This window comes from Holdemania sp. 1001302B_160321_E10 (assembly GCF_015552275.1).
Taxonomy (GTDB): Bacteria; Bacillota_I; Bacilli_A; order Erysipelotrichales; family Erysipelotrichaceae; genus Holdemania.
Window position 1 is genome coordinate 1 of record NZ_JADNEM010000008.1, and the last position, 115,343, is coordinate 115,343.

Genomic DNA, 115,343 nt, shown 5'->3' on the forward strand with positions numbered 1-115,343 from the left:
TGAGTCCCATTTCTGGAACTCATCTGCGTCTTTCTTGTTTCGGTTTTTCTCTCACCAACACTATTTTTGAAAGAGCCTAAAACAAGAACTACTTAAAATAAATTTGTCTTCCTGCGGAGCTGTTTTCTGATTTTATGCGTATATCATAGAGAGAAACAAAAATCATGAGTTCGAAATATTTCAAGGATTGAATTTGTTTCTCTGCGTCTGGAAAATCCGGACAGACTGATAAGTTATAGACTTCTGTGTCAGAACGCGCGATTAGGGTGCACGTTAGAAACCCTGTGCAGTTTAAACTGAACAAGTTTGCGTCTTTTCAGGGGAGACTTTTCTCTTTACAATTCAGTTTATTGATTAGTCATTGAATCTTTGAAGCGAGATACTGGACAAAGAGATGCCAGGGAAACAATCTTTAATTAATTCAAAGCTCTCATTTTCAGATAATTATAAATCCGCAGCCTTATCTTTTAGCCAGTTGCGCTTTGGCTGAAAAAGTAGACTTTAACTGACATTTGAAATATAATTGGAAATGAAAGAAAAAAGGCTTATTTTAACTAGAATTTGCGTGGTTCAAAAAGTCTACTTTTTGAACCAGCTAAGAAAGTTGGAGGACAAGGAATGGCGAATGAAAAGAAGCGAATCTTACAGTTATTCTACATTCTGACCCAGCAAGACGACTATATCCGCTCTTATGAACTTGCGGAAAAAGTCAGCGTCACAGAACGAACGATAAAGAACGATATAGCTGAACTCGAAGCCTTCGCTAAAGCCAGCGGCGCTGATTTGATCGCGAAGAAAGGAAAAGGTTACGTTCTCAAAGTTTTTGATGAAGAAAAGTTTTCTCCGGTAAAAATACAGCTGGCAATTCATTTTTCAGCGATCGGCGGAACTCCGCGGGCACAAAATGACAGGACGAATGATATTTTGCGCCGGATTATTGTAGAAAAACGATATCTGACTATTGAAGATATCGCTGACGAACTCTACCTCACGAAAAGCTCAATTCGGGAAGAATTGAAAGAAGTTAATTTTTTATTGAATAAATTTAATTTACGCTTGAAAAAACGAAGCGAAGAAGGACCGATGGTCATCGGAAGCGAATTTGATCGTCGGATGTTAATGCTGTGTATTTTTGAAAATCACTATCATGAAGCTGTTAATTTGTATAAGAATACAGATTATCTCTCTTTTTTCGATCGCGAGGATGAGGAACGATATGAAATCAGACATATCTTCCTCAAAGCATTAAGAGAATCAGATTGTCATATCTTGGATGGGAATACGCAGCGCTTATCCCGTTATTTGCTATTGATGGCTTCCCGTTATCAGGCCGGCTGTCCTATTCATTTATCCCGAAAACAACAGGATTACATACGACGTTTCCGGGAATATCGAGTGGCTGAGGAAGTAATTCTGAAATGCGGACAGTTTTCTGGTTTTGACGTGAATGAAGATGAAATTCTGGCATTTGCGCTGCTCTTGGTGTTTTGGGCGGATATTCCGCTGGATTGCAAGCTCGCCGATAATTATTTTGAATTAGCTGAGGAAGCGCAAAAACTGAATGCTGCCTTCTGCAAGTCAGTAAAAAAGGACTACAATGTAGATCTGACTCAAATTCCCAATGAAGATCAGATTCTATGTTCAGGATTAATTCCTTTGCTGGTTCAAAAAGATTTCAACGCTTCGTTTCATAGCGTAAAAAGTCTGCATTCAGAGGATTCGCGCATTCAAGATTGTCCTTTGGCGTCGAAACTGGCACATAATCTTGCCCGTTTGTTCGAAACTCAGTATCATTGTAAATTGAGCTTGTATAATCTGATCACATTTGCCGGCCACCTCAATACGTTGCTCTTGATGATTCCTTATCCGTTCAAGCCCATCCGGGCGATTGTTTCCAATGGCGGCGGATATATTTCGTCAGGAATTCTAAAGCAGATGATCCAGACTCGGTTTGGTTCCTGTTTTGCTTGTCTGGACGTTTATGAACTCTATGAAATGCGGAAACTGCCAGTCGAAGATTACGACTGGGCAATTTTAAGTTATCCTTATTATTCGTATAAATATGACTGGCCGTGCTTAATGGTCAACAGCATTCCGACACAAAGCCAGATGAACGATATCTATAATCAGGTTATTTTATCAGGTGTTCAGCTGCAGTCCGCTCTTGATCATCTGCGCTTGGGCGTATTTACAATTTATCGTGATTTTGAATATGAAAGTATGGACTCTTTTATACAGTTAATCAGCTATAAAATGGGAAAAGATGCGGAGAGCGTCGAGAAGATCTATGCTGATCTTCATTACACTAAGAAAACATGCGTAGCGAACAAAGTTTGCATTTTGTTTGTAAAACGACAATGGGTAAGCAAAGGATTTTTTGAAATTTATCAGTTAAATCAGGAAAGAATATTTGATGAACAGCCGATTTTGCATATCGTTGTGATCAGCGCTGATTTTGACAGCAGTTTGGAGGCCGTAAGATTTGTTAACGATCTTTTAATTTCTTTCTTCAGAGATAATGAAAATTTGTGGATGTTGATTGAAAATCACCGTGTAACCGGATTAACGGAGATCGTCCGCGCAAGTTTAAAGGCTTTGCCAATTTCACTTGGCTAAGGGAAAAAACGAAAGTTTTCCCTTTTTTTTCGGAAAAAGTGAACGTGGTAACGCTTACAAAAACAGGTTATAGTAGGGACGTTGAAGAAATATCCAACAAGAAAGGGGTATCGCATTGCTGAAAATCTTTTTGTCATCGCACGGTCATTTTGCCAGCGGCATGAAAAGCTCTCTGGATATTTTGATGGGCGCTTCTGACAATGTCACCGTGTTTGACGCTTATGTTGATCAAGCGTCAGTTCAGGAAAAACTCGACGCATTTTATGCCGGAGTTTCCGCGGAGGATCAGGTGCTTCTGATGTCAGACTTGATCGGCGGCAGCGTGAATCAGGTCATGATGACCTATCTGCAGAAACCCAACACTACGCTGATCGGCGGCGTGAATCTGGCCTGTGTTCTGGAGCTTTCAACAAAAACGGAGGTCACGGTGGAGGAGATCGAACAGATCGTCGAACAGAGCCGATCAATGCTGAGCGTCGTGCAGCTGCCGGATTTAACAGAAGAACAAGAGGATTTTTTCTAAGAAAGGAGGAAAAGGAAATGATTAAGTTAGTACGTTTGGACGAAAGATTGATTCATGGACAGGTGGCGATCAAATGGTCGCGGCACACTGGGGTTGACCGGATTGTCGTGGCCAATGATGAGGCGGCAGGCAACAAGATCATCCAGCAGAGTCTGATGATGGCCGCCCCGGCAACCGCGAAGGTCACAATCCGTTCAGTTGCCGATTCGATCACGCTGCTGAAGGATCCGCGCGCAGCAGGACATAAAATTCTGGTCATCATCTCCAACCCGAAAGATCTGATCAAAATCTTGGAAGAAGTGAAGGACATTCCGCTGATCAACGTCGGCAACTATGGCCGCATCGCACCGAAACAGGGGGATCTTGCCCGTCGGACCTACGGATCCAATCTGTATGCTTACGACGAAGAAGTCGAAGACTTCAAGAAAGTGCTGAGCTTCGGCATCGAAACTGTGTACCAGACCACGCCGGAAGACAATCCGGAAAAATTAAGCAAAGTTTTGGGTTTATAAGAAAGTTCATTAGGAAAAGAGGAGGAAAATTATGGTATCCGCAGCTTTACAAATTTGTTTAGCGTATTATATCATCTCAATTTTAGATCCCTACATCATGTCCTGGCAATGTCTTAACCGGCCGATCGTCGTCGCTCCGTTAGCGGGGTTGATCTTGGGTGATTTCAAGACCGGCATCATCATGGGCGCATCCCTGGAATCCATTTTCATGGGAATTTCCGCCATCGGGGGCTCGATCCCGGCAGATGCGACAACCTCCAGCATCATCGCAGTCGCTTACACTATTTTAACTGGCGCCGATATCGAAGCGGGTCTGGCGATTGCCTTGCCAATCGGTACGGTCATGGCGTCCATCGCTGGCATGTTCACGCCGATCTGGGCTTCTCTTGCGGCGTATTGGGAAAAGCTGGCTGCAGAATGCAATCCGCGTAAATTCGCGTTCCAGACGATTGGTTTTTCCTGCCTGACGCCGTTGATTAACGTCGTTATCCTGTTCTTTGCGGTATCCTATGGCGTTGAGGGATTGAATGCGTTTCTGGCAAGCATGCCGGCCTGGGTTATGACAGGCTTGGGCGCTGCAACGTCGATGATGTTGGCGGTCGGCTTCGCAATTCTGACGTCGATGATCTGGAACAATGAAGTCGGCATCTTCTTCTTTGTCGGTTATGTCATGGTGGCTTACTTGGGCATGGCGACTTTGCCGATCGCAATCCTGGGCGCCGCGATCGCGATCACGATGTTCATGGGCGAAAAGCGCAGTATTGATTTAAAGAATTCAATGGCGGCTTCCGCTGCGAAAACAGATGAGGAGGATTTCTTCTAATGGAAAAGAAAGTATTGACGCCGGAAGAAAAGAAAGTTTTAAAATCAATGTTCTTCCGTTCCCATCTGGTTTTTACCAGCTTCAACATGGTAAAAATGGAGGCGAATGGTTTTACGATCACAATGGCTCCGGCGATTGAAAGTATTTATAAAGATGATATGGAAGGCAAGCGGGAGGCGTACCTGCGGCATCAGAACTTCTTTAATACCCACGCCGTTCCGTTCAGCTTCATCGCCGGCTTAGCCTACGCGATGGAAAAAGAGCATAAAGAAAAGAACTCGATCGACGGCCAGACGATTGAAAGCATCAAAGCGGCCCTGATGGGACCGACAGCCGGCATGTTTGACAGTCTGTTCTTCAACTGTCTGCGCATCATTGCCGCGGGGATCGGCATCGGTCTGTGCGCGGAAGGTTCGATTTTGGGTACCTTGATCTTCATCCTGCTCTACGGCGTAACACAGTCCATCGTGAAGTATTTCTTTGTAAACTGGGGTTATGTCTATGGTACTTCGTTTATTGATATGGTGTTCTCTTCAGGCTTGATGGGCGCGTTAACCAAAGCGGCATCCGTGCTGGGTTTAATCATGGTCGGCGCGATGACGGCGCAGATGGTCAGCGTCCCGCTGAACTGGACGTTGAACGTCGGTCAAACATCGGTTGTCATCGGCGATGTATTGAATTCGATCTTCCCGGGCTTGCTCGGCGTCATCCTGTTATTTACACTGGTTCGCCTGATCAAGAAGGGCGCACGCCCGACGCAGCTGATTCTGGGGATCTTCGTGTTCGCCCTGGTCGGCGCCTTCTTCCGAATTTTCTAAAATCAGAGTTTAGGCTATGAAGGACTGAGCTTCATAGCCTGTTTTTCCTTCCGGAGGTGAGATCATGAAAGAGGAAATGATGCTGGCGGGCGTAACGCTGGCGCGTCGGTATACGCGTAAACAAAAAGAGGTATTTCTGGCGGAAGTATGCCGGCAGTGCAGGCAGAGGGGATGGAAGACGGAATTTCAAACCCGGCATTCCCGCATCTTGCATGTATGCAATCTGGTGATCGGCGATCTGGCGCACGCAAAGACCGTGATCGCCTGCGCTTATGACACGCCTTCCCATGCCCATTTGCCGATCCGTTATTATCCGCTGAATCCGCGGAAGAATACGCAGGCGGAAGGCAGGAACCTGGCGCTGGAATGGGGGCTTGGGGCGATCTGTTTTCTGATGGCGGCAGGCGCGGTTTATGCGCTGCGCTCGCTCAGCCCGGCGATGAAAGTCGCTGCCGTTTTGGCGGCGAGTTTGGCGGCTTTGTTTGGCGTCAGTCTGCTGCACAGCCGCGGCAACCGCGTTAATTTCAATCGCAACAGTGCTTCCGTGGCGCTGATCTTGCGCTTAATTCAGGAATGGGATCCGAAATCATCCACAGCGTTGGTGCTGGTCGATCAATGCTGCAATTCCTATGAAGGGCTGAAGCTGCTTAAAGAAGCCTGCCCTTCCCGCGCCGAGGTCATTTTACTGGATTGTCTGGCGCAGGGGGAAAAAGTCGTCTGCGCTCATCGAAAAGGGGTTGACGTCGCGGACTTGCTGGAGGAAGATTGGATTAACAAGGAATATGAGGATCCGGATAACGGCTTGCGATTCTTCGAAAACGGCATGCTGCTGGCTTCCGGCGCGATCGAGAAGCATCAGTTCGTTGTCCGGCATACACGCTCCAATCAGGATTGCCATGTGGATATCCCGCGATTGGAGCAGATTTTGGAAAAATTGAAAGGCAGGATGAAAGCGGAATGAGAAAATTATTGTTTCAGAGTGATGACTATGGCTTAACGGATTCCGTCGCCGATGGAATTCTGAAAGGAATTGATCAGGGAATTATTCGCAATACCGGCTTGTTTGTCAACATGCCCAGCTCAGCCCGGGCTGCGGCGAAAATCCGTGATCGCCAGGGAGTCTGCGTCGGCATCGACATCAACCTGGTTGCGGGACGGCCCGTCAGTGATCCGGCAGAGGTTCCTTCGCTGGTGAATCCAGATGGTCATTTTGTGCCTTCGGTTCAGCGCATGCGCGAGGGTAAAATCACCGGCCGGCAGGGAATGTGCCTGTGCTTTGAAGAGGATCCTTACGACTATGAACAAACGTTGCTGGAAACTGAAAATCAGGTCAAGCGGTTTATTGAATTGATGGGCCGCAAGCCGGAATACTTTCATGGTCATTCGATGGCGACGCCCAACACCCGGAAAGCGGCGCGGGTGATCGCGGAGAAATACGATATTTTGATGACGACAGACGTCATGAGCGGCGGCCAGGTTTCCATGATTCCCTGCACATGGACGCCGAAGCCGTTTCCAATCGAGGATCAGCTGAAAACGGATGTGGAACAGGAATTCTTGAAATCGCTGGAAGCCTCGTTATCCCATGAAATCGGTTATTTTATCTGCCATTGCGGTTTTGTGGAAGAAGATTTGATGAAAGAAACAACCTACACGATGATCCGCATGAAGGATCTGGCAATGGCGACCAGCCCGAGAGTCAGGGCATTTCTGCAGGAACATCAGATTGAATTGATCACTTATCGTGATCTGAAGGAGGGACGTTAATGTTTGTACGATCACAGCGGATTGTCACCGATCAGGGAATTGTGGATGGTATTTTGAATATTGACGAAGGCCGGATTGTGGAGATCCTGCCGCCGACCGCGCGCGTCGCGATCACGGTGGATGCCGGAAATCACCGGATTTTACCGGGAATTATTGATACCCATAATCATGGAACGATGGGCTACGGCCTGATGGGCGATCAGGCTGATCCGGAAGCAACGGTCCGTGGTTACTTGAAGGGACTGGCATCCCAGGGGGTCACAGCGTGTCTGCCAACGGCAGATTTCGGCTTGTTCGAAGCGATAGTCAAAGTGGAGCAGGGACCGATTGACGGCGCAAAGCCGATCGGCATCCACAGCGAAGGTCCGTATTTGAACCGCGTGGGGGAAAAAGGAATTGATACCGGACATCCGGATATTGATTTAGAACATGTCCAGGCGATGATCGACACCGCCCAGGGGATGCTGAAGCTGGTTGCGATCGCACCGGAAATCCCGGGTGCAAAAGAAGCGATTGCGCTGCTGACGTCGCAGGGGGTCCGCTGTGCTTTTGCCCACAGCAACGCGATGTATCAGGAGACATTGGAATCTTTTCAATGGGGGATCACGGTCACGACGCACACTGCCAACGTCATGGCGGGGATTCATCATCGCCGGATGGGCGGTCTGGGCGCCTGTCTGCTTAACGACGAGGTTTACAACGAGCTGATCTGCGATGGTCTGCATGTCGCGAATGAAATGATCGAACTGATGCTGCGGGTTAAAAAGAATCCGTTTGACAAGTTCATGATGGTTTCCGACAATGTGCCGATGGCGGGAGCGCCGATCGGCCGGTATCATCTGTCCGGCATGTTCGATGTGAATATTGATGAAAAGGGTTATTGTTTATCGGATACCGGAAGGTTGTGCGGTTCAACGCTGCCGGTGATCCGCGGTATCCGCAATCTGGCGGAGAATCTGCATCTGCCGCTGACGGAAATCGTGAAAATGAGCTCGCGCAATCCAGCGCAGGTCTACGGCGCACCTCAGAAAGGCCGGCTGGCAGCGGGCATGGATGCGGACTTCATCATCATCGACGAGGATTATCAGGTTCTGAAAACCTTCAGCGAAGGGCGATGTGTGTATGATGCTGAGAAAGACATGGATTTGTTCAATCCGGATTTTCTGAAGGCTTGCGCAGCGGAGTAAACCGTTAAAATAGAAATCGAGGCATAAAAAAGAATGGGGATCATGAAACCGGATCGCCCGTTTGTCCTGGAGGACAGGCGGAAGCCATCGCGGATGTTCAACGAACTCCATTCTTTTTTGTTGAAATCAAGGCCGGCCCTGCGCATGGGAAGGATGCCGGCTTTTAGCCTTCTGAATGACGCCGGTATTGCCAGAATGGTCGATCCGGCAGGCGTCAGCAGAGATGATTTATTGGATAATGTGCGGTTTCACATCGCTGGGAATCAGACATTCATAGGTCTGCCCGGCCAGCCGTTCATCAAATTCAGCTTTTGCCTTTACTATGATTTCCGGCTGCTCAAAGCATTTCTCGACTGCTTTTGCCATGACTTCCGCCGCCAGCATCATCCCCTTGTAGGCCAGTGTGGATTTGCCCTGGGCAACCCATTGCCAGGTATGCCCGCCCGCGCCGTAGCTGTAGCAGGCGGTGTTGATCTGAGCTGTCGGCACAACCCAGCTGACGTCGCCGACGTCGGTTGATCCCATCGAACATTCGTCAACACAGCGGTGGCGCAGCACGATATCGCAGATATCGCTGTTCTGGATGTTGGCGATCAGCGTCTTTGGCTCGGCGATGACGGCTGTGACCTCGCTTTCCGGATCGAGCGGATAGGTATCGCGGAATTGTTTGGCGTAAGCGCGTTCAGCTTCGGTATACTCCGGAGCGCCAACCTCAAAGAAGGCCTCTTCCAGAACCTGTTCCAGCGTGAAGTTCGGAATGACGTTGCTTAAGCCTTCGTCAAAGACGACATCGCAGGTTGTGCCGGTCATCAGCGCGGCGCCTTTGGCGATATTGATCACACGTTCATAAAGCTTCTGACATTTTGGATTGGTCGTGGAGCGGACGAGGTATTTGACCTCTGCTTCCGCCTGAACGACATTCGGGGAAATCCCGCCGGCATTGGTGTAGGCGTAGTGGACGCGTTCTTTAGAGTCCATGTGTTCGCGCAGGTAATTGACGCCGACGCTCATCAGTTCGGCAGCGTCCAGCGCGCTGCGGCCCGCTTCCGGATTGCCTGCGGCATGACTGGAAACGCCGTGAAAACGGAAATAACATTGAATGCAGGACTGATGAGAGCCGGAAGATACGACGTTAAGCGCGGATGGATGCCAGGTGATCGCGGCATCGGCGTCCGCAAAGAACCCGTCGCGCGCCAGATAGGCTTTGCCGCTGCCGCTTTCCTCTGCCGGACAGCCGACCATTTTGATCGTCCCCGGCAGCTTGTTCTTTTCCAGATAGTCTTTGACGATCATCGCGGCGGCGATCGACCCGACACCTAACAGATGATGACCGCAGCCATGGCCGGTCGCCATGCCTTCGATCGGTTTGTATTCGGCGACGTCCGCTTCCTGACTCAGGCCGTAAAGTGCGTCAAATTCCGCTAACAGACAGATTACCGGCCGGCCGCTGCCCCAGACTCCGACAAACGCCGTATCCATGCCGCAAAGACCTTCAGTTACCTGGAAACCTTCCCGGCGCAGGAAACCGCTCATGGCCTTCGCTGATTTGTGTTCCAGAAAACCGGGTTCAGCGTAGCCCCACAGTTCTTTCTGCAATTCATATAATGCTTGATTCTGCGTCTTCGATAACACGGTAGAACCTCCTTCACTCATTAAAAAAATGATACTCTGGGAAAGCAGAAAAGTAAAGAAAACCGTTTCCAAATTGCTTTTTTCAATCTCACTTCCCAACGGCAGGAAAAGCTGCCTGTTCATGATTTGTAAGATTCTGTCTGCGGATCGCCCGTTCTCTTTTAAATTTGATTGTGCTATACTGGGAGTATTCAGGAGGTCTTGTATGCTTAAAATTTACAATAAACAGGCGCTGACCCGCAATGAGCGGTTTATTCGGGCAGTTGGATATGGCGTTGGGGCGACTGTGGGACTGACAATTCTTTATGGTCTGATCGCGCGGTTTCTCATGTTCGAATTCTCAGTGGTTTACCTGGCGTTCGGTTATGCAATCGGCACGGTCATCCGTAAATATGGCCGCGGGGTACAGGTGCGGTTTTCTGTGCTGGCGGCCGTGCTGGCGGTACTTTGTTTCCTGTTTGGCGATATGATCGCTTATTTCGGCTTTGGTGTGTTTACGATGGGATTTCAGTTCTTTATGCTTGCGTTCAGGATGGTGCTGCAGAGCCTGATCGGCACAAGCATGAGCGCGCTGTTGTCACTGATGTTCCGCATCGGCGGAGTTTATCTGGCCTATACGACTTCCCGCTTTGTCTAAGCGGCAGGACTAGTCAGGAAAAGAGGGACAGACATGTTTTATCGGGAGAGCTGGGTTGAGGTCGATCTGGATCAGATCAAAGAAAATATCCGCTGGCTGCGCCGGCAGACGGACCGGCAGTTTATCGCGGTGATCAAGGCCAATGGCTATGGCGTTGGCGATGGTCCGGTTGCACGGGCAGCCTTGGAAGCGGGGGCCGCGATGTTGGCAGTATCGAGCTTGGATGAGGCGTTGTCGCTGCGGTATCAGGGGATCACAGCGCCGGTTTTAATTCTGGGCGTTGTGGATCCGTCCCAAGCGGAGCTGCTTCTGCGGTATGATCTGGCGGTGCCGGCGGTATCGCTAAAGTGGGTCAAGGAGCTGGTTCAGGTCCCGGTCAAGGGTTTGAGAGTACATTTAAAGGTGGATACCGGCATGCACCGCATCGGCACGGAGAATCTTGACGAACTGCGGGCGATGCTAACGCTGCTGCAGGACAGCGGCGCCTTGGTGGAAGGCATTTTCACCCACTATGCCTGCTCGGATAATCCGGACAATGAGATGACGGACGATCAGGCGGCCCGTTTCGAGCGGATTGTTCAGGCCTTGAACACGCCTTTTCGCTGGGTGCACAGCAGTAATTCCGATGCAGCGGTGCATTATCCGAAGGCGCCCGGCAACGCGGTGCGCTGCGGACTGGCAATGTTCGGCGTGACTTCCTACGCGACGCCGCTGAAGCCGTGCGTCAGCTTATACAGCCGATTGATTTATGTCAAGGCGTTGCCGGCGGGGCAGCCGGTGGGCTATGGGGCGACCTATACGACGCAGAAAGAGGAATGGATCGGAACCTTGCCGATCGGGTATGCTGACGGCTGGATTCGCAAGCACCAGGGACGGCAATGCTGGATTGAGGGAGAAACCGGCGAATTTGTCGGACGAATCTGCATGGATCAGGCGATGATCCGGCTTCCGCACGCCTTTCCGGTAGGGACGAAGGTCGAACTGTTCGGTCCGCATGTTCCGCTGGAACAGGTGGCGCGGGAGTTGGGAACGATTCCGTATGAAGTTCTGACTTTGCTGAGCGACCGACTGGCGAAGGTCTATCTTGAAGACGGTCGGATCCGGGAAGTCGCTAATCCGCGGCTGGATCGGTTGATGTTGGAAAAATAATCATTGAACCTTCCGTAATCCACAGGATTGCCGAAGGTTTTTTTGTCGTTTTAAGTTGATTTTCATACTGATGCTGCAAACGAGAATTTGAGTTGGAAGGATGGATGCAAGTTTGTTTGGAATTTTTCTATCCGTGAGAAATATCGCGGGAAAAGAGCTGTTATAAAGGGAATGGAACGATTTGAGACAAAAACAGGACAAAAAAAATCGAAAAATTTGTAGAAATTTCTGAAATCCGGGAGGATTTCAGAAAAAAAGCGCAATAGTAATAGTAGGAGGAAATAATTACCATGATTATGAATGTAAAAATTACCTGTTTTCCAACCTTGACGCAGCGCCGCGAGCTTTGCGCCTTAAGCCACAATGCGGCGCAGTTCCGCGAAGAATTGTTTGACGCGATGATTCATCATCCCCAGCGGATTGAAGACGCGCCGCTGCCGGAGGCCTACCAGTCGCTGCCGACGGCGATGCTTCAGCAGGTCTGGAAACAAGCCCAGCGGATGAAAGCCGGATCCAAAAGGGATCAATATCGGATTCGCCGTACGTTGCCATCCTGCCAATGGAAACGTACGGAAATGGAAGTTCGGGAAAATCAGCTGGTTCTGGATTCGATTACCCAGCCTGTTTACTACATCGCGCCAGTCGCCCAACGACATTTGATGAAGCAGGGAGAAGTGGTGAAAATTACGTTAAAGGAAGCGGAGGATCAATGGGCAGCCGTGCTCTGTCTGTTGATCGACGAAAGTAAAAAAGGGCTCTCTGAAGTAGAGAAGCCCATGAAAGGAAAGGTATAGTCTCAAATAAGACTGTCGGACCTGAAAGGAATTGGGCCTGATTGCCGTAAGTGTTTTGTCGCGCTCAGAAGGTAAGCGATTGATAGACTTCGTGATCCTCGGTCATGATCGTAAATCCGTTTTCGTCCAGCAGTCCGTAGGTATGCGGTGAATTTTGTTTTGGCAGCGTGATCGAGCCGGGATTGAGCAGCGTAATTCCGTTTTCCTGACGAATGACAGGAACGTGGATATGTCCAAACAAATAGATATCGCCGGGGAAGCTGTGCGGGGGCGGATCAAGCGGAAACAGATGACCATGCGTCGCCGTAATCCGGTGTCCGCCCAAAAAGAGGGTCGCGCAGTCGCGCTGAATATCAAAATTCAAAAGCATCTGATCTACTTCGGCGTCGCAGTTGCCGCGGACGGCGATGATTTTATCGGCAAGCGGATTGAGCAGCGCCGCGACTTTCTGGGGATTGTAGCCCTGCGGCAGCGGATTGCGCGGGCCGTGATAGAGGATATCACCCAGCAGCAGGATTTGATCTGGTTTATGCCGGGTATAAGCTTCAAGCGCTTTTTCCATATAGTCGGCAGAACCGTGAATATCAGAAATGACTAAAAATTTCATAGCTTGTCCTCCTTATCGCCTGCATTATATCATGATCAGGAGAGACAGTGAGAATTTCTTTGAAATTGCCGTGGAAAAATGAAACTTGAATCCCTCCCGGACACCTTGTATACTAACTGTATGAGGGGGACTCAGGATGGATAAATTGGAGATCTACAATCAGTTAAAGGAAGAAATTATCGATCTGAAAATCGAACCGGGAGCGTTGATCAGCGAAAATGAAATCTCGCGGCGATTCCAGGTGTCCCGAACCCCGGTTCGCGATGTATTCCTGCGGTTGTGCAACGACGGCTTGCTGGAAGTCCTGCCGCAGCGGGGAACGAAGGTATCGCTGATTGATATGGAATTGGTCATGGCGACGATCAACATGCGCACGATCGTGGAAATTCAGATTCTGAAAGATGGTATCGAACGGAGAACGCCCGCCCAGCTGCAGCAGCTGAAAACAGATTTGGCCCATCAGCGGGAAGCGATTGCGAAGCAGCGGACGCCGGATGAATTCTACGCGTTGGACAGCGAATTTCACGAGCATATCTTTGCGATCGCCGGTCAGCGGGCCATGTGGCAGATTATCAATCAGATGAAAGTACATTATTCGCGTTTCCGAATGTTGGACGTCAAAGCCAATTTCTCAATGAATGAATTGCTTCATGAACATGAGGAAATTGTGGAAATTGTGGAAAAGCGCCAGCGGGAGCGCTGCGGTGAAGTCATGCGGTATCATCTGGAAGGTGGTGTGCGGCGGCTGCATGATCGGATTCAGGGGGAATTTAGTCGATATTTTAAACTCCCGCAGGTGGAAGAAGAAGCGTAACGTAGAAGGAAAAAACGAAGGCTTTCTTCAATGGAAACCAGGAAAAAACGAGGTATAAGCAGCAGTTGATGTCGAAATTCTGCGCTGTGGGACTTGGAGCTTCAGTCTGTTTTCTGTTAGTCTGTTGCGTAATTGAACATGTCAAGCTTGTTTGAATGAGCGGCTGGGAAGCGGATACCCCAGCTTTTTCTTTGCGAAACGGGATATTCTGCCTGTTGAGGCAGCCCGCACGGACGAAGGATTTAAGAATAATATGGAGCAGGATAGAAACGTGGCAAAGCGGCAGAGACTAGGGAAAGAGGCGAAGGGGATGGCGGAAAACAAGGGATTTCGGCCGTTTCGGGAAGCGGCACGGAATGAAGCGGATCAGCTGACGGCAGCAATGGAAGACTATCTGGAAATGATATACCGGCTGCAGCAGGAAAATCAAACGCTCCGGGTGTCCGCCATGGCCAGCGCACTTCAGGTGGGACGCAGTTCGGTCAGTAAAATGCTGCGTAAATTGGCGGCCGAAGGTTTTTTGATTGTGGAAAACTATGGGGACGTGCAGTTGACAGAGAAAGGTTGGAAGCAGGGAAAAGCCTTGCTGGAGCGGCATCAGCGGGTAGCTCGATTTCTGCAGTTGGCAGGCATTAAAGCGGAACAACTGCTGGAAGAAACGGAAAAACTGGAACATATGAGTTCGCCGGAAACTTTGCGGTGTCTGGATCTGCTCGTCGATTATTTCGATCAGGATGCTGCCGCGGAGGCCCGGTTGGAACAATTCCGGTCGGAAGCGATGCGCCTGGGGGAAACGGCTCCCGCGGTCAATGAAAATGACGATCAGTTGAACCATTAACCAGTCGTGTTGGTGAGCAAGACAGGAACATCTCTGTCTGATCTGGCAATGTTGGCTGTACTCGTCGAAGCTGACTGTATTACTGTTGTCCGAACTTTCAATTCATGATGCTGCAGAGCGGAGAAAAAAGTCAATTAAAAAGAAAAAAGACCAATCCTTTAACGGTCCTTACTCAGTTTTGAGGCGGGTCTTAGAATTTTTGCGCAAAGTAGCAGGGAGGATCAAACTATAAGCTTGATCCTCCCTGCCCTTAATTTTTTACGCAAGTTTGAGTAAGTTCCCCTTCAAAAGCCAGCCTCTGTTTTGAAACGGAATTTGTCTTTCACTCTTTCTTTTCAGAAAGAAAACAGATTCTTTTTTTCTAAAGTCTTATTTTAAATCGTAGCGGGCTACTTCATAATTCAGCTTCCGCAAGCCTTCGATCAGATCAGGGAGAATCTGCATGTTGGTATCTGAGACTGCGTGCAGAAGATAAATGGCGCCGGGATGTGCGTTATCCAGATTTTTCTTCAGCGCAGTTGCCGGATCCGGCTGATCGGCGACATTGTAATCGTAGTAAGCATACGACCACAGCACATTTTGATAGCCTAATACGTTACATAAGGCCAGCGACTGCTCGTTAAATTCTCCCTTCGGCGGCCGGACCAGCGTCATCTTGTATTGGAATTGATCCAACAACAGCGCGTCCAGCTGCATAATCTCATCGTAAACTTTCTCAATGCTGATCGTCGGGAAGGAGTGATGATGATAGCTGTGATTGCCGATCACATGACCTTCATCAATCATTCGCTGGATTAAATCCGGATTTTCCAATACATATTGGGATGTGACGAAGAAGACGGCGCTGACGTTTTTCTCTTTCAGCGTATCCAGAATCTTCGGTGTATTTCCGTTTTCGTAGCCATTGTCAAAGGTCAGATAGACCTTCTGATCCGGCCGCCCGACAAAGACGGCGTCATAAGCTTTATACTTTTGATTCGCGAGCACCGCGTCTGCGGGCTGGCCGTTTTCATCTTTGTCTTTGCCCAAGCCCCACGCATGCATCCGGGCGTCCAGCGTACTGAATTGCGAAAAGTCGATATCAGTTTCCGGAATATTGATTTCCGGAACATCATCGGTTATGGACCCGACCCTGGCCGTTGGATCCTCGTTTCCGGGCTGACTCTGGCATCCGCTTAAGAAAAGCAGACTGATTAAAATGACATAGGGTATTCTTTTCATCCGTTCACCTTCATTTCCTGTACCGTTAGTATGGCAACTGTTCAACAAATTCAGAGCTGTCTATTTTTGGTAGAATTTTGTCGCCTTCCGGTCGTGAAACGGTTGAATTGGAGGGGATCTTGAGTATAATAAAAATGAATTCCCACAATCCGGATTGTCACCTCGCAAGGAGATCGTAACGGACTTCTATCCGATGGATGGCATTTTGGCAGGGATTCTCGAATTTCAGTACGTTGCATCCCGGGAAGGGAGTGACAGGAGGAAAACAGAAAATATGAAATCGAAACAGAAGACGAAGAACATGGTGCTGCTGGCGTTGTTCGGCTGCATCGAAATTGTGCTGATGCTGACGCCGTTAGGCTACATTCCGATCGGTCCGGTGCGGGCGACGACGCTGCATATTCCGGTCATTCTGGCAGGAGTTCTGATGGGGCCGAAAGCCGGGAGCGCAATCGGCTTGATCTTCGGGATCAGCAGTGTGATTGTCAACACCCTGACGCCGACGGTGACCTCGTTTGTCTTTTCACCGTTTTACTCGGTTGGCGAATTTCACGGCGGATTGGCGAGTTTGATCATTGCGATCGGACCGCGGGTTTTGTTGGGCTGGCTGGCCGGTGTGTTGTTTACCTTGCTGATGAAAACGACGAAGAAGATCAATGTCAGTCTGATTCTGGCAGCGCTGATCAGTACGTTGACGCATACGGCTCTGGTCATGCTGGGGATTTATGTTTTCTTCGGCTCGGCGTATGCCGCGGTAAAAGGGGTTGCGCTGTCAGGGTTGGCGGCGTTGTTGCTGGGCGTGGTCATGACGAACGGACTTTTGGAAATGGCGATCGGCGCTGTGATTGTCCTCGCGGTCGGCCGGGCTCTGCTGCCGCTAACAAAAGGGAAGATGAAAAAGCCAGCTGGGGAATGATCGTAATCATTAAAGACATAGATCCGTTGAGGCATCAGCCTAAGAGTTTGATGAAAAAGAAAAAACCGTTTCTGACGGCAGGGAGGAACTGATGAAGAAAACTGTGATTTTAGGCGTCACCGGCGGCATTGCCGCGTACAAAGCGGCACAGCTGACAAGTGATTTAAAAAAGAGGGATTTGGACGTTCACGTGATCATGACCCGCAATGCGACGGAGTTTGTCAGCCCGCTGACTTTTGAAACGCTGAGCGGTCATCGAGTCAGTGTGGATACATTTGATCGGAATTTCGAATATCATGTTCAGCACGTCTCCCTGGCGAAACAGGCGGATGTGTTTGTGATCGCTCCAGCGACGGCGAATGTGATCGCCAAACTGGCTCAGGGACTGGCGGACGATATGCTGACGACGACTTTTCTGGCCTGCAGCTGCACGAAAATCATCTGCCCGGCGATGAATACCGGAATGCTGGAAAATCCGGCGACGCAGGAAAATCTGCGGTTGTTGAAGGCGCGGGGAATGCGGATTGTAGAGGCGGACAGCGGTTTACTGGCGTGCGGCGACGTCGGCAAAGGGAGGCTGGCGCCATTGGATGTGATCGAGGATGAGATTGAACAGGCTTTGATCACGGAGAAGCCGCTGGCAGGATTGAAGGTGCTGGTCAGTGCCGGGCCGACCCAGGAGGCTTTGGATCCGGTCCGGTATCTGACGAATCATTCCAGTGGAAAAATGGGATATGCGATTGCCAAAGCTGCGCGGAACTGGGGCGCGGAGGTTACGTTAGTCCATGGTCCGACCGCTTTGCCTGCTTTGCGCGGGGTAGAGGACCAGCCGGTGACTTCCGCACAGGCGATGGCCGAAGCTGTGTTCAGCCGGGCTTCCGAATCAGATCTGATTATCAAAGCGGCGGCGGTGGCGGATTATACGCCGGTGGAAACGGCTTCGGAAAAAATAAAAAAGACAGATGGGGAATTCCAGCTGACATTAAAGCGAACGCAGGATATCCTGAAAGCCGTAGGCGAGAGAAAGCGGAGTGATCAGGTATTGTGCGGCTTCGCGATGGAAACCGAGCAGCTGTTAGCGCGGGCGCGTACAAAGTTGGCATCCAAGCATGCTGATCTGATCGTCGCGAACGACCTGCGGGAAAGTGGAGCTGGCTTTGGAATCGATACAAACCGGGTCACGGTGATCACCGCCCAGGGTGAAGAAACGCTGCCGCTTATGCGCAAGGAAGATCTGGCCTATGAGCTGCTGAAGCGTTGTCTGGTAATCTTGAAAGAGAAAAGGGAGAAATAGCCTATGTTGATGACTTTGGATGTTGGGAATACCAATATCACAGTCGGCGTGTTTGATCATGACGACTTAAAAGCGACATTTCGGATGACGACGAAAACGCCGCGGACTTCGGATGAATTGGGAATGGTATTGTGGACGATGTTGTCAACCCGGTTAATTGACAGTTCCCTGATTCACGACGTCGTAATTTCCAGCGTTGTTCCCAAAATCATGCATTCTTTGGAAAGTGCGGTGATTAAATATTTTCATTGTACACCGCTCATCATTGGCCCGGGTGTCAAAACAGGAATTTCCGTGAATTCAGAAAATCCGAAAGAAGTGGGGGCCGACCGGATTGTGAACGTCGCGGCTGCTTATCACTTGTATCATCAGGCGTGTCTGGTCATTGATTTCGGTACGGCCACGACCTATGACTATATTTCCGGCAAAGGGGTGTTTGAATATACTGTGATTTCACCTGGAATTGAGATTGCAGCCCAGGCTTTGTGGTCGATGACGGCGAAATTACCGGAAATTGAGATTATCAAGCCGGAGCGTGTTTTAGCAAAAAATACTGTTTCAGGAATGCAGTCGGGGTTGGTCTATGGTTATATTGGACAGGTAGAATATCTTGTGCGTCGGATTAAAGAGGAACTAAACCAGCCGCAGCTGAAAGTGATTGCCACGGGAGGGTTGGGCCGTATTTTGGTGAAGGAAACGAACTGCATTGATGAATATGATCCGGATTTGGCGTTTAAGGGAATGAAGATTATTTATGATAAAAATCAGAAGGGGAATCGGGAATGAAGCGTGAATTAATTCTTGCGAGTCAGTCGCCGCGCCGGCGAGAGCTTTTGGAACGTTGCCATATTCCGTTTCGCGTCGAGGTTGCGGATATTGATGAAGCATTGAATTCGGATATTCCGCTGGAAGCGGCGATGGAGGAGTTGGCGTGGCGAAAAGCGTACACTGTGTTTGAACGATATCCGGAAGCGGTAGTGATCGGTGCGGATACGATCGTGGTGCTGGAGCGGCAGATTTTAGGGAAACCTGAAGATGCGGAAGAGGCGAAAGCGATGCTTACACGGTTATCGGGGAAAACGCACCAGGTTATGACCGGCGTATGTTTGCTTTCCGCTGATCAGAGGATTTGTTTCTGCGATGTGAGTGATGTGGAATTTTATCCATTAACGGCAGAGGAGATTGAAGCTTATGTAGCGACGGGCGAGCCGTTGGATAAAGCGGGGGCGTATGGAATTCAGGGAGAGGGATTTTTTCTGGTGAAGAGAATTATTGGTGATTTTTACTCAATTATGGGATTCCCGGTTGCGCGTGTCCTGCGAGCTTTGAAAAAATTTGATTTCTGAAAAAAGACTGTTGCATTTTTTATAAGTAACTGATATTATATTAAATGCCTGCCGATATAGTTCAATGGTAAAACGGAGCAATGGTAATGCTCAGTTCCCAGTTCAATTCTGGGTATCGGCACCAGTTAACGATAAAGCCCTTAGTTAAGGGCTTTTTTGATTCCTTAGTTTTCCATTCGTACCAAAATCGTACCACTTTTTGAATTTTTATGATTTTGGTCGATGTTTTGAGTTTTTATGAATAATGGGGTTGAATATAGACAATCGTGTTGGTTTCATGGTTGTCGGAGTTTTGATTTTTCAAGTTCTGCTAGCTGAACTCTTTTGTTTAAGTTATTGATTTACTTTTTTGTAAAGCAGATTAGCGGAGCAATTTAATAATAACCGATACAATGTTTGACATGAGTTTTCCAATAAAACATTTCTGTGTTGGAGCAAATCTTACTTATTCTTAAGCGAGACTTTTTTGTTCAATCTAATTAATTCACATGATTTGAAAAAGTTTTAATTCATACGCTGCTTGTGCTCAGAAACTGATATTTATAATTTCAATCCACGCACCGCGTGAGCGATGCGAACTCTACAGACCAATCTTCACCATCGTAGTTAACGGATTTCAATCCACGCACCGCGTGAGCGATGCGAACCTCAACGGGCGTCATGAGTGTTTCCGCAGCTATGATTTCAATCCACGCACCGCGTGAGCGATGCGAACTCAAAGTTTATGAGATCGTCATTATCAACAAAAGATTTCAATCCACGCACCGCGTGAGCGATGCGAACTTGCAGATAATCCCACGCCGCTCCGGCGGCCCTATTTCAATCCACGCACCGCGTGAGCGATGCGAACAGAATTGCTTTATAACTGTATTGGCAATGAGTTATTTCAATCCACGCACCGCGTGAGCGATGCGAACCGCAAATAAGAAACTCAATGACTTTTACTTGTTTCCTATTTCAATTCTATGATAAACAATCTTGGATACACTTGCAATATTTCCTTCAATTTTCACATCTTTCCGGTGCGAACCTCCCTGGATTTTCATGTTCACTTCTGGTTCGCACCAGAATATCCTCAATTTTTATTGAAAATATTCATTACTAATTTTAGGAAAAGGCCAGGTTTGTCTCCAATAAGACATTCCTGACCTTTATCAGTTTTTAATAATAAGCATCATTCAATAAGCTAAACCAGAAAGTTCCCAATCCTTCAGCGGATAAAGATAATTTTCCTTCTCGATTGATAAGACATTCCTGACGTATAAAAGAATCAATTTCACTTTGTATACACTCTGTATATCCTTCAGCGGCAGCTTGCTGGTCCAATAATAACTGCCCGCGAAGTTTTCGCATAGCCATTTCTTCCGAAGATAAAGCCTGAGGATTTTCAATTAACTGCTGACAATTATCAGCTTCCTTTATATAAGTTTCCAAGTTTCGTGTGTTCCTGTACTGATAACCATCAAAGCATGAATAAGCATCTAAACCAAAGCCAACAACCTCGCCTTGCAACCATAATTGACTTAAGAACTGATCTTGGCACTCCTTTTTACAATAAAGTCCTGGCGCATAAGCAATCCACCCCTGCTCTTTTAAATACGCATCTGTGGAAAGTAACATTCGACGCTGTAATTTTTGATCAGCTTGTCCTCTTGGTCCTAAATACGGCCGCAGCATCAGATGATCCGGCTCCATTTCCAAACAAGAACGCAATGTGCGCTTTAAAGAAACAAACGTCTGTCCAGGAATTCCCAGATCTAATACCATAGAAACATTATTAACCCGGAATTTATCCAAAAATAAGACCGCATTTTGAACATCCGACAGGATAAACGGAACTTTCAATGTCAGCAATTCTCGTGGTTGCAGCGAATGAACTCTTAGTTGGAAACGAGTAGGCTGTCCATGATTCAATTCACTTAATAAAGGGACACATACGGTATTGGGCAACGTTTCAATGCTCACCTCGCAGAAATCCGCTAGCCGATATTCCTGCCGAATTTGATGCAATAACATTCCTAATTTATCCGCGTTCATGATCGTTGGATATCCAGCAAACTTTACTGCAGTAAAAGTAACATCTTGAAAATCAGCCACAGCACTGTGGATCTCACGGCTCAACGCTTCCACATAATCCAGCTTAGTTTGTGAATCCCCAAGAATCTGAAAAGGATGCGCTAAGTTTTCTTCCTGCAGACAGAATGGAAAATTGATCGCCATGACCATCGTTTTGTTTGTATTCATCTATCAAAAATCCTCTCCTATTTTCTTTTCGTTCATTATATCACGAATTGCCACTGAAAAAAGAAGATCACGATTTTCAATCAGTCGCTAAAAATGTTCAAATAGTCTTTGTACGAGAATCTGCTTTTCTGAATCCGGATTGTTTGGTCTCTGAAATTACGGGATGATAACGTAAAGATTTCACAAGGAAACACAAGGAGGGGAAGGATGATGATCAGAGTGTCGCTGATAGAAGATTCTCTGCCGGAAATCCAACGCATGGAGGAAATTCTGAATCGGATCCAGCATGATGAAAAGCTAAACTTGCAAATTACTGTATTTCAGGACGGTGAAAGTTTTTCCTCCATACCTCCGCATTCTTTTGATCTTGCGTTATTGGATATCCAAATGGATAAAATGGATGAAACGCAGGCAGCCGCTAAAATCAGAAAACAGGATGAGGATCTGATCATTATTTTTATTTCGAATCTTGCCCAATATCCGTTATGCAACACAAAGTAGCTTACAGCGGGGCAAAGGTTTCCTATCTGATCCATTGCGGTGGTTAGAATACATGGTCATGCAATTCGCAATTCTATAACTATCAGGGAAATAATATTAAATTTGTCCACAAATACATTGTTAAATATATGCAGGAACATGGAGCCGAGTGGTTCTTCGAGCATACCGGTGTTGTCTTAATTCAGGCGGATGACAGGACAGTCATGGGGTTAATTGCAAGGAATACCGTCGGCGAATACATTAATTCACAGCGAGCAAAGGTGTTATCTTAGCCGCCGGTGACTTCATTGGCGATCCGAAAATGTGCTGAGCTTTACTGAATGAAGGCATGGAATGGGCAGAGCGTATGGAAAAAGGCTGAAGATTGAGCGAGCACGACGATTCGTGTAGGAATCGGTCATAAAATGGGCTGTTGGGCTGGCGGCATGATTGAAGATTCCCCGCGTGGATAGATGGCGCTGCGAGGCGGTGTAAGCGGTCCTTGGGGAACCTGTCCGGTGTTGATGCTGAATGTTGAAGGTACACGTTTCTGCAACGAAGGCGCAATCAGTCAGCTGGGTTCCGTATCTAAACGTCAGCCGGCAGGCTTAGCTTGCTATGTCACGGATGCGAACTGGAGCGAAACTGTAGCGAAGGCGCCGCTGGATCACGGAGCGCCTAACTTTGGCATGGATGATTTTTACGATGTATTGAAAGCCGATATGGATGCGGTTGAGATCGGCAATCCGGAAGGCTCGACAGTCACCGGGGCAAATCTGGCAGAACGGAAAATGATGAAGGGTACGGTTTTTGCTGCCAATACGCTGGAAGAATTGGCAGACTTGTTAGGTTATGAGGGGGAAGCAAAACAGAATTTTCTTGACAGTATTGCGCATTATAATGAGTTATGCCGAGGGAGATACAGATTATGGCAAAGATAAAGAATTCATGATCCCGATTGAAAAAGCGCCGTTCTATGGCGGAGCTGGAAATTTAGGTCATGGCGGCAACCCGTCAATGGTTACGTTGTCGGGACTGGTTACGGATGCCGAACAAAACGTGCTGAATACACAATGGGAAAAGATCGGCAACCTGTATGCGGCGGGTAATTGTTTAGGTGGCCGTTATGGCTTAGGTTACAGCACGCCGATGGCAGGCAACTCAGTCGGTATGGCAATGACCCATGGTTGTCTGGCAGGGCATACCTGCTGAAAAAATAGATATGATTTTCTCCATTCTGACTTTGTTGGGATGGAGTTTTTCTTTTTGTTTTCCTGCGGACTGTTATAATAAAGAAAAGGGAGGGCCTTAAAATGATGGATGAAAAGCGTATACAGACACTTATTCGGGAAGGCCGGCAGTTTTTGCATTGTCAGAGTATTGCAGATCAGGATGATTTTGTATCTGATCAGCAGTTGAAGAAACCGCAGCCGCCACTCGTGAAGGCTGCGATAAGCGAACAGAGAATAATACTGCCGCATAATTTTGAAGATTTGGATATTGATGGGAATTTTACTGAGATTTTATCAAGACGGCATAGTTCTCGTGTTTTTACTCAGCAGCCGATCAGTTTGCTTCAATTATCGTATTTATTATGGGTAAGTCAAGGGGTGAAAGAAATTCGTGGAAAGCGATATGCGACATTGCGAACGGTGCCATCCGGCGGTGCTCGTCATGGATTTGAAACGTATTTGATTGTGCGGATGTGCGAAGGATTGGATTGTGGAGTTTATCATTATTTGCCGATGAAGCATGCGCTTGAATTTTTACATAGAATAGATAATGAAGAGCAGATGATTTCGGATTCACTGTGCGGACAGCGCTGGGCGAGCAAAGCGAGTGTTGTTTTCTATTGGTCGCTGGTAGCCTATCGTTGCGAGTGGCGATATGGGATTCGAGCGCATCGAGTGGCATTGATCGATGTGGGACATGTTGGACAGAATTTATATCTGGGCTGCGCCGCGCTAAATTTAGGGATTTGCGGGATTGCGGCGTTTGATGATAAAGTTTGCAGTGACATTTTTGGATTGGATAAAGATGAGGAATTTATTATTTATACTGCACCTGTAGGAACGATTAGTTCTGCGGATATTGAGAAAGAAAAAGGTTTCTATCGATTTGTGGAAGAAGAAGGTTTTTAAGTGCGAACGTGAAGTGAACATAGAAATCCTGGGAGGTTCGCACCGGGAAAATGTGAAAATTAAAGAAAATATTGCAAGTGTACCCAAGATTGTTTATCATAGAATCGAAATAGGAAACAAATAGAAGTCATTAAGTTTCTTATTTGCCGTCGCATCGCTCACGCGGTGCGTGGATTGAAATGCGGTCTCGTTTATATAGCTGATCAACAATTAAGTCGCATCGCTCACGCGGTGCGTGGATTGAAATACCATTGATATAAAAAAGCTTAAAAGCCTGCTACACGTCGCATCGCTCACGCGGTGCGTGGATTGAAATCGCCATGGCTGGATGTCATAACAGCCATACGGGGTCGCATCGCTCACGCGGTGCGTGGATTGAAATTTTTTATACTAACATTAAAAGCTATTCTATTATGGGTCGCATCGCTCACGCGGTGCGTGGATTGAAATTGTTTGTGGCGGTATTCTTCCAACAAGTGCATCTGTCGCATCGCTCACGCGGTGCGTGGATTGAAATAAAGCCTTCAACTATCACAAAACCGTCCACGACACGTCGCATCGCTCACGCGGTGCGTGGATTGAAATTGTGTCATTGTAGATTGATTCGATGCGTTCTTGGGTCGCATCGCTCACGCGGTGCGTGGATTGAAATATCTTTCTTGAATTTAAGACGGCCATCTCCGCCGGGTCGCATCGCTCACGCGGTGCGTGGATTGAAATTCAGAGGTTCCTTCTTCTGTTTGGGATCCGGTCAGTCGCATCGCTCACGCGGTGCGTGGATTGAAATCGGGTTTATGATTGAGACCGACATCAAAGATTATGAGTCGCATCGCTCACGCGGTGCGTGGATTGAAATCTTTCCATACGTGCGCTCCAGCCAGGAACCTTCGTCGCATCGCTCACGCGGTGCGTGGATTGAAATCGGCGAGGCAAACTTAGCGGCAAGTAATGCTTTGTCGCATCGCTCACGCGGTGCGTGGATTGAAATTGGTTCGTGGGCTAGTTATTCGTTGGAAAAAAAAGGTCGCATCGCTCACGCGGTGCGTGGATTGAAATCCTGTCTCTTCCTGCCATTTCATTATCCTCTCTTTGTCGCATCGCTCACGCGGTGCGTGGATTGAAATGATTCCCTGATTGATCTGTGCTTCGTCGCCGTATGGTCGCATCGCTCACGCGGTGCGTGGATTGAATAGATGGGAGTCTCAATAACGACGATGACGGCCGCCGGTCGCATCGCTCACGCGGTGCGTGGATTGAAATTTGCTTTTAAGCCGCAGTAACCGCGCTTCTGGGGTCGCATCGCTCACGCGGTGCGTGGATTGAAATACGGCCGAGAAGATAAGCCATAGCGGCAAGTTCGTCGCATCGCTCACGCGGTGCGTGGATTGAAATTCTTATTTTTGCGGCAGATGTATCCTCTTTTTTTACGTCGCATCGCTCACGCGGTGCGTGGATTGAAATCCTCAAAACGACCGGATATAGATCACGGACAGGCTGTCGCATCGCTCACGCGGTGCGTGGATTGAAATCGCCGCCAAGTTTGCCGCTTGGCGCACCAACTCGGTCGCATCGCTCACGCGGTGCGTGGATTGAAATTTAAACTTTTAAGTTTGAGCTCCATTTTTTTTCGTCGCATCGCTCACGCGGTGCGTGGATTGAAATCTCTTTCTTAAATTTATCCATAACCTTAAGACATGTCCCACTGGCAGTGCGTGAATTTTTGCCAATCGTTTTATAACTAGAATTTTATCTCAAGCAATGTATTGATTGTTATGGTATAACGCCGTTTTTTTGTTGTTAATCTAATTGATAGAAGTTGACTTTAGTTAAATCTTATTTTCTGGTAGGAATAATTAGAAAATGGGATATAATATAATTATTAAAGACTGTTGTATTAGGAGGTGTGTTTATGTTATTAGCACACTGGGATGGGAAAGAACAACGAGCACAATCCTTAAAAGATCATAGTGAAAATGTAGCAAGAATGATGGAAGAAAATTGTTTTTCGCTTGGCCTTACATCAACTGGACGATTAATAGGATTACTCCATGATGCAGGGAAAGCCAATCCTGTATTTCAGCAATATATGCTTGAAAATCAAACAGAGAAGAAAGGGAAAATTAATCATTCGGCAGCAGGTGCTCAGATACTAAGGAAACTATTTTTTGGTAAGGAATTTTGGACAATGCCGAAAAAACAGCAACAATTCAGAACACTTCTATTTCAGCTATGTTCCATCGCGATATTAGGACATCATCGTGGATTGATGGATATATATGATCCAAATGGGAACTCTCCTTTTGAGCGGATGCTGAATGCTGAGGAAAACCAATCAGTTCATGATTCGTTTTTCAATGAATCAAATTGTAAAGAAGAGATAAATCAGCTTATTGAAAAAGCACAAAATGAAATAATTCAATTAAATACCCGAATAAATATACTTGTAAAAGGACATTCCTTTGAAATAAATGATGATAAACACAAAGAGGCGAAGTTAGAAGAAGGGATGTTCACCTATGGACTGATCGAACGTTTTCTTTTCAGTAGTTTAATAGATAGTGATCGTCTGGATACAGCTTGTTTTCTAGATAAGAAAAATATTCCGGTAGCAGAAAATAGGATAGAAATCTGGACAGAACTTCAGGAGAGATTGAATAAAGAATTATTGAATTTAGAAAAACTCAATCCATCACAAGCTTCTTCGACTTTAAATCAAATTCGCAAGCGAGTGAGCAAATCATGCTTAAACGCAGGAAATTGGCCCTCAGGAATATATCGATTACAATCAATAACTGGATCCGGAAAAACCCTGGCAAGTCTCCGTCTCGCTTTGCAACACGCTTGTAATTTTCCTGAAACAAAACATATTATTTATGTTATTCCTTTTCTAAGTATTTTACTGCAGAATTCACAAACTATAAAAGAAACCCTCCATTTAGAAGAGCATTCGGACTGGATTCTTGAACATTACTCTGACTTTGAGAATGAGTTAATAAATGCATCAACAAATGATAATTTACAAAAACAGGAAGAACTTCAGGAATATGAATTGCGAACAGAGCGCTGGGATTCTCCAATAATTATTACGTCTTTGGTTCACTTTATGGATACATTTTTTTCCGCAAGGAAAAAAGATGTACGCCGTCTTCATCAGTTAAGCAATTCCGTAATTATTTTTGATGAAATCCAATCTATACCGGACAACTGTATCGGAATGTTTAATAGTGCATTAAATATGTTTGAACACTTAGCCGATGTGAAAGTTGTTTTATGTAGTGCTACGCCGCCACTTTTGGAAAAAATAAAACATCCATTACAATGGTCGCAATACAAAGATATCGACACGAATTATTCAAAAGATATGAAAAAAATTCATCGTGTTTTTGTTACAGATAAGACAGATGTACAAAATTGTTTCTCAGTTGAAAAGATTGCTGAACTTGCTTATGAAAAGCAGCAAGAGCGATCTAATGCATTAACGATTATGAACACTGTATCCGGAGCTACTCGCGTATTTGAATGCTTAAAGAAGAAATTTGAGCAAATTCCAGAGATGAATCGGCCACTCTTAATTCTCTTGACAACAAATTTATGCCCTGATCACAAAAAAAGACGGATACAACAGATGATTAACGCTTTGAAAGAAAATATTCCAGTCTTGTGCGTGAGTACATCCTTGATTGAAGCCGGGGTGGATATCAGTTTTGATGTTGTTTTACGTGCCTGTTCAGGATTGGATTCATTAATTCAGGCCGCTGGAAGATGCAATCGACATGATCATAAAAAGCTAGGCGAACTCATTGTCTTTTATTCGTATGAAATTGATTTTATGCATGAATCAATCACTAAGAATACAACCATTTCACAGTTGACAAGAAAATTGATCTGCTCTCATTATGTATTAGATAAATTCAAGAAAGCTCCAGAAGATTTTGAAAATAATATATTATCAAATAAGGCTTTGGAAATGTATTATTCTCGATATTATAAAATTATTCAGGATCAAGTTGATTATCCTGTAACAAGCCAGGGTTTTACATTATATGATCTGAATTCTTTCTGTTCTTGTTGGCAGACTGAAATTTCAAAGGCAAAGAAATCAGGTACAAACTGGATGATGCATCAAGCTTTTGAAACTGCAGGAAGGTATTTTAAAGTGATTGAAGATTATTCAATTGGGGTTTTAGTCCCTTATGAAAAAGGGAGAGAACTGATTGAAGAATTGAACAGTGGAAATATTAAATTCCAGCCAGATAATTTGCGAAAATTAAAATGTCAAGCTCAAAATTATAGTGTTAATCTGAATGAATCCTATATTCGGAAACATAAACAGAATTTTAGTTATTTTGAAGCGGCTGATCTTTATTGCTTAAAAGAAGGCTGTTATGACGAAGAAAAAGGTGTGACTGATTTCGAAGCACAGTCATGGATTATTTGAAAGAGGTGAGAAAATGCTTTATGACAATAAGATTTGTTTCCGTGTCTGGGGAAATGAAGCGCTGTTTACAGATCCACTTACCAAGGTGGGCGGAGAAAAATTCAGTTATCCTGTCCCGACGTATCAAGCTCTGAAAGGAATCACAGAAAGTATTTATTGGAAACCTACATTAATTTGGGTTATCGATCGTTGCCGGGTGATGAAAATCATTCAGACGCAGTCAAAAGGGATTCGGCCAATTCGATATTATTCCAACCAGAACGATTTATCGCTGTATACTTACCTTCATGATGTTGAATATCAGGTTGAGGCTCATTTCATTTGGAATGAAAAACGAGCGGATTTAGCGCAGGATCGCAATGAACATAAGCATTATGATATCGCTAAAAGAATGGTTGCTCGCGGCGGCCGCCGAGATATTTTCTTAGGCACGAGAGAGTGCCAGGGTTATGTTGAAACTTGTACTTTTGGAGAAGGAACTTCACCTTATGATGAAGCTGAAGAGGTAGCTTTTGGTGTTATGTTTCATTCGTTTATCTATCCTTCTGAATCACAAGATGAAAACTTAAAATCCTGTTTCTGGATGCCGATTATGAAGAAAGGTGTGATCGAGTTTATTTCACCGCAGTCATGTACAATGATCCGGGAATTAGGGAAAATGTCGGAAAAGCAGTTTATTCCCGGCGTGAATATGACGATGGAGGACAAGTGACATGGGATGGATACAAAACTTGTGTTCAGTTTATGATCAAAATCTCGAAGAAATAAAGGCAGAAACAAAAGGCCTTTTACCGATCGGGTACATAGAGCAAGCAGCTCAGTTAGAAGTATGGATTGATCAAGGCTGTTTTGAATATGCGAGGGTTTTGCCTAAATCTGAATCCATGACACGAATCCCCTGTACTATTGAATCTTCCAGCCGGTCTGGTAAAAATCCAGCGCCTCATCCGTTATTTGATAAACTTAAATATATTGCGAAGGATTTTGATCAATATTCAGAAGAAGGCGGAAGTTATTCTCAGTATCGCTTATTTTTGGAAGCTTGGTGTAAATCCTCTTATGCGTATCCATTAGTGCGGGAATTATTTGAATACTTAGAAGCGGGGACTTTGATTCAGGATTTAGTTGAGGAAAAAATACTAGTCCTTGACGAACAAGGAAAACTAATTGAAAAATGGAAAGGTTTAGAAAACAAACCAGCGATTTTTCAAATAGTTACGGGAACTCAAGCCGATGCCTTTGTCAGATTTGTTGTCGATGGTGTTCAATTGTGGAAAGATCCCAATTTAGTGGAATCCTTTACTCATTTTTATCAGGATCAATTGAGGAAGAAGGAAAGAATTGATTTAGACTTAATCACAGGTCAACAGATGCCTGTAACTATGAGAATTCCGTCAAAAGTTAGAAATTCTGCGGATATGAGTAAATTGATTTCATCCAATGATTCTCAAGGTTTTACATATCGCGGTCGGTTTGTAAATCCGGAAGAATCGATGAGTATGGGGTACGAATCTTCCCAGAAGGCAATTAATGCACTAAAATGGTTAATTAATAAACAAGGCCGCACTTTTGGAGAAGCAGTATTTGTCAGCTGGGGGAGTAATATTACAAGTCTGATCGAGTTTAATGAAAGTGCTGATTTATTTGATCTTGATGAAAATCTGCCAGAGTTTCAGTTTGATACTTATGAAAAATTTTCTAAAGCTTTAAATCAAGCGATGAAAGGATATCTGTCAAAACCTTTGATTGCGAATGAAGAAGTTATGACATTGGGCTTGGAAGCTGCAACTCCGGGACGACTTTCAATCATTTATTATCAACAAACCAGCAGTTCTCAGTTATTTAGAAATGTTTTATTTTGGCATAAGACGATAAGTTGGTATAAAACCCTATTTTACAAACAAGCAGAAACAGGAAAGACGATTTCACGTCAAACCATAGGATCGCCGGACATGAATAAAATCATCAAGACATTATATGGTGAGTCAGTCAATCCTAAATTACTTGCATCTTCAGCAAAAAGACTGGTTAAATGTATTCAGGAAGGTCAGCCATTACCACGGGATTTCATGCAGAAAGCGGTCGTAAAAGCTTTAAATCCTTATGGGAAAAGCGCAGATGAATACAATCAGATTTTAGAAGTCTGCTGCGCGGTGATCCGGAAATATTACATTGATGAAGCCAGAATAAATGGAAAAGAGGAGGAAATGCCTGTGAGAACAGATTTAGAATGCAAAGATATCAGTTATCTTTGTGGCCGCGCTTTGGCAGTAATGAATTTTATTGAAGACAAAGCAAAACCAGAGAATGAAAAGAAACGTGAAACGAATGCTATGCGGTATATGGGCCAATTTTCACGTTATCCGCAATCAACATTGATTAGTTTGCAAAGTAAACTTCAGCCCTATTTATTAAGATTAAAAACAGATTATTATGAATATCTTTTGAGTGATATTCTTTCTCAGATTGACCCAAAACAATTTGAAGATGCACCTTTATCAGGTAAATTTGTTTTAGGTTTTCATGCCCAACTTCATGATTTAAAGTACGGCTATAAAAAAGATCAAGCTAAGGCTGAAAAGGAGGATTAAGTGTATGAGTTTAACGAACAAGATTGATTTTGCGGTTGTTTTTTCAGTGAAGAATGCCAATCCGAACGGAGATCCATTAAATGGTAATCGTCCGCGGACGACGATGGATGGTCGTGGAGAAATCAGTGATGTTTGCTTGAAACGAAAAATCAGAAATCGGTTGATGGATCTGGGTGAAAATGTTTTTGTTCAAAGTGATGATAAGAACTTAGATTCCTATCGAAGCTTGAAGGATCGGGCGGATGCTTGCGCGGCGTTTAAAAATGAAAAAGATAAAGAGAAAGCAGCCGCTGCAGCTTGTAAAGAGTGGTTTGATGTGAGAGCTTTTGGCCAGGTTTTCGCTTTTAAAAACGCAGGCGGAGCTAAAGGTGAAGGGGTTTCAATCGGCGTAAGAGGTCCAGTTTCAATTCATCCAGCGATCAGTGTTGATCCGATTTTTGTGAATGAGATGCAGATTACCAAGAGCGTGAATAGTGTTACCGGTGATAAAAAATCTTCGGATACGATGGGAACAAAGAATACGGTAGACTTTGGAATTTATGTGACTTATGGAAGTATTAATTGTCAGCTGGCGGAGAAAACTGGATTTAGTGAGAAGGATGCTGAACAAATTAAACAATGCCTGATTACGTTGTTTGATAATGATTGTTCTTCGGCACGTCCTGACGGCAGCATGGAGGTTCTGGAAGTAATCTGGTGGAAACATAATTGTCCATCGGGTCAGTATTCTTCAGCGAAGGTTCATCGTAGTTTAGAAGTACGAAGAAAAGAGAATGTGGAAATTGGCAGTAAAATTGAAGATTATGAAATTATCGTCCATGACCTTGAAGGACTGACTCCGGAAATTATCAGTGAGTTATAGCGAAGATCAGTATTTAAATTTAGCTGGCATCCAGCATTTCAGCTTTTGCCCTCGTCAATGGGCTTTGATTCATGTCGAACGGCTTTGGGAGGACAATTCACTTACTATTTTAGGTCAAATTGTTCATGAAAAAGCACATGACGAAACACAGCTTGAAAAAAGAGGAAAAGTAATTATCACTCGGAATTTGCCCGTTTATTCAAAGACATTGGGAATAAATGGGTATTGTGATGTAGTGGAATTCCATCAGGATGAAGATGGGGTTCCACTCATTCATTTTGATGGAAAGTATAAATCTATTCCTGTGGAATACAAAAAGGGACACAGTAAAACAATTGACGCTGATCGGCTGCAGCTCTGCGCTCAAGCTATGTGTCTTGAAGAAATGTTGGTTTGCGAGGTTAATATTGGTTATTTATATTATGATGAAACGAGAAGAAGGGAAGAGGTCAGTTTATCTCAGAAATTACGCGATCAGGCAAAAACAGATTACAATATGATGCATCAGTATTTATCCAAAGGATTAACGCCAAAAGTAAGGAAAAGTAAAAAATGCCAATCTTGTTCTTTGAAAGAAATTTGTATGCCAGGATTGACAGTGGAATCTGCGAAAGCTTATATAACAAGAAAACTGCATGAGGAAGAAGTATGAGAAAAATTGGAAATACGTTATATATAACGCTACCGGATGTTTATCTTTCTTTAGATGGTGAAAATGTTGTTATTTTGAATCAGCAAAAAGTGATAAAACGAATTCCATTACATAATTTAAGCAGCATTGTCATGTTTAATTACCAGGGAATTAGTCCGGCATTGATGGGAAAATGTATGTCACAGAATATAACGCTCAGTTTTCTTTCGCCTGCAGGCTATTTTTTAGGTCGTGTAGTTGGAGAATATCAAGGTAATGTTTTACTTAGAAAAAAGCAAATACTTGTTTCCGAGAATAATCAGCAAAGTGTATTGATCGCGAAAAATATGATTTTAGCCAAAGTTTATAACAGTAAATGGATTCTTGAACGTGCTATTCGCGATTATCCGCTGCGAATTGATATTGAGAAAATGCGAGTCATTTCCAAACAATTGAGTGAAATACTCAATTCGATTGAGAAGGTGCAGAGTCATGACGAACTGCGTGGTCTTGAAGGTACGGCAGCGAAATTGTATTTTAGCAGTTTTGATGATTTGATTTTGCGCCAGAAAGAAGACTTTGTTTTTACCACAAGAACCCGGCGGCCTCCTTTAAATAAGGTGAATGCCCTGCTTTCTTTTGTTTATACTTTGTTGTCTCATGACTGTGCCTCGGCGTTGGAAAGTGTGGGGTTAGATTGTTATATTGGTTTCTTTCATGTTGATCGACCCGGTCGAATGTCTTTGGCTTTGGATTTGATGGAAGAATTCCGCCCTTGCCTGGCAGATCGTTTTGTTTTGTCATTAATTAATCGTAAAGAGATAGATAGCTGTGATTTCTTTGATTATGAGAATGGCGCTGTTTATTTAAATGATGATGGAAGAAAAAAAGTAATCCAAGCCTGGCAGCTTAAGAAAAATGAAGAATTAACACATCCTTATTTGTCAGAAAAAATGAATTGGGGATTAGCTCCTTATCTGCAAGCTCAATTGTTATCGCGTTACTTAAGGGGAGATTTAGATGCTTATCCGCCATTTATGTGGAAGTAGAGGCAGTTTATGTTGGTTTTAATTACTTATGATGTGAATACAGAGACGAAAGCAGGGCGGACGCGTCTGCGGAAAGTTGCTAAGCAGTGTGTTAATTATGGTCAGCGAGTCCAGAACTCAGTTTTTGAATGTTCTTTGGATAATGCAAAATTAATTGAAGTACAGCATTTGTTGGAGGGCTTGATTGATAAAAATGTTGATAGTTTGAGATTTTATATTCTTGGCAATAAATATAAAAATAAAGTAATTCACATAGGGGCAAAGCCAAGCTTTGATGTCAATGATCCACTTATCATTTGAATAATAGTTTAGTGCGAACCTGAAGTAAACTTAAAATGCCTGGAGTGTTCGCACTTAAAATCAGGCTAAGTTTAATGAAATATCACAAGTTAGATTAATTGAGTTAATTTAGTTCTTTAATAAGAAACTATATCCTATATTTTTGTTTCTTATTTGCGGTCGCATCGTTTGCGTACGATGCGTGGATTGAAATTGTTGTCACTTTTCCGGCCTACGAAGACACTGGGTCGCATCGTTTGCGTACGATGCGTGGATTGAAATTTCAGAATACAGGGTGCTACTGTTAGATCTATTCAAGTCAAATTGTCAGCACTCACTGTAGGGAACATAACTAAATAGGTGATACCATTTATCAATGTAATGTTGATCAAATCTCGAAGTATACAGGAAGTATGAGACAAATATCTATGAGGTAGAATCTATGGAATATTAAAGATATGATGCGAACCTCTGGCTGGTATCTTAAGACTGAATAAACACAACCGTCTCCGATCCATTTAGGAATTCCTTGGAAATAGACTCTGATAATTAGTAAACTGTGGTATACTAAAGAAGAAGGAGTGATCCCGATGCAAGCCAAGAATGCCCCGCGCTATCAACAAATCGCAGCGGATATCGCTGCTAAAATTGCCGGCGGCGAATATAAAATAGGAGATAAAATTTTTGCCCGTTCCTCCCTGGCTTCACAATACCACGTTTCCAGTGAAACAGCGCGCCGCGCTATTTGCGTTCTTTGCGATATGAAAATTGTGGAATCCATTCAAGGCGTAGGTGTGGTGATTCAATCGCCAGAGAACGCCGTAATGTATGTCCGTCAATTTGATGAAGAATATACAATATCCGCCATGAAGGAAGGTTTAATCGAAGCACTCAACGAACAAAATCAAAGAAATAATGAAATTAAAAACCAATTAGAAAGCTTACTGGATACGGTAACACGTTTCAAAGCGTTGAATCCTTTCATTCCCTATCAAATTGAATTGACCGAAACCATGAATCACATCGGGAAAAATCTCTCTGAAATTAATTTCTGGCATAACACGTTGGCGACAGTCATCGCGATCCGGCATCAGGAAGAACTGGCTCTTTCTCCAGGGCCTTATGCTCGATTGCATGTGGGGGATATCATTTATTTTATTGGCCAGGAAGACTGTATTATCCGGGTCGAACAGTTCTTCAACGGAAATCGTTAGTTCCCAAATCGTTCAATAACGAACGATTTTTTTTTCTTTCTTTTCTTGAAATAAAAGTGAAAATTAAATGAAAGAGATTTCAGGGGGAATTGATAAAGTGACAACCTTGTGATAAAATAAAGTTGTCACATAAATTGAGAAAGAAATGAGGAGGGATAAAGATGATTGAGATAAAGAATATCGTAAAACAATATAATGGCGTACCCGTAATCAATAACTTGAATCTGACGGTTAACGATGGAGAATTCGTCGTTTTAATCGGACCTTCTGGCTGCGGAAAGACAACAACTCTGAAAATGATCAACCGGTTAATCGAAGCAGATTCCGGGGATATTCTGATCAATGGAAAAAGCATACATGAACTGAACGGTGAAAAGCTGCGGCGGAATATCGGATATGTCATTCAACAAATCGGTTTGTTTCCCAACATGACCGTAGAAGAAAATATTTGCGTTGTTCCTAAACTGCTGAAATGGTCAAAAGAGGAGATGAGCCAGCGGACTCACGAATTGCTTGAACTGGTGCACATGCCTTATGAAGAAAATGCCAAGAAATATCCCAATGAGCTCAGCGGTGGTCAGCAGCAGCGAATCGGCGTACTTCGGGCTCTTGCGGCAAAACCGCCGGTAATCCTGATGGATGAACCGTTTGGAGCCTTGGATCCGATCACCCGCGATACGCTGCAGGATGAAGTTAAAGCGCTGCAGAAAAGTTTGGGCATCACAATTATCTTTGTTACTCACGATATGGATGAAGCAATTAAAATGGGTGATCGGATCATTTTCATGGATAAAGGCGTGATCCAGCAGGATGCCGCTCCTGAAGAAATGCTGCGGCACCCGGCCAATGAAATTGTCCGGAATTTCATGGGCAAACACAGCGCGGCTTACCGCAGCCAGGGAGAAGATATGACCTGCGAAAGCTTGATGAAAAAGCGCGTCTACACGACAACTGAAAACCGCAAGACATTAGAATGTATTGAAATGATGAGCCATCGTGAAGTTGATTCTCTTGTCATTACCGACGAATCCCATCACTTCAAAGGCGTCGTCACGATTGATATGCTGAAAAGCGAAGGCGTCGCCGGCGAATCTGTCGGCAAGGTTATGCGTACGGACTATCCGACAGTTCATCTGCAGGATGAAGCCCGCAAGGCCTTTGACTGGCTGACAAAAACCAATTTGCCATATGTTCTGGTCGTCGATAATGAAAATGTAGTGAAAGGTATCATCACCAAGACGAGCATGTCAAAAGCGCTGGCGAGCGTAGTTTGGGGTGATCAGGGATGATGGAATGGGCGAACCGGTATGGCGCGGATCTGATTCAAGCCATAATCACACACCTCTATTACGTTTTGATTCCGGTTGCGCTCGGCTTTGTGATTGCCGTGATTCTCGGCGTCCTGCTGAGCCGGGTTCCTAAGATTTCAGGTTATATTCTGCCAGTCCTGTCCGTATTCCAGACGATCCCGGGAATTGTCTTCGTCGGTATTTTGTTTCTTTATGTAGGGATGGTACCGGCGACGGTCTTGATCGCGCTGACGATCTACGCGGTCTTTCCGATTCTGAAGAACACCTATGTCGGTCTGCTGAACGTCGATGAAAAAGTGAAAGAAGCCGCCCGCGGCTGCGGGATGTCGCCGCTGCAGATTTTGATCAAGATTGAATTGCCGCTGGCAATGCCGAATATTTTTGTCGGACTTCGGCTGTCGACGATTTATACTGTTAGCTGGGCGGTGCTGGCTGCGATGATCGGTTTGGGCGGCCTGGGTGATTTTATCTACCGGGGCGTGGGAACCAATAACAACATGCTGATTCTGACAGGCGCCATTCCGGCGGCGATTCTGGCGCTGAGTCTGGGCGCGCTGGTGGACTGGATTCAAAAACGGCTGACGCCGCGAGGGTTAGGAGGGAAGCGCGGATGAGTATAAATGTCATTGTGGATCATCTCAGCGTCGTTGTGGCGGCCATCTGCCTGACCTTGGTGTTTGGCCTGCCGTGCGGAATTCTGGCCTATTTTAACAAGACCTTCAAAGTCGTGATCTTTAAAATCACGGATGTGCTGCAGACGATTCCGTCGTTGGCGCTATTAGGCATTATTATGATTTTCTTAGGCGGCAATAAGCTGACGGTCGTCGTCGGGTTGTTCCTCTATTCCCTGCTTCCGGTGGTTCGCAACACGTATAACGGATTGTCCGGCATCGATCCGGCGGTGAAGGAAGCGGCCAAAGGGATGGGGATGGGGAAGCTGTATCAGCTGATTCATGTAGAACTGCCGATCGCCTTCCCGGTCATCTTTACCGGGATCCGCATCGCGGTGATCAATCAGATCAGCGCGGCGGTTTTCGGAACCTTTGTCGGCGGCGGCGGTCTGGGGACAGTGATCTACCGCGGCATGGCCAATATGAATATGAAACTGATTTTGTTCGGAACCGTTTCACTGATGATCATGGCGGTCTTCTTCGACACGCTGATGGGCTTCATTGAGAAACGGCTTTATGCAAGAACCCGATAAGAAAGGAAGGGAAGATGATGAAAAAAGGACTAGTCTTATTGTTGACGCTCTGCCTGCTGCTGATCCCGGGCTGCAGTTCCAAAAAAGAAAATGTAATCAAGATTGTCGATGGCCGCGTTACGGAACAGAAGCTGGTGCATCGGATGATCAAGATGCTGGTGGAGGACCGTACGGATCTGACCGTCAGTATCGGCGAGGAGATGACCGCGGTCAACGCTTACAATGAAATGAAAAAACGGGTCTATGACGTGTATATGAGCTATGACGGCACGGTGCTGACGACATTCCTGCACCGGGATCCGTCGGAAGTGCCGGCCGGTTCCACATTGTTTGATTATACAAACGAGTTATTTCAGGAACAGGATAAACTTGTCATGGTGAATAAGCTGGGGCTGGACAATACCTATGCCGTCGCAGTTCCGAAAGAAATTCAATCCAAGTACAATTTAAAAACAATTACCGATCTGGTTGCCGTCGCTCCGGAATTGGTCTTCAGCGCAGAACATGAATTTTTTGACGATGAAGGCACGATGAAATTTGATCCGTTTACTACTTTTTACGGCCTGACGTTTAAAAACACGCGGCCGGTAGATCTGAGCCTCAAATATTCCACAATGGAAAGCGGCAATGCGGATGTTACCGTCGCGTATGCCACCGATGGCCGGAATAAAAAAGTTCAGCTGCAGATTCTGGAAGATGATCAGCATTTCTTCCCGGAATATAACGGCGTCATTGTTGTGCAGGAAGACTTGTTTGAGCGTGTGAAAGCGATTGCGCCGGATCTGGAAGCGACACTGCACTTGCTGGATAATATCTTTACGAACGAATCGATGACTGATTTGAGCTATCAGGTTGACATTGAAGAAAAGAATCTCGACGATGTTGCGCGGCAGTTCTTAGTCGATCAAGGGTTATTAAAATAGCGGAGCTTGAGCGGGTCGCGAAGATGGACAGAAAACGACAGATAACTATTCCGGGATCATTAAAAGTTACAAGTGCGAATGTATAATCCAATTTAACGGGAAAGAGTCAATTTGCTTCTGATTCAATCAGAAACGATGGATAACCAAGAAAAGCACGGATTTCAAGATGGCCTCCGGGTCACCGCGATTTCCGTGCTTTTTTATGGACTTCATGCGTTTTAATCAGATGAATTGCCGCAGCTGAACAATCAAGGCGTCCCGCTGATCCTGCAATGCTGGATTCTCCGGTTGCTGGCGCAGCGCTTCTTCCAGAGAAATCAGCCGCATCTGCAGGATTGTTTTTTCCAAAGGCGGCTTCGAAGTTCGGGTCGTTGACCAATCCTCCACCGCCAGGGAGATCAGCTTCTGATTTTCAAAGCGCAGCAGCTGTGTGCAGGTTTGACGAATGAGAGCCGGATCATGAGAAATAAGAATCACACATTGTCCCGCCGTCTGAAGCAGCTGAGTCAGTGCCTGAATCGAGGGCAGATCGAGGTAATGCGTCGGTTCGTCCAGAATTAACATGTTGCATGCCGAACAAAACAGGCAGACCAGGGCCAGCCGGACCCGCTCGCCGCTGCTGAGAACGGCCGCTTTTTTGTTTAAAGTATCCTGCGGAAATAACATTCGGCTTAAAACGGTGCGGATCACTTCTTCTTTCTGAACACTGAGCCGCAGCGCGTTCTGCAGGATCGTTTCGTCAGGATTTAATAAATCCAGCTGTTGATCAAGCAGTCCGGGGCGCACGCCGGGCGCAAAGCGCAGTCCTTCCGCGCGGTCAGCGATCAACCGGGCAAGCTTAGATTTTCCGCAGCCGTTGGGACCGATGATGGCGGTCCGGGTGAAATTCAAGATTCGGAACGAAGCCTGATGAAGCAGCGGCCGGCCGGGGTAACCGCAGGAAAACATTTCGGCTTCTACGAGCACCTTCGCCTGCGGCGGCGGATTGATCAGAAGGTCAAGCTTCATCACCGGCAGAACCTTGGGTTTTTCCGCAGGCGGCAGCGAAGCGATCCGAGCCTGCAGATGCGCGACGGTTTTTCGCATCGCTTTCTGTTTGCCATCGAAGGATTTCCTCGTCGCAATGAATCGCCGCAGGCGGAATTCCCGGCTGTTCATCCGTTTGGGCTTTCGGTTTAATTTTGCGGCCTGGCGTTCTTTTTGTTCTGCGGCGCGCAGCAGCTGAGCTTTCTTCTTCGTTCTTTTTTCATATTCCCGCTGTTGCCGGCGGCGCTGGTTTTCCTTTTCCAGTAACCAATGGTCGAACGTCATCGCCCAAACGAGAATCTGATGATTGCGGATTTCTACGATCCGCGTACAGAACTGGCGCAGCAGCTGCTGATCATGACTGACCAGAATGAAACTGTCCAGCGTTGCCAGCTGAGCTTCGAACGTCTGCCGGCTGGGCAAATCCAGATGAGTAGTCGGCTCATCCAGAAACGCCAGAGCGGCGGGTTGTGTAAAAAAAGCTTGCAGCCGGGCCGCGGTTTGCTGGTCCTGACTCATTATGGAAAGGGAAGGCGTGATTTCCTCAGGCAGCGGCTGCTGATGAAAGAAACGGATCGGTACAGGATTGATGATCACGCCCTGATCGGGTTCGCATTCCCGGGCCAAGAGTTTGAGCAATGTTGTTTTTCCGCAGCCATTTGCCCCGATCAACCCAATTTTATCGCCGGTATGAATCTCAAACTGATCAAGTTGGAATAGAATTTCGCCGCGAAAACGCTGGACGAGATGAGCGACTGAACAAAGCAACATAAGATTTCCTCCTTATTTTCAAAGGAGCGGACATCGTTGAAAAAACCTTCCCCTGATTCGATTTTTTTTTCTTTCCAAGAATCGCCTGTAACGATGAAATCGGATCCCAATGAATTTTAAAAAGCAGCCTGATGAAAAATGCAGAAATGAAAGGAAGCGCCGTCCGACACACCGCGAATCATGTAAGCTTTGACTTGTATCTTATGATCAGACGGATTAGAAACGCGTCTCAGATTTCTGACCGCACGGGAATTCCCCGGGATCAGAATGAAATGAATAAGAATGAATCGCACCACTCCAAACAACAAAGCGTGGGTTCAGGCAATATGAAAAATAGGAATCAAATTCATCAGAATGATCTGAAATTACAGTGGGAATGACCCGCAAACTGGAACTGGAAGCGCATGAAAAAAGAATTCGATGGTCCGCTCAGGCATGGCAAAACAGCCGGTGCCGAATGATATGGTTTTCAGGGGACTATCGAATTCTCATGATGGTTTTTCCTTTTCTCTTTCGTTAATTTCATTATAGGAAGCAGGGAGATGAAAGTCAACGGACATTCGCTGCGAGATCGGCAGAACGTTATGGTATAATAATTCCAGAAAGAGAAAGAATGGAGGGAGTTTTAATGCAGAGAAAATCAATCGTCCTGACGGGCAAGGCTCAGGCTGAATGCCAATGTGAGGATTTCCAGTTTGACGCTGCCGAGCTTAAAACCAATGAAGCCGTTATTGAAACGTCAATGTCCTTAATCAGCGCGGGAACAGAGCTGTCGCGGGTCTATGCGATCAAACAGGGGTTCAGTTATCCGGTGTATCCGGGATATTCGGCGATCGGAACCGTTTTGGCGAAGGGGAAGGGCCTGACGTCGCTGAATGTCGGCGACCGGGTTTTCTATTCTGGTCCGCATGCTTCGGTCAACCGCTTTTCCCATGTCGGAACGACGCAGGGCGATAAAATTATGAAGATCGACGATCGGCTGAGCGACAAACAGGCTTGTATCATTCCGCTGGGACTGATTGCGATGAATGTGATCACGGCGTGCGAGGGAAAGCTGACCGATACCGCCGCGGTGTACGGATTGGGAACGATCGGCATTTTGACCGCACTGCTTCTGAAGCAGGCGGGACTTCGTGTTTTAGCGCTGGATCCGGTGGCTTCCCGCTGTGAGGAAGCCCGCGCCTTGGGATTAGAGGAAGTGTTCAGCTGTTCCCCGCAGGAACAGGTCGAACAGATCAGGCAGCTGACGCAGGGCCGAGGCAGCGATATCAGCGTGGACGCGAGCGGGATTTCCGGGGCGATCGTCAACGCCGTTCTCGGCTCGGCGAAGCATGGACAGGTGATTCTGTTAGGTTCGCCGCGGGCTTCCTATACCTGCGATATCACGCCGGTGCTCAATGCGATCCACATGAAAATGCTGAATGTCAAGGGAGCGTTCAATGAGCTGAATCCCTTCCCGGTAACCGATGGTTTGCGGCGGAATGTGCTGCGGGATTTTGAGACGGTTCAGCGGTTGATTTTAAACGGTGTTTTTGACGCGGAGAAGCTGATCAGCCATGTGATCAAACCGGATCAGATCATGGAAGCTTACCATGGCTTGATGTTTGAAAAGGAAACGTGGCATTGCGTTGCGATTGATTGGAAAGCGGATTGAATTTTATCGCTGCGTTATAATTCAAACCAGTTAAGAAACGGTATTCAAGGTGAGACTGAGAACAACCAAAGCGGATTGTGATCCTCGCGCAAAGAGGAGAGAAGCGTGAAATTAAGGGGAATGAAGGAATGAAAACAGCGTTTTTAGATCGTGACGGGACGATCAACCGGGACTACCCGGACGTGGAATGGAAAGGCAAAACGGAGCCGGAGCTGATCGACGGGGCAATGGAAGGGCTGCGCTTTTTACAGGATCAGGGATATGCTTTGATCATGATCACCAACCAATATCTGATTGACGAAGGAATCATCACGTTCGCCGATTATCAGAATTTCACCGACCGCTTAGTTTGGCGATTAGCGCAGCAGGGGATTCATCTGCAGGATATTTTCTTCTGCCCGCACCGCCGCGATGCCGGCTGCCGTTGTTGTAAGCCGAAACCGGGGATGATTGAACAGGCGCTGGCAAAATATCCGGAGATTGATTTGAAGCAGTCAATTTTAATCGGGGATTCAGCCGGAGACCGCGAGTTAGCCCGGTCGCTGGCGATTACATTTTATGAAATTGCGGATGAAGGGCGGCATCCAAGGAAGAATTGGAAGGCAGTTTATGCGCTGGGCCGATGAAGCGCTGGATCAGGCGATCCAAGAACGGAGAGCCCGCTGGCTTTCTGCGTTTGCGATTCAGGCGCAGCCGCTGCGGTAGGAGATTTTATTAGCGATCGACGAATGTGATCCGGCAGCCTGGAAGCAGAAACGAATTCTGCGGCTGAGCTGGGCAGAAGGAAAGACCCGAATTATGAAAATCACGCAGGAAGCGCAGGTGACTCCGGATCAGATTGAAGCTCGCTGCGCCTTCTGCGAAGCGCTTCATCAAGGCGGCGTGCGGACAATCCGCTATCTGAAAACAAAATCCGGATATTGTCTTGAGGATGAGGGCTACTTGATTACGCTGGAGGAAGACGCCGGTCCGGCTTTGAAAAAAATCAGTCTTGCTCTCGCTGCGAAAATTGGTGCACTGACAGCGCAGATGCACAAAACAGCGCTGGCGATGGAGCTGCATCTGCCCTATTCGACAATCTTTGAACCGATGGGACGGAATGAAGTCAATGCTCTGCCGCTGTTTTCACAATGGATTCAGCAGGGAAGGCTGGATTGCTGGATTAACCTTGTCCGGCAGAGCGTCCGGGAGAGAATCCGCACGGAAGCGGCGCTGGATTGGGTATGGGATTCGCTGCCTCACGCTGCGTGTCAGGGCGATTTATCCCTTGGCAATCTGGGGTGTACGGCAGAGGGAGATTTAATTATATTTGATTATAATATTGCCGGAGAAGCGGTCATGGTTTCCGATATGATTCTGGAAGGGTTATTGATCTTCCGCGAATATGAAACGGAAGATCAAGCGTCGGCTGAAGCTTGCTTCCAAAACTATGTCCGCGCTTATTGCAAGGTTAGGCCGCTGACGGAAAAGGAGCGCATTGCGGCGGAACTGCTTTATTCGCTGAATTCGGCCTTCTGGTTTACCTGGATCGCCTATCGTGAAACTTTGCTGGAAAAAGCGCTGGCACAGAATGCGGCGGAGGCAGTCGAAAAGCATCTTCATCGAATTCTGGCAGAGCTCACAGCCAGGAACTTTTCAACCTTCTTGGAAGAATCAGAAAGAACTTAAGATAACGGAAGAGAAAAACGGAGATAGGAAAAAAAGATCACAACGGGTCAAGGATCTGGCGGTGCTCTTTTTTATGGCCAAATGGCAAGCACTTGTCATTTGAGATTACTGGTAAAAGCTTTGGGAAAAGAAGTAAATTGGATTTCTGATCAAAACCTGTATATGTTATGAAAGTCTTGGAAAAGTAAGTGAGGAAGAAGGATTTATTTCCTTGATGATGAAGGTCTCTTTGATTTTATCTGACAAGTGATGAAGCCCTGAGGACTGAAACCGGCAGTGGAAAAACTCGACGCCTTGATTGATCATCGCCGCTGAAGGATCAAGAACGGCAGTTCTGCATCTTTCTATCGAGAAATATTGGCTTTATAAAAATCTGTTGAATTTGATCAATCAGGTTAATCAGGTTTTAACTGCGGACAGGGATTAAAAGATTCTCTCTTGCCTTTTTAAGTATGCGCTGAGGTCTGGATGATTTGAGCAGCACAAGATCAAAGTTCAGGAAGAAAAACAAGTGCTTTGGAAGTTGCTTGCCGGATTTTGCTTTCATTGCAGGGACAAGCGCAGTCTGATCATGAACATGAATGCGTAGCGCATCGTTTATCTGTGAAAATTCAGAAATAAAAAATGGAAGATTTTGCGGAGGCTGCCGAAAAAGCAGGATCTTTTTAAGAGTTTGAAAATTATATTTTCTCATACTTCTGCAACGTTTCTATATTCAGGCAAATAAATGGATCTAATCACCGCTTTTTATGCGAATTTAACCAAAAAAATAGGAAGCCGTTTTCGAAACATTCCCATTTTTAACTTTTTGTATTTTTTTATCAGTTTCCAGCAAGGCAGACTGTTTTTATGCGTTTTCGTACTTTTCCTGCAACTGATCCCAGAACGGAAAGGTGAGACCCAGCTCCTGCTCCAACGCATGCAGGCGGGGGATTTCCCGCCGGATCAGCATCTTATAATTGAACACATGATCCAAGACGTCCGCGTCTTTCAGCACTTCGTCGAGCGGTGTCTGGATGTGTTCCTTGTCGCTGTGGCGCTGAACGGCCAATGCGATCTGTTCCTGCTGCTGTGGGGTGCCCAACTGCAGATCGCCCAGAATCCGCAAGGTCAGCGCCGCGCCTTTGCGGGCATGGTCTTCATGCTCACCGGTAAGATAGGTTGAAATATCATGAAGCAACCCCGCCAGTTCCGCCGCTTCGCTGTCTACGCTTCGTTTCATCGCTAACATCGCTGCGAAATGAGCGGTTCCCAATAGATGCGTGTAGACCGCGCGCCGCTGCTGAAATAAAAACGGATCGGGAATTGCCGCTTCGATCCATTGTTGAAGAATTTCTGACTTTTCCATGGTGTTCCTCCTGGTTTGATAAATTGTAAAGATCTGGTTTCACTGCGACTCTCTGCGAAGTTCGCAATGCTTGCCGGCTGTTGCAATGAAAATAATAATAGGCGATGTATGTCACGTCAACCCCCGCGTTTGCCTTTTTTAAATTGCCGCGTGAAGTTATCCCGCGCAGTCAAAGCACCTGCGGATTTTCGTCGATAAAGCAATAACCCCTGCCCCACACGCTTTGCAGCAGCTGCGGATCGGCGGGATCCTGCTCGATCTTCTTGCGCAGATTGTGAATGTGAACGACGACGGTCCGGTGATCGCCATAGCTGGATTTGCCCCAGATATGATTGTAAAGCTCGCTGGCTTTATAACACTGTCCAGCATGCTGCATCAGAAATGCCAGAATCTTAAATTCCATCGGGACTAACGGATAGCACGTTCCGTCCGTTTTCGTCAGCTTATGGGTTTGAGCGTTGAGCGTGAACGAAGCGCAGCGCAGCTCGTTGACGGTCTTCTTTTGTTGGCGGTCATTCCGCCAGCGGCGCAGATTTGCCTGAATCCGGGCGTGGAGAATCTCGTTGTCAAACGGCTTCACGATGTAATCATCCCCGCCCTGCTGCAAAGCTGATATAATAGTGTTATTGTCATCCAGGCAGCTGATAAACAGGATCGGGCAGTCGTGCCATTGCCGCAGCTGCGCGCAGAGGTCGATCCCGCTCTGATCCGGAAGCCCGACGTCCAGCAGAATAATATCGTAGGCGTCACGCGCTAAAAACAGCGCTTCCTCGGCACTGGCGGCGCTGACGACTTCGTACAGATTGTCCTGGCTGAGATAATAACGGATGATGCGGGCGATTTCTTTATCGTCCTCTACGATCAATACACGATCCATGATGATCACCTGAACTCATTATAAAGGAGCGATGCCGGATGTTCAAACGATTTAGGGTACTTGTGTTGTTTTTCACCTTACTGCTGCTGCCGCTGGGGCTTTTTCTGCACATCAACCACAACACCGCGGCTCTGGCGGAACAGGATGAAATTCCGATTTCGATTGAAACCCGGCCAATGCGGCTTGTCAGCGGAATGAGTGCGGATCAGCAGCGCTGTTCGATCACGCTGAAAGCACCGGTTCAGGTGCAGCCGTTGACCTTGATTCTGGATAATGCGGGACCGGTTCAGGTCTGGGTTAACGATCAGTTAATCTATCTTTCCTCGAGTCAGGATCCTTATCAGCGGATTCAATTTGTCAGACTGCCGCAGGCAGACGGTACGCTGACCCTTTCACTGGCTCCCAGCGAGCTGCAGCGCAACGACGCGGTTTCGACATCGCAGCCCTATTCCCCGCCGGGTATGCTGCTGGCAGGACCGCAGGCGGCGCTTTCCGCTTCGCATGTCGCCTTCGGCATCACGATGTTTTATGCCGGCTTTTATTTACTGCTGATGATGTCCTCGCTAACGTTGTTCCAAAAGAAAAAGGAAGAAACATATCTGCTGTTGTTGGCTGCGGCTTCGCTGGTTTCGCTGCTGCGGGTGCTCGTTCTGTCCGCTTTCCCCTTGTTTCCATTGAGCTATGCGCAGTGTTCTTTGATCATGCCGGGAATCTTTTTGATGACGACCTTATGCCAGCTGCTGATCATCATGATGCTGCTGAAGCCGGCGATTCCCGCGCGGCTGCAGGCCATGCTTACGCCGCGTATTCTGGCAACAGGCTTTGTCATAATGCTGCTGCTTCAATATATCACCCCGGAAGGGGTGGAAACGTTGATTCGGATTCTGGCTGTGATTCCCCTTCTGATTCTGTTTGTCCGCGCTGATCAACGCCATCTTTCGGGAACCTTTCCGCTGGTATGCGGATATGCAGTGTGGGAAAGCATACTTTTCTTTTATTATTTAATCTATAACCGCGGGGCGATGCAGGCGGGCGAGCTGATGATCGTCTACATGCTGCCGCAGTTCGGCTTTTTGTTCTTTATGATGATGGCGGCATTGGTGATCAATCGTAAATTTGCCGCAAAATTTGATGAATCAGAATCGCTGAACCGGGAACTGGAACAGATGAACGCGAATCTGGATCGTCTTGTGGATGAACGAACGCAGCAGCTGCAGAAGGAACAGGTGCAGAAGCAGCGGATGATCATGAAGGTGCTGCATGACGTGCGTTCCCCAATCTTTGTTCTTAAAGGCTGTCTTCAGCAGATGGAGGCGAAGGATGAGGGACAGCAGCGGAACTTGTCGACGATGCGCCAGCGCTTAGAGGTGCTGGAAGGTCTGAGCGACGATTTGTTTTTAAGCGTCAAGCTGGAAAATCATGAGCTGGCATTCGTCTTTGATGAGGTATGTTTGAACGACTTGCTGACACATCTGATGGAAGCCCATCAGGTCAGCGCCCGGCAGAAACAGATCCGGATGAATCTGATTTTGCCAAAGCAATCCGTTTGGGTGTGGGCAGATGATCTGCGGCTGCAGCGGGTGTTTGATAATCTGCTGCGCAACGCTCTCGCGCATACGCCGGAAGGCGGGCAGATCGACTGTGTCTGCTCGATCAGGGGGGATCAAATAGAAATCCGGATTCGGGATACCGGAGAAGGGATCGATCCGGAGGAACTGCCGCAGTTATTCGATGCTTTTTATACCGGCAACCGATCGCAGGGGAGCGGTCTGGGCTTGGCGATTGCCCGGGAAATTGTCGAAGCGCACCGCGGAACGATTGAAGTCGAAGCGACAAGCAAGGAAGGCACAGTGTTCCTTGTCCGGTTAAAGATGTTAAATTCCACCTCGGATTCTATGATAAAATAATCTTATAAGGAGGGCTTTGACAATGAAAATTGCGGGATTTACCTCGATCAGCGATGATAATAAGCGGCAGCTTGGACTTTTCATAAAGATAGAACGGGAAAGCCAGGGATTGTCGCAAAAAGAATTGATCAATGATGCAAATCAGAGGCAGATTTGTTCTGTATCAACCCTTCATCGGATCGAAACTGGACAAATTATAAAAGATGATGTCATTTATCACGAGTTGATTCAGCGGCTGGGATATTCGTTCAAAGAAAATGCTAGGTTAGACAAAGTGCTGCCGGACTTAAATCAGCAATGCCTGCATTATTTTGAAACTTTAAATTTATCGGAAGCGGAAATGATTTTAGATCGTGTTCATGCTTTATTTAAAACTTCTTCTTTCTATTATAATCAATTAAAGCAATGTTACTTGGATTTGATTAATGCCAATCTCAATAAAGAAAAGCTCTCAGATAGTAAGTATAAATGGTATCGAATGATGAGAAATGTTGTTCCAAATCCTTTGAATGTTTTATTGCTTCATCTTTGTTTTTGTCATTCAATGAATTATTTGCGTAACTTAAACGAAATTATCAGTTATGAAAAAGACCTGGAGTTTTGTAATCATTATTTATTAGTAAAATTTGATTTACTGTATGTCCTGAAATATAAAAGAAATTATATTAAACTCATTGAATTAATGAATGAAGTTCGTGAAGAATGTGAAATGAAGAATTTGCCGAATCAACAATTGAAATGTTTAGCATTTTTAGTTGGCACAGCCTGTATCATTAATACTTTTGATATTCATTCAGCAATTTGTGAATTAGAAAAATTCATCATGGAGAATAAAAATAAGTTAAACCCAGAGATCCTTAATAATGGCTACTATACTCTGGCAATGACATATTATGAAGATTTACGAAATTATACGAAAGCTTTGGAAATGTTCCAGAGCCTTTTAGTTCTTAACCCGCTAAAAATATACTCGTGCGGCCTGTTTTATTTTACATGCTGTGACTACTTAAAAATAGAACCGGATTCTAAGATTCTCAAAAGTATAGATACGAAACAAGCTGATTTGTTTTTGCAGTATTTCATTTATAAATATAGCTCAAAAAGTACAATGAAAGATCTGGGCAATTATATCAATAAAACACTCCTACCAGAACTAAAAAAAGAGAAAAAACCAATGATCATTAGTGTGTTTAAGAAACAATGGGGTTTTATATTAGAAAAAGACCATAATAAATATTATAAACCATTTTACGACTTTATGCGTGAATTTGAATGACAATTATGAAATTTGTGCTTAAAACATGATTTTTTGTTCCAATCTTTTAAAATAATAATTTTCAGAATATAACTGATATAATGCAATTGTAAAAAGAAAAGAGGATAATCCAATGGTAAAAAAACTATTAATCTTGCTTCTTCTTGCGGCATCTCTATCCTTAATAGGTTTCAGTAATCACGCAGCATGGAAAGTTGAAGCCCGGTGTGGATATCCTGAATGCGATTTCGGATCTTAATCGAAAATAGAATAAAGTAGATTCTATAAATATTGATCCGGACAATATTTTAGATATAAGGCATAAAGCCTAGAAGGAGGAAAATATGAAAAAAAGATTGGCTTTAACGACAGCTATTTGTGCATTATGCACAATGACCACTATTAGTGCAGCCGTTAGATCGTATACGTATGGTCAAATGAGTATCAATGACTATACTGCTACTTGTTCTTTAAGTAGGGGGGAAGGTCATGCAACAGCTATAACATCCGTAAATGTATTAGAAAGTAATAGTAGTGTTTCAGGATTGTTCCAAGAAGGATATCGTAGTAATGCGACAGGTTGGAATTATAATACTACAAAGGCGATAGCATATGGGCGTGGTACCCCAACCGAGGTTAAAGGGAATCATATAATTCGTGGCTATAATGAACAAAAATCTTTAAGCACGTTCATTTAAAGTAAAAGTCACACTGTTACTTATTCTAAAGTAACAGTGTGACTTTCTTATAGCAATTATAATGGCATTAGCGGAAATTAAAGTAAGGGAAAAGGATATGAGAAGAAGATTATTAGGATTGATAATTATTTTATTGATTAATACTAGTTGTACAATGAGAGAAAATTCTAATTTGACTGATACATCTGTAATTACGTTAAATTGGTATTATATGATTGGTGATTTTTCAATAAAGGAGCGAAGGGAAGAAATAAATAATTATTTACTGAAAAGTAAATCAGGTTATCAAATCAATTTTATAAATTTGATTGATGTTATTCCATACGATACAGAATTAGAAAATTTAGTATACACATCTATGTCGAGTAGAATTTTGGATTATATGAAATCAGCTCAAGAAAATAAAGAAAAAATTGATATTATCAGTGTAAACCAACTAGGTTCTATGGATTTTTCAAGAACATATTTGGTTGATGAAGGACTATTAACGGAATTAGATACTTACTTCTTAAACGAAGATTCTGGGAAAATTATCTATAATGCGTATCCTGAAATTGTTTTTGATTCTCAAAAAATTAATGGAAAGTCTTATTTTATTCCAGGTAGCCTTTTTGATTTAGTGGAAACCAAGCGAAGTTGTTTTGATCATGTAGCCTATATGGCTATAAAGCAAGAGTTTATAGATCAATATAAATTTGATCTACCAGTTAGTTGTAATCTTTTGCATTATGAGGAATTTTTGAAAAATATTGGTAACGAAGAAGATAATCAACTTTTGTTTTACAATTCTTATAGAATTATGAATAGTTTTCCATATTTAACGCCTGTATGTGGAAATTCATTGGAAGTGAGCCCCTTTGTTATTGATGAAAAGACGCAAACAATTAAAATTATTTATGAATGTGAAGAATGGATGCAAACTTTAAGTACATATATAAAATTATATCAAAATAATTATTATGTGCTTGATCCAACCTTCAATGACATGGATGCAGTAATTTGGTATGATTATGTTTCAGAAAATCAACAAAAAGAGCGAGAATTAATTGCGGATAACTATGAATTTATAAACGTTATTCCCTATTGGGGATTAGCGATTCCTTCTTGGTGTGATAGAAAAGATGATGTTATGAATTTTTTCAGCCTACTATATAAAGATCCTGAACTTAGTCGTGTTTTTTTTCCTAATGGGGCAAAACAAAATGAAAAGATCTTTTTCGGTACAGGTAATCCATATATAGTAGAAAATACAAATTTGCCAAAAGATTTAACCAAAGAGAATCATCAGAAATTTTATGAGTCCTTAAATAAATCCTGTGCGTATGGATTTACTTTTGATTTCAGTGAATATTTTGATGAAATGCAGGATCTTGTTGTTAAGCATAACGAATATTATACTTTTTATAATGATCCACGTTTTATCGATATGGAAAAGTATAAAGAAGTGATGAAGGATACGCGTATCGAAGAAATCCGTGATGATCTCAATGCACAATTGCAGCGATATTTGAAGGGAGATTGAGTCATGAAAAAGGGAATCCTGGCAGTCTTGATTTTTACGCTGTTAACAGGTTGTGCTTCAAGTCAAAAGGCTGTTCCAACAATGTCAGAAGAAGACTATTATTTAGTCACTTATCGAAATATTAATAATATAGGAATATTTCAATTTGGCAATGAAGAAACAGGAATGGCTTACTTTGATTTTGCGACAGGCAAGGTTATTCGTATTCCAGAAAAGAATATGAAAAATGATCCGCACATGTATCCTGCCTATATCAGTGGTATCGCTTATTATGATAATTTTATTTATTATACATATCATAATGAAAATTACTTAGCTTTTATGCGAATGGATCCCGATGGGAAAAATGTAAAAGAATTGTACCGATATAAAAATAAAAAATATAATGAAATAATGCCGGACAGTTATTCGTTTATTTATCATGATCATAAAATTTATATGGAAATCATCGGCAGTCAGTTCCAGAAAAACGGAAGTTTAGTGGAAGAAAGTCAGTTAGCTTATTTTGATTTGAAGGATGACTCGTTACATTTATTATACGAACCGACCCTGCAACAGACGGCGGAATGCCGGAAGCTCGTAGCGGCAGATCATCAATTCATATTTTTTAAAACATCGGAGGATCAGGAACAAAACGAAAATCCGAAGGAATTTTTAAATTGTTATAATTTGGAAACGAAGGAAACGCTTATTTTGGATGAAGCTGAGAAAATTCGGATCACGTTGATGAAGAATATTGATCATGAAAAAAAAAGTTTATATTATTTAGATCAGGATTATTCGCTTGTTGAATTGAATTATCAGCAACAAACACATCGTATTGTTTTAAATAACCCGGATCCGATCGATTTCCGCTTCTATGATCACGGGAAAGCTTTTTATTCTAATTTAACGGTTGATATGACACAAAGACCGGAGAAAGTGATTTATGGATATATTGATATCGAAAGCGGAGAAAATTATCCGGATTTCAATAAAGAAGGTCAGCAATTTTTTGTTACAGAAAGCAATGATCAATACTTTATAGGCACGAAACGGAAGTATGGCGAAGCAATAGATTCTCTTTGGTATTATCTTGAGAAAGAAGCGTATTTTAAACAAGAATTTGAGAAGGCAAAACCAGTCACAGGATTGGATTGGTGAAATTTATGATTCTGGAAATCAAAGAACTGACAAAGCGCTATCATGAAAAATCAGCGCTGGATCATATCAATCTAACGCTGAAAGAAGGGGTTTATGGACTTCTTGGTCCCAATGGGGCAGGGAAATCGACCTTAATGAATATCTTAGTTGGAAATATAGAAAAAACGTCGGGAGAAATTCTTTGGAATGGGAAACCACTTAAAGAATGTCGAGCTCAATTCAACCATGGTTTAGGTTATATGCCGCAGAATCAGCCTTTGTATGAAGATTTTACAGGTTATGATTTTATGGGATATTTTGCAGCGTTGAAGGAAATACCGCGGGATCAGATTACAAATGAAATTGAACGTGGGCTGAAACAAGTCTTTCTATGGCCGGAGCGAAATCAACGAATTAAAGAATATTCAGGCGGAATGAAACAGCGCCTGTTATTGGCGGCAACTCTTTTAAAAGATCCTGAAGTGATCATTCTTGATGAACCTACGGCAGGATTGGATCCGATGCAGCGTGTACAAGTAAGGAAAATCCTTGCCCAATTATCCAAGGCAAAAATTATTATTTGCGCTACACATGTCATCAGCGACGTGGAATTGATCGCAAATGAGTTTATTTTTCTGAAGCAAGGGAAAATCATCCAACGAGGAACAATGAACGAATTGGCGGAGTTGTTTCCTAATCATGTTTATGAAATTACCTGTGATGAAGAAACCTGTGAAAAACTTAAGCGGGAATGCTGCGTAACTCGGATTCAGAAAAAAAATGAAGGCTATACTGTCAGAGTGATAACAAAAGAAATTTGGAAAGACTATAAATCAATATCGCCATCCCTGGAGGATTTGTATCTTAACGATTTTGAGGATGAACAGTTATGGATTTAGTAAGATATGAAATTAAGAAATGTCTGAGACATTCGCCATTTCGTAAAGTCGTTATTTTCATTATTCTTTTCCAGTGTGCAGCGACGACATTTCTATTGTTTCAAAAAGAAAATGGTGTTTCATGGGTTAGCTTGGCCTGTTCATTTGACGAAGTGAGCCGGCAATTTTATGAAAATCAAATCGAAGAAGCAAAGGCTTATCCACAGTTTGTTGAGCAGGTTTTAAGCGAGGATGACCGCCTTCGCCAATCCACTTTATTCAGTGACCCGGGATCTTATGCTTTTTTAAACAGTGAACGCAAAGCGGAATATTATGGAAAATTAAGCCATCGTCAATTTCAATTACAGCCAGCATTTTCGTTGAGCTTCATTTTACAGGAACCCGTGAGTTTGGCGATGGTGCTTATTTTTATAATTTTCAGTGCTTATTCGTTATTGATAAAAGAAAAAGAAGACCATCTTGAACCTTTGTTAATGCCAATCCCACGATATAAAACGAAAGCTGCAGTACATAAATTTATAAGCCTTTTCCTTATGGGAGGCGGTATGTTTATATTTTTAGAACTGCTGAAATGGGGAATCAGCCTTTCGTTATTAGGGTGGAAGTGCGATTTAAGTTTGCCGATCCAGACTGTCATGGGTTTTCTCTATGTTCCCTACGCTATGAGTGCAGGTTCTTTTTTAGCGGTCTATTTAAGCATGAAAGCTTTTATTACTTTATTTTTTCTGCTTTTTATCAGTGCTATTGCCGTTCGGTTGAATCAAGGACCTACATTTTATCTTTGCGTAATTCTGCTGTTTGGTGCAGAGATTGGACTTTATGCCAAGATTGTAAACGAATCATTTTTAATTTTATTGAAATATGTGAATCTTGCTGCTTTACTGCAGTTCAATCAATATTTATCTGCTTTTATGAGTGTGCCGATAGGAAACTATCCGATAGAAATCTGTTATTTGATAATTTTAACATGTTTATTAGGTGTGGTCAGCAGCGGTATTTTCTTTCGCTATGCAACGAAGCATCCAAAACCAGAGATAAAAAGAAATTGGAAATTAAATTTGAAACATGATTTTCACCCGCGTTCCTTATTGAATTATGAATTCCGTAAATTCTGGATGAATAGAGAAAATCTTTTTGTCTTTATCGCACTGATCATTTTACAATCATTTTATTGCTGGCAATATTCACCGTATATCGGAAAAGATGAGTATTATTATCAACAGTTTTCATTTCAACTGCAGGGAACATTGGACGAAAGACAGACGAAGTGGGTTGCCAATCAAAATCAGTATTATGCCGGTATTCAAAGTCAAATATCGAAATTATATGAGCAGTACGCAGACAAAAAAATGGATCAGAGAACATTGGAAAGAGAAGTGTTTACTTTAACGTTGAATCTGGAAAGTATGGAGGGATTCCAAAGAGCAGAGCAGCAAATGGAGCAGCTTCAATCGTTAGGGAAAACTGAATATGTATACGAAACTCCTGTAATTCAGATCTTTAAAGCTAAAGAAGAAATATTGCTTAAAGCTGGATTTCTGTTCTTAGCGATCAGCTTCTGGATCGCGGCTGCTGTTGGAAGGGATAATGCGCTGCAGATGAATCATTTAATCCGAATTTATGAACAAAGAAAGCATAAAGTTGATGTTCAAAAACGAAAAATCGTATATTTCGTCAGCGGGGGTGTCTATAGTTTTTTGTTTCTCTCTACGGTTATTGTAAAATTAAACTATTATGAAGCCAATATTCTTTCTTACTCTGCTGCGAATGTCCTTGCCTTGGGAGTTTCACTGCCATTTTCAATATTAGGCCTGCTTTTCATTTTGTTTGTTCTGGGCTTGGGATATGTCATCATTTTCGATGAAGTTCTGTTTCGACTGACGTCGGGTCAGCAAAATCAGAATTTAGCTCTATGGACAAATATTGGTTTATCGGTGATTTTTTTAATGATTCTTGGAAGTTTGCTAAGTCTTTGACGACAGATCCGCGGTTTGCCTATTTTTATAGTTACGCCTGAAAGAGTCTGATCTTCAGTTAGAGTAGATCATTGTGTTAAGTCCCGGAAATGACTGCCATTTCACCGGGATTTTCTTTTGTTTCACGAATCGCCAGAAACTGGAAAGACATACATATCACTTGCCTTGAACAATGTCAAGAACGTTACTTGAATTTTATTCTTGTAAAATTCAAGGTAGAGGTGATGAGAATGGAACGGGCGATCGTTCACTGCGATATTAACCATTGTTACGCGCAGATTGAGGAGATGCTGAATCCCGAGCTGAAGCAACGGCCGATGGCGGTCGGCGGCAGTCAGGAAGAACGGCACGGGATCATCCTCGCCAAGAATCTGCATGCCAAGAAATACAAGATTCAGACCGGGGAAACCTTAGACGAGGCGCGGATCAAGTGTCCCCAGCTGCTGATCCTGCCCCCGGATTACCGCCGTTATCAGCGGATTACGGATCAGGTCAAGGCGATTTATCGGGAATATACCGACCGGGTTGAGGAATACGGACTGGATGAAGCCTGGCTGGATCTGACGCAGTCGCAGCGGCTGTTCGGCCCCGCTTCACAGATTGCCCGAACAATCCAGCAGCGGGTCTACGCGGAATTGGGATTAACGATTTCAATCGGACTTTCGTTCAACAAGATCTTCGCTAAAATGGCCTCGGATTTCGTTAAGCCCAGCGGGTTTGTGACAATTACCCGGGCCAATTTCCAGGAGAAAATCTATCCGCTGTCAGTGCGTGAGCTGTTTTATGTCGGAGCGGCGACGCAGAAGAAGCTGGAAGCCTGGGGGATTACGACGATCGGCGATCTGGCCAGCCGCGACCGGCAGTTCATGCGCCGCTATTTCGGCAAGGTCGGGGAGATGCTGCACTGGTTCGCATTGGGCGAGGATATCAGCGAAGTCGCACTGGCCAGCGAGGCGATTCCGGTCAAATCCGTGGGCAACAGCGTCACGGCGGTTCATGATCTGCATACGCATGGAGAAGCGCGGCTGGTGCTGCGGGTGTTGGCGGAGTCCGTCGCTTCCCGGCTGCGCGATCAGGGCTTGAAAGGCAAGGGTATCGCTTTGAGCCTGCGGGATATTCATTTATTCCGCTGGAGCCAGCAGCGTAAACGCGCCCGGCCGACTCAGCTGGCGGAAGAAATTCTGGAGGACGCGGAAATTCTTTTACGCCAGGCCTGGCAGAATGCGCTGCCGCTGCGCAGCATCGGGATCAGTGTATTTGATTTGTGCCTGGATCAGACCGGGGAACAGCTGGATTTGTTCGTCGACGAGCAGCACCGTCAGTCGTTATTGCAGCTGGAAAAGACAGTCGACGGGATCCGCCGCCGGTTTGGCTTTGAAAAGATCCAGCGCTGCAGCCTGCTGCTCGACAAGCCGCTGACCAGCTTTAACCCGAAGCAAGACCAGACAATCCATCCGATCGGTTTCCTCAAGGAACCGATTCAGGCCGGCGGCCGATAGTAAAAATTAAATCGGGCCGTGAATCCGCCAAAGCAAGTTCAGACCGAGGGGAAGAAAGGGATTTCAAGCCGCGGACAACTCGCTGTCCTAAACCTGAAAAACCATGATATAATGAATTTAATAAAAAAGAATGGAAAAGGAGATTAGAAATAAGATGAAAAAACCAGTTTTAGTCATTCTGGCAGCCGGTATGGGCAGCCGCTACGGCGGGCTGAAGCAGATAGACGCTCTCGGCAGCAATGGCGAACCGATCATTGACTTCTCGATTTACGACGCGCATGAAGCCGGATTTGACAAGGTCGTGCTGATCATCCGCAAGGAACATGAGGAAGCCTTCCGTAAGAATCTGACCGATAAAGTATCCAGACATATGGAAGTCGAGTTCGCTTATCAGGATCTCAACGACGTGCCGGAGGGAATCACGGTGCCGGAAGGCCGTGAAAAACCATGGGGAACAACCCATGCGCTGCTGGCCTGCCGCAACCTGGACGCTCCGTTTGCGATCATCAACGCCGATGATTATTATGGCAAGGACGCCTTCCGCGTCATCTACAACTTCTTATCCAACGAAGTCAAAGACGGCGAATACGGCATGGTCGGTTATGTGCTGGAAAACACGCTGACAGACCACGGCACCGTTTCCCGGGCGATCTGCGAACGGGATGAAAACGGCTTCTTGCAGAAGATTGTGGAATGCCCGAAGATCGCGAAGGACGGCGATCGTGCGAAGCTGACCAACGACGATGGCAAGACTTGGGAACCGATTGCGAAGGGTTCTGTCGTTTCGATGAATTTCTGGGGCTTTACGCCGAAAATCTTTGAACAGTGCGAGCCGATTTTTGAGGAATTCATCCGTAAGGGTATCGTTGAAAATCCGATGAAGTGCGAACACGTCATTCCGACGGCAATCGGAACGCTGCTGGAACAAAAGGCCTGCACAGTTAAGGTGCTGACCTCCAACGACCGCTGGTTCGGCGTTACCTATAAAGAGGATAAACCGTATGTCGTCCAGTGCCTGAAAGAATATAAGGATCAGGGACTGTATCCATTCGATTTGTGGAAATAATCCACAGTTACTATAAAATAGCAGTTACTATAAAATAAAGGAAGGACAGTGCTGAAAAGTTATCAGCGTCTGTCCTTTTTTAGTCTGTAAAATCAGAAAGCCAATCAAGCAAGCAGGAATTTCAAGTCTTTATTTCAAATTGGGATGCAGACTGTTGACGCCTGGATAATGCTGCAGGGAAACGTTGGACGGGGAATAAAGACTGCGTCCGTCCAGCGTGAAGCGCGAACCGTGGCATGGGCAGTCCCAGGTTTGATCGGCGGGGTTGTAGTGCAGCGGACAGCCCATGTGCGGACAGGTCAGATCGACCAGAAATTCCAGACCCTCCTCAGGAATGACGACGCCGTAACGGCGTCCATGCAGACGCACGACGGTTCCGGTGCGGCGCGGCTGGTTTTCCGGGGTGACGGTAAAGCGATCCTTGAAGAACGCTTCCGTCAAGGTCGCGGCGTTGCCCAACGTATACAAACTGAATAAATCACCCTTGCGCCGGGCCCGCAGATACGCCGGAATGACGAAGGCCGGATCCTGCACCTGCGCGCTGATCATTTCCGCGGCGATCATCGCCCAGGTATAACCCCATTTGGAATATCCGGATGCGATCCAGTAATGATCCTGAATCTGCCCGATAAACGGCAGGTGGCGGCGGGGAATCAGATCCTGCGCACTCCAGCAGGCCAGCGGCTGATGCACGCCCAGCGTTTTTGCGGTTTGTAACAGCGGTGCGTAAGGATCCTTGGGATAATGATGGATGCCGATGGCCGGACCCGCCAGAATCAAGGTCGGCTGATCCTCTCTGCGCGCAAACCGCAGTGAAAGCGCCTGACCGGGATCGACGGTGTTGAGCATCAGACCGTCGAGGGCCGGATCGCAGCGAAAGGCCGCCGCCGCTTCGCGCTGGTAGTGAAACCGTGCGGCGTACAGCTGCAGCCGGTCAAAGGCCGGGAACTGCGTGGTGAGAATTAAATCCTTGAACCGCAGGCGGTAGCTGCCGTCGCTGATCAGGCAATGGTCCTGAATCTCAACGACCGGGGATTCTTCGTAGAGCGTCACTTTGTCCTTTAACGCTTCCAATAAACCAGCCTGGAACAACCAGGGATCGAGCAGCGCCTGATCCGCCGCGGCCAGCTGATCGGCCCAGGTCAGCGACAGGGGAAAGCTTGGCGGATCGCTCAGCTGGGCTCCGAGAGCTGACAGAGCAGCTTTTTCCTGATTCAGGATCGCCGCGCCTTCTTCGCTCTGCGCCGCTAAAATCGCGCTAGTCCGCTGCCAGCGGCACGCAATGTCCGCCGTGCGGATCAGCTGTTCGTAGTGATCGACGGCCGTGCGGTTGAGCTGGTATACGGATTGCGCGATGTCCGCGGGCAGCGTGTGATACAACGCACCGTGCAGCGCGCTGACCTTACCGGTGTTGCGGGCGGAGTTATTTTCCAGAAAACGCCGTTTTTCAATCACGGTGACGCGCCGGCCGCTGTCTTTGAGCATCCAGGCGCATAACAATCCGGTTAACCCGCCTCCGACAATCGCGATATCGGTTTCCTGATCCTCGTTGAGCTGTGGACATTCCCATAGCGGACGCTGTTTCTGCCAATATGATTTCTGCATCTTCGCTCACCTCGCACTATTCTTCTATTCGTTCCTTAGTATGGACAGGTGAACTGACCTTCAAACAAAAAAACCGGCTCTTCTCAGAACACGGTTTCCAGAAAAGTTTTGATGATGTCGGTGCCGCCGATGAAGGTGCCCAGCGAGCTGAAGACGTTGGCGAGAATGACGACCAGCAGGATCCGGGTCACGCGGTTTTTCCACATGCCTTTAACGGAATTGACGTCTTCGGTCAGATTTTCAAAATCTTTGACCTTCGGCTTGCGTACCGAGGCTTCGACCAGACCGGCGAACCAGCCGGCGGCCAGCAGCGGATTGAGCGAGGTGATCGGCGCCGCCACAAACGCCGTGAGGATCGACAGCGGATGACCGCCGGCCAGCAGCGTGCCGAGGGCGGATAACGTGCCGTTCCATAAGATCCAGCTTTGGATTTGTTCCCAGCCGGCGCTGTGCGAGCTTAGAAAGGTGGCGCAGACCAGCGCGATGATCGCGATCGGAATGCCCCAGCCGATCACTTTGCCCCAGATCGATTTGGGGGGCAAGGAATCCAATTCGTTCAGATCGGCCAGCTTGCCGCTTTCAATCAAAGCGCTGACGCCCGGAACATGCGCCGCCCCCAGCACGGCGACAACTTTTGGTCCTTTGGCCTGGGCAATTTTTGTGGCGAGATATTGATCACGTTCGTGAATCAGGACATCAGCGACGACCGGGAAGCTGTCGCCGACTTCCTTTAACGCGCTTTCCAGCATATCGCTTTGCTTGAGCTGTTCCAGATCCGCTTCCGTGATGTCTTCGTCGTCAAACAGCGAAAAGAGAATGCTGGTGAGCAGCTTGCATTTCTGCCAGAAGCTGTGCTTGCGCCAGATGCGGGAGAACGTCGTCTGGATCCGCCGGTCTGCCAGCACCAGCTCAGCATTCAGTTCTTTGGCGCTCTGGATGCCCTGCATCATTTCCGCGCCGGCGCTGATGTCCATTTTTTTGGCAATTTTCTTCTGGTACGAGCTTAGAATAATATTAGCGAGCAGAAAACCTGTTTTTTTCTGCTTGATGACCTGTACGATATCAGTTTGTTCCCATTGACCCGGATGCATCAGCGACTGATAGCGATCCTCGTCCAATTCCACGCAGATGCTGTCGGGATGAATTTCCTCAAGCGCCTCCTTGACCTGCTGGGCGCTGACCTTGGAAACGTGCGCCGTGCCGATCAAGGTGATTTCTTTTCCTCCGGTTTGTAGAGTAGTCCATTGTTTTTCCATCAAGCCAACCTCATTTCCCGTCTATTGTACCGCAACCTGTTTGGATTTTCCATCTTTTGAAATTCAAACTGCGGTTTCAGGATAAAAAGTGGATCGCCGAGCATACTTCTGGATAGAAAGGAGCCGCTTTTATGAAACCCCAATCACGGATATTCGACATCCTTTTAGCATTTTGCTGGGTGATGATCGTCGTTACCGGTTCGTTGGCGTTAGGATCCTATTGGAGCCGCCGTCCGGTTTCTTCCCTCCAGCCTCAATCCAGCGCCGCGCCTGCCGCTCCGCTGCTGCCGGAACTATCCCAAGCGCTGCCCGACACCGAGCAGCTGATCAGCCAGCTGACGCAGATTGCCAAAGGTCAGTTTACTGCCAAAGGGACGCAGCTGCTGCAGCTGAACCTGTCGGAACAACAGCTGGGGGAATTATTGAAAACTGCGGTCGGCGATATGCTTTCCGATCCGCAGATCACGCTTGAAAACGGCGATGAAGTAACGATTGAAATGACGGTTAACGATCCCGAAGCGCTCGTGAAGCTGTTTCCCAAGCTGAAAGAGTACAGCGCGCTCTTGACGCTGGCGAAGGGCTGCCGCATTGCGGTGGAAGCCAGGCTGAGTGGTCAGGATGACGTAGTCGCCGTAGAGCTGCAGCGGATCAGTCTGGCCGGGGTGGATCTGCCTTCCACACTGGTGAAATCTACGAATACCGCGGTCAATAAGAACTTAAAAACGATTCTCGATAAAATGGACGGATTGCAGATCAGCGTCCTCGAATTGGAAGATCAGGCCCTTCGCTTTGAGGGCACGGTGCCGCAGACTCTTATATTGCAGGGAAAACAGCCATGATGACACAGACCCTCGACGGATCTGTGTTTTCTTTTTGTGAATTTGCAATTCCTGTTTTCCTTTTAATCAGAAAGATTTCTATCTTCAAATTCAACGGCTGCCCGGCAACCGGCGACGGTTGAAAAAACGCCGATCGGCAACGGCCGTCCTTTTTGCCGGATCGCCTGAAAATGGATGAAACATGCCTGAAGGGTTTCAGGCAATTTCAGTTTTCAAGGCTTTTAGAACTGTGCTATAATAATTCAATGAAAGGAGGATTCACCAATGGTTAATTATTACACTACCATTCAGTCGATCCTGAACTACACGCGGATGTTTTTTGACATCCTGATCATGTGGCTGCTACTCTATTACACAATAAAAATCGTTCGGAATAACTCCCGGACGATTCAGATATTTAAGGGAATTGTCCTGATTCTTGTGATCAAAGCGGTCGCCAACGTCTTCGGCCTGAACACGGTCGGCTGGATTGCCGACATGTTTGTGTCGTGGGGCTTCATCGCCGTCATTATTATTTTCCAGCCGGAAATTCGATCGCTGTTGGAAAAGCTGGGAAAATCCAATGTTTTTTCACGTATTTCCACCCTTTCAGGAAACGAGAAGGAGCATCTGGTCGACGAGCTGGTCAAAGCCGTCATGATTTTGTCCAAGGATCAGACCGGAGCGCTGATTTCATTGGAACAGTCCCATTCCTTAAACGATTATGTCAAAACTGGAACGCCGATGAATTCGATGGTCACCGCCGAACTGCTGACCTCGATTTTTGTGACATCCACGCCGCTGCATGACGGCGCGGTCATCATCCAGGGCGACCGCCTGGCATGCGCCAGCGCATACTTCCCGCCGACCAATCAGGAGCTGCCATCGCGTTACGGCGCGCGGCACCGCGCGGCGATCGGGATCAGTGAAATCACCGATTCCGTAACGATCGTCGTCTCTGAAGAAACCGGCAACATTTCGATTGCCGAGGGCGGACAGATCACGACGGTATCCAAGAAGGAACTGCGCGATTATCTGCTGCGCGTTGTCTGCAACGAGGAAACCGTTGTGCGGGAAAAAACACCAAAGACGCAGACCCGGAAATCCTATTTCGTGATCGACGAACCGCAGTTAGTCGTTGAGAAAGAAATCGAAACGAAAAAGTCAGAAAAAGGCTTGCTGAACAAGATCGCCGTCAAGAAGCAGGACGGCGGGGAAAGCGGCGAAGCGGAGAAAAAGAATGCCGAGCATAAGGGCAATCTGTTCTCCGGGATCTTTAATAAGAAGAAAGACGCGGAAGTTCCGGCAGACCGGCTGAGCGAACTTGAAAAAGAAGAAGAAAACATCAAGCTGCCGAAAAAGAAAAAGAAGAAAGCCCCGTCTTCGTCCATGTTTGAGGAACCGAAAATTCTTGAGCAGCAGATCGCGGCTCAGGAAGCCGAGAAGAAAGCACAGGCTGATGCTGAGATCAAAACTGAGGCCGCCTCGGAAGAACCGGTTCAGGCGGCGGTGACCGAAGTGCTTGAGATTAAAACCGCACAGAGCGAGGATGAAGCCAGAGCTAAGAAAAAGCCGCGGGCCAAAAAGCCAAAGGACGCGGAAGAATCTGCGGAGAACAAGGCGAAGCGCACCCGGAAGAAGGCTGAGGAGAAAGCATCCGAAGATAAAGAAGCCGCGGCCAGAGAAATTGCAGAAATGGAAAACACCGGGAAAGAAAATCCGGAGGTTAAGGTGAATACCACAACCACCGCCGACATCACTGCCGAAAATCAAAATCATTCCCCGATTGATGATGTCAAGCTGGAATTCAGCGCTTCCGAGGAAGTGAACGAACACTCTCTGGAAGAAGCGGTGAACTCCGCCGATCAGGAAGGAAGTGACAAGCATGAAGAATAACGATCCAAGACAGAATCCGCAGATGAAGGATTCTGAATCCAAGCTGGAGCTGGCGAATAAGATTGCCCGTCAAAGCAAGAAAGTAGTCAAGACCTACGCGACGATCGAAGACGGACTGTTTAAAGGCGTGCGCTGGTTAAGCTCCTGGATCGACCGGATCCTGTTTAATCCGCGGTATGGGAAAATCGTTTCGCTGGCGCTGGCCGTACTGTTGTATCTGACGGTCAATTTTACGAACACCAGTTTGTCCAACAACATCCAGAGTGTATTTGAATTGCCTTCCGTGCCGGTCACGATCAACTACAATTCCGATATGTTTGAAATTTCAGGTTTGCCGGGCGAGGTCGCCGCTTACGTCATGGGCGAGATGTCCGACGTCCAGCTGGTCCGCACGCAGAAAAGCTACAGCGTGGTCGCCGATCTTTCCGGTCTGACCGAAGGCACTTATCAGGTGAAGCTGCAGCCGAAGGATTTCTCCGAGCGGGTCAACGTCAAGCTGGAACCGTCGACCGCGATGGTGACGATCAAAAAGAAAGTCACGACGCAATTTGATTTGAGCTATGACTTTATCAATACCGATAAGCTTGATAACATCTATATTCTGGGTGAACCTCAGTTTGAAGCGACAAAGGTGAACGTCCGGGCCGCTTCCGATACGCTTGACAGCATCGCGTTTGTCAAGGCGCTGATCGACGTTTCCGGCAAGACCGCCGACTTTGAACAGGACGCGGTGCTGGTTGCTTATGATCAAACCGGAACTCCGGTCAAAGCGGATATCATCCCAAGCACGGTGAAGGTCAACGTCAAAGTGACATCGCCAAGCAAGGATGTGCCGGTCGCCGTGGAATTGCAGGGCGAAATGCCGCAGGGCAAAGCGATTGAAGAAATTATCTTCGATCATTCATCCGTCAAGATCTACGCGCAGCAGTCCGTATTGGACAAGCTGGACAAGGTTTCCGTTCAGCTGGACGCGACCAAGCTGACCTCCGATACCAAGATGTATCAGACGATCACCTTGCCGACCGGCGTCCGCCAGATCAATCCGGCTCGTGTGAACATGGATATCAAGCTGGGCGACGCCGTATCCAAGACGATCGACAACGTCGCGATCAATGCCATCAACAATACAAACCGCTACAACGTGCAGACTAAAGATGATCAGATCGCGGTCAGCGTTACGGTCTATGGAACGCAGGCGAATGTGGATAAAATCACCGCCGGCGACATTTATGTATACTTTGATATGAAGGACCTGCAGCCGGGCGAGCAGGAAGTCACCTTGCAGGTAAATCAGGATGCAGGGACTTATGTGAAGTACACGCTGCAGCAGGCATCCTTAACCGTCAACGTCACGGATCCAGGCAATTCCGCGGCAGCTGATGACAATGACAGCGATGGAGGAACAAATTAATGGGACGTTATTTTGGAACTGACGGCATCCGAGGCAAGGCCAATGAAACGCTGGACGTACAGCGGGCCTTCCAGGTCGGACGGTATTTGGGCTACTACTTTTCCAGGCAGGGAAAAGGCCGGATTCTGGTAGGCAAGGACACGCGCCTGTCTTCCGGTATGTTTGAAAACGCGATCGCAGCCGGTGCCTCGGCCAGCGGCGCCGATGTGTATTTGTTAGGCTACTGCCCGACGCCAAGCGTGGCGTATCTGGTCAAGCGCGAACAGTTCAGCTGCGGCGTGATGATTTCCGCCAGCCACAATCCGTACTATGACAATGGAATCAAGGTGTTCTCCCAGGCCGGAATTAAGCTGTCCGCTGAAATTGAAGCTCTGGTAGAAGACTATATCGACAATCTGACGGAAATCCCGCTTGTCAGCGGCGAGAAGATCGGCCAGGTCATCCGCTATGACGAAGGTGTGGAGCATTATCTGGACTGGCTGGAATCATTGTTTGATTTCCGGCTTGAACAGTTCCATCTGGCGCTGGATCTGGCCAACGGTTCGGCGACGACGACCGCGGAGAAGCTGCTGCGGCGGATGGGCGCGCACTGCACGGTGATTCACAGCGAGCCCAACGGCGTTAACATCAATACCCAATGCGGTTCCACGCATCCGGAGTCGCTGCAGGAACTGATGAAAAGCGGGATCTTCGATCTGGGACTGGCGTTTGACGGCGATGCAGATCGTTTGATCGCCGTGGATCCGCAAGGCAACCTGATCAATGGAGATTACGTTCTGTATATCTGCGGGAAATATCTGAAAGAAAACGGACATCTGCGCGGGAATACGGTTGTCAGCACAGTCATGGCGAACCTGGGTTTCTTCAAGGCGATGGATCAGCTGGGCATTGCGACGGAATCGACGCAGGTCGGCGATAAATACGTTTATGATTGCATGGTGAAAAACGATTACATGCTTGGCGGTGAACAGTCGGGTCATATCATTTTCAAAGAACATGCGACAACCGGCGACGGCCTGCTGACGGCGCTGAAGCTGTTGGAAGTGATGCACAAAACCGGCAAGAATATCCGGGAGCTGGAGGAAGGACTGAAGATTTATCCGCAGCTTCTGGTCAATGTGCCGGTGAAGGACAAAGAGGCGGCGATGCAGGCGGAACCGATCGTAAACGAAGTTGCGGCGATCAATGAGGAACTGCACGGCAATGGCCGGATTCTCGTTCGTCCTTCAGGCACGGAACCGTTAGTGCGGGTCATGGTCGAAGCGGAAAGCGATGAGCTGTGTCATCATTATGTCTACCGCGTCGTCGATTTGATTGAAAAATCGGGACTGTAAGAGAAATTACGGCAAAGCCGGGAAATGAAAGGGAAGGTGGATTCAGCGGCCTTCCCTTTTTACAAGCTTCCAGCGCTCTCTTTGATTTGATGATGCCATGGCTGCGGGCTTCAGAAAAATATAGCTTTCCGAAGCTGGAAACGATACAATAAAGAAAGATAAGACAGCGGGAGAGTCCGGCTTGTTAATAAAAGAAAGAAGGTATTCCAATGAAAGAGAATCGTTATGATGATCCGGATTTTTTTGAAAAATACAGCCGTATGAGCCGTTCGGAAAAAGGATTGGCGGGCGCCGGGGAATGGCCGGTGCTGCAGGCGATGCTGCCGGATTTCACTTTGAAGCAGGTATTGGATCTGGGCTGCGGTTATGGCTGGCATTGCCGGTACGCGATGGAAAACGGCGCGTCTTCCGTGCTGGGTATTGATCTGTCGGAAAAAATGCTGAATCAGGCGCGAAAAGTGAATCAGCTGGAGGGGATCGAATATCAACAATGTGCACTGGAGGATTATGCTTATCCTGCGGAAATGTTTGACGTCGTCATCAGCTCGCTGACGCTGCATTACATTGAGAATCTGACAGCTTTGTTCCAAAAAGTCGCCCAGACGCTGCGGCGGGGTGGGGAATTCATCTTTTCGATGGAGCATCCGGTCTTTACCGCGGAAGGCAGCCAGCAGTGGCTGGATCAGACTTCTGCCGGCAATCCAGTGTGGCCGGTTACCCGCTACTTTCTGGACGGTCGCCGGGATTCGATCTTTTTAGGTGCAGCGGTTGTGAAATACCATCATTCGCTGACGACGATCGTGCAGGCGCTGCTCGTGAATGACTTTGAACTGGAGGATATCCGTGAGCCTCAGCCGACAGCGGCGCTGATCCGTGAAGTGCCGAAGATGGAGGAAGAATTGCATCGTCCGATGATGATTATTTTCAAAGCGAAGAAACGGTAGCCGCCGCCTTCGTTTTCTTTTTTTATCCTGATTCCTGTTCGGGGTTTCGTGGATTTCCCAGCTTAAATTTGATACAATGGAAACGTGGGGTGAGATGCAGTGAAGAAAGTAATAGCGATTGTAGAAGATGAAAAAGATCTCAATGAACTGGTCAAGCGGTATCTGGAAAAGGAAGGCTATGAAGTCCGATCTTATTTGACTTACGAGGAAGCTTCCGCCCATACCTCGGACGACGACGTACATTGCTGGATTCTGGATATTATGCTCGACGATAAAAGCGGTTTTGATCTGATTGAAGAAATCCGGATGCAGTCTCCGGAGGTGCCGGTCGTATTCATGTCGGCGCGCGATAAAGAATTTGACCGGATTATCGGTCTGGAAAAAGGCAGCGACGATTACATCACCAAGCCATTCTCGCCGAAGGAACTTGTGCTGCGCATTAACAACATCATGAAGCGGACATATAAGGAAGATGCCAACCGGATTGTGATTGATGGGTATGAAATTGACGAAGCGCAGCGGCTGGTATTTGAGAAGGGCCGGGAGCTGGATTTGACGACCAAGGAATTCGACCTGTTGATGCTGTTTGTAAAAAACAAAGGCACCGCCTTTCTGCGGGAACAGATTCTTGAACAGGTGTGGGATGTAAACTATTTCGGTTCCGATCGGGTTGTGGACGACACGCTGCGGCGGCTGCGCAAGAAGATGCCGAATCTGAGTATCCATACGATCTACGGCTTCGGCTACCGGCTCGGATAAATGAAGCGCCTGCGCATTTGGCTCAAGGAGCTGTCGCTGTCTCAGCAGCTGCTGACGCTGATCTTTCTGGTCGTTACCGTCTTCACCGTATTCTTCTTCGTCTATCTGTCGGAGAGCGTGAATGAATTTGTTGAAAAACAGATGTACAGCATGCTGCACCGCGCCCAGAACAATATCGCCTTCAACTATTCGATGGATATGGACATCGAAGAAATCGCTGAAAATACCGATCCCAGCATCATCCATTTATTTTATGATAAGGAAACCCGCCAATTTTCCAAAATTGGGACAATGACGTTGGATCCGCAGCTGACCTCTCATCTGCTGGAAGAAGCTGACGGTTTAGCTCAGGAGGTGGCGGACCGCGCCTATGTGCAGGACCGCAAGACGTATTTCTATTCGTTGGTGAGACTGGATTCTCATACAATTTTAATCTCACTGATGAGCGACAGCTACCGCAGCGATTTTAAAAACATGCTGCTCAACAGCGTGATCAATCTCAACGTGCTCGTTGTGTCGCTGTTGTTTGTCTGCCTGATGTTGTGGATCAGTTCCTTGATCCATCCGCTGAATCAGATCCGCAATTATATCGAAAAGGTCAGCCGCGGCGAAGACGCCGAGCTGCATATCGAGCGCCGTGATGAGATCGGCCAGGTGGCCCAGGCGTTAGTTGCGATGAAGGATGAACTGGATAAACAGGAGAAAATCAAGGAAGAAATGATCCAGAATATATCGCATGATCTGAAAACGCCGATCGCGACGATCAAGTCGTACGGCGAAAGCATCAAAGACGGAATTTATCCGTATGAGACGCTGGAAAAGAGCGTCGACGTTATCATCGAGCACGCCGATCGTCTGGAAAAAAAGGTTTACAGCCTGATCATGCTGAACAAGCTGGGTTACCTGACTGACGATGGCATGGCCGGGGATAAGCTGGACATGAGTTCGGTGATCAACAAAGCGATTTTGTCTTTAAAAGTCATCCGGCCGGAGCTGGCGATCACAACCCATCTGGAAAAGATTTATTTCCATGGCGAGGAGGATCCGTGGCGGGTTGTCGTCGAGAATCTGCTGGATAACTCTATCCGTTATGCTACCCATGAGATTGTCATTACCTTAAATGAAAAAGAACTGACAGTCGCTAACGATGGACCGTTAATGAGCGAGGAACGGCTGAACAAGCTGTTTAAACCGTATGAAAAAGGAACGGATGGCAAATTCGGCCTTGGCTTGTCGATCGTCTACCGCGTCTGCACGACCTACGGATATCGGGCAGAGGCAGAGAATCTCAACAATGGCGTTATCTTTAGAATCTCCCGACCGGGCGGACTGAAACGTGAAAAGCCGCGGAAGCTGGAAGGGAAATTCAAGGGAAAAAAGGAGAAAATCCGGGAGGAAAAGAATGAAAATTCAAACAGTTAAACTCAACATCAATCCCCGCGAGCCGATCCGGGCGGCGGGCTTTGCGCAGCAGGTCGCACCTTTGGATACTGTGCGCGATCCATTGTTTGCGCGCGTCCTTGTGCTGGAACAAAATGGCTGCCGCTATGTGCATGCCGCATTGGACTCGCTGCAGGCGCCGATTGCGTTAGTCAATGAGGTCCGCGAACGTCTCGAACAAGCCTGGGGATTACCGACCCATGTGATCATTAGTGGAACGCACACCCATTTTGCACCGGATATGCGCGTGGAAAGCTATCGCAATCAGGTTCGCGATCAGTTGTGCGAAGCCTTGATTCCCTTGACGCTGCGGGAAGCGGAGCTGACGTGCAGCTATGTGAGGGAGCCGTTTACCCAAGTCGGCCAGAGCCGGATCAGTCACTGGTCGACCGATCAGATTTTTGCGCATGCGCTGTGCTTCTATGAAGGGGACAGACGGATTGCTTCCTTGCTGATCTATAACTGCCATCCTACTTCATTAAATGGGGACACGCCGTTTTTCACCTCGGAATATCCCGGTTATGCGATGCGTCAGCTGGACGCGAAGTATCCGGGCGAGTTCTTCTCCTTCTTACAATCTGCGGCCGGCGACGTCAGCACCCGCTTTACCCGGAAGGAACAGACCCCGGCCCAGATGGAACACTTCGGCGCGGTTATGGCGGAAGAGTTTGAGCGGCTGTTAGCCCGGCCCGCTCAGAAATACCCGGTGGAACTGGATTATGCCGAACGTGTCGTTGAGCTGAAGCATGAGCTGAAAGATCCGGCAGATCTGGTGATTCCGGATTATTACAGCGAGCGGGAGCGGATTACGCTGCAGTATGGCATTGAACGGAGTAAGGAGAACCTGGCTCATCCGGAGAAACTGCGGCATCAGACGACATTCACAGCGTTGAAAATCGGCCCGTTCCGGTTGATCTTCAGTGAATTTGAGCTGTTCAGCGAGTACAATACCGCGACCCTTCCTGGCCGCAGCGCCCTGATCTGTTATTCCCAGGGGTACAGTCACTATGTCGCGGGTCCGTCGTTTGACGGCATGACCTATGAATCACTGCAGGATACGCTGAGCGCAGATACCCGCCGCGCGTTTTTGGACGTAATCCGTCAGCTTTCAGAAAATTAATCAATTCAAAACTTGGATCCGGGTTTGACATTGGGAGCGCACCGCAAAAATCAGGATTCAGAAAACAGTCATCCAGGAGTGAAGGGCTTCAGGATGAACGATATGATTTCCGATTCGATCACAGTGCTCAATTAAGCCGAGAACGTCAGTTTTTAAACAAACTGGCGTTTTTGTTTTTAATTCGATCCAATCGAAACTTGATGCCCCACTTCTATATTAACTTTGTCCTGTCGCATCAAGGAAGCTGCCGATTGCAAATTTCAGGCAAACAGGAAAGGGGTGGGAAATTTCGTGGTATAATAAAACGGTTTAAAGGAGAATATGACCATGCGTAAGAAGGGAAAATGGTTGGGAAAACTCGTGCAATTTGAACTTTTGTATCGGGTTTGTTTATATTTGTTCGTCAACCCGCTGCTCAGTCAGCTGCTGCGGTTATATTTAAGCCGGGCGCGGTCGGGAATGACGTTTAATTCAGATATTATCTTGCGTTTTTTATCCTTGCCAGGGATTTTATTAGCTTTATTTTACATGCTTGTGGGTACCGGGCTGATTGTTTTTGAATTCAGCGTGATCCTGCATTTAATCGATAAAGGCCAGCGGAATGAAGAACTGTCGATCCGCGAAGCCTGCCGTCAGTCGCTGTTTTCATTGAAAGGAATCCGCAGCTTTCAATTACCGTTGTGCACACTGTATTATGCTTTATTTTTGCCAGCCGTGCACCTGGTATATATCAATGCGCTGATTCCGCGGCTGCGGGTGCCGGAATTTGTGATTGGTGAATTGCGAATGACAGCTTCCGGCCGCCTGTTGATCGGCGCTTTCTGGCTCTGTCTGTACGGCCTCGGGATTTTCTTCCTGTTTGTCCCAATCTTGATGATCTATCGCCGCTTAAAGCTGAGTCAGGCTGTGCAGGAGAACATCAGATTGTGGAAACATCTGACGATCAGAGAACGGGGACAACTGGCAGTGGGGTGTGGTCTGTGGTTTCTGGCAGAGTACCTTGTCGTTGATTTCCTGCCGAAAGCGTTGCTGATCAACTCTGATTTTAACCGGTACTTTTTAAAAAATCTGATTTTATCGCCGACATTCCGGCATTATCTGCTGCAATCGGTTCTGATTCAGCTGGCGTTCTTTTTGATGAGCTTAAGTTTTTTCTATTCTTTAGTCCGCATGGTGCGCAGGCTTGGCGTGGAGATGATCGAAGAAGAGCCGGAAAGCGAGAATGTGGAAAAACTGAATGAGGCGGTATCCCGGGTGCGCGGGGTCACTGCGGCAGGCATACGGAAAGTGAAGTCCCATGCCGGTCTGCCACGTTGGCTGCGCCGGCATCCGTGGATCTGCGGGCTGCCGCTGATTCTTGTTTTCTGCTTTGGTCTCTTCGAAATCTTCCCTGATTTTATAACGTTCCTGCTGCCGATCAGCCTGGTTGTCAGCGCGCTGTATCTTTTGGGAGCGCTGGCGACGAAGCTGCGCCCGCAGTCGGCGGGGAAACTGAATTGGGTTTATGTCAGAGTCCATAGTTGGCTGAGCCGGCGGCGGGTCTATCAGCGACATCCCTGGATGGTGCGGGTTCTGCTGCTCTTGATGGTCATGTACAGTGCCGATCTCTATCTGCGGCCGCTGTCGCGTGAACATCAGCCGTGGGCGATCGGACATCGTGGATCAGCTTATGCGATTGAGAATACGATTGAAGCTGTGCGGCAGGCAGCGATCGCGCATGCCGATTATGCTGAAATTGACGTTCAGCTCAGTGCCGACGGCATCCCTGTCGTTTATCACGATCCCACTTTGACGCGGTTGAGCGGTGTGAATAAAAAAGTAGAAGAGCTGACGGCGGAGCAGCTGCAGTCGCTGACGCTTCGTACCGAAGGTCAGTATATCAAAGGAAAAATTCCAACACTGCGGCAGATGATTCAGACGATGAAGACCTGGGAAGGGGAAACCGGTCTGCTGATCGAACTGAAACCGGTTAACGGCAATCAGGCGGAACTAGTTGAAAAAGTGATTGAAGTGGTAGAAAGCGAGAATTTTGCGGCACGTTCCATCTTCATGTCGCTGGATTATGAAGCCGTACAAAGCTTACAGCGCCAGCGGCCGCAGTGGTGGATTGGGTATTGCGTTTATGGAACAGCCGGAGAGATGGATTATCGAATCTGGAATTGGAATATCGACTTTCTGGCGGTTGAGGAAAGTCAGATTTCCGTCAGCTTTCTGGAACAGGCCGGCCGCGCCTGGATGCCGATCTATGTCTGGACGGTAGACGATTACAATAAGATGAGCAATTATCTCGATATGGGCGTCAGCGGCCTGATCACAAATTACCCGGATCTGGCACGGGAGGAAGCGGACGCTTACATGGATCGCTATCCGCAATATTACCAATACCAGGGCAGGGGATACCCGATCTACGATTGGGAATCGGAATAAGCGGCAGGACTGCGCAGGGGAAGACATGATTGGAGAACGAGGATCATTTGATTAACGTGCCAGACGGCCATCTGAAGAGCAGTGAAGGCAAGAGACGGCAGGAAAAGAGCGTTTATTTGAATTCTTATTGAAAAATAGAAAACAGGCATAAAAGACAGCGCAATCAGAGCGTGAACCGGACTCAAATCAAATTGAGCATTCCGGGATCTCGGGAGCAGATGTCTTTATTTTCTGGGATTGGACAGGGGGAAAATCAGGTTTTATGCGGCATACTGTCTGCGTCAGCTTACTCAAAAAGCCAACCAGGCGCCGAAGGTGATAAAGCGGATCAGGTCAGCCAGAGTATGCGCACCGACTGCGGAAGTCAGATTGACAATCCATTGCAGCAAGGCAAACGGTAGACCGAAGGCAGCGGTCATGACGAGCAGACTGCCGATTTCAGCCATGCCGGGGAAATGAATCAGAACCTGCGGCGGGATCATGATCAAAAGGCAAAAAAACGTCTGGATGTGACTGAATTTTTTCTTTCCAGCGACTTCGACGTAAAATGCGTAAAGGAAGGTGCGGAATAAAATCTCCTCAAACAAGCCGGCCCGCAGCGCATCAAATAGGAAGATCAGACAAAAGCGGCAGCATCGTTAACTGACCCAGACAAGGCCCAGATTCAAACGTCCCAGAACGATCCCCGCGCCTGAAATCCACCCCATCGTCCGCTGAAATTCTTTTTTTCCATTGGTCAGAAGATAAAATGAGGGGATGCGGCGTCTTTTGCAACTTGGCTGTGGAAGCGATATAACCGGACAGGACAAAGAGCCCCATCAAAGGATGGGAAACCATGGCGATGGCCGCAAAAACCATCACAAAACAAGATCAGACCGGCGAATGTTGTTTTATAACGGATCAGAAAATCCATGCCCAGAGCCGCAAACAAGACAAACCACAAAACCATCACGTTTAGAATTACAGTAAGAATGCCCAATCCAATGAATCCGGCACAGAGAAGTTCCGGACGAAATGTTGGCGACCTGTTTTTTGTCGTTGATAATTCTCTTTTTAACGTTTTTTCACCAAGGGGGGGGAAGGACGAAGAAAGCAGGATGAAGGACGAAGAAAGCTCTGAATTGCGGATCGTAAACGGGAAAGTAAAATCAGGCTGGACAGACTTGAACAGGCTGGAAAGAACGTGGGAAAATCCTGTCAGGATCAAAGCCGGGAATCCGGGAAGCTGATGTTCTTTCGGCAGATTAAAAAAAGGCGCCCAACGGACGCCTTGTGGTTTTATTCTTTATTTTCGACAGGTTTGACGACTTCCGCCAGCGAAGCCAGCGTGCCGGTGATATCCTGCAGGTTGCTTGGGACGATCAGCTTGGTCGCCTTGCCGTCCGCCATCTTCTGCAGCGTTTCATAACCCTTCAAGGTTAAGAATTCCAGGCTTGGATCGGAATTCTTGATCATTTCAATACCTTTAGCCTGTGCAGCGTACAGCCGTTCAGTTGCCTGAGCCTGGCCTTCCGCTTCCGCGATCATGGCTTCCTTCTTCGCCGTAGCGCGCAGAATCATGGATTCCTTTTCGCCTTCCGCGGTCAGGATTGCCGATTTCTTTTCACCTTCGGCACGCAGGATCGCTTCACGACGTTCCCGTTCCGCCCGCATCTGCTTCTCCATTGATTCCTGGATGTCGCGCGGCGGGATGATGTTCTTGACTTCAACACGGCCGACCTTGACGCCCCATGGATCCGTTGCTTCGTCCAAAATTGCGCGCATCTTCGTATTGATGATATCGCGGGAAGTCAGCGTCTCATCCAGCTCCAGCTCACCGATGATGTTTCGCAGCGTTGTCGCCGTCAGATTTTCCAAAGCGCTGATCGGCCGTTCGACGCCGTAAGTATACAGCTTCGGATCGGTAATCTGAAAGTAGACGACCGTATCGATCTGCATCGTAACGTTATCCTTGGTGATGACTGGCTGCGGATCAAAATCCTTGACGATTTCTTTTAACGAAACCTTGTTGGCGACGCGGTCGATAAACGGTACCATGAAATGCGGACCGGTATGCCACGTGCTGTGGTAAGCGCCCAGGCGCTCAACGACATAAGCTTTGGCCTGCGGCACGATTCGGACGCAGTAGCAAATCACTGCAATGGCAATCAGGAAGATGACCAGGAAGACTAATATTTGTAAGAACCCATTCATAATTTATTTCCTTTCTCGACTGAAACCTCAGTCCTCTATTTTTTTCACGAGGAGTTTTGCGCCCTCGATCGCAACGATTTCCACTAACGATCCCTCATTGATCGGATGCCCGTCGACGCTGATCGCGTTCCAGACCACACCGTTCACCTTGAGTTCGCCCCAGGCTTCCCCGGTAATGTCTTTCAGAAGCTGGACATGTCGGCCGATCACCCGGTCGGCGTTCGTCGCGACAATATTGCCTCGTAAATACTGGGAAGCCATCGGCCGGATCGCTGCCAGACAAACTAACGACGCCGCAAAGAAGATGACGACCTGCCAGATAAAGGCCAGATTCAACGCCAGCGCGCCCAGGGCAAACAACGCTCCGACGCAGAACCAGATACTGACAAGACTGGTCGCCGTCGCCAGTTCAACGACCAGCGCCCCCAAGAATACCAGAATCCATAAACCGAAATACATTTTTCCTCACCTCCTTATACGGGATTGTTCAGATCAATAATCAGCATTTTTTCGCGTTCATCAAACTGCGCGGGAACTTTAATCCCGTTGCATTCGATGCCTGTCAGCTGGGCGATTTCCTCAATCAGCGCTTTGTTGCTGATGCGGGCATATCCCTTTCCCATGGATACTTTATGCAGCTGCTCCAGCGGGATGAGTTTTAAATCTACCTCTCGCTTGGTCACGGGGCGGATCGCAACTTTCCGTTCTTCCCGGTCGAGTCCGATACAGCACCATCGAATATCTTCAAAATAGGCAGCCGCTACGTTGTTTAACGTGAAATTGTTCGGATACAAGGTCACTAACATCGTGTAGGCGTTGCCCTTAACCCACTCAAACATGACTTCGATCTCCTTTCTATACCATGCTCTTATTATACGCTGAATCCTCAAAATCTTCAATATCTTATTTTGCTTATTCTGAATATTATTTTTGTACTTTCCAAGCTTGTGAAGATTGCATATAATAAAGTAGAAACAATGGAGGATTTTTATGCCGCAAATTAAAATTAACGGACTGAATATTGAAGTTGCGACGGAAGGTCAGGGCCGCGATGTAGTGCTGTTGCACGGCTGGCGGCAGCGGATGATCATGATGGAACCCATCTACAATCATCTTAAAGCCCATTTTCGGGTTTTTAATTTCGATTTTCCCGGTTTCGGTAAAAGCGACGAACCGCCGGTTGCCTGGGGCGTCCCGGAATATCGGGAGTTTCTCGAAGCGTTTTGCCGGACCTTTGATATCCATGATCCGATTCTGATCGGTCATTCCTTCGGCTGTCGGGTGGCCGTTCACTACGCGGTAAAGAATCCCGTGCATAAGATGGTGCTGACCGGCGCGGCGGGAATCCGGCCGAAGCAAACCTGGCAGGCCAAGCTCAAAATTGTAGGCTACAAAGCGGCGAAAAAAGCGATCACGCTGGTCGGCAGCGAAACGATGCTGGAAGACTTCAAACGCAAATCCGGTTCCGACGATTACCGCAGCGCAACCGGCATTATGCGCGAAACCTTTGTTAAAGTTGTCAACGACGATGTCAGCGGGATGCTGGAAGACGTTACGGTTCCAGTCTTGTTGGTCTGGGGCGAAAACGACGAAGCAGCGCCTTTATGGATGGGAAAACAGATGGAAGCGAAAATGAAGAATGCCGGACTGGCAATTTTTGAAGGGGACGATCATTTCGCGTATTTCAACCAGAGCGCCCGGTTTAACCGGTGTCTGGATGTCTTTTTAAAGGAAGACTGGGAGGAATGACATGGAGTTTTTACGACAGATTCAGGATTTATTAGAGAAAGTGCTGTTTTCAGCACTGCTTTTGTGTATGATGGTGATTCCCTGGAAGCATGCTTTGCACATGTTCCAGCAGAACCGGTATGAGCCGGGGCGGTATATTCAGTGGGGAAAAGATCAGCTGAAAGTGTGGAAGCACTGGCTGTTTCCTGTGCTGATTCTCGTTCTGGCGCTCGGCTGCATCGTGATTCCGGATTACCGGCTGGGGAAGATCGCGACGGTGTGGCTGGCGGTGTTTGTCGGCGGGGTTACTTTATATCGGGAAAAGAAAAAAAGCTATATCAAACCGCTGGCGGTGACCGCGCGGGTTAAACGGCAGATCGCCGTCATGCTTGTGCTGAACTGCCTGTGGCTGATTCCGGCGGTCATGCTGACGGATTATCCGTTATGGGCGTTGTGGGTTGTCGCGGCATGCTGGATCAACTGGCTTTTGATCTTTCCCATGGCCTGGATTACCAGTCCGTTTGAGAAGTTGATCAAAAAACACTATATGAAGCTGGCAAAGGAAATTCTGAAGAACCATGACCGGTTGATTAAGATCGGGATTACCGGCAGTTATGGCAAGACTTCCTCAAAAAATATTCTTCAGCAGATTCTTTCTGAGAAGTTCTATTCACTGCCGACGCCGGCGTCGTTCAATACGCCGATGGGAATCACGATCACCATCCGCGAACAGCTGAAACCAACGCATGAGGTGTTCATCTGCGAGATGGGGGCGGATCATGTCGGCGATATCGAGCAGCTGATGAATTTTGTGCAGCCGCAGATCGGCTTAGTAACCTCGATCGGTCCGCAGCATCTGAATACGTTTGGTTCTCAGGAAAATATCGTCACGGAAAAAATGAAGATGATCGAGAAGCTGCCGGTCACGGGCTTCGGTGTATTAAATAAGGATAACGAGTTGATCCGGAATTACTATATCAAGAATAAGTGTCCGATCGCCTGGTATGGCATCGAGCAGGAGGATGTGGATTACCGGGCCGTGAATATCAGCTTTGGCCCGCAGGGATCCTCGTTTGATATCCATACGCGCGAGGGTGCGGATATTCCGTTTAAAACGCGTTTATTGGGTGAACACAACATCGCGAATATTCTGGCGGCTGTGGCGGTTGGCCGGCATCTGGGTGTCAGTTGGGAACAGCTGCAGAGCGCAGTGGCGCAGGTGCGGTATGTCGAGCATCGGCTGGAAGTGAAGAAGATTAATGGTTATACGTTTATTGACGACGCGTTTAATTCAAATCCGGTGGGCTCTGCGATGTCTTTGCAGGTGCTGAAGACAATGCCGGGCACCCGGTTTATCGTCACGCCGGGGATGATCGATCTGGGTCCGCGTCAGCATGAGATCAATAAGCAGTTCGGCATGAAAATGAAGGATTGCGCGGATGAGGTCATTCTGGTGGGCAAGCGGCAGACGGAGCCGATTGTCGAGGGATTACAGGCTTGCGGATTTGATATGGCGCACGTGCATATCGTCGCAACGGTGAAGGAAGCGTTTGGTCTTGTTTATCAAAAGGCAGCCTACACGGATACCATTTTATTGGAAAATGATTTGCCGGATGCGTTTAATCAATAAGGAGCCAAAATCAATGAAGTGGACTTTAATCGCAACGTGGAAAATGGCGGCGGAAGGCATGCGGCTGGCGGAAGCGAATTTGCGGAAATCAGGCTCGGCCGATCAGGCGCTGGAGACGGTGATCACCGCAGTCGAAAGGGATCCGCGGTTTCATTCCGTCGGTTATTCGGGACTGCCGAATCAGGCGGGCGTCGTGCAGTTGGACGGTGGTTATATGAACGGTGATACGTTATCCATCGGAGCGGTCGGCTGTGTTGAAAATGTAGCGTCGGCGTTTAAGCTGGCGCGGCATTGTGCGGATCAGCAGTTTAATAATTTCCTGGTTGGCGAGGGTGCATCGCAGTTTGCGGTTCAGTCAGGCATGGAAACGATGGAATTATTAACTCCGGAAGCGAAGATGATTTATGAGCAGCGCCGGGCGGAGCCGGAACCGTTATCCAGTTATAAAGGGCATGATACGGTTGGGGTTTGTTGTCTGGACGGGCAGGGCACGTTGGCGGCTGGAACATCGACTTCGGGACTGTTCATGAAAAGGCCGGGTCGCGTGGGCGATTCACCGGTCTGCGGGAGTGGTTTCTATGCGGACAGTGAGATCGGGGCTGCGGCTGCTACGGGCGTGGGCGAAGAAATCATGAAAGGGTGTCTGAGCTATGAGGTGGTACGCCGGCTGCAGCAGGGACAGGATCCTCAGAGAGCGGCTTCATCGCTCGTAGCGGAATTCACGCAAAAGTTAATTCGGAAACGGGGCCGGGCCGACGCGATTTCCTTAATTTGCGTAGATAAGGAAGGGCGCTGGGGTGTTGGCACGAATATCAAGTTTGCTTTCGTGGTCAGTGATCAGGATCATCCGGCCCGGGTTTATGTTGCGGAGCCGGATCAGGATGGTTGTACGATCCGAGCTTGGAATGATACAGATCAGGATGTAGATTAGAGTGAAATAAAAAAAGCCTGTTTTCTCAGCTTAAGGCGGGAGAGAACAGGTTTTTAAGTGTGAGCGGGTGTAGTGGCAGACCTACAAGTCTTAGATTTCAATTAACGTACCGCTTGCGCGATATGACATGCTGTATGGCTACTTCAGCAAAACCACAGCAGATTTCAATTGACATACCGCTCGCGAGGTATGACGTTAAGCGGTCAGAGGGGCGAAATAGTGGTGCAATTTCAATCCATATACCGCTCGCGCGATATGACGAAATGCCGAAAAATGTCAATTTAAGAATAAAGGATTTCAATCCACATACCGCTCGCGCGATATGACTTCGAAGAATAGATGAGTATTTAAAACCGAATAAATTTCAATCCACATACCGCTCGCGCGGTATGACGAAATTTCAGCTTCAACCGGATTTTCTTGTTGAGATTTCAATCCACATACCGCTCGCGCGGTATGACAAAGTAGAGAGAGCGCCAGTTATGGCAAAAAAATTTCAATCCACATACCGCTCGCGCGGTATGACGCAGATAAGAAACTGAATTAAGATCACATGTTTCCTATCTCACTCTTATCATAAACATTCTTGAGTGTACTTGCAACATTTTCCTTAATATTCACATTTTTACGGTGCGAACCTCCCTGGGTTTTTATGTTCACTTCATGTTCGCACCCAAGTGGACAAAAAACGCAAGGCCTTTGAAGACCTTGCGCTTAAGCTTATTGATTCTCGTTCGAAGATGAAGAGTCCTGCTCAGAATTTGAAATTGAATCCAGACTGAGCAATCCGGATTCATCCAAAATCTGTCCCTTTTTCCGCATCCGGCCATTGACGAATTCACCTAACAAGGTGTAGAGAACTGCCGTTGCCGGAACTGCAATCAACATTCCGAACAACCCTAACAGACCGCCGAATACTACGATGGATAACAAGACCCAGATCCCCGGAAGACCTACGGAATTCCCCACAACCCGCGGATAAATCAAATTGTTTTCAAACTGCTGCACGATCTGGAAATAAACCATGAAAAACAAGGACATCCACGGGTTGATCGCGAAGATCAGAACACAGCCGAACGCCATTCCCAACATCGCTCCGAACATCGGAACGATACTGGTAACACCGATGACCGTGCTGATTAACATGGCATACGGCATCTTGAACAAAGTCATGGAAACATAATACAACATCGCCAGAATACACGCTTCTAACAGCTGCCCTGAAATGAAACTGGAGAATGTCTGATTCGTTTTTCGTCCCAATGCCAAGACGCGGTTTGCCGCCGATAAGGGAAGCAGGGCGCCGATCAATTTCTTCAGCTGACGGATGAATTTCTCTTTGCTGGAAAGCAGATACAAACTTAACATGAAGCCCATTACCCAGTTGCTTACACCGACGGTGATCGCGGAAATGTTGTTGATCACCGTCATGCCGGTGCCGCCGACCCAGTTGGTTGCGGTCTGGAAAATTTTATCAGCGCTTAAGCCCAGCTGATCCAGCGCAGCCTGCAGCTTCGCCGTATCCAGATCCCATTCAATGTTTTCCAGATGCAGACTGGCTAACAAATTGTTGATGTTTTCCACAATATTGCCGGCATAGACGACACAGTTATTGAACAGCTGCACGATCGACGCGATCAGCTGCGGGAAAATAATACTCGACAAGACAAACAAGACAGCCAGCGCCAGAAGCAGCGTCAGGAAGATCGAAATCCCGCGCACCTTCGGTTCTTTCTGCGCTGGTTTCTTTTTGCTTCGCGGCAGCGCCTGGATCAGGCTGATCAATCCCTTTTCAATAGCCTTCATCGGCTGATTCAGCACAAAGGCGATGCCGATCGCGTAAAATAACGGGGTTAACAGATGCATTACTTTCCCCAGTACACCCATTAAATCCTGAAAATGAACGAGAGCGAAAAGCAGTAAAACAATATACGTCGACAGCCACATCCAGGGCTTGATCTTTTTTAAGATATCTTTAGGAATCATAATCCTGTCCTTTCCTTCAACAGTTATCGGTTGGTTAGTTATAGATTATAATGATTAAGCTTAAAATACAAGGTCAACCTGACGAAAATCTGCTATAATAGACGAGGATTTCCTGCAAATAAAGGAAATGACAGGCTATCTCCGGCATACAGTAGGGAGAGGCCAGATTAGGAGAGTGAAGTATGAAAATTCGTGTTGGAGTTGTTTTCGGCGGTGAATCTGTCGAGCATGAAGTCAGCGTGATTTCAGCTCTGCAGGGTATTGAAGCCCTGGATAAAGAACGTTATGAAGTGATTCCCTTATATATTTCAAAGCAGCGTGATTTCTATTCGTCGCCTGCGCTGCTGGATGTAGAAAATTATAAAAATCTCGATGAGCTGATTCAGAAAGCGACGCCGGTTGTGCTGGTGAAAAAAGGCAAGGAAGTCGTTGTGGAACCGATTAAAAAAGGTCTGTTTACCAAACCGATCGGCACGGTCGACGTTATCGTTCCGATCATGCATGGTACCAACGGCGAAGATGGAACGATTCAGGGGTATCTGGAAATGCTGAAAATTCCGTATGCCGGCTGCGATGTGATCGGCGCTGCTGTCGGTCAGGATAAAGTTGTGATGAAGCATATTCTGCAGAACAGCGGGTTGCCGGTCTGCCCTTGGTTCTGGCTGTATGGCCATGAATTCGCGCACAAGCAGGAAGCGGTTTTAGCTCAGGTGCATGAATTAGGCTATCCGGTGGTCATGAAGCCAGCTTGTCTGGGTTCCTCAGTCGGCATCACGATTGCGCATAATGATGAAGAATTCATCGCCGGGGTCGAAGACGCTCGACAATATGATAACAAGATCGTTGTCGAACAGATGGTAAAGAACCTGCGGGAGATCAACTGTTCAGTTCTGGGTAGCTGCTTTGATTGTCAGGCCAGCGTGCTGGAGGAAGTCGGCAAGCAGGATGAAATCATGAGTTTTAAAGATAAATATTTAGGTCAGGGCGCAACGAAAAGCGGTTCCAAAGGCGGAGCTAAGTGCGGGACCAAGAGCGGCGATGGCGGAATGGCCAGTGCGGCGCGGATCGTGCCGGCGCCGCTCGATGAAGCGACGACGGAAAAAATCAGGAATCTGGCGATTGAAACCTTCAAGGTGCTGGGCGCCAGCGGCGTATGCCGGATTGATTTTATGATGGACGGTGATACCGGGATGATATACGTCAATGAAATCAATACAATTCCTGGCTCGCTGGCCTATTATCTGTGGCAGCCGGTCGGCGTCAGCTTTACTCAATTAATGGATACGCTGGTATCTCAGGCGATTGACCGCCAGCGCCGGCGGGAGAAAATGATTTTCTCCTATGAAACCAATCTGTTGGCCAGTTACAGCGCAAACAAGAACAACGGCGGAACGAAAGGTACCAAAGGAACGAAATAACCTTTGAACCCCGGTCAGTTAGACGGTCCTTCCTTAGTTTAGAAAAGTCTGGCAGAAACCATCTTCGATCCGTTTCTGAAGAAGGGGTTGAAGTAAGGAACAGCCTGAAATCCCGATGAATGTTATTCAAGGCGAAACAGCCAAATTGAAAAATAAGAAAAACCAGTTTGATCAACCGGCGTCTTCCATGGAAGCGCAGGAGTTCAAGCTGGTTTCTTTTTATCACTTTTCTGCCATCCCTGATTCACAGGGAAATCCGTTGACCTTGCGGTGACGGCAAGAGGGTATTAGTTATGAATCGTATAATTGACGCCGTCGCTTTCGATCAGAATCGTTCCCAGCTGATCGGTGCGGTAAATGGAAAATCCCATCTTTTCATAGCGTTTCAGCACATCTTCCGAAGGCAGACCATAATCGTTGTTCAAACCGACGGAGAGGATCACATCCCGGGGATTCACAGCTTCCAAGAATGCTTGAGTAGAAGATGTCTCCGAACCATGATGGGGAGCTTTCAGGATATCGGCCTGAACGTTGGCATAGCTGGCCAGCACATCCTTCTCAGACTGCGCCTGCATGTCGCCGGTGAACAGAATGGAAGTTTGTCCATGGACATAGCGCAGGACAATCGAGGAATTGTTGACTTCGGAATACTCCTCGCTTAGCGGTCCCAAGATCGTAAACTGATCTTCACCCAAGGTGAAGGTATCGCCCGGCTGCGGATGGATCAACGACGTCTGCGTCGTTTCGATCGCCTGAATGACGTCTTTGTACGTTTTCGAATCCAGCGTGCGCTGAGGAAGCATGACCGTTTCCACGTCGAAGGAATACAGGACGGCGTCCAGCGAGCCTACATGATCTTCATGGGCATGCGTGCCGATCGCATATTTTAAATGAGTGATTCCCTGCTGCTGCAGATAATCGGTGACCAGTTTCGCGTCGGCATTGTTGCCGGCGTCGATGATCATCGCTTCTGCGCCGGACTGAATCAGAATCGCATCCGCCTGACCGACGTCGATAAAATGAACGGTCAGCGCCGAATTCACCTGCGTGTGAACGGGCGTCGCCGCCGTGTTGTTTCTTAAAGCATCAGATTCAGGCAGCCATTGGGGGCTGAAATAACTCAGACCCGCCAAGATCAAAGCGCCCAGTAACGAACCCAGCGTGACTTTAGCCGTTTTTTTCGATCGGCGGACAGAACGTCTGCGCGTTGTTTTTCTCATAATTCTCCTTTCTTCCGTGACGGCTTTGCCGCTTCTTTCGGGAATCTTTTTTCCTTTGAGCGAACCGGCACAGATCTTTGAATTGAATACCGAAAAAGAATTCGTTTTTATTATGCCGAAAAACTTACCGGACGACAAGTCTTGTCTTTTTTGAAAAGCGAAATGTCAGCTTTTATCCTGTTAAAAACAGCTTTCCTGCTCAGACTGTGAAAGCTGTCAGAATCTTGATCGCCGCCCACCATCGCGGCTTAAAAAAGTTTAGCGGATGATCAAGGTAGAAAATCATTCCAACGGTTGTGATGCCGGATTGCAGCCCTTTGGCGTGCAGACCAGACCCGCCATGGTTTTCTCTGCCTGATCCAGAATGATCGCCCGCCATTCCTTGGGGGTGTGATAGCCTTGGATCTTTTCGCCATTCATTTGATAGGCCGGGATGCCTTCGAGGTTCAGCGCCGGCTTCGCTTCCCAATCCCGATCGACCTCCGCAAGGAAGGTTCCGTTCGTTAAAGCCTGCGCAAACGCCGCGCCGTCCAGTCCCAACTCATCCATGACCATTCGCAGCACCGCCGGATCGCCGATATCTTTCTGCTGCCGGTAGAAAACGTCAAACGTCAGCCGCACATAATCCAGCTCCCGGCCTGCCTGTCTGGCAAAATAAAACCCTTGAAACGCATCGGTCGTGTAGGGATGCGGACTGATCCAGGGCAGATTCATCTCGATTCCCAATGCCTGCGCCATCGGCTTCAACACTTCGTCAAACCGCTTCAGCCGCTTTTCATCATGCATCGGATCGACCTTCGGCGTTGGAAAGCGCCGCAGCTCATAAGGGTGAAAATCCAATTCAACATCCAGACCTTCGATCGCCCGGGATAGCGAATGAAGCCCGACATAACAAAATGGACAGACAAAATCAAAGAAAATCGAAATTTTCATAACAGGCCTTCTTTCTGAACCGATCATAGCCGGCCAGTGCCCCGTTGTCAATGCTTGTGCTTTTTCTGCGGAATTTCCTGCACAATCCCGGCCGCTTATCCATCGCTTCCAGCCGTTAAACATGCTATAATACATCTGGAAAATAAGGAGGAACTCAACTATGTCAACACCGCACAACAGTGCCGAAAAAGGGCAGATCGCCAAAACCGTCCTGATGCCGGGGGATCCCCTGCGCGCCAAATTCATCGCTGAAACATTCCTGGAAAATCCTGTCCAGTTCAACGCCGTCCGCAATATGTTCGGCTACACCGGAACCTATAAGGGTAAAACGATTTCCGTCATGGGCAGTGGCATGGGGATGCCGAGCATCGGCATTTATTCCTATGAGCTGTTCAGCCAGTATGGTGTCGAAAACATTATCCGAATCGGCTCAGCCGGCGCGTATTCGCCGGATTTGAAAGTCTTTGATGTCGTGCTGGCCGACAGCGCCTACAGCGAATCCAGCTATGCGAAAGTCCAGAGCGGTTATGATCAGGATAAAACCTATCCGTCGGAAACGCTCAACCAGCGGATTAAAGACGCGGCAGAAAAACTGGGCATGCCGCTGCATGTCGGCTGCATTCACTCCAGCGACGTCTTCTACCGCGAAGGCGGCAACGATTACATCAAGGAGCTGACAGACATTCATCATTGCCTGGCTGTAGAAATGGAAAGCTTCGCGCTGTTCCACAACGCCCATGTCTTAGGCAAAAACGCTGCATGCCTGATCACGGTCTCCGATTCCTTTGTCACTTCGGAAGTGACAACCCCTGAACAGCGCCAGACATCCTTCACCAAAATGATGGAGATCGCGCTGGAAGCGGTGGAATAAGCACATCTCACGTTTTTCCAATTATCACAAAGCAGAAAGAACCGGCAGCCGCCGGTTTTTTTCCTGTCTTCAGTTTGGGCAAGCTCCCGGTTGTCTTCCGCTCTCCCTCATAGTCTAGGTTGAAGACGAAAGGGGCTGGATTATGGAAATCTGTGTTATCAAATTCGGGGGGACATCGTTAAAAGAGGAAGCTGCCCGCAATCGTGCTGTCCGCCTGATCCGCCGCCTGATTCCGGAAATGAAAGTGATTGCCGTGGTCTCCGCCATGGGCCGATATCCTGATCCCTATGCGACGGATACGCTGATGTCCCTTGCCAAATATCTGACCCCTCAGCAGCGCGACCGGCTGGTTTCAGCCGGCGAGATGATCAGTACGCTGGTCATCAATTCCCTGTGCCGTCAGAATGGAGTCCTCAGCGATACCCTCAGCACGCAGGAGCTGGGGATCATCACCAACGATCATTATGGCGAGGCCGAGGTTCTAACGGTGACAACCGGAAAATTGCTTGAAAAACTCGATCATTGCGACTGTTTGATCGTCCCTGGTTATCAGGGAATCACGCTCGATCATGAGATTACGACGCTGGGCCGGGGCGGCAGCGATTATACGGCGATGCTGCTGGCTCAGGCGCTGGGGCTGGAAGACGTCTATATTCTGACGGATGTGAGCGGTATTTACGATCGTGATCCGAAAGTTTATCCTGATGCCCGTCATTGGGATGAGATTGATTATGATCAGATGCTGCGGATGATCGACGCCGGCGCGCGGGTGATGCAGCGGCAGAGTATTTTATTTGCGCGCGAACATCAGCTGCGGGTGTGGGTAGGCTCCTCGCTGCAGATTGGGAAAGGAACGTGGATTCAACCATGCGCAGACTCCGAACGTTAATCGTGACCGACAAACCGGCGCAGGTCCGCCGGCTGATCGGCGAATGTGCAATCCTGGGCTGTCCATGCAGCCTGAATTGGGCAAGCAGTCAGAAAGGACTATCGCCTTTAAGCTTGACAGGCGGACAAATTCGTCCCCAGCCGCTGACCCGAATGCTTCTGGAACGCGCAGAACTCATTGTGATTCTGCCGCCCAGCCGTGATGGCGAGGGAATAGGTCAGCTCAGCCGCCGTTTGAAAGCAGGAGTGATCAGCGGGCAATCCATCGACAGTTTGCCTTGCCAGCTGGGGTTGGAAACCGGCCCTGTCCGTCAGTTCCGATTCCCGGCGCCGGAAGCCTGGATGATCGCCACCGCGCTGCAGCCTTTGATGCAATGTCAGGCTGTCCGCCGCATCGGGGTACAGACCATGCGTCAGGAAGAAAATTTGAAAATCAATTCGGGGCTGACTGCGCAGACGCTGCAAAGTCAGCTGAAAACGCTGCTGCCAGGAATCGGCATCGACGTCCGAAATCCCCGCCTGCTGGAAGGAACTCCCTATGTCGAAGCACGCCTGGATCTCTTGCTCAGCCGTTCGCTGAAAGATGGTCAATTCCGCGCTCTTTTACAACATCCGGACCATTCGCTGCTGCTGCCGGTGGAAAAACCGCTGGATAACAGGCAGACTGCCAGCCAGGAAACACGGATTTTGATTGATCAGATCCAAAAGGGGCAGAATGAGAATCAGTGGCGTCTGCGGTTGATTTCCGATCCGCTGCAGGCGTGCCAGATCGCGGCAATCGCCCGTCAAATTGCTGCTGCGGCCCGGCTGACTTTGAAGAATTCCTGAAACTTGAATCCTTTTTCTTGGCAAGCGTCAGGAAACTCGCTATAATGAACACGCAGAACAGGAGGCCAGGAAATGAAGACGATCATTTTTGTCCGGGAGTTGAAAACCGAGGATCAGGCTGCCCGCATCCGTGCGGCGCTGGACGATACCCGGGTTGAATATAAGGTAGCGCTGCAGAGCGGCGCGGTGGTGATCGAAGGTTCCAACGATTTGGTATACGCCGCCAAGACTGCAATCCGCGAAGCGGGATTCACAGTTCAATAAGAAGTAGAGCGCAGAAAACGCTCTTTTCTTTTGGTTAGATCGCAGCTCTGTTTCTCCGCTTTTTTCACAGAAGTCCGCTCATCTGGCCGTAAAAAAATGAATCCTCACAAAGCGGAAGTTCAAGCTTTAGATTCTATCCGGCAACCGAGAACTCCGGGATTGTGCATGGATGGTTTTTATAATCAAGGATAGACAGACTTAATCGGAATCGGCGGAAAACCATAAGATATTGATCATTCCGCAGGCGGCGAAGATTACTTTCAAAATCACGGCGATGCCGGGGGCGTAAAGCGACAGACTGGCGATCAGATCCAGCTGAAAGATACCTTCAATCCCATAAAGCAAACAAGCGAGGATTGACAGGAAAAGACTGATATTAAGAATTCGCTTCATGAACAGTTCCTCCTATTACAGGATAGCGGACGTGCATGGATTTATGCATGAACCGACACAAAAGCGCATACCTTGTGTTGAAAAGGAAAGGTGGAATTATGAAGAAGAAAGTCGCAGTGATCGTTGGGGTCCTTTTGTTGGCCGTCGCCTTGTTTCTTGTGCTGAAGCCCAGCTCGTTTGAAAAGAAGGCAGACAAAACCATGCAGAAGCTGACCAGCTACAAGCTGGAAGGAAATATGGAAATTTCCAGCGGCGAAGAATTCAAGAACTACGCGATTACATCCTCATGGATGAAGGAGGGCGAAGACGAGTATTTCAAGGTCAGCATGATTGATAAGTCGCTGAATCAGGAACAGATCATTCTGAAGAATAAAGAAGGCGTCTTCGTTGTCACCCCTTCGCTCAACCAGGTGTTTAAGTTCCAAGGCGAATGGCCGATGAACTCGCCGAAGCCGTATTTATTGCAGACGATGATGGAAGTGCTGAAAAACGACCATCAGACAAAAAAAGAAAAGGATGGCATTCTGATCAGCGCGGACGCGAAATATCCAAGCGCTGCGCAGCTTGTCCGACAGGAGATCAAGTTTAACAAGGATACAAAACCGTTGTATCTGATTGCCTACGACGCAAATAACGCTCCGGCATTGACCATGGAATTTACAGCGGTCAGCTATAATGAAGGTTTTGAAGCGGGGTATTTTGAGACGCCGAAAAGTTCGATTGAGACACCGACGAGCGGCTATACTGGTCTGATTGAATTGCCGTTGTATCCGATGACCGTTTTTGATTCCAAATTAATCGCTTCCACAGTCTCTTCTGTCAATGGGCAGCCGCAGCATATTCTGGAATTCAGCGGCGAGCGGGATTTCACAGTTGTGCAGACGGAAAGAGCGCCGAGTCAGGAGCTGACGGTGACGGAAGTCAGCGGTGATCTGATCGAAGGGTTGGGACTTGTCGGTTATTATGATGGAAACCGGCTGACGATCACAAACAGTCAGGTCGAGTATTCCGTATATTCCAATGATCTGACGCCGCAGGAGATGATGCAGGTTGTAGAAAGCATGCAAGTATCGGTCATGAAATAATGATGGTGCGCCGAGGGGATGTGTATTATGCTGACCTGGCGGGGAGCGTCGGAAGTGAACAGGGGGGATTGCGGCCGGTCGTGGTCATCCAGAATGATAAAGGGAATCGGTTTTCGCCTACATTGATCGTGGCGCCGATTTCCAGCCGGCTGACAAAACCACCGATTCCCACGCATGTGATTCTGCCGGCGGATTCTTTGGAGAAGGCGTCGATCGTCCTGCTGGAACAGATCCGGACGATTGATAAACAGCGATTGGGGCAGTGGGTTTGCACCCTGGATCGAAAAACCTTGCAGGCAATCGACGAGGCCTTGTGCGTGAGCCTGGGGTTGGAGTGGGGATAACCGAGGTATTGTCTTGAAAGCTATGACTGATTTTGGGAGGTGTTCTAATTTCTATTTATTAAAAACTGACGGCGTAAAGGTGAATGATACCTTAGGCCGTCAGTTTTTTTCGTTGGAAAGGGAAAGCGGAGGTGATCACGGGTTCAAGTTCTGGATTCGGGAAAAATCGCAGGGGTGATTGAGTTAGGGACAAGCTTGCCTAAACAAAACGGCTGGAGATTCCCGGCGACTTCTGAAATGGAGATTGCGAAACGGAGTGCGGATGACATAAAAAAATGACCTTGATTCATTTAATCAAAGTCATTGTTATCGCAATGGAGCAGGTGAAGGGAATCGAACCCTCGTGTCAACCATGGCAAGGTTGCGTTCTACCATTGAACTACACCTGCGATAATGGCGGTCCGGACGGGACTTGAACCCGCGATCTCCTCCGTGACAGGGAGGCATGTTAACCACTACACCACCAGACCAATATCGTTGTTTCGGCGCGCGCACTGTAATGTGGCGAAGAAGGCGGGATTTGAACCCGCGCGCCGCTTTCGCGACCTATGCCCTTAGCAGGGGCACCTCTTCAGCCTCTTGAGTACTTCTTCACTTGGTAACTCACAGCGCTTTTATATACTACCATGAAGAAGTACATTTGACAAGTCTTTTTTTAAAATTTTTTTGAAAAAAATAAAAAAATTGAGATTGTCCAAATCGGACGCTTTTATTCTAAATAAGGATGACCTTAAATTATGCCGTATTCCACGGCTTAGAAAAAATTTTAAAAGTTTTTTGACTTTTTTAGGGGGCTTTTTCAAAAAACGCGCAATATTATAGGTATAGGGATCATATCCTATATCTTACCAGCCGCATTTTATTAAAAACGGATGAAAACACGTCGCGGATACTCACATTCATGGTGAAAGCCTACCAAAATGAAGTAAACAACTTACTTCAGCTCTACATCCAGAACAAACACCCGGTTTACGTCTCATACGGTGATTTCTGTACCTTCGTCCCGTTTTGGAGCCGGGCTATGGTCGTTCAGGATGCGAAGGACATTTTTAAACATGTTCAGAAGTTTAACAATCCGAAGCTGAAACTAAAAGCTCCGCAATGCTGCTGGCATCAACCAAACTTCCGAATTACGAACAACGAACTCGAAATTCAAGTCGGCGGCCGTTTTGGCATCGGCGACACGCTGAAACTGCCGATCATGGCCGAACCCTATCAGCAGCGTTATCTGAAAATGGAACTCGGAAAGCTGACCATCCATCCCTGCAAACAAGGATGGGCTGCCGAATTTAATGTGAAGGTTCCGGAAAAACCACGGAGTCTATCGACAAAACGGATGGGAATCAATCTGGGAATTAAAGTTCCGGCAGTCGCGTATACCGACGATGGCAAAATTCGTTTCTTCGGTAATGGCCATGAGGCCCGCTTCCGCCGCAATGCGTTTTATGCCAAGCTTACGGAGCTGCAGAAAAAAGAAGACTACCAGCGAATCAAAGAATTAAATCATGGACTTTATCGCTGGGAGATTACGCAATGTCATATTCTCAGCTCGCAGTTGATTCAGTTTGCGCTGGAACAGAATGTCGGCGTCCTTTGCGTGGAACAACTTCATGGAATTGGAAAACGCGAAGTCAAGCATTCCCGGGATAAGCGGGATTTAAATCAATGGTCCTACTATCGGCTGATTGACAACCTTCGTTACAAAGCCCGGCGCGAGGGTCTTCGCGTAGTTTTCGTTAACCCCCGCAATACATCGAAACGATGTCCGCGATATGGCAGACTCAACAACCCGGACAAACGTTTTTATCACTGTGTCTGCGGTTTTCGCTGTCATCGGGATCTTGCCGGCGCGATGAATATTGTTCATGCGCCTGATCCGACCCAGTGGCTGGATAGCCTGGCAAACTATACGTTCTATGCCAGGACGGGGCTTTGCGTGCCCTTATCTCAATCACGCTGTGAGGTTTGAACCCAAAAATAATCTTTGAGATAAGGGGATCTCAAAGTGCATAAGGATCGGTCAGTGCTGCTGTTGACAAAAGCCGATCCTTTTCTTTACAATGAAGGCGATCTTTGAAGCAAAATCGAATCCCAAAGGAAAGGAACAAATTCCATGCAGAAAATCGCGAAATTTCAGAAAGTAAGTGAAACACAATTCATTCAGGACTGGCTTGATACATTTCCTGCCTCAACAGCGGCAGAAGCAGCTCAGATTTATGATCAGATTCAACTGCCGAAGCGGGCGACTACCGGTTCGGCAGGCTATGACTTCTTTGCGCCGCAAAGCTTCAGTCTGAATCCCGGCGAGTCGCTTAAAATTCCAACCGGCATCCGCGTCCAAATCGCAGCCGGCTGGGTGCTGAAATGCTATCCGCGCAGTGGTCTGGGATTTAAGTACCGGCTGCAGTTCAACAATACCGTCGGCATTATCGACTCGGATTATTATGGTTCCGATAACGAAGGCCATATTTTCTGCAAGCTGATCAATGACTCCCGTGAAGGAAAGACGCTTTCCCTGGCTCAGGGAGAGGGCTTCATGCAGGGAATTTTTGTTGAATACGGCATTACGGTCGACGATGACGCGGATCAGCTGCGCAACGGCGGCTTTGGCAGCACGACTCAGAAATAAATTGGACAGCGAGGAATCAAGATCGTAAAGAAAAAACGCAGATTTTCTCTCCCCTTCATAACAGTGGGGCAGGGCAATTCTGCGTTTTTCTGATGTTTAAAAACTTTATTAAAAACGGGCACGCCGGGTTATCCTGCGATCTGATTTTTCTGAACGAATATCAAGCGTTCGTTCCGCGGATTAACATCCATTGTCCTTAGTTAAAATCAACGTTTGCTTCTACAACACTTCACTTTCCGCTCGCGCCTTCAGCCGGATCCATCGCTTGTCGATTTCCTTCTGGATGTGATCGACAACCTCGGCATACTCCGGTTTTCCCAAATGCCGCGTGCGGCCCATCATTTTCAGCCAGTCGATCGCCGGAATCTGTTTTCCCGTTTTCTCCGGATTGTAATTGATCGTCGTGACGCCTTCCTCAATTTCGTACAGCGGGAAATAACCGCAGTCCACCGCGGCCTGGATCACCTTGCGTTCCTGGCTCGGCACATCCGCCCAGTTTAGCGGACAGGCAGACAGTGCTTTTAAATACACAAAGCCTTTATTCTTCGCGTAATACTGTGCTTTAGCCGCCTTTTTCAAGAAATCCACCGGCTGCGATTCGGCAACGGTAGCCACATACTGCGCGCCTGCGGCCGCCATGATCTGCGGCGTATCCTTGTTGACGAATGTTTTTCCATACTGTGTCTTGCCGATATGCGAAGTAGAACTCCGTGCTCCCATCGGTGTCGAGTAGGAGAGCTGGTAGCCGGTGTTCATGTATCCGCCGTTGTCATATTCCATTAAAATAAACGCGTCGTTGCGCAGCGCAGCGCCGATGGCGGAACCCAGACCGATGTCCATGCCGCCGTCGCCGCTGATCATGATGAAGGTGATCTCTCCCTGAGGCAATTCTCCGCGCTTCTGACGTTGATGAAACATTTTAGCCAGTCCAGCGACCGTCGCCGCGCCGTTTTGGAATAAATTATGCAAATAAGGGACTTTAAAGGAAGTTTTCGGATAGGAGGTCGTGACGACCATGCCGCAGCCAGTCTGAAACAACAAAACGACCAGACCTTCGATGCCTCGCAGCAACAGGTTCACATTGACGGGAATGCCGCATCCCGGACACGCTCCATGACCGGGCGCCAGCCGTTTCGGCATCGCGGTCGTCGCCGCGATCTGTCCGCCCTGCACCTGCGGCCGGCCTTGTTCATTGAGCACACAGCGGGTGAATCCCAGCTCGGTGTCGCCGGCGGACAACGGTTTAAAATACTCGGGCTCCTGAACCGCCTGACCTTCGCTGATCTGCAGATAATCGAACTTCGGCAAATCCTGTCCAACGCATTCCTTGACCAACTTTACCGCTTCTTCATAGTAAAAATCCTTGCCGCCCAAACCGTAGATCCGCGTATAAACCTCGCAATCCAGCTTTGCCTCCTGCAGCGCCGCCCGGATTTCCAGCGACATATTGCCGCCCTGCGCCCCATAGCTGTCCTGCCGGTCCAGGGTGATTAACGTCTGAGCGTGCGCGATCTTCTCGATCAGCTTTGCTTTGGGAAATGGCCGGATCATCGTGAGGGTCGCCGCTCCCGCTTCGATGCCCTCTTTGCGCAGTTGATCGACGGCTTCTTTTAAGGTGTGGAACGTTGAGCCGAGCGCGAAAATCACGACGGCGGCGTCCTCGGCCCGATAGGTTTCGACCAGATGCTGCGGCCGTCCGCTCAGTTCCTCAAATTCCTCAAACAACGGTTCGATTTCATTCAGCGCCTGTTCCATCGCTTCGTGCAGCTGATATTTGTTATTGATCAGATCCGGCTCATTCATATAAGATCCGATTGTCACCGGATGTTCTGTGTCCAAGATATCGGTGCGTTTTCTGACTGGGCCGACGTAATCCTGAACGTCCTGATCGTCCGCGAAAATCATGCAGCGGCGTTTCTGATGACTGGTGAAGAAACCGTCGAAAGCGACCGCGACCGGCAGATTGACGGCTTCAGCCAGCTTCAGTCCGATCAGGTTGTAATCGTAGACCATTTGCACGCTGTTGGCGAACAGAATAATCCAGCCGCAGTTCAGCATCATCATGATATCGCTGTGGTCGCCCTTGATCGACAGCGGTCCGGACACCGTGCGGCAGGCGACGTTCATGACCATCGGAAACCGGGTGCCTGACTGAACTGGCAGCTGCTCCAGCGCATAAAGCAGACCGTTGGCGCTGGTGGCGTTGAACACACGCCCGCCGCCGGTGCTGGCGCCGTAACAAATGCCGGCGGCGCTGTGCTCGCCTTCAGCCGCGATCAGGGAAATATCATGCAGTCCCTGGGCTTTCATGAGATCGAGGTTTTCGGCGATCTGCGTCGACGGGGTGATCGGATAATAGCCCATCACATGATAGTTGATCTGTTTGGCGGCCATCGCGGCCAGCTCGTTGCCGCTTTCGTACAGACTGATCTGTTTTTTCATCGCGCGGTTCCTCCTTTTTCCAGTATTTCTTCATTCGGCGATTCACTGGTAACCCAGCTGTTGGCACCGGTCTGCGTCTGCCGCAGGTCTGGCGTTAACAGATCGCGCACCGGGGTAAAATAATCCGGCTGCGTATGTTCTTTTTCCTCACCGCGGGTCAGCGCGTGGGTCGGGCAGATGTCGACGCAGCGCAGGCAGCCTTTGCAGAACCGATAGTCCAGACCGCGGTTAAGCATCGTTTTCCGGCCTTTCAGCTCGCCGGGGAAGAACTGAAACACCATATCCGGGCAGGTAGAATCGCACAGACCGCAGTGAATGCACTTTTCCGGCTCAAACAGAGGCAGATAGCCTTCGCGGCTGGCGGACAGGTCGTTGCGTACGGAACTGCCGGGAATCGGGTTAACGCCGCCGATCGGCGCGGTTTTCCAGCCCCAGCCGCCGCTTTCGTTGTCAAAGGGAATCTCGGGATAGCGGTCGTCGTCGAAATGATAGGCCCGGACTTCATCGTAGCCGCGCTGCACGCCTTCCAAGTTGGCGCCTAAAAGATCCGGCGCTTTTGTGCCCAGCGTGGCGATCACGGCCTGCTTTACAGCGTCTAATGGAATAAAGCCGCTGACCTTCGCAATCGCGCCGAGCATGACCATGTTCACGCGGGATTTGGACTGCAAGGCCAGCGCGAGGGCGTCAACGCAGTAGATATCCCGGGCGGCCAGCTGCATCCGCTCACGGATGGCCTCGCCCTCGAGCGCGGTGTTGACGACAACCTGACAATGCCGCTGCACGCCGGCGTTCACCGGCAGCTTGCCGGCCATCGCTTCGTGGAACAATGCCAGGCAGTCGGGATGGCGGACCGGTGAATTGATGCGGATCTCCTGTGTCGGAGCGCTGTAACGGATAAAGGCCTTGACGGGCGAGCCGCGTTTCTCCGAGCCGTAGCTGGAAAAGCTGGCGGCGTTTAAGCCCAGCTGCACCGCGCCCAGCTCGCCCAGCAGCTTGCCGCACAGATTTGCGCCCAGGCCGCCGATGCTTTCCAGCCGCATTTCATAATACCCCAGCTCGTTGACCCGGGGCAGAGTGGTTTGGATGGTCATGTCGTTTCCTCCTTGAATTCGTTCTTCATGATTCTGCTAGTCATTCTGTCCGTTTTGCGTTGTTTTAACAGTCAAATCCGCCGGGAATTGATGTTTTTTATGTGTCGCTGACGGGGAAAATGAGTATAATTGAGATGACGCAGTTTTCTGCGGCTAAGTTTTTGGAATGAAAATTTCGGGAATTTCCGAAAAATCGAACGAGGTGAAGAAAATGGAATACACAGAAATTCAAGACATGCTTGATTTTATCGCGGCCAGTCCAACCAGCTTTCAGGCGGTGGAGCAGCTGAAAGCGCGGTTAGCAGAAGCCGGGTATGAAGAACAAGTGGAGAGCGCAGCCTGGACGCTGACGCCGGGCGGCCGTTATTTTACGATCCGCAATCATTCGAGTCTGTTGGCATGGCAGATGCCGGAAACGCTGGACCAGCTGAGCTTCAATATCGTCGCTTCCCACAGCGATGCTCCGACCTTTAAGCTGAAGCCGAATGCCGTTATTTGTGAAAACGGATATCTCAAGCTGAACACGGAGGGCTACGGCGGCATGCTTTGCAGCACCTGGATGGACCGTCCGCTGGGGTTGGCAGGCCGGGTAATCGTGCGCGAGGGTGAACAGATTATCAGCCGGTATCTGAACATAGAACGGCCGTTGCTGACGATTCCTTCCTTAGCGATCCACATGAACCGGGAAGCCAATACCAACGCCAGCTACAACGCTCAGAAGGATATGCTTCCGCTGATCGGCCTGGGCAGCGAGCCGTTTGACATGAAAGCGCTGCTGGCGGAAGAACTGGGGATCGCTCAGGCGGATGTGCTCAGCTTTGATCTGTACTTAACTTGTCTGCAGAAAGGCTATGTCTGGGGCCGGCATCACGAGTTTATTTCGAGTCCGCATCTCGATGATCTGCAATGCGCCTATACGACGCTGCAGGGATTTCTGCAGGGACACAGCCGCCGGTCGCTGAACGTGTACTGCTGCTTCGATAACGAGGAAGTTGGCAGCCGCACGCGTCAGGGCGCGGCCTCGGCCTTTTTGATCGACACGCTGCGGCGGATTTTGTCCGCGGTGCAGCTGAAAGAAGAGGAGCTGCAGCGGGCATTGGCCTCGTCGCTGATGATTTCCGCCGATAATGCTCACGCCGTTCATCCCAATGTGCCGGAGAAATCCGATCCGACCAACCGCGTCTATTTGAACCAGGGCATCGTGATCAAATACAACGCCAACCAGAGCTATACCTCCGATGCGATCAGCTCCGCGTTGTTTGTCGAGCTGTGCCGTCAGGCTGGCGTCAAAACGCAGTATTTCACCAACCGCTCAGATTTGAAGGGCGGCGGCACGCTCGGCAGCATCAGCACTTCACAGGTCAGCATTGCTTCAGTCGATATCGGATTACCGCAGCTGGCCATGCATTCGTGCAACGAAACGGCCGGGATCGAAGACAGCGCGGCGATGATCCGGGCGATCAGGCAGTTTTACAGCACGCACCGCTGTATGCCGGAGGAAGGCGTGCTGATTCAGCAGGCGGATTAAAACGCGGCTGCCGGTCCATAGTAAAAACAGCGGAAACCGCGGGAAGGAGCGAGGCCGATGATTACCGTTGAACAAGTCAGAAACAATCCCCAGGTCAGAACTTATATCCAGAAGGCGGACGAAGCGTTGGCGGCACTGGGGTACACAGAGCACAGCTTCGCGCATGTCGGCAAGGTTGCCAAGGAAGCCCGGGAAATTTTATTAACGCTCGGCTACAGTCCGCGGGAAGCAGAGCTGGCGGAAATCGCCGGATGGCTGCACGATATCGGCAATGTGATCAACCGGGTCGATCATGCGCAGAGCGGTGCGGTCATGGCCTTCCGCATTCTGGACAAGCTGGGCGCGGAGGCGGAGGAAATCTCGACGATCATCAGCGCGATCGGCAATCATGACGAAAGCACGGCTTATCCGGTCAACCCGATTGCGGCGGCGCTGATCCTGGCGGATAAAACCGACGTCCGGCGCTCGCGTGTGCGCAACCGCGACTTCGCGACGTTTGACATTCACGATCGGGTCAACTATGCGGTTCATCAATCGCGGACGGAAATTACTGCCGATCATCAGAAGATCATTCTGGACTTGAAAATTGATACGCAGATTTCCGCGGTCATGGATTATTTTGAAATTTTTATGCAGCGCATGCTGCTGTGCCGCAAAGCGGCGGAAAAACTCGGTCTGACGTTTTCATTGGTGATTAACGATCAGATCATCTTATAGAGAGAAGGCGAAATATGAAGCGAATTCATCTTAAACCCCAGGATCCATGCTGGTGCGGCAGCGGCCGTCCGTATGGCGAATGCCATCAGGCGTTTGATCAGAAAATTGCGTATTATAAAAAACGCGGCCACATCGTTCCCCCGCACAGCCTGATTCGCACTCCGGCAGAAATCGCCGGGATCCAAGCCAGTGCCGAGATCAATACCGCGGTGCTGGATGCCGTTGCGGCGGCGATTCATGAAGGAATGAGCACGGAGGAGATCGACAAGATCGTCTATGAGACGACGACCGCGCGCGGGGCAATCTGCGCTCCGCTGAACTACGAGGGCTATCCGAAAAGCGTCTGCACCTCCGTCAACAACGAGGTCTGCCATGGAATTCCCAGCCACCGGCGGAAGCTGAAGTCCGGCGATATCGTCAACGTCGACGTTTCGACGATTTACAACGGATTTTATTCCGATGCTTCAAGGATGTTTATGATCGGACAGGTCAGTGACGAAAACCGCCGGCTAGTTGAAGAAACGAAAGAATGCCTCAACCGCGGCATCGCGGCGGCTCAGGCCTGGCATTTTGTCGGCGATATCGGCGCGGCCGTGCAGAGCTATGCAGAAAGCTGCGGTTATTCCGTCGTGCGCGAGCTGGGCGGCCACGGCGTCGGTATCAAGTTCCACGACGATCCGTTTGTTTCCCACGTCGGCAAGAAAAACACCGGGATGCTTTTGGTGCCGGGGATGGTGATGACGGTCGAGCCGATGATCAACATGGGCGGCGCACGCGTGGAAATGGACCGCTACAATGGCTGGACGATTTACACGCAGGATGGTAAACCGTCGGCGCAATGGGAGCATACGATCCTCATCACCGAGGAAGGCCCGCAGATTCTGACGTATTAACGTGCTGTTCAAGCAGCACGACGATGAAAATCCGAAGGGAGATCTACGCATGGAAAATCAAGTTTTAGACGCGATCTTTAACCGCCGCAGTATCCGCCGGTACACAGATCAGCCCGTCAGCAGCGATCAACTGGATTTAATTCTCAAAGCGGGGCAGGCGGCGCCGAGCGCGATGAATCAACAGCCATGGTATTTTGTGGCGATCCAGCGCAAGGATATGATCGAACAGCTGGCTTCCTTATTGACGGAAAACGAAGATCCCTATTATAACGCGCCGTTATTAATCGTCGTGTTCGCCGATAAAAAGGCTTATTCGCCGGTAACCGACGCTGCGCTGGCGATCGCCAATATGATGCTGGCGGCACAGGCGCTGCAGTTGGGGACGTGCTGGATCGATTACAGCCGGCACGTGTTCAATCATCCGAAGTTTGCCGGATTATCCGCCTCGCTGGGCGTGCCGCAGGACTATCTCTGCGTCGGTTCGCTGGTCGTGGGCACCCCGGCAGAACAGCCGGAAGCGCATCCGGTCAAGTCGGAAACGATGACGGTTGTGGCCTGATTATTCATCCCCAGATATAAAATAAAGCCGCGATTTCACGGGTTGTTAACCTGGAACCGCGGTTTTTCTATAGTTTAATGAATTTTACGTTTGAGTTTCCTCATTTCTGTTCATCCTAATACCAGCGAACAAAGCTTGAAAATACCGAAGGAGGAAACGTCATGTTTAAACATCAGAAGAAACTGCTGCATCCGGTCAAGGTTAAGAAACCGAATCCCACCTATGCCGCTCTGCTGCAGGAACAGTTAGGCGGGCCGCAGGGTGAGATGAAGGCGGCAATGCAGTATTTCGCCCAGAGTCTGCGGATTCAGGATAAGGAAATCAAGGATTTATTTCTCGATATCGCGGCGGAGGAATTATGCCACATGGAAATTGTCGCCGAGATGATCAATCAGCTTAACGGCGATCAGCTCAATGCCAAGGAAGCGACCGTCGGCGGCATGGAAGCTCATGTGCTGACCGGCTTGACGCCGATTTTAGCTAATGCGTCTGGTTTTCTGTGGACAGCGGCATATGTGAATGAAACCGGCGATCTGGCGGCCGATTTATTGTCCGATATCGCGGCTGAGCAGCGGGCAAAGGTCGTCTATCAGTATTTATACCGGCAGATTGAGGACGAAGGCGTGCGCGAGGTCATTGACTTTTTATTGAATCGTGAGGAAGCACACAACACGATGTTCCGGCAGGCGTTTAACCGGATTGTTGACAGCGGTTCTCAGAAAGACTGGGGCGTGACTTCCGATTCCCGGATTTATTTCGATTTGTCGGGCGATGGCCAGCATTTCGATCCCGCCCGTAAAAACCCGCCGGAATTCAAGGAATAAAGGGCGTCGAGAAGAACCGGAGGGCTGCGAGTATGGCGTGAAATGCCGGCTTTCTGTTCAGGATTAATGTAAAATATCAAAATGAAACCGCGCTTCAATTTTCGATCCCAGCGCGGTTTTTTGAATGTATATAAATTAGTGACAGCTTTGCAAGGTTAATCCGTAAAGGCTAATCCAACTAATATTCAGAAGATCTTGACAAAGTTGTCATTTTGCGAATCGATCATAATCCCCTCACCATCATTTAATCGCAGAACAGTACAATGAAAAGTTTGCTCATAATGCTGACAGCGGTTCTCTAATTGCTCATAACGACTTAGAAACCGCTGATAATGGGGAAGAATTTGTACGTTTGTTAAATGGATTCCAGTCAGATCCGTTAAGTCCGGCAAATTCATTTCAGGTGCAAATTGATCGATCAGGGCGATCGTGGGTCCCAAGACCATCGCCCCCGCGCTCCAGCCGATCAGAAGCTTGTCCCGGGCTAAGGTTTGCAGCACCGGCCGGGCCTGGCTTTTCCGCAAGGCTTCCAGCAAGGTGTAAGGATTGCCGCCGATTAATTCTACACAATCATATGAAAATAATGTCTGAGCGGGTTGTTTATCCAGATCAAAAAGATCGACGCCGAACCCCAGACTTTCTAACTCCTGAACACAGCGTGGGACATGATAATTTTTTTCTTTGTAGATTGGATCGCCGGTAACAATTAAGGCTGCTCGGGGTTCGCCAGAATGAAAATGAATTTCCTGCCGGACACAATCCAGGAGATTTTCGCAAGTCAGTCCGTTAGAACATAGCAGTAACATGAAATCACCCTCTTTATTAAATTTATTGAATCAGCGTGGCGGATTATAGTACGATCAGTTCCACCACATATACCGCGGCACAAGCCGCCAGCGCAACGGTCAGCAGCCCCTTGCCGCGCCACCCCAGCGTTAATGCTGTCACCAGCCCAACCACAGCGCTGGGCCAGCAGCGGGTGCTCGTTAAGATCGCCGGGAAGGTCATCGCCGCCAGCACGGCATAGGGAACATAGAACAAAAAGCTTTGGATAAACGGATTTTCAATCTTCTTCTGAAAGATGAGAATCGGCGCTGCGCGCAGAAGATAGGTGACCCCGGCCATGACCAGCGTATAAATCAAGATCGACGGATTATTCATGATCGTGCACCTCCTGAACCGGGAACAGCCAGGCGCCCAAGGCTGCCGCGGCCAGCGTAGAGAGAATGATTGAAAAACCTTCGGAAATCCAGCTGAACAGCGGACAGACATGAAGCGTCACGCTCATTGCCACGGCGATTCCCACGACGATTGCGACCGACTTTAACTGCCGGGCAACCGGGGCGACGATGGCGATGAACATCCCGTAAATCGCAACGGCGAAGGCCGCGCGCACCGCTTCCGGAAGCAGGGCGCTGAACGCACAGCCTAAAAACGTGCCGCCGACCCAGCCTGCCATCGGCGTCAGGATCAGCCCCAGCATATAGTGAAATCGGACGACTGGGTGACTGACGGCAACCGCGAAGATTTCATCGGTATTGCCGAACGCCAATACGGCTTTTTGCAGACGGGACATCGCCGGATCCAGCTTCTGCGCCAGCGAGAGAGACATCAGGGCATAGCGTAAATTGATCACCAGCGTGGTCAGCGCCATTTCGAATAACGATGCCTGCGTCTGGATCAAAGTCAGGCCGGCAAACTGGCCGGCGGAGGTGAGATTGGTCGCCGAGATCATCACCGCTTCGCCTGCGGACAAACCCGCCGCCGCAGCCGCCATGCCGAAGGTAAACGACACTGAAAGATAACCCAGCGCGATCGGCAGCCCATCTTTTGCACCCTGTTTCCACCCCAAATTGTTCTGCATCATCGTGTTCCACATCCCCCAACTCTGTTTTGATTTATCTTTCATTCTAGGTTTTTCACACTTTTTCGTCAACGGTCAGGATCAAAAAAATGCGCTTTCCGCTTAAAAAATTGAGCATCGGCGGTTGGCGAAGGGCGGCTTTATGCTATAATAACGCTATAAGGAAGACCGCCGCTCAATCGAGACGGCGCAGGAAAAAATGATAGGGTGAATTTATGCAGCAATATGTTTATATCGTCGGTCATAAGAATCCGGATACCGATTCGATTTGTTCTGCCCTGGCGTACGCTGAACTCAAGCAGCGGCTGGGCGTTCATGCGATTCCGTGTCGCTTGGGACCGCTCAACGAAGAAACCAAATATGTACTGAAACGTTTCGGATTGGAAAATCCGCTGTTATTAAAAGACGCGCGGTCTCAGCTGCGCGATATCGACATCGACGAACCAACCTTGATCACGACCAAGACCTCGCTGAAGGAAGCTTGGGACGTTTTGTTCAAGGCCCGCAACAAATCGCTGTTCGTACTGGATGAGCAGCAGAAGCTGACCGGGATTGTGTCCACGTCCAACCTGGCGTCGCCGCGGATGATGAGCGACGAGCTGATGCATAAGCTGATGAAAACCGCTTCGCTGTCCGCGCTGGCCAAAACGATCAACGGCGAGATCGACTACGAACCGAAGAATTTCAAGACCAACGGCAAGGTGTTCATCGTCACGCTCAACGACGGCACAAAGTTTGAGGAGAACTTCCGCCATTCGATCACGATTCTCTCCGATGGCAACCGCAAGCAGCGGCAGCTGCTGGAAATGGGCACGCGGTGCATGATCATCACATGCAATCAGGAGATCAGCCCGGACAATCTTGAACTGGCGCGCAAACAGGACTGCGCGGTGATCCGCACGCCATGGGATACGATGAAGGTCGCCAAGGTCATCAACGAAGCCTTCCCGGTGGAAAGCCTGATGAGCCGCAATCCGATCACATTCCAGGACGACGAATATGTTGACGACGTCGCGAAGAAAATGGCGAACACCCGCTACCGCAGCTATCCGGTGCTGGATATCGAAGGCAAAGCGGTCGGCGCGGTTTCCCGCTATCACCTGCTGAACTATCGCCGCAAGAAGTTTATTCTGGTCGATCACTCGGCTAAAAATCAGGCGATCAACAACATTGACGACGCGGAGATCGAGGAAATTATTGATCACCATCACATTGGCAATATTGAAACCTCCTATCCGATTTTCTACCGCAACCAGCGCTGCGGCTGTACCTGCACGATCATCGCGCAGCTGTATAAGGAAAACGGCATCATCCCGTCGGCGCAGATGGCCGGAATTATGATGAGCGCGATCATCTCCGATACGCTGCATTTTAAATCCGCAACCACAACCCGGCTGGATAAGGATGTCGCTTACGGGCTGGCGGAGATTGCCGGGGTGGATCTCGATCACTACGCTGATGAAATGCTGAGCGCCTCGGTGGCCTTGAAGGAATCGACGCCGACGCAGATCCTTAACCGCGACTTGAAGACCTACGATATGGGGAAATACAAGATTGCGATCGGTCAGACCAACTATAAGAATATTGAAGATATCCAGGCAATTCTGCCGGCTTTCCGTCAGCAGCTGGAAAAGGAACAGACTGCCAAGCAGTTTGATTTAATGGTTATGATGTTTTCGCATATCATGGCGGAAGGCACGATGTTTGTTTACAGCGGTCCGCTTTCCTATGTGATGAACGAAATCATTGATACGAAATTCGACGACAATTCCGGTTATGATCATGAGATCATTTCCCGGAAGCAACAGCTGATGCCGAAGCTTTCCGTCATTCTGAAACAGATGTAAAGCCGGCGGGAGGAACTCCATGAAAAAAATAACGGTCATGCGTTGGCTCGGCTCTGCCGCCACGGTGTTGTTTCTCATGATGTTGATTGTCAACGATTGCAACATCGGTTTTGACGTCGCATTGTACGATGATTACGGAATTCATGACCGGTCGAATCCATTCACGCTGGCACAGCTGATCCTGCCGTTGGCCGGCTTGATTCTCAGCGGCGTTTTAACCTGGCAGCTGAATCATTGGGAAATGGCGGCGAAGAATGAAACGCATTCATCAAACGGATAATTCATGGAGGGTAAATCCGGGCGTACTTACAGTGAGAGGCTGTCTGGATAACGGGGGAAAACCTTGAAAACGGCACGCAGAATCAAAGAAGATTGGATGAAATCAACACCGAAGGGCAGCAATGCCCTTTTTTAGTACTTGCGCTGGGCTGAAAAGAGAAGATTGTCGGAGAGAATCCTGTGCCCCTGCGGTTCGGCTGGGCTTTGCTTTGGACAACAGATAAAGAGGAAATCAAGAAATCTGAATGACTTCGCTTCACTTTCGTTTCTCTCATTCAAGAACTATCAGAAAAGTGTAAAGTTCGCTTGACAGAATATGTAAAGTTGACTATACTAAAAATGTAAAGCTAGCTATACTATGGAGTGTGATCAAGTTGAAGAATCGAGTTCAGGAGCTGCGCAAACAGCGTCGCTTATCGCAAAGTGAACTGGCCGACGCGGTTGAGGTTACCCGCCAGACGATCATTTCGCTGGAAAACGGAAAGTATAACGCCTCGCTGATGTTGGCGCACAAAATCGCCCGGTATTTTGACCTGACGATCGAAGAAGTCTTTTTATTTGAGGAGGATGAATGAAATGTTGGTTAAAGTTTTAAGTCATGCGCTGGCCAGCGGCGTGGATTATGAAAAAACGTTAAAAGCCCGCCGGAATCTTTCCGTTTTGGGGATCGTTTTGGGATTGGTTGTTTTGGTGATCGTGAACTTGTGGAAGCCGGAAGCGGATCTTGCCTTCGCGGATTTTCTCAAGGGTGTTTATACAGGAACCGGTATCGGCTTAATGTTATTCTCCGCCCTGTTCTGGGTGAAGGTAAGAAAATTGCTGAAGGATCCGGAATTACAGAAGAAGACCCGGATTCAAGAGCAGGATGAACGCCAGACGTTGATCGCGATGAAGACAAGTTCCTCGGCGTTATTGATTCTGATCGGCCTGGAATATTTCGCCCTGTTATTAAGCGGAATGTTCAATGCCACGGTATTCTTCACATTGTTGGCGGTGTTGATCGCCGTCCTTGTCGTGATGATCGGCTGTAAGCTCTATTACAGCCGCCGGATTTAGAGGTGATCCACATGGGCAAATGTGAAAAGCGGGCCTGGCCGCTGACATTGGGGTTATTGGTGAACGCCGTCGCACTGGTGATCCACGGCCTGATCGAGAATCTGCCGGAGGGATTGTTCATCCTGATGGAGCTGGCCGCGATTGTGCTGATGTTGTGGGGAATTGTGGAAACTCGCCGGCGGGCCGGTCTGTGATCGGTTGAAAAGTCTGCGGATCGCAGTGAACCGCGGCTGTCATTGGATTAATTTGAATGCGGATTCATGAAGCCAGATTTGTCGGAAGCGATCTGGCTTTTTCCTTTTTCAGCGGATCTACATCGCGGGGAACCTCATTTTTGACGACTTTGCGTATTCTGAACCGGAAACCTCTGGAAGCCGGCGCAGGAAACCAGTATAATGGACATCAGGGAAAGGATGATGAATTCGATGATTTTATTAAAAAACGGCTGTGTTCATAACGGCCGGGGACAGGTAAGCACCACGGATCTGTTGATTGACGGCGGAAAGATCGTCAAAATCGGCGAACATCTGGAAGCCTCCGGCGCAGACGTGATTGACGCTGCCGGGATGCATGTGTTTCCAGGCTTTATTGATCCGCTGAGCGATTGGGGAATTCTTGGCCCGGGCCGGGAAATCCGCGGCAACGCCAACGACAACGATGAACGCTCCGACGTGTTTACGCCGCAGCTGGACGTCAAATATGCCTTTAACGGCCGGGGAATTACCCGGCAGCAGATCTACGCCTTCGGCATCACCGCGGTCGGCGTCGCGCCGTCCAACAACAATGTGTTCGGCGGGCAGATGGCGGCTTTTGAGGTGCACGGCGTCAATCCGATGAAAATGTTGATCCGGGAAAAGGTCGGCATGAAAGCTTCGGTCACAGAGGCGGTGAAGGAAGCTTACGGCTCCCGCAATCTCGCGCCGATGACTAAAATGGGGATTTTTGCGATGCTGAAAGAAAAACTGGCGGCCGCGAAGGATTACCATCCGGAAGAAGAGAAGGTTGAACGCGATGAAAAGCTGGCGGCTTTGAAACAGGTCGTCGATAAGCAGATGCCGCTGTTTGTCAGCTGCAACACGCCGGCGGAAATCCGTTCAGTGCTGCGGGCAGTCGCGGATTATGACCTCGATCTTGTGTTCTGCGGCGGCTTCGGCGTCGACGGTTCACTGCAGGAGCTGGCGGAAAAGCGCTGCGGTTTGATCGTTGCCAATCCCGCTAACGGTTTCAACAAATATACGCGCAATACCGATTACGCAGGAATTGCCCAGCTGGCAAAGCAGGGCGCGACGGTGGCGTTCAGCGCGGCGGATAATGGTTTTGGCGGCCGCGAGGATCTGTTGTGGTCGGCATTGGAAATGCAGAAAGCGATTCATGACAGCGAAACCGTGTTGACGATGCTGACCTACAACGCGGCGAAGCTTTTGGGGATCGAACAGCTGACCGGTTCGTTGGAAGAAGGCAAGCGCGCCGATCTCGTCTTGTGGAGCGCCAATCCGATCACCAGCTACAAAGGCGCCGTGGAAATGACGATCGCCAACGGTGAAATTCTGTATCGGAAAGGAGATGCGATGAAATGCTTCTTATAAAAAATGGCAAAGTCCTGACGATGGGGCCGCAGGGCGTTCTGGAACAGGCCGACGTGCTGATCGGCGACGATGGCAAAATCATCGAGGTGGCTGCGAATCTGGAAGCCCCCGGGGCAGAAATTCTGGATGCGAGCGGTAAAATCGTCATGCCGGGGTTGGTCGACGCGCATTCGCATATCGGCGGCTTCGATACGGATACCGGAGCGCAGGACCTCAATGAACTGACCAAACCGCAGACGCCGGAAATTCAGGCGTATGACGGCATCAATCCGCTTGACCGTTCCTTTATGGAATCCGCAAAGGCCGGAATTACGACCAGCGCGATTACGCCGGGCAGCGGCAACGTGATCTGCGGCTTGGCGTGCGCCGTCAAATCAGCGGGGACGTCGCTGGCCAGCCAGACGCTGCGCAATCCGATCGCGCTGAAAGCGGCGATGGGCGTGAACCCGAAGGGCGTTTACGGACCGCGCACAGCGCTGCCGATGTCGCGTTTAGGCGTGGCGGATCTGTTTCGCGATTACTTCCTCAAAGTAAAGGACTATCAGGCGAAAAAAGTTCAGGGTGTAAGCGATCCGGAGAAAATGCCGAAGTTCGATCAGGGGATGGAAAACGGACTGCTGGTTCTGGAAAAGAAAATTCCGCTCAAGGTGCATTGTTATCAGCACGACATGATGTCGTTATTGCAGCTGGCGGATGAATTTGATTTTGACGTGACGCTCGATCATGCGTTAGGATCCAGCGATTTCTATGATGAGATCGCTTCGAGCAAGCATGTCCGCGGCGTGATTTACGGTCCGCTGGGTGCACCGCTGTTTGGCGGCGAGGGCTGCAAGGTCGATATCGACTGTCTGGCCGAGCTGGACCGGCGGGGCGTCTGCTGCGCAATCATGACGGACGGCCCGTGCTTTGTTCCGTATATGATCATCACCCAGGCTGGCGAAGCGGTGCGTACCGGTCTGGATGAGCTGCGTGCGCTGGCGATGATTACGATCAACGCTGCCAAGATCATCGGCTGCGACGACCGGGTCGGTTCGCTGGAAGCGGGCAAAGACGGCGACGTGCTGATTTTTGACGGCATGCCGGCGGTCGATACCGATGCGCGCAACCTCTGCACGATCATTGACGGCAAGATCGTTTATCAGGCGTAACGAATAAACAAACGAGGCTTGCCCGCTGCGGTAAGCCTTTGCTTGCTTTCGTGATTCAGACAAAAAGAGAGCGAGGCGGCAGGCGCGGCAATGCCGCAAAAAAAACACGCCGGCAAAGGCGCGTTTCAAGGAAAGGCTATCGCAACGATCCGGACAGGCTTAATACCGGGCGGCAATCGCCGAGACCATCAGTGCTTTCAGTTTGACCGGACTGAGACGGCGGGCTGACTGCGTGCCCATTTCCATGGCGGCGCACAGCTTATCCACCCCCTGGACGACCCAGCCTTCCTTTGTCTGCGGACGCTGGCGGGACATCGGCCACATGTGATTGAGAATACAGTCTTCCATGATCGGATCCACCGCGGTGTATTGCCGGGCCATCGCCAGCGCGACCTGCGGATGCACGACGCTGTGGCGGCCTTCGATCGGCTGCTCGTTATTCTTCCAGTCATACAAATAAAAGTCGTGCAGCAGCGCGCCGCGGGTGGCGCTGCGGACGTTCAGGTTCAGCCGGCGGCTGATTAAAAATGTATAATAAGCGACGTTGACGCAGTGCTGCAGGCGCGTGGTCTTGCAATGCTGGACATAATCGCGCAGCTCCTGAACATCGTCGATATGCAGTATATCCTGTACCAATTCCATGAATTCGCTGACCAGCGCTTCTTCGGAATCAGTAAAATTCAACCGGGATCCAATGGGTTTTTCCAATGAAATCACTCCTTTTGAAAAACTACAAGTTCCATCATAGCAACATTCACACAGAAAAACAAGTTATCCATCGTGAATAATTCTTGAAAAACAAGGAAAGGAAGGGAGAAATCATGTTTTTAGACACAAAAAAAGCGCAGCGGTATCTCGACCGGGCACTGGCGCGGGGCGGGGATTTCGCGGAGCTGTTTGAGGAAGAAAAGTGGACGTGCAGCGCTTCAATGCTCAACGGGAAACTGGAGGCGGCCAACAGCGGATTACGCTGGGGGCTGTCGATTAGGATCTTTGACGGGCTGCGCACGGTGTACGGCTATACCAACGAGCAGGAGGAGGAAAAGATCCTCACGGTGATCGATCAGCTGACCGCGGCGATCGGGCGCAAACGCCAGGCGGAATGTCCGGCGATCCGGGAACAAATTATTCAGGATCAGCACGCCCCGGAAATTCCCGTGCAAAGCGTGACGTTAGCCCAGCGCCGGGCTTTGATGCAGCGGGCCAACGACGCGCTGCTGAACTACGATCCTATAATTAAAAAAGCGATGGTCAATCTGGCTGATGAAGACCAGACCGTCATCATCGCCGCCAGCGACGGCAGGCTGGTACGCGATAACCGCCAGCGGACGCGGCTGCGCATGCAGGCGGTCGCGATGGACGGCGACCGGATGCAGAACTCCGCGAAAGCGCCGGGCGCGCATGCCGGCTATGAATTCTATGATCAGATCGACGTCGAGGCGATGGCACGGGACGCTGCCCGCACGGCCAAGGTGATGCTGAACGCCGATGAATGCCCGAGCGGAGAAATGACCGTTGTGATCGACAATGGTTTTGGCGGCGTCATCTTCCATGAAGCCTGCGGCCATTCGTTAGAAGCCACCAGTGTTGCTTACGGCAATTCCGTCTTCTGCGGCAAGCTGGGTCAGAAAGTGGCCAGCGAGCTGGTCAATGCCGTTGACGACGGAACGATTCCGCATGCCTGGGGTTCCAACAATATCGACGATGAAGGTCAGGCCACCCGCCGCAATCTGTTGATCGAAAACGGCGTGCTGAAGGGCTATCTGATCGATCCGCTGAATGCCCGGCGGATGGGCATGGAAGCGACCGGCTCCGCGCGCCGTCAGGATTACACCTTTGAACCGACGTCGCGGATGACCAATACCTTCTTGTTAAACGGCACGTCGACGTTTGAGGAAATCATCGCCGATACGCCGTTAGGGTTGTATGCCAAGCGTTTAGGCGGCGGATCCGTGAATCCGGTCACCGGTGATTTCAACTTCGCCGTACTGGAAGCGTATATGATCCGCGACGGCAAGCTGGCTGAACCGGTGCGGGGCGCGACCCTGATTGGCAACGGAGCGGAAATTCTGTTCAGAATTGATAAGATTGCGGACAACGGTTCGCGCGAGCAGGGGATGTGCGGTTCCAAGAGCGGTTCGATTCCGACGGATGTCGGCCAGCCGACGATCCGTGTTACGCACATGACGGTTGGCGGCAAAGGAGGAAAATTGAAATGATCGCGGAAACAATTTTAAGCTACGCAAAAGAAGCAGGCCTGGAAGAAGCGGAGGTCTATCAGAGTCAGACCCGGACGCTGCGCTTTGACATTCTTGACGGTCAGCCGCGGCAGTTTGTCGTTTCGGATAAAAATGGTCTCTCGCTGCGGGGGACGCGTCAGGGCCGCTGCGCCAGCGCCTATACGGAGAAAACTGATGAAGCGTCATTGCGGGCCTTAGCGATTCAATGCCGCCAGCTGGCTGACGCTTTGGAAACAGAAGACACTGTGTTGTTAACGCCGGGACAGACGCCAATGAACGACGACCGCGGCGATGATACACTCGCCCGCCGAACCGTGAGCGAGAAGATCGAATTCATGAAAAAGGTGGAAGCCGCGGCCCTGAAGCAGGATTCGCGAATCCTGCGGGTATCGGCCTGCGGTTATCAGGAAACGGAGTCCTTAACGACGCTGGCCAATACACAGGGGCTGAAGGCGATGCGGCGCTCGACGCTGGGCTTGATCACGCTGAGCGTCATCGCTTCCAATGGGAAAGAACAGACCAACGGCTTCAGCTGGCGTGCGATCAAGGATCTGGATGAGGATAAAGCGGCTGAATTCGTTGAGGAAGCGGTTCGGGAAGCGGTGAACAAGCTGGACGCTGTGCGGATTCCTTCCGGCAGGTACCGGACAATTTTACGTTATGACGTCGCGACGGATCTGTTGGCTTCCTTATGGGCCATGTTCAGCGCTGACCAGATTCAAAAGGACTTATCCATTCTGAAAGACCGGCAGGGTGAGAACATCATGAGTCCGCTGATCACAATCGTTGACGAACCGCAGCTGCCCGATGGCTTTTCCAGCTGTGATTTCGATGATGAAGGCGTGCCGACCCAGCGCACGGTGATCGTCGAAAACGGCGTGTTCAAGGAAGCTTTATATGACCGCAAGAGCGCGCTGAAAGGCGGCCGGACTTCGACGGGCAACGGGTTTAAAAACAGCTGCAGCGCTCCGGTTCAGGTTTCGCCGACCAACCTGCTTGTAAAACCGGGGGATTTATCCCTGGATGAAATGATCGCACAGATCGAGGACGGCGTGCTGATTACCGACTTACAAGGTCTGCACGCGGGACTGAACCCGCTGACGAGTGATTTCTCATTGCAGGCCAGCGGTTTTAAAATCGAACAGGGCACGCTGGCCTATCCGGTTCATTTGATCACGATTGCGGGGAACTATCTTGAAATGATGAATACAATTCTTGCCTTAGGCCATGACGGCCGTCAGGATTTGAACAGCGTGTGCTGTGGATCCCTGCTTGTCGATCAACTCGCAATATCTGGAGAATAATTGTTGAAATAATTATTACATTTATTTAAAACACAGAGAAATCTGTGTTTTAATTTTTTCTTAAATATGCTGGAAAATTTTACCTTTGGCGTATAATTGCGTTTTGTATAGGGTTTTATATAGAATTGAAAAAGGAGGAAAGATCATGACATGCCAAATCTATGGCTACGTACGCGTATCGACAAAGGATCAAAACGAAGACCGGCAGATGATTGCGATGTTGGAGTTCCCGGTACCTGAGAAAAACATCGTCGTTGAAAAGCAGAGCGGAAAAGATTTCAACCGGCCACGTTACCGGCGGCTTATCCGCAAGATGAAAAAGGGCGATCTGCTTGTGATTAAAAGCATTGATCGTCTGGGCCGCAACTATGAAGAAATTATTCAGCAGTGGCGGTATCTGACCAAGGAAAAAGGGATTGATATCGTCGTTCTGGATATGGCGCTGCTGGACACCCGGGAGGGAAAAGACCTGACCGGCACCTTGATCGCCGATCTGGTGCTGCAGCTGCTGAGCTATGTCGCGCAGACGGAGCGTGAGAATATCCGCCAGCGGCAGAAAGAAGGCATTCAGGCCGCGAAGCGCAAAGGCGTCCAATTCGGAAGACCTAAAATTCCAGTTCCCGATCAATTTACCGAGCTCAAGCAACAGTGGAAAAACAACGAAATTTCATCACGGCAGGCCGCTTCCCAGCTTGGCGTTTCGCACGAAACCTTTCTGCGGTGGTGCAAGCGTCAGGCTTAGTTTTCAGCCTGCCATCTAAAAAAGTAGACTTTTTATTACTGATCATTCCATCCCGAAACAGCCTGAAAATCAGCTGGTTTCACTTGTAAATTTATTATATTCTGAATGTCACAAAAAGTCTGATTTAATTGACAAAAGGGGGCGGAAAACAATGCCGAAACCAAGTTTACTAGAGCTTCTGGCAAATCAATGCGAGTGTCCTTATCTGTCCGATCTGCATACGCAGCCCTATCATTACCCATTGAGGAATGTTGTTCTTCAGCTTGCCGCAGACAATTACAGCGATCAGGAATGGCGCGATAGCTTTGCGTATATTCTGGGACGGAAACCTCGCGCCCAAGCGGCGGAAGAAATCAAACAGGAGCTGATTCAGACGATCGGCGAAAAAAAATAGAGATCCGGGTGTCCGGATCTTATTGCGTTTTTAAAGCAGATTTTCAAGTTTATCAGCACATAGCGGAAAAGGCAGGATCGGCTGCGGATCTTTATCCGGAGTGCGCAGCGTTTTTCCCCATTCCACCACGTCATGCCAGCCGCCGAGCTTGTATCCGGCTTGTTTTAGACAGCCCATCGGTTGAAAACCGGCTTTTTGATGCAGATGCTCGCTGGCAGGATTGGGGCAAGTGACGACGGAAACCAGAGTGTAGTAGCCCTGAATTCGGGCCAGCTGCTCCAGTTTACTCAACAGCTGCGTCCCCAAACCCCGGCCGCGCTGATCCGCCCGCAGATAAATTGAAACTTCAGTCCACCATTGATAGGCGGCACGTGTCCGGAATGGATGATAATAGCCGTAGCCAAGGATCGTCTGATTTTCATCGGTCATTACGATCCAGGGATTCAGCGCCGTCACTTCCGCAATCCGACAACGAAACTCCTCGGCATCCGGCGCTTCTGTTTCAAAGGTGATCGCCGTTTCTTCAATATATGGCCGATATATATCTGCGAGCGATTGTGCATCCTCCATTTTTGCCCAGCGAAAATAAAATGTCATTTTCATTCCCCCAATGTTTCAGATTTTGGTCTTATTATAAGCTATAAGTTGGAAACCGTAAATGCAGGCGTTAAACTTAATTATGAATTATTCATGAAGTCGATGCAACACGGCTTTTGCGGCTTTTCGGAACATGTTAAAATAGAAACAAATAAGGAATTGCCGATTTGAGGTGAAAGTATGAAAGAAAGGGGTTTTTTACGGAATTATCCATTAATAAGTTTAGACATAGCTTTATTTATCTTTGTTTTGTTGGACTTGTTATTAATACCTTTAGGAATTGGTAAAATTATCAGAGCAAATTGGTTGCCAGCTCTTGCTCTTTTGGTTTTTCAATACTTCTGTCTGAGTGATTATAGAATAAAAAGATGGAAAGGCATGGTTATTTTAACTGTTGATTTCCTTCTGGGAGGTTTATTTCTCAATATCTTTCCTGATCAAATCTTAGGAGGGCCCATGCTTGCCAGCGGTCTGGGTGTTGTTGTCTTTGCTGGAATTGAAAAAATATTTCCGTTCAAGAAAAATCAGCGCGAAAAGCTTTTATGCTTTGTCAATTTGTTTACTTTAGTTTATTTTCTCTTCTTTCCTTCCATACACGGAATTAAAAGTATATGTGAAGTTACTCAACAACTAAAAAATCAAAGGCAATCTGAAGTCCGCTTTGTAAATACAGTCAATTATACAAAAGCAGAAGTTTTCTTTGAGGATGAAATCAGTGAATTGACTTCGCAGGAACGAGTCCTTAATTACTATGGTTTTATCACCTTTGAAAATGGTAAGAATATTGGATTGATTGTTAGTCCCCATACCGGTGAAATTATCGTGGAGAAAGCTTTGAAAGAAAGTCCGGAAATTATGTTTTTAATGCTAAAATAAGTAAAAACGAGATGGGGGATATAAAATGAAAGGAAAAGGATGGAAGAAGTACATTCTGATAGTTCTTATTATTTTGTTGTATGTTTTGGAATTAGGTCTTTTATGGAATTATTCTCATCGTATGTATAAAGAAATTATTGAATTTAATTCGATTTTCTTAATTGGCCCGATCCTTTTTCTCATTTGGTTATTTTTTAGTAAAGAAAAATCTCAAGCTTGGATGAAGAATGAGAAATTTGGAAGGGTTTTAGCAGTCGGACATTTATGTTTTGGAGTGCTTATTTTGTTAATCCCGTATGATCTTTCCTATCTGTATTTTATTTCTTTTGCCGTAGGATATGGGATCTATTATTATAGCTCTATAAATCAGATTTTGAACAGGGGTAAGCGTCTGTCAGCGTGCGCTCTATGTATATTGATGACAGAACTCATTATGACTGTTACTTTTCCGCTTATAACTAATTTAAGAACTGTTGATAAAGCTGAAGAAGTTTTAATACGAATGGGATATACCGAGATTGAATATCATACGAATACTTCGCCCGTTAGTATCAGCTGGGTCTTTTCTGATCCTATACCGGAAATGAGTGAACAAGAGAAGAAAACAGATTTATACGTTTATACAGCGATTCGGCAAGGGGAAAAGCTTGGAATTCTGATCAGTCCGACAACAGGACGGATTATAGCTCAAGCGCCCATTTCTGAGAATAAAGTTTTAAATCTATTAATTCAATATTAAACTCAAAAAAACATAGAAAGAGGTTATCATGGAAGGGAAAACTAGTTTCTGGAACCGATACGGCCTGATGCTTTTGGGAATCCTGATTTATGGAATAGACCTCGCGTTGATCATTTTC

Annotated in this window: 111 protein-coding genes, 4 tRNA genes and 3 CRISPR repeat arrays (1 of these 118 running past the window's edge); of the genes, 86 read left to right on the forward strand and 29 right to left on the reverse strand. The window is 48.0% G+C overall.

Annotated elements, in window-relative coordinates; genetic code table 11:
- Positions 1–618 precede the first annotated feature (618 nt).
- The 8 genes from I2D94_RS06205 (at position 619) to I2D94_RS06240 (ending at position 8,246) form a co-directional block, all read left to right on the forward strand.
- A complete protein-coding gene (locus I2D94_RS06205; RefSeq protein WP_195396018.1) occupies positions 619–2,616 on the forward strand; it encodes an HTH domain-containing protein in 1,998 nt (665 codons plus the stop codon).
- A gap of 115 nt (positions 2,617–2,731) precedes the next feature.
- Entirely contained in the window at positions 2,732–3,139 is a 408-nt protein-coding gene (locus tag I2D94_RS06210) for a PTS sugar transporter subunit IIA (RefSeq protein ID WP_072684697.1), read from the forward strand.
- A gap of 17 nt (positions 3,140–3,156) precedes the next feature.
- A complete protein-coding gene (locus I2D94_RS06215; RefSeq protein WP_072684698.1) occupies positions 3,157–3,651 on the forward strand; it encodes a PTS sugar transporter subunit IIB in 495 nt (164 codons plus the stop codon).
- A 31-nt stretch (positions 3,652–3,682) separates the two neighbouring features.
- The gene (locus I2D94_RS06220) at positions 3,683–4,474 is read left to right on the forward strand and encodes a PTS sugar transporter subunit IIC (protein WP_195396019.1); all 792 of its coding nucleotides are present in this window, start codon (positions 3,683–3,685) and stop codon (positions 4,472–4,474) included.
- Positions 4,474–5,292, forward strand: coding sequence for a PTS system mannose/fructose/sorbose family transporter subunit IID (locus tag I2D94_RS06225; protein ID WP_006061015.1), 819 nt, complete (start codon positions 4,474–4,476; stop codon positions 5,290–5,292). The genes I2D94_RS06220 and I2D94_RS06225 overlap by 1 nt, the downstream gene beginning before the upstream one ends.
- A 64-nt stretch (positions 5,293–5,356) precedes the next feature.
- Positions 5,357–6,253 (forward strand): hypothetical protein, encoded by an 897-nt coding sequence (locus I2D94_RS06230; protein ID WP_072684700.1) that lies wholly within the window; start codon positions 5,357–5,359, stop codon positions 6,251–6,253.
- The gene (locus tag I2D94_RS06235; protein ID WP_072684701.1) at positions 6,250–7,059 is read left to right on the forward strand and encodes a ChbG/HpnK family deacetylase; all 810 of its coding nucleotides are present in this window, start codon (positions 6,250–6,252) and stop codon (positions 7,057–7,059) included. Before I2D94_RS06230 ends, I2D94_RS06235 begins: the two co-directional genes overlap by 4 nt.
- Complete coding sequence (locus tag I2D94_RS06240; protein WP_195396020.1) at positions 7,059–8,246, forward strand: N-acetylglucosamine-6-phosphate deacetylase; 1,188 nt, start codon at positions 7,059–7,061, stop codon at positions 8,244–8,246. Before I2D94_RS06235 ends, I2D94_RS06240 begins: the two co-directional genes overlap by 1 nt.
- A 228-nt stretch (positions 8,247–8,474) precedes the next feature.
- Here I2D94_RS06240 and I2D94_RS06245 read toward each other — a convergent pair whose 3' ends face one another.
- Positions 8,475–9,878 (reverse strand): amidohydrolase, encoded by a 1,404-nt coding sequence (locus tag I2D94_RS06245; protein ID WP_295770855.1) that lies wholly within the window; start codon positions 9,876–9,878, stop codon positions 8,475–8,477.
- 205 nt (positions 9,879–10,083) lie between these two features.
- On the opposite strand from I2D94_RS06245, the gene I2D94_RS06250 reads away from it, so the two are divergent.
- The 3 genes from I2D94_RS06250 (at position 10,084) to I2D94_RS06260 (ending at position 12,458) form a co-directional block, all read left to right on the forward strand.
- Positions 10,084–10,515, forward strand: a complete 432-nt coding sequence (locus I2D94_RS06250) for a hypothetical protein (RefSeq protein WP_072684703.1) — start codon at positions 10,084–10,086, stop codon at positions 10,513–10,515.
- A 33-nt stretch (positions 10,516–10,548) separates the two neighbouring features.
- Positions 10,549–11,664: an alanine racemase gene (alr, locus tag I2D94_RS06255; RefSeq protein WP_072684704.1), complete on the forward strand. Its 1,116-nt coding sequence runs from the start codon at positions 10,549–10,551 to the stop codon at positions 11,662–11,664.
- 290 nt (positions 11,665–11,954) lie between these two features.
- Positions 11,955–12,458 carry a hypothetical protein gene (locus I2D94_RS06260; RefSeq protein WP_072684705.1) on the forward strand — a complete coding sequence of 168 codons (504 nt, stop codon included), beginning with the start codon at positions 11,955–11,957 and terminating at the stop codon, positions 12,456–12,458.
- Positions 12,459–12,522: 64 nt separating this feature from the next.
- Here the strand turns inward: I2D94_RS06260 and yfcE are convergent, their stop codons facing one another.
- Positions 12,523–13,065 carry a phosphodiesterase gene (yfcE, locus tag I2D94_RS06265; RefSeq protein WP_072684706.1) on the reverse strand — a complete coding sequence of 181 codons (543 nt, stop codon included), beginning with the start codon at positions 13,063–13,065 and terminating at the stop codon, positions 12,523–12,525.
- Positions 13,066–13,201: 136 nt separating this feature from the next.
- Here yfcE and I2D94_RS06270 point away from each other — a divergent pair, with 136 nt between their 5' ends.
- Positions 13,202–13,879 carry a GntR family transcriptional regulator gene (locus tag I2D94_RS06270; RefSeq protein WP_072684707.1) on the forward strand — a complete coding sequence of 226 codons (678 nt, stop codon included), beginning with the start codon at positions 13,202–13,204 and terminating at the stop codon, positions 13,877–13,879.
- Between the two features lie 271 nt (positions 13,880–14,150).
- Entirely contained in the window at positions 14,151–14,717 is a 567-nt protein-coding gene (locus tag I2D94_RS06275) for a metal-dependent transcriptional regulator (RefSeq protein WP_159432798.1), read from the forward strand.
- A 369-nt stretch (positions 14,718–15,086) separates the two neighbouring features.
- Here the strand turns inward: I2D94_RS06275 and I2D94_RS06280 are convergent, their stop codons facing one another.
- The gene (locus tag I2D94_RS06280; RefSeq protein WP_072684709.1) at positions 15,087–15,938 is read right to left on the reverse strand and encodes a polysaccharide deacetylase family protein; all 852 of its coding nucleotides are present in this window, start codon (positions 15,936–15,938) and stop codon (positions 15,087–15,089) included.
- Between the two features lie 274 nt (positions 15,939–16,212).
- Between I2D94_RS06280 and I2D94_RS06285 the strand changes: the two genes are divergently transcribed.
- The 5 genes from I2D94_RS06285 to I2D94_RS06305 all read left to right on the forward strand — a co-directional run bounded on the left by I2D94_RS06285 (position 16,213) and on the right by I2D94_RS06305 (position 19,618).
- Entirely contained in the window at positions 16,213–16,854 is a 642-nt protein-coding gene (locus I2D94_RS06285; protein WP_072684710.1) for an ECF transporter S component, read from the forward strand.
- A gap of 91 nt (positions 16,855–16,945) precedes the next feature.
- Positions 16,946–18,148: a bifunctional phosphopantothenoylcysteine decarboxylase/phosphopantothenate--cysteine ligase CoaBC gene (coaBC, locus tag I2D94_RS06290; protein WP_072684711.1), complete on the forward strand. Its 1,203-nt coding sequence runs from the start codon at positions 16,946–16,948 to the stop codon at positions 18,146–18,148.
- Between the two features lie 3 nt (positions 18,149–18,151).
- Positions 18,152–18,934 (forward strand): type III pantothenate kinase, encoded by a 783-nt coding sequence (locus I2D94_RS06295; protein WP_072684712.1) that lies wholly within the window; start codon positions 18,152–18,154, stop codon positions 18,932–18,934.
- On the forward strand, positions 18,931–19,494 hold the full coding sequence (locus I2D94_RS06300; RefSeq protein WP_072684713.1) for a nucleoside triphosphate pyrophosphatase: 564 nt from the start codon (positions 18,931–18,933) through the stop codon (positions 19,492–19,494). Before I2D94_RS06295 ends, I2D94_RS06300 begins: the two co-directional genes overlap by 4 nt.
- A 50-nt stretch (positions 19,495–19,544) precedes the next feature.
- Positions 19,545–19,618 (forward strand) — tRNA-Thr (locus tag I2D94_RS06305).
- Between the two features lie 421 nt (positions 19,619–20,039).
- A CRISPR array of direct repeats spans positions 20,040–20,411; the repeat unit is 34 nt; unit sequence ATTTCAATCCACGCACCGCGTGAGCGATGCGAAC.
- 244 nt (positions 20,412–20,655) lie between these two features.
- Here the strand turns inward: I2D94_RS06305 and I2D94_RS06310 are convergent.
- Positions 20,656–21,738 (reverse strand): hypothetical protein, encoded by a 1,083-nt coding sequence (locus I2D94_RS06310; protein ID WP_072684714.1) that lies wholly within the window; start codon positions 21,736–21,738, stop codon positions 20,656–20,658.
- A gap of 207 nt (positions 21,739–21,945) precedes the next feature.
- Between I2D94_RS06310 and I2D94_RS18225 the strand changes: the two genes are divergently transcribed.
- From I2D94_RS18225 to I2D94_RS06380, 16 genes are all read left to right on the forward strand, one after another.
- Positions 21,946–22,239, forward strand: a complete 294-nt coding sequence (locus tag I2D94_RS18225) for a response regulator (protein WP_072684715.1) — start codon at positions 21,946–21,948, stop codon at positions 22,237–22,239.
- A gap of 452 nt (positions 22,240–22,691) precedes the next feature.
- The gene (locus tag I2D94_RS18230; RefSeq protein ID WP_159432799.1) at positions 22,692–23,159 is read left to right on the forward strand and encodes a hypothetical protein; all 468 of its coding nucleotides are present in this window, start codon (positions 22,692–22,694) and stop codon (positions 23,157–23,159) included.
- 7 nt (positions 23,160–23,166) lie between these two features.
- Positions 23,167–23,430 carry an FAD-binding protein gene (locus tag I2D94_RS18235; protein ID WP_072684717.1) on the forward strand — a complete coding sequence of 88 codons (264 nt, stop codon included), beginning with the start codon at positions 23,167–23,169 and terminating at the stop codon, positions 23,428–23,430.
- Between the two features lie 101 nt (positions 23,431–23,531).
- Positions 23,532–24,359: a SagB/ThcOx family dehydrogenase gene (locus I2D94_RS06320; RefSeq protein WP_229056786.1), complete on the forward strand. Its 828-nt coding sequence runs from the start codon at positions 23,532–23,534 to the stop codon at positions 24,357–24,359.
- A gap of 148 nt (positions 24,360–24,507) precedes the next feature.
- Positions 24,508–26,021: a CRISPR direct-repeat array (repeat unit 33 nt; unit sequence GTCGCATCGCTCACGCGGTGCGTGGATTGAAAT).
- 247 nt (positions 26,022–26,268) lie between these two features.
- Positions 26,269–28,797, forward strand: coding sequence for a CRISPR-associated helicase Cas3' (gene cas3, locus I2D94_RS06325; RefSeq protein WP_195396021.1), 2,529 nt, complete (start codon positions 26,269–26,271; stop codon positions 28,795–28,797).
- A 13-nt stretch (positions 28,798–28,810) separates the two neighbouring features.
- On the forward strand, positions 28,811–29,509 hold the full coding sequence (cas5c, locus tag I2D94_RS06330) for a type I-C CRISPR-associated protein Cas5c (protein ID WP_072684720.1): 699 nt from the start codon (positions 28,811–28,813) through the stop codon (positions 29,507–29,509).
- Between the two features lies 1 nt (position 29,510).
- A complete protein-coding gene (gene cas8c / locus I2D94_RS06335) occupies positions 29,511–31,388 on the forward strand; it encodes a type I-C CRISPR-associated protein Cas8c/Csd1 (protein ID WP_195396022.1) in 1,878 nt (625 codons plus the stop codon).
- 4 nt (positions 31,389–31,392) lie between these two features.
- Positions 31,393–32,250: a type I-C CRISPR-associated protein Cas7/Csd2 gene (cas7c, locus tag I2D94_RS06340; protein ID WP_072684722.1), complete on the forward strand. Its 858-nt coding sequence runs from the start codon at positions 31,393–31,395 to the stop codon at positions 32,248–32,250.
- Positions 32,240–32,902 carry a CRISPR-associated protein Cas4 gene (gene cas4, locus I2D94_RS06345; protein WP_195396023.1) on the forward strand — a complete coding sequence of 221 codons (663 nt, stop codon included), beginning with the start codon at positions 32,240–32,242 and terminating at the stop codon, positions 32,900–32,902. Before cas7c ends, cas4 begins: the two co-directional genes overlap by 11 nt.
- Positions 32,899–33,930 (forward strand): type I-C CRISPR-associated endonuclease Cas1c, encoded by a 1,032-nt coding sequence (gene cas1c, locus I2D94_RS06350; protein ID WP_195396024.1) that lies wholly within the window; start codon positions 32,899–32,901, stop codon positions 33,928–33,930. The genes cas4 and cas1c overlap by 4 nt, the downstream gene beginning before the upstream one ends.
- Positions 33,931–33,939: 9 nt before the next feature.
- Positions 33,940–34,230, forward strand: coding sequence for a CRISPR-associated endonuclease Cas2 (gene cas2 / locus I2D94_RS06355; RefSeq protein ID WP_072684725.1), 291 nt, complete (start codon positions 33,940–33,942; stop codon positions 34,228–34,230).
- Between the two features lie 569 nt (positions 34,231–34,799).
- A complete protein-coding gene (locus tag I2D94_RS06360; RefSeq protein ID WP_195396025.1) occupies positions 34,800–35,423 on the forward strand; it encodes a GntR family transcriptional regulator in 624 nt (207 codons plus the stop codon).
- 161 nt (positions 35,424–35,584) lie between these two features.
- Positions 35,585–36,712: an ABC transporter ATP-binding protein gene (locus I2D94_RS06365; RefSeq protein ID WP_072684727.1), complete on the forward strand. Its 1,128-nt coding sequence runs from the start codon at positions 35,585–35,587 to the stop codon at positions 36,710–36,712.
- A complete protein-coding gene (locus tag I2D94_RS06370; RefSeq protein WP_006060979.1) occupies positions 36,709–37,347 on the forward strand; it encodes an ABC transporter permease in 639 nt (212 codons plus the stop codon). Before I2D94_RS06365 ends, I2D94_RS06370 begins: the two co-directional genes overlap by 4 nt.
- Complete coding sequence (locus I2D94_RS06375; protein ID WP_195396026.1) at positions 37,344–37,937, forward strand: ABC transporter permease; 594 nt, start codon at positions 37,344–37,346, stop codon at positions 37,935–37,937. Before I2D94_RS06370 ends, I2D94_RS06375 begins: the two co-directional genes overlap by 4 nt.
- 14 nt (positions 37,938–37,951) lie before the next feature.
- A complete protein-coding gene (locus I2D94_RS06380; RefSeq protein ID WP_195396027.1) occupies positions 37,952–38,860 on the forward strand; it encodes a glycine betaine ABC transporter substrate-binding protein in 909 nt (302 codons plus the stop codon).
- A 222-nt stretch (positions 38,861–39,082) separates the two neighbouring features.
- Here the strand turns inward: I2D94_RS06380 and I2D94_RS06385 are convergent, their stop codons facing one another.
- Positions 39,083–40,657 (reverse strand): ATP-binding cassette domain-containing protein, encoded by a 1,575-nt coding sequence (locus I2D94_RS06385; RefSeq protein ID WP_195396028.1) that lies wholly within the window; start codon positions 40,655–40,657, stop codon positions 39,083–39,085.
- Positions 40,658–41,285: 628 nt separating this feature from the next.
- On the opposite strand from I2D94_RS06385, the gene I2D94_RS06390 reads away from it, so the two are divergent.
- From I2D94_RS06390 to I2D94_RS06400, 3 genes are all read left to right on the forward strand, one after another.
- Positions 41,286–42,311, forward strand: a complete 1,026-nt coding sequence (locus I2D94_RS06390) for a zinc-binding alcohol dehydrogenase (protein WP_195396029.1) — start codon at positions 41,286–41,288, stop codon at positions 42,309–42,311.
- 128 nt (positions 42,312–42,439) lie between these two features.
- Positions 42,440–42,937, forward strand: a complete 498-nt coding sequence (locus tag I2D94_RS06395) for an HAD-IIIA family hydrolase (protein WP_195396030.1) — start codon at positions 42,440–42,442, stop codon at positions 42,935–42,937.
- Between the two features lie 172 nt (positions 42,938–43,109).
- Positions 43,110–43,979, forward strand: a complete 870-nt coding sequence (locus I2D94_RS06400) for a hypothetical protein (RefSeq protein WP_195396031.1) — start codon at positions 43,110–43,112, stop codon at positions 43,977–43,979.
- 406 nt (positions 43,980–44,385) lie between these two features.
- Here I2D94_RS06400 and I2D94_RS06405 read toward each other — a convergent pair whose 3' ends face one another.
- The 3 genes from I2D94_RS06405 to I2D94_RS06415 all read right to left on the reverse strand — a co-directional run bounded on the left by I2D94_RS06405 (position 44,386) and on the right by I2D94_RS06415 (position 46,204).
- Positions 44,386–44,673 carry a hypothetical protein gene (locus I2D94_RS06405; protein ID WP_195396032.1) on the reverse strand — a complete coding sequence of 96 codons (288 nt, stop codon included), beginning with the start codon at positions 44,671–44,673 and terminating at the stop codon, positions 44,386–44,388.
- 153 nt (positions 44,674–44,826) lie between these two features.
- Positions 44,827–45,327 carry an HD domain-containing protein gene (locus tag I2D94_RS06410; RefSeq protein WP_195396033.1) on the reverse strand — a complete coding sequence of 167 codons (501 nt, stop codon included), beginning with the start codon at positions 45,325–45,327 and terminating at the stop codon, positions 44,827–44,829.
- Between the two features lie 169 nt (positions 45,328–45,496).
- Positions 45,497–46,204, reverse strand: coding sequence for a response regulator transcription factor (locus tag I2D94_RS06415; protein WP_195396034.1), 708 nt, complete (start codon positions 46,202–46,204; stop codon positions 45,497–45,499).
- Positions 46,205–46,242: 38 nt separating this feature from the next.
- Between I2D94_RS06415 and I2D94_RS06420 the strand changes: the two genes are divergently transcribed.
- From I2D94_RS06420 to I2D94_RS06460, 9 genes are all read left to right on the forward strand, one after another.
- Positions 46,243–48,111, forward strand: coding sequence for a cell wall metabolism sensor histidine kinase WalK (locus tag I2D94_RS06420; RefSeq protein ID WP_195396035.1), 1,869 nt, complete (start codon positions 46,243–46,245; stop codon positions 48,109–48,111).
- 22 nt (positions 48,112–48,133) lie between these two features.
- Entirely contained in the window at positions 48,134–49,387 is a 1,254-nt protein-coding gene (locus tag I2D94_RS06425) for a helix-turn-helix transcriptional regulator (protein WP_195396036.1), read from the forward strand.
- A 323-nt stretch (positions 49,388–49,710) separates the two neighbouring features.
- Positions 49,711–50,064 carry a hypothetical protein gene (locus I2D94_RS06430; protein ID WP_195396037.1) on the forward strand — a complete coding sequence of 118 codons (354 nt, stop codon included), beginning with the start codon at positions 49,711–49,713 and terminating at the stop codon, positions 50,062–50,064.
- A 61-nt stretch (positions 50,065–50,125) separates the two neighbouring features.
- Positions 50,126–51,586, forward strand: a complete 1,461-nt coding sequence (locus I2D94_RS06435; protein ID WP_195396038.1) for a hypothetical protein — start codon at positions 50,126–50,128, stop codon at positions 51,584–51,586.
- Positions 51,587–51,589: 3 nt separating this feature from the next.
- Positions 51,590–52,729 (forward strand): hypothetical protein, encoded by a 1,140-nt coding sequence (locus I2D94_RS06440; protein WP_195396039.1) that lies wholly within the window; start codon positions 51,590–51,592, stop codon positions 52,727–52,729.
- 5 nt (positions 52,730–52,734) lie between these two features.
- The gene (locus I2D94_RS06445) at positions 52,735–53,607 is read left to right on the forward strand and encodes an ABC transporter ATP-binding protein (protein ID WP_195396040.1); all 873 of its coding nucleotides are present in this window, start codon (positions 52,735–52,737) and stop codon (positions 53,605–53,607) included.
- Positions 53,598–55,583, forward strand: coding sequence for a hypothetical protein (locus I2D94_RS06450; protein ID WP_195396041.1), 1,986 nt, complete (start codon positions 53,598–53,600; stop codon positions 55,581–55,583). The genes I2D94_RS06445 and I2D94_RS06450 overlap by 10 nt, the downstream gene beginning before the upstream one ends.
- 221 nt (positions 55,584–55,804) lie before the next feature.
- A complete protein-coding gene (gene dinB, locus I2D94_RS06455) occupies positions 55,805–57,082 on the forward strand; it encodes a DNA polymerase IV (RefSeq protein WP_195396042.1) in 1,278 nt (425 codons plus the stop codon).
- Between the two features lie 154 nt (positions 57,083–57,236).
- Positions 57,237–58,148: a sugar phosphate nucleotidyltransferase gene (locus I2D94_RS06460; RefSeq protein WP_072684743.1), complete on the forward strand. Its 912-nt coding sequence runs from the start codon at positions 57,237–57,239 to the stop codon at positions 58,146–58,148.
- Between the two features lie 129 nt (positions 58,149–58,277).
- Here the strand turns inward: I2D94_RS06460 and I2D94_RS06465 are convergent, their stop codons facing one another.
- Both I2D94_RS06465 and I2D94_RS06470 read right to left on the reverse strand, forming a co-directional pair.
- A complete protein-coding gene (locus tag I2D94_RS06465; RefSeq protein WP_195396043.1) occupies positions 58,278–59,753 on the reverse strand; it encodes an FAD-dependent oxidoreductase in 1,476 nt (491 codons plus the stop codon).
- A gap of 83 nt (positions 59,754–59,836) precedes the next feature.
- A complete protein-coding gene (locus tag I2D94_RS06470) occupies positions 59,837–61,009 on the reverse strand; it encodes a TraB/GumN family protein (protein ID WP_195396044.1) in 1,173 nt (390 codons plus the stop codon).
- A 131-nt stretch (positions 61,010–61,140) separates the two neighbouring features.
- Here I2D94_RS06470 and I2D94_RS06475 point away from each other — a divergent pair, with 131 nt between their 5' ends.
- From I2D94_RS06475 to I2D94_RS06515, 9 genes are all read left to right on the forward strand, one after another.
- The gene (locus I2D94_RS06475) at positions 61,141–61,848 is read left to right on the forward strand and encodes a hypothetical protein (protein WP_072684746.1); all 708 of its coding nucleotides are present in this window, start codon (positions 61,141–61,143) and stop codon (positions 61,846–61,848) included.
- A gap of 264 nt (positions 61,849–62,112) precedes the next feature.
- Positions 62,113–63,723 (forward strand): diadenylate cyclase CdaA, encoded by a 1,611-nt coding sequence (gene cdaA / locus I2D94_RS06480; protein WP_195396045.1) that lies wholly within the window; start codon positions 62,113–62,115, stop codon positions 63,721–63,723.
- Positions 63,713–65,134 (forward strand): YbbR-like domain-containing protein, encoded by a 1,422-nt coding sequence (locus I2D94_RS06485; RefSeq protein ID WP_072684748.1) that lies wholly within the window; start codon positions 63,713–63,715, stop codon positions 65,132–65,134. The genes cdaA and I2D94_RS06485 overlap by 11 nt, the downstream gene beginning before the upstream one ends.
- Positions 65,134–66,468, forward strand: a complete 1,335-nt coding sequence (gene glmM, locus I2D94_RS06490) for a phosphoglucosamine mutase (protein WP_195396046.1) — start codon at positions 65,134–65,136, stop codon at positions 66,466–66,468. The genes I2D94_RS06485 and glmM overlap by 1 nt, the downstream gene beginning before the upstream one ends.
- Before the next feature lie 209 nt (positions 66,469–66,677).
- Complete coding sequence (locus I2D94_RS06495; protein WP_072684750.1) at positions 66,678–67,412, forward strand: bifunctional 2-polyprenyl-6-hydroxyphenol methylase/3-demethylubiquinol 3-O-methyltransferase UbiG; 735 nt, start codon at positions 66,678–66,680, stop codon at positions 67,410–67,412.
- A 99-nt stretch (positions 67,413–67,511) separates the two neighbouring features.
- Entirely contained in the window at positions 67,512–68,171 is a 660-nt protein-coding gene (locus tag I2D94_RS06500) for a response regulator transcription factor (RefSeq protein WP_072684751.1), read from the forward strand.
- Positions 68,172–69,593: a HAMP domain-containing sensor histidine kinase gene (locus tag I2D94_RS06505; RefSeq protein WP_195396047.1), complete on the forward strand. Its 1,422-nt coding sequence runs from the start codon at positions 68,172–68,174 to the stop codon at positions 69,591–69,593. It begins immediately after the preceding gene.
- The gene (locus tag I2D94_RS06510) at positions 69,574–70,731 is read left to right on the forward strand and encodes a hypothetical protein (protein ID WP_195396048.1); all 1,158 of its coding nucleotides are present in this window, start codon (positions 69,574–69,576) and stop codon (positions 70,729–70,731) included. The genes I2D94_RS06505 and I2D94_RS06510 overlap by 20 nt, the downstream gene beginning before the upstream one ends.
- Before the next feature lie 327 nt (positions 70,732–71,058).
- The gene (locus tag I2D94_RS06515) at positions 71,059–73,158 is read left to right on the forward strand and encodes a glycerophosphodiester phosphodiesterase (protein ID WP_195396049.1); all 2,100 of its coding nucleotides are present in this window, start codon (positions 71,059–71,061) and stop codon (positions 73,156–73,158) included.
- 290 nt (positions 73,159–73,448) lie between these two features.
- Here I2D94_RS06515 and I2D94_RS06520 read toward each other — a convergent pair whose 3' ends face one another.
- From I2D94_RS06520 to I2D94_RS06540, 5 genes are all read right to left on the reverse strand, one after another.
- On the reverse strand, positions 73,449–73,778 hold the full coding sequence (locus tag I2D94_RS06520; RefSeq protein ID WP_255524733.1) for a type II CAAX prenyl endopeptidase Rce1 family protein: 330 nt from the start codon (positions 73,776–73,778) through the stop codon (positions 73,449–73,451).
- 116 nt (positions 73,779–73,894) lie between these two features.
- The gene (locus tag I2D94_RS06525) at positions 73,895–74,365 is read right to left on the reverse strand and encodes a hypothetical protein (protein WP_195396051.1); all 471 of its coding nucleotides are present in this window, start codon (positions 74,363–74,365) and stop codon (positions 73,895–73,897) included.
- A 71-nt stretch (positions 74,366–74,436) separates the two neighbouring features.
- Entirely contained in the window at positions 74,437–75,351 is a 915-nt protein-coding gene (locus I2D94_RS06530) for an SPFH domain-containing protein (RefSeq protein WP_072684756.1), read from the reverse strand.
- A 27-nt stretch (positions 75,352–75,378) separates the two neighbouring features.
- Entirely contained in the window at positions 75,379–75,810 is a 432-nt protein-coding gene (locus I2D94_RS06535) for an NfeD family protein (RefSeq protein ID WP_072684757.1), read from the reverse strand.
- A gap of 14 nt (positions 75,811–75,824) precedes the next feature.
- Entirely contained in the window at positions 75,825–76,190 is a 366-nt protein-coding gene (locus I2D94_RS06540) for a hypothetical protein (protein ID WP_020224318.1), read from the reverse strand.
- 151 nt (positions 76,191–76,341) lie between these two features.
- On the opposite strand from I2D94_RS06540, the gene I2D94_RS06545 reads away from it, so the two are divergent.
- From I2D94_RS06545 to I2D94_RS06555, 3 genes are read left to right on the forward strand one after another with little or no spacing between them, the layout of a single operon-like run.
- On the forward strand, positions 76,342–77,100 hold the full coding sequence (locus I2D94_RS06545; RefSeq protein WP_195396052.1) for an alpha/beta fold hydrolase: 759 nt from the start codon (positions 76,342–76,344) through the stop codon (positions 77,098–77,100).
- Between the two features lies 1 nt (position 77,101).
- Entirely contained in the window at positions 77,102–78,709 is a 1,608-nt protein-coding gene (locus I2D94_RS06550) for a Mur ligase family protein (protein WP_195396053.1), read from the forward strand.
- Between the two features lie 13 nt (positions 78,710–78,722).
- A complete protein-coding gene (locus I2D94_RS06555) occupies positions 78,723–79,640 on the forward strand; it encodes a N(4)-(beta-N-acetylglucosaminyl)-L-asparaginase (protein WP_229056788.1) in 918 nt (305 codons plus the stop codon).
- A 94-nt stretch (positions 79,641–79,734) separates the two neighbouring features.
- A CRISPR array of direct repeats spans positions 79,735–80,166; the repeat unit is 26 nt; unit sequence ATTTCAATCCACATACCGCTCGCGCG.
- 194 nt (positions 80,167–80,360) lie between these two features.
- On the opposite strand, the gene I2D94_RS06560 is transcribed toward I2D94_RS06555, so the two are convergent.
- The gene (locus I2D94_RS06560; RefSeq protein ID WP_195396055.1) at positions 80,361–81,626 is read right to left on the reverse strand and encodes an AI-2E family transporter; all 1,266 of its coding nucleotides are present in this window, start codon (positions 81,624–81,626) and stop codon (positions 80,361–80,363) included.
- Positions 81,627–81,808: 182 nt separating this feature from the next.
- Between I2D94_RS06560 and I2D94_RS06565 the strand changes: the two genes are divergently transcribed.
- Entirely contained in the window at positions 81,809–83,044 is a 1,236-nt protein-coding gene (locus tag I2D94_RS06565; protein ID WP_195396056.1) for a D-alanine--D-alanine ligase family protein, read from the forward strand.
- A 287-nt stretch (positions 83,045–83,331) separates the two neighbouring features.
- Here I2D94_RS06565 and I2D94_RS06570 read toward each other — a convergent pair whose 3' ends face one another.
- Together I2D94_RS06570 and I2D94_RS06575 are read right to left on the reverse strand one after the other, a co-directional pair.
- Complete coding sequence (locus tag I2D94_RS06570) at positions 83,332–84,264, reverse strand: ComEC/Rec2 family competence protein (RefSeq protein ID WP_072684762.1); 933 nt, start codon at positions 84,262–84,264, stop codon at positions 83,332–83,334.
- Positions 84,265–84,546: 282 nt separating this feature from the next.
- Positions 84,547–85,197 carry a DsbA family protein gene (locus tag I2D94_RS06575; protein WP_072684763.1) on the reverse strand — a complete coding sequence of 217 codons (651 nt, stop codon included), beginning with the start codon at positions 85,195–85,197 and terminating at the stop codon, positions 84,547–84,549.
- Positions 85,198–85,357: 160 nt separating this feature from the next.
- Between I2D94_RS06575 and deoD the strand changes: the two genes are divergently transcribed.
- The 4 genes from deoD (at position 85,358) to I2D94_RS06595 (ending at position 88,048) form a co-directional block, all read left to right on the forward strand.
- A complete protein-coding gene (deoD, locus tag I2D94_RS06580) occupies positions 85,358–86,068 on the forward strand; it encodes a purine-nucleoside phosphorylase (RefSeq protein ID WP_195396057.1) in 711 nt (236 codons plus the stop codon).
- Positions 86,069–86,210: 142 nt separating this feature from the next.
- Positions 86,211–86,957 (forward strand): hypothetical protein, encoded by a 747-nt coding sequence (locus tag I2D94_RS06585; RefSeq protein ID WP_072684765.1) that lies wholly within the window; start codon positions 86,211–86,213, stop codon positions 86,955–86,957.
- Positions 86,936–87,784 carry a hypothetical protein gene (locus I2D94_RS06590; protein ID WP_195396058.1) on the forward strand — a complete coding sequence of 283 codons (849 nt, stop codon included), beginning with the start codon at positions 86,936–86,938 and terminating at the stop codon, positions 87,782–87,784. Before I2D94_RS06585 ends, I2D94_RS06590 begins: the two co-directional genes overlap by 22 nt.
- A 72-nt stretch (positions 87,785–87,856) precedes the next feature.
- Entirely contained in the window at positions 87,857–88,048 is a 192-nt protein-coding gene (locus tag I2D94_RS06595) for a hypothetical protein (protein ID WP_072684767.1), read from the forward strand.
- A 198-nt stretch (positions 88,049–88,246) separates the two neighbouring features.
- On the opposite strand, the gene I2D94_RS06600 is transcribed toward I2D94_RS06595, so the two are convergent.
- Positions 88,247–88,441 (reverse strand): hypothetical protein, encoded by a 195-nt coding sequence (locus I2D94_RS06600; RefSeq protein ID WP_072684768.1) that lies wholly within the window; start codon positions 88,439–88,441, stop codon positions 88,247–88,249.
- 98 nt (positions 88,442–88,539) lie between these two features.
- On the opposite strand from I2D94_RS06600, the gene I2D94_RS06605 reads away from it, so the two are divergent.
- Both I2D94_RS06605 and I2D94_RS06610 read left to right on the forward strand, forming a co-directional pair.
- A complete protein-coding gene (locus I2D94_RS06605) occupies positions 88,540–89,526 on the forward strand; it encodes a hypothetical protein (protein ID WP_072684769.1) in 987 nt (328 codons plus the stop codon).
- Positions 89,526–89,870: a type II toxin-antitoxin system PemK/MazF family toxin gene (locus I2D94_RS06610; RefSeq protein WP_195396059.1), complete on the forward strand. Its 345-nt coding sequence runs from the start codon at positions 89,526–89,528 to the stop codon at positions 89,868–89,870. The genes I2D94_RS06605 and I2D94_RS06610 overlap by 1 nt, the downstream gene beginning before the upstream one ends.
- 315 nt (positions 89,871–90,185) lie before the next feature.
- Here the strand turns inward: I2D94_RS06610 and I2D94_RS06615 are convergent.
- From I2D94_RS06615 to I2D94_RS06625, 3 genes are all read right to left on the reverse strand, one after another.
- Positions 90,186–90,259, reverse strand: a tRNA-Gly gene (locus I2D94_RS06615).
- A gap of 5 nt (positions 90,260–90,264) precedes the next feature.
- Positions 90,265–90,340, reverse strand: a tRNA-Asp gene (locus I2D94_RS06620).
- Between the two features lie 32 nt (positions 90,341–90,372).
- Positions 90,373–90,463 (reverse strand) — tRNA-Ser (locus I2D94_RS06625).
- A 428-nt stretch (positions 90,464–90,891) separates the two neighbouring features.
- On the opposite strand from I2D94_RS06625, the gene I2D94_RS06630 reads away from it, so the two are divergent.
- Positions 90,892–91,839, forward strand: a complete 948-nt coding sequence (locus I2D94_RS06630) for an RNA-guided endonuclease TnpB family protein (protein WP_195396060.1) — start codon at positions 90,892–90,894, stop codon at positions 91,837–91,839.
- Positions 91,840–91,983: 144 nt separating this feature from the next.
- The gene (locus I2D94_RS06635) at positions 91,984–92,499 is read left to right on the forward strand and encodes a deoxyuridine 5'-triphosphate nucleotidohydrolase (RefSeq protein ID WP_195396061.1); all 516 of its coding nucleotides are present in this window, start codon (positions 91,984–91,986) and stop codon (positions 92,497–92,499) included.
- 219 nt (positions 92,500–92,718) lie between these two features.
- Here I2D94_RS06635 and I2D94_RS06640 read toward each other — a convergent pair whose 3' ends face one another.
- Together I2D94_RS06640 and I2D94_RS06645 are read right to left on the reverse strand one after the other, a co-directional pair.
- On the reverse strand, positions 92,719–94,941 hold the full coding sequence (locus I2D94_RS06640) for a thiamine pyrophosphate-dependent enzyme (RefSeq protein WP_195396062.1): 2,223 nt from the start codon (positions 94,939–94,941) through the stop codon (positions 92,719–92,721).
- The gene (locus tag I2D94_RS06645; RefSeq protein ID WP_195396063.1) at positions 94,938–96,032 is read right to left on the reverse strand and encodes a 2-oxoacid:acceptor oxidoreductase family protein; all 1,095 of its coding nucleotides are present in this window, start codon (positions 96,030–96,032) and stop codon (positions 94,938–94,940) included. Before I2D94_RS06645 ends, I2D94_RS06640 begins: the two co-directional genes overlap by 4 nt.
- A gap of 211 nt (positions 96,033–96,243) precedes the next feature.
- Between I2D94_RS06645 and I2D94_RS06650 the strand changes: the two genes are divergently transcribed.
- From I2D94_RS06650 to I2D94_RS06670, 5 genes are all read left to right on the forward strand, one after another.
- Positions 96,244–97,560 carry a M18 family aminopeptidase gene (locus tag I2D94_RS06650; protein ID WP_195396064.1) on the forward strand — a complete coding sequence of 439 codons (1,317 nt, stop codon included), beginning with the start codon at positions 96,244–96,246 and terminating at the stop codon, positions 97,558–97,560.
- A 57-nt stretch (positions 97,561–97,617) separates the two neighbouring features.
- Entirely contained in the window at positions 97,618–98,277 is a 660-nt protein-coding gene (locus tag I2D94_RS06655) for an HD domain-containing protein (protein WP_006061366.1), read from the forward strand.
- Positions 98,278–98,291: 14 nt separating this feature from the next.
- Positions 98,292–99,170: a methionyl aminopeptidase gene (locus tag I2D94_RS06660; protein WP_195396065.1), complete on the forward strand. Its 879-nt coding sequence runs from the start codon at positions 98,292–98,294 to the stop codon at positions 99,168–99,170.
- 49 nt (positions 99,171–99,219) lie between these two features.
- Positions 99,220–99,729: a nitroreductase family protein gene (locus tag I2D94_RS06665; protein WP_072685056.1), complete on the forward strand. Its 510-nt coding sequence runs from the start codon at positions 99,220–99,222 to the stop codon at positions 99,727–99,729.
- Positions 99,730–99,890: 161 nt separating this feature from the next.
- A complete protein-coding gene (locus I2D94_RS06670) occupies positions 99,891–100,553 on the forward strand; it encodes a manganese catalase family protein (RefSeq protein WP_072684776.1) in 663 nt (220 codons plus the stop codon).
- A gap of 185 nt (positions 100,554–100,738) precedes the next feature.
- On the opposite strand, the gene I2D94_RS06675 is transcribed toward I2D94_RS06670, so the two are convergent.
- The 3 genes from I2D94_RS06675 to I2D94_RS06685 are packed head-to-tail and all read right to left on the reverse strand — an operon-like array spanning position 100,739 to position 102,420.
- A complete protein-coding gene (locus I2D94_RS06675) occupies positions 100,739–101,359 on the reverse strand; it encodes a Type 1 glutamine amidotransferase-like domain-containing protein (RefSeq protein ID WP_195396066.1) in 621 nt (206 codons plus the stop codon).
- 43 nt (positions 101,360–101,402) lie between these two features.
- On the reverse strand, positions 101,403–101,714 hold the full coding sequence (locus I2D94_RS06680; protein ID WP_195396067.1) for an AzlD domain-containing protein: 312 nt from the start codon (positions 101,712–101,714) through the stop codon (positions 101,403–101,405).
- Positions 101,707–102,420: an AzlC family ABC transporter permease gene (locus I2D94_RS06685; protein WP_195396068.1), complete on the reverse strand. Its 714-nt coding sequence runs from the start codon at positions 102,418–102,420 to the stop codon at positions 101,707–101,709. Before I2D94_RS06685 ends, I2D94_RS06680 begins: the two co-directional genes overlap by 8 nt.
- A 212-nt stretch (positions 102,421–102,632) precedes the next feature.
- On the opposite strand from I2D94_RS06685, the gene I2D94_RS06690 reads away from it, so the two are divergent.
- From I2D94_RS06690 to I2D94_RS06720, 7 genes are all read left to right on the forward strand, one after another.
- Positions 102,633–104,264 (forward strand): putative manganese-dependent inorganic diphosphatase, encoded by a 1,632-nt coding sequence (locus tag I2D94_RS06690; protein WP_072684778.1) that lies wholly within the window; start codon positions 102,633–102,635, stop codon positions 104,262–104,264.
- A gap of 19 nt (positions 104,265–104,283) precedes the next feature.
- Complete coding sequence (locus I2D94_RS06695; RefSeq protein WP_195396069.1) at positions 104,284–104,544, forward strand: hypothetical protein; 261 nt, start codon at positions 104,284–104,286, stop codon at positions 104,542–104,544.
- 373 nt (positions 104,545–104,917) lie between these two features.
- The gene (locus I2D94_RS06700) at positions 104,918–105,118 is read left to right on the forward strand and encodes a helix-turn-helix transcriptional regulator (protein ID WP_039865436.1); all 201 of its coding nucleotides are present in this window, start codon (positions 104,918–104,920) and stop codon (positions 105,116–105,118) included.
- Between the two features lies 1 nt (position 105,119).
- Entirely contained in the window at positions 105,120–105,599 is a 480-nt protein-coding gene (locus I2D94_RS06705; RefSeq protein ID WP_072684780.1) for a hypothetical protein, read from the forward strand.
- Positions 105,600–105,610: 11 nt separating this feature from the next.
- On the forward strand, positions 105,611–105,793 hold the full coding sequence (locus tag I2D94_RS06710; RefSeq protein WP_195396070.1) for a hypothetical protein: 183 nt from the start codon (positions 105,611–105,613) through the stop codon (positions 105,791–105,793).
- A 231-nt stretch (positions 105,794–106,024) separates the two neighbouring features.
- Positions 106,025–107,185, forward strand: a complete 1,161-nt coding sequence (locus I2D94_RS06715; RefSeq protein ID WP_195396071.1) for an amidohydrolase family protein — start codon at positions 106,025–106,027, stop codon at positions 107,183–107,185.
- Entirely contained in the window at positions 107,173–108,333 is a 1,161-nt protein-coding gene (locus I2D94_RS06720) for an amidohydrolase family protein (RefSeq protein ID WP_195396072.1), read from the forward strand. The genes I2D94_RS06715 and I2D94_RS06720 overlap by 13 nt, the downstream gene beginning before the upstream one ends.
- A 159-nt stretch (positions 108,334–108,492) precedes the next feature.
- Here I2D94_RS06720 and I2D94_RS06725 read toward each other — a convergent pair whose 3' ends face one another.
- The gene (locus tag I2D94_RS06725) at positions 108,493–109,050 is read right to left on the reverse strand and encodes an HD domain-containing protein (protein ID WP_195396073.1); all 558 of its coding nucleotides are present in this window, start codon (positions 109,048–109,050) and stop codon (positions 108,493–108,495) included.
- 104 nt (positions 109,051–109,154) lie between these two features.
- On the opposite strand from I2D94_RS06725, the gene I2D94_RS06730 reads away from it, so the two are divergent.
- The 4 genes from I2D94_RS06730 (at position 109,155) to I2D94_RS06745 (ending at position 113,013) form a co-directional block, all read left to right on the forward strand.
- Positions 109,155–110,552: a TldD/PmbA family protein gene (locus I2D94_RS06730; protein WP_195396074.1), complete on the forward strand. Its 1,398-nt coding sequence runs from the start codon at positions 109,155–109,157 to the stop codon at positions 110,550–110,552.
- Positions 110,549–111,877 (forward strand): TldD/PmbA family protein, encoded by a 1,329-nt coding sequence (locus I2D94_RS06735; RefSeq protein ID WP_195396075.1) that lies wholly within the window; start codon positions 110,549–110,551, stop codon positions 111,875–111,877. The genes I2D94_RS06730 and I2D94_RS06735 overlap by 4 nt, the downstream gene beginning before the upstream one ends.
- Before the next feature lie 145 nt (positions 111,878–112,022).
- Positions 112,023–112,619, forward strand: a complete 597-nt coding sequence (locus tag I2D94_RS06740) for a recombinase family protein (protein ID WP_072684786.1) — start codon at positions 112,023–112,025, stop codon at positions 112,617–112,619.
- 151 nt (positions 112,620–112,770) lie between these two features.
- Positions 112,771–113,013 (forward strand): hypothetical protein, encoded by a 243-nt coding sequence (locus I2D94_RS06745; protein ID WP_195396076.1) that lies wholly within the window; start codon positions 112,771–112,773, stop codon positions 113,011–113,013.
- 30 nt (positions 113,014–113,043) lie between these two features.
- On the opposite strand, the gene I2D94_RS06750 is transcribed toward I2D94_RS06745, so the two are convergent.
- The gene (locus tag I2D94_RS06750; RefSeq protein ID WP_195396077.1) at positions 113,044–113,610 is read right to left on the reverse strand and encodes a GNAT family N-acetyltransferase; all 567 of its coding nucleotides are present in this window, start codon (positions 113,608–113,610) and stop codon (positions 113,044–113,046) included.
- Between the two features lie 180 nt (positions 113,611–113,790).
- On the opposite strand from I2D94_RS06750, the gene I2D94_RS06755 reads away from it, so the two are divergent.
- The 3 genes in view from I2D94_RS06755 to I2D94_RS06765 are tightly spaced (at most 28 nt apart) and all read left to right on the forward strand, a layout consistent with a single transcriptional unit that may run on beyond the window.
- On the forward strand, positions 113,791–114,486 hold the full coding sequence (locus I2D94_RS06755; RefSeq protein ID WP_195396078.1) for a hypothetical protein: 696 nt from the start codon (positions 113,791–113,793) through the stop codon (positions 114,484–114,486).
- 25 nt (positions 114,487–114,511) lie between these two features.
- Entirely contained in the window at positions 114,512–115,225 is a 714-nt protein-coding gene (locus I2D94_RS06760; RefSeq protein WP_195396079.1) for a hypothetical protein, read from the forward strand.
- Positions 115,226–115,253: 28 nt separating this feature from the next.
- Positions 115,254–115,343, forward strand: partial view of a hypothetical protein gene (locus I2D94_RS06765; RefSeq protein ID WP_195396080.1) — the 5' end (the start) only. 645 nt of this gene lie beyond the right edge of the window; 90 of the gene's 735 nt are visible here — the first part of the coding sequence; it begins with the start codon at positions 115,254–115,256; its stop codon lies off the right edge, out of view.

Coding starts and splice junctions, on each gene's coding strand:
- I2D94_RS06445 (WP_195396040.1), top strand. CDS start 52,735: ATGATTCTGGAAATCAAAGAACTGACAAAGCGCTATCATGAAAAATCA.
- cas2 (WP_072684725.1), top strand. CDS start 33,940: ATGTTGGTTTTAATTACTTATGATGTGAATACAGAGACGAAAGCAGGG.
- I2D94_RS06565 (WP_195396056.1), top strand. CDS start 81,809: ATGAAAATTCGTGTTGGAGTTGTTTTCGGCGGTGAATCTGTCGAGCAT.
- I2D94_RS06395 (WP_195396030.1), top strand. CDS start 42,440: ATGAAAACAGCGTTTTTAGATCGTGACGGGACGATCAACCGGGACTAC.
- I2D94_RS06680 (WP_195396067.1), bottom strand. CDS start 101,714: ATGAATAATCCGTCGATCTTGATTTATACGCTGGTCATGGCCGGGGTC.
- I2D94_RS06465 (WP_195396043.1), bottom strand. CDS start 59,753: ATGCAGAAATCATATTGGCAGAAACAGCGTCCGCTATGGGAATGTCCA.
- I2D94_RS06645 (WP_195396063.1), bottom strand. CDS start 96,032: ATGACCATCCAAACCACTCTGCCCCGGGTCAACGAGCTGGGGTATTAT.
- I2D94_RS06230 (WP_072684700.1), top strand. CDS start 5,357: ATGAAAGAGGAAATGATGCTGGCGGGCGTAACGCTGGCGCGTCGGTAT.
- I2D94_RS06240 (WP_195396020.1), top strand. CDS start 7,059: ATGTTTGTACGATCACAGCGGATTGTCACCGATCAGGGAATTGTGGAT.
- I2D94_RS06380 (WP_195396027.1), top strand. CDS start 37,952: ATGATGAAAAAAGGACTAGTCTTATTGTTGACGCTCTGCCTGCTGCTG.
- I2D94_RS06310 (WP_072684714.1), bottom strand. CDS start 21,738: ATGAATACAAACAAAACGATGGTCATGGCGATCAATTTTCCATTCTGT.
- I2D94_RS06540 (WP_020224318.1), bottom strand. CDS start 76,190: ATGTTTGAGTGGGTTAAGGGCAACGCCTACACGATGTTAGTGACCTTG.
- I2D94_RS06750 (WP_195396077.1), bottom strand. CDS start 113,610: ATGACATTTTATTTTCGCTGGGCAAAAATGGAGGATGCACAATCGCTC.
- I2D94_RS06735 (WP_195396075.1), top strand. CDS start 110,549: ATGATCGCGGAAACAATTTTAAGCTACGCAAAAGAAGCAGGCCTGGAA.
- coaBC (WP_072684711.1), top strand. CDS start 16,946: ATGAAGAAAACTGTGATTTTAGGCGTCACCGGCGGCATTGCCGCGTAC.
- I2D94_RS06650 (WP_195396064.1), top strand. CDS start 96,244: ATGGAATACACAGAAATTCAAGACATGCTTGATTTTATCGCGGCCAGT.
- cdaA (WP_195396045.1), top strand. CDS start 62,113: ATGGTTAATTATTACACTACCATTCAGTCGATCCTGAACTACACGCGG.
- I2D94_RS06420 (WP_195396035.1), top strand. CDS start 46,243: ATGTTCAAACGATTTAGGGTACTTGTGTTGTTTTTCACCTTACTGCTG.
- I2D94_RS06515 (WP_195396049.1), top strand. CDS start 71,059: ATGCGTAAGAAGGGAAAATGGTTGGGAAAACTCGTGCAATTTGAACTT.
- I2D94_RS06440 (WP_195396039.1), top strand. CDS start 51,590: ATGAAAAAGGGAATCCTGGCAGTCTTGATTTTTACGCTGTTAACAGGT.
- I2D94_RS06745 (WP_195396076.1), top strand. CDS start 112,771: ATGCCGAAACCAAGTTTACTAGAGCTTCTGGCAAATCAATGCGAGTGT.
- I2D94_RS06665 (WP_072685056.1), top strand. CDS start 99,220: ATGGAAAATCAAGTTTTAGACGCGATCTTTAACCGCCGCAGTATCCGC.
- cas1c (WP_195396024.1), top strand. CDS start 32,899: ATGAGAAAAATTGGAAATACGTTATATATAACGCTACCGGATGTTTAT.
- I2D94_RS06545 (WP_195396052.1), top strand. CDS start 76,342: ATGCCGCAAATTAAAATTAACGGACTGAATATTGAAGTTGCGACGGAA.
- I2D94_RS06530 (WP_072684756.1), bottom strand. CDS start 75,351: ATGAATGGGTTCTTACAAATATTAGTCTTCCTGGTCATCTTCCTGATT.
- I2D94_RS06475 (WP_072684746.1), top strand. CDS start 61,141: ATGAAACCCCAATCACGGATATTCGACATCCTTTTAGCATTTTGCTGG.
- I2D94_RS06740 (WP_072684786.1), top strand. CDS start 112,023: ATGACATGCCAAATCTATGGCTACGTACGCGTATCGACAAAGGATCAA.
- I2D94_RS06205 (WP_195396018.1), top strand. CDS start 619: ATGGCGAATGAAAAGAAGCGAATCTTACAGTTATTCTACATTCTGACC.
- I2D94_RS06280 (WP_072684709.1), bottom strand. CDS start 15,938: ATGAAAAGAATACCCTATGTCATTTTAATCAGTCTGCTTTTCTTAAGC.
- I2D94_RS06295 (WP_072684712.1), top strand. CDS start 18,152: ATGTTGATGACTTTGGATGTTGGGAATACCAATATCACAGTCGGCGTG.
- I2D94_RS06660 (WP_195396065.1), top strand. CDS start 98,292: ATGAAGCGAATTCATCTTAAACCCCAGGATCCATGCTGGTGCGGCAGC.
- I2D94_RS06715 (WP_195396071.1), top strand. CDS start 106,025: ATGATTTTATTAAAAAACGGCTGTGTTCATAACGGCCGGGGACAGGTA.
- I2D94_RS06235 (WP_072684701.1), top strand. CDS start 6,250: ATGAGAAAATTATTGTTTCAGAGTGATGACTATGGCTTAACGGATTCC.
- I2D94_RS06600 (WP_072684768.1), bottom strand. CDS start 88,441: ATGAAGCGAATTCTTAATATCAGTCTTTTCCTGTCAATCCTCGCTTGT.
- I2D94_RS06505 (WP_195396047.1), top strand. CDS start 68,172: ATGAAGCGCCTGCGCATTTGGCTCAAGGAGCTGTCGCTGTCTCAGCAG.
- cas3 (WP_195396021.1), top strand. CDS start 26,269: ATGTTATTAGCACACTGGGATGGGAAAGAACAACGAGCACAATCCTTA.
- I2D94_RS06560 (WP_195396055.1), bottom strand. CDS start 81,626: ATGATTCCTAAAGATATCTTAAAAAAGATCAAGCCCTGGATGTGGCTG.
- deoD (WP_195396057.1), top strand. CDS start 85,358: ATGTCAACACCGCACAACAGTGCCGAAAAAGGGCAGATCGCCAAAACC.
- I2D94_RS06450 (WP_195396041.1), top strand. CDS start 53,598: ATGGATTTAGTAAGATATGAAATTAAGAAATGTCTGAGACATTCGCCA.
- I2D94_RS06435 (WP_195396038.1), top strand. CDS start 50,126: ATGGCATTAGCGGAAATTAAAGTAAGGGAAAAGGATATGAGAAGAAGA.
- I2D94_RS06550 (WP_195396053.1), top strand. CDS start 77,102: ATGGAGTTTTTACGACAGATTCAGGATTTATTAGAGAAAGTGCTGTTT.
- I2D94_RS06385 (WP_195396028.1), bottom strand. CDS start 40,657: ATGTTGCTTTGTTCAGTCGCTCATCTCGTCCAGCGTTTTCGCGGCGAA.
- I2D94_RS18225 (WP_072684715.1), top strand. CDS start 21,946: ATGATGATCAGAGTGTCGCTGATAGAAGATTCTCTGCCGGAAATCCAA.
- I2D94_RS06675 (WP_195396066.1), bottom strand. CDS start 101,359: ATGTTACTGCTATGTTCTAACGGACTGACTTGCGAAAATCTCCTGGAT.
- cas5c (WP_072684720.1), top strand. CDS start 28,811: ATGCTTTATGACAATAAGATTTGTTTCCGTGTCTGGGGAAATGAAGCG.
- I2D94_RS06695 (WP_195396069.1), top strand. CDS start 104,284: ATGAAAAAAATAACGGTCATGCGTTGGCTCGGCTCTGCCGCCACGGTG.
- I2D94_RS06655 (WP_006061366.1), top strand. CDS start 97,618: ATGATTACCGTTGAACAAGTCAGAAACAATCCCCAGGTCAGAACTTAT.
- I2D94_RS06760 (WP_195396079.1), top strand. CDS start 114,512: ATGAAAGGAAAAGGATGGAAGAAGTACATTCTGATAGTTCTTATTATT.
- I2D94_RS06535 (WP_072684757.1), bottom strand. CDS start 75,810: ATGTATTTCGGTTTATGGATTCTGGTATTCTTGGGGGCGCTGGTCGTT.
- I2D94_RS06360 (WP_195396025.1), top strand. CDS start 34,800: ATGCAAGCCAAGAATGCCCCGCGCTATCAACAAATCGCAGCGGATATC.
- I2D94_RS06215 (WP_072684698.1), top strand. CDS start 3,157: ATGATTAAGTTAGTACGTTTGGACGAAAGATTGATTCATGGACAGGTG.
- I2D94_RS06590 (WP_195396058.1), top strand. CDS start 86,936: ATGCGCAGACTCCGAACGTTAATCGTGACCGACAAACCGGCGCAGGTC.
- I2D94_RS06585 (WP_072684765.1), top strand. CDS start 86,211: ATGGAAATCTGTGTTATCAAATTCGGGGGGACATCGTTAAAAGAGGAA.
- I2D94_RS06370 (WP_006060979.1), top strand. CDS start 36,709: ATGATGGAATGGGCGAACCGGTATGGCGCGGATCTGATTCAAGCCATA.
- I2D94_RS06410 (WP_195396033.1), bottom strand. CDS start 45,327: ATGGAAAAGTCAGAAATTCTTCAACAATGGATCGAAGCGGCAATTCCC.
- I2D94_RS06260 (WP_072684705.1), top strand. CDS start 11,955: ATGATTATGAATGTAAAAATTACCTGTTTTCCAACCTTGACGCAGCGC.
- I2D94_RS18235 (WP_072684717.1), top strand. CDS start 23,167: ATGATCCCGATTGAAAAAGCGCCGTTCTATGGCGGAGCTGGAAATTTA.
- I2D94_RS06510 (WP_195396048.1), top strand. CDS start 69,574: ATGAAAATTCAAACAGTTAAACTCAACATCAATCCCCGCGAGCCGATC.
- I2D94_RS06555 (WP_229056788.1), top strand. CDS start 78,723: ATGAAGTGGACTTTAATCGCAACGTGGAAAATGGCGGCGGAAGGCATG.
- I2D94_RS06730 (WP_195396074.1), top strand. CDS start 109,155: ATGTTTTTAGACACAAAAAAAGCGCAGCGGTATCTCGACCGGGCACTG.
- I2D94_RS06485 (WP_072684748.1), top strand. CDS start 63,713: ATGAAGAATAACGATCCAAGACAGAATCCGCAGATGAAGGATTCTGAA.
- I2D94_RS06250 (WP_072684703.1), top strand. CDS start 10,084: ATGCTTAAAATTTACAATAAACAGGCGCTGACCCGCAATGAGCGGTTT.
- alr (WP_072684704.1), top strand. CDS start 10,549: ATGTTTTATCGGGAGAGCTGGGTTGAGGTCGATCTGGATCAGATCAAA.
- I2D94_RS06470 (WP_195396044.1), bottom strand. CDS start 61,009: ATGGAAAAACAATGGACTACTCTACAAACCGGAGGAAAAGAAATCACC.
- yfcE (WP_072684706.1), bottom strand. CDS start 13,065: ATGAAATTTTTAGTCATTTCTGATATTCACGGTTCTGCCGACTATATG.
- I2D94_RS06575 (WP_072684763.1), bottom strand. CDS start 85,197: ATGAAAATTTCGATTTTCTTTGATTTTGTCTGTCCATTTTGTTATGTC.
- I2D94_RS06415 (WP_195396034.1), bottom strand. CDS start 46,204: ATGGATCGTGTATTGATCGTAGAGGACGATAAAGAAATCGCCCGCATC.
- cas8c (WP_195396022.1), top strand. CDS start 29,511: ATGGGATGGATACAAAACTTGTGTTCAGTTTATGATCAAAATCTCGAA.
- I2D94_RS06635 (WP_195396061.1), top strand. CDS start 91,984: ATGCAGAAAATCGCGAAATTTCAGAAAGTAAGTGAAACACAATTCATT.
- I2D94_RS06225 (WP_006061015.1), top strand. CDS start 4,474: ATGGAAAAGAAAGTATTGACGCCGGAAGAAAAGAAAGTTTTAAAATCA.
- I2D94_RS06400 (WP_195396031.1), top strand. CDS start 43,110: ATGAAAATCACGCAGGAAGCGCAGGTGACTCCGGATCAGATTGAAGCT.
- I2D94_RS06570 (WP_072684762.1), bottom strand. CDS start 84,264: ATGAGAAAAACAACGCGCAGACGTTCTGTCCGCCGATCGAAAAAAACG.
- I2D94_RS06270 (WP_072684707.1), top strand. CDS start 13,202: ATGGATAAATTGGAGATCTACAATCAGTTAAAGGAAGAAATTATCGAT.
- I2D94_RS06605 (WP_072684769.1), top strand. CDS start 88,540: ATGAAGAAGAAAGTCGCAGTGATCGTTGGGGTCCTTTTGTTGGCCGTC.
- I2D94_RS18230 (WP_159432799.1), top strand. CDS start 22,692: ATGGCGCTGCGAGGCGGTGTAAGCGGTCCTTGGGGAACCTGTCCGGTG.
- I2D94_RS06285 (WP_072684710.1), top strand. CDS start 16,213: ATGAAATCGAAACAGAAGACGAAGAACATGGTGCTGCTGGCGTTGTTC.
- I2D94_RS06595 (WP_072684767.1), top strand. CDS start 87,857: ATGAAGACGATCATTTTTGTCCGGGAGTTGAAAACCGAGGATCAGGCT.
- I2D94_RS06320 (WP_229056786.1), top strand. CDS start 23,532: ATGATGGATGAAAAGCGTATACAGACACTTATTCGGGAAGGCCGGCAG.
- I2D94_RS06405 (WP_195396032.1), bottom strand. CDS start 44,673: ATGAGAAAATATAATTTTCAAACTCTTAAAAAGATCCTGCTTTTTCGG.
- glmM (WP_195396046.1), top strand. CDS start 65,134: ATGGGACGTTATTTTGGAACTGACGGCATCCGAGGCAAGGCCAATGAA.
- I2D94_RS06220 (WP_195396019.1), top strand. CDS start 3,683: ATGGTATCCGCAGCTTTACAAATTTGTTTAGCGTATTATATCATCTCA.
- I2D94_RS06690 (WP_072684778.1), top strand. CDS start 102,633: ATGCAGCAATATGTTTATATCGTCGGTCATAAGAATCCGGATACCGAT.
- I2D94_RS06390 (WP_195396029.1), top strand. CDS start 41,286: ATGCAGAGAAAATCAATCGTCCTGACGGGCAAGGCTCAGGCTGAATGC.
- I2D94_RS06495 (WP_072684750.1), top strand. CDS start 66,678: ATGAAAGAGAATCGTTATGATGATCCGGATTTTTTTGAAAAATACAGC.
- I2D94_RS06630 (WP_195396060.1), top strand. CDS start 90,892: ATGGTCGTTCAGGATGCGAAGGACATTTTTAAACATGTTCAGAAGTTT.
- I2D94_RS06710 (WP_195396070.1), top strand. CDS start 105,611: ATGGGCAAATGTGAAAAGCGGGCCTGGCCGCTGACATTGGGGTTATTG.
- I2D94_RS06460 (WP_072684743.1), top strand. CDS start 57,237: ATGAAAAAACCAGTTTTAGTCATTCTGGCAGCCGGTATGGGCAGCCGC.
- I2D94_RS06425 (WP_195396036.1), top strand. CDS start 48,134: ATGAAAATTGCGGGATTTACCTCGATCAGCGATGATAATAAGCGGCAG.
- I2D94_RS06365 (WP_072684727.1), top strand. CDS start 35,585: ATGATTGAGATAAAGAATATCGTAAAACAATATAATGGCGTACCCGTA.
- I2D94_RS06640 (WP_195396062.1), bottom strand. CDS start 94,941: ATGAAAAAACAGATCAGTCTGTACGAAAGCGGCAACGAGCTGGCCGCG.
- cas7c (WP_072684722.1), top strand. CDS start 31,393: ATGAGTTTAACGAACAAGATTGATTTTGCGGTTGTTTTTTCAGTGAAG.
- I2D94_RS06720 (WP_195396072.1), top strand. CDS start 107,173: ATGCTTCTTATAAAAAATGGCAAAGTCCTGACGATGGGGCCGCAGGGC.
- I2D94_RS06705 (WP_072684780.1), top strand. CDS start 105,120: ATGTTGGTTAAAGTTTTAAGTCATGCGCTGGCCAGCGGCGTGGATTAT.
- I2D94_RS06300 (WP_072684713.1), top strand. CDS start 18,931: ATGAAGCGTGAATTAATTCTTGCGAGTCAGTCGCCGCGCCGGCGAGAG.
- I2D94_RS06430 (WP_195396037.1), top strand. CDS start 49,711: ATGAAAAAAAGATTGGCTTTAACGACAGCTATTTGTGCATTATGCACA.
- I2D94_RS06755 (WP_195396078.1), top strand. CDS start 113,791: ATGAAAGAAAGGGGTTTTTTACGGAATTATCCATTAATAAGTTTAGAC.
- I2D94_RS06375 (WP_195396026.1), top strand. CDS start 37,344: ATGAGTATAAATGTCATTGTGGATCATCTCAGCGTCGTTGTGGCGGCC.
- I2D94_RS06670 (WP_072684776.1), top strand. CDS start 99,891: ATGTTTAAACATCAGAAGAAACTGCTGCATCCGGTCAAGGTTAAGAAA.
- I2D94_RS06610 (WP_195396059.1), top strand. CDS start 89,526: ATGATGGTGCGCCGAGGGGATGTGTATTATGCTGACCTGGCGGGGAGC.
- I2D94_RS06685 (WP_195396068.1), bottom strand. CDS start 102,420: ATGATGCAGAACAATTTGGGGTGGAAACAGGGTGCAAAAGATGGGCTG.